Annotated in this window: 70 protein-coding genes and 1 tRNA gene (1 of these 71 cut by a window edge); 45 read left to right on the top strand and 26 right to left on the bottom strand. The window is 39.1% G+C overall.

Annotation, left to right across the window (positions count from 1 at the left end; translation table 11 throughout):
- The first annotated feature begins 555 nt into the window (after positions 1-555).
- Positions 556-2322 carry a S8 family peptidase gene (locus tag OQX63_RS05110; RefSeq protein WP_416276527.1) on the top strand — a complete coding sequence of 589 codons (1767 nt, stop codon included), beginning with the start codon at positions 556-558 and terminating at the stop codon, positions 2320-2322.
- Positions 2323-2491: 169 nt separating this feature from the next.
- Here OQX63_RS05110 and OQX63_RS05105 read toward each other — a convergent pair whose 3' ends face one another.
- The 3 genes from OQX63_RS05105 to OQX63_RS05095 are packed head-to-tail and all read right to left on the bottom strand — an operon-like array spanning position 2492 to position 5384.
- The gene (locus tag OQX63_RS05105) at positions 2492-3271 is read right to left on the bottom strand and encodes a polysaccharide deacetylase family protein (RefSeq protein ID WP_265849801.1); all 780 of its coding nucleotides are present in this window, start codon (positions 3269-3271) and stop codon (positions 2492-2494) included.
- Positions 3272-4204 carry a glycosyltransferase family 2 protein gene (locus OQX63_RS05100; RefSeq protein WP_265849800.1) on the bottom strand — a complete coding sequence of 311 codons (933 nt, stop codon included), beginning with the start codon at positions 4202-4204 and terminating at the stop codon, positions 3272-3274.
- Positions 4197-5384, bottom strand: coding sequence for a glycosyltransferase family 87 protein (locus OQX63_RS05095; protein WP_265849799.1), 1188 nt, complete (start codon positions 5382-5384; stop codon positions 4197-4199). The genes OQX63_RS05100 and OQX63_RS05095 overlap by 8 nt, the downstream gene beginning before the upstream one ends.
- 173 nt (positions 5385-5557) lie before the next feature.
- On the opposite strand from OQX63_RS05095, the gene OQX63_RS05090 reads away from it, so the two are divergent.
- Positions 5558-6526: a phosphatidylinositol-specific phospholipase C gene (locus OQX63_RS05090; protein WP_265849798.1), complete on the top strand. Its 969-nt coding sequence runs from the start codon at positions 5558-5560 to the stop codon at positions 6524-6526.
- 98 nt (positions 6527-6624) lie between these two features.
- On the opposite strand, the gene OQX63_RS05085 is transcribed toward OQX63_RS05090, so the two are convergent.
- Positions 6625-9201, bottom strand: coding sequence for an alpha-L-arabinofuranosidase C-terminal domain-containing protein (locus OQX63_RS05085; protein ID WP_265849797.1), 2577 nt, complete (start codon positions 9199-9201; stop codon positions 6625-6627).
- A gap of 587 nt (positions 9202-9788) precedes the next feature.
- Between OQX63_RS05085 and OQX63_RS05080 the strand changes: the two genes are divergently transcribed.
- The 8 genes from OQX63_RS05080 (at position 9789) to OQX63_RS05045 (ending at position 19124) form a co-directional block, all read left to right on the top strand.
- The gene (locus tag OQX63_RS05080) at positions 9789-9866 is read left to right on the top strand and encodes a potassium-transporting ATPase subunit F (RefSeq protein WP_082035969.1); all 78 of its coding nucleotides are present in this window, start codon (positions 9789-9791) and stop codon (positions 9864-9866) included.
- A gap of 41 nt (positions 9867-9907) precedes the next feature.
- Complete coding sequence (gene kdpA / locus OQX63_RS05075; RefSeq protein WP_265849796.1) at positions 9908-11626, top strand: potassium-transporting ATPase subunit KdpA; 1719 nt, start codon at positions 9908-9910, stop codon at positions 11624-11626.
- A gap of 7 nt (positions 11627-11633) precedes the next feature.
- Positions 11634-13661, top strand: coding sequence for a potassium-transporting ATPase subunit KdpB (gene kdpB / locus OQX63_RS05070; RefSeq protein WP_265849795.1), 2028 nt, complete (start codon positions 11634-11636; stop codon positions 13659-13661).
- 101 nt (positions 13662-13762) lie between these two features.
- A complete protein-coding gene (locus tag OQX63_RS05065; protein WP_265849794.1) occupies positions 13763-14323 on the top strand; it encodes a K(+)-transporting ATPase subunit C in 561 nt (186 codons plus the stop codon).
- A 308-nt stretch (positions 14324-14631) separates the two neighbouring features.
- Entirely contained in the window at positions 14632-15702 is a 1071-nt protein-coding gene (locus OQX63_RS05060; protein WP_265849793.1) for a porin, read from the top strand.
- Positions 15703-16090: 388 nt separating this feature from the next.
- On the top strand, positions 16091-17221 hold the full coding sequence (locus OQX63_RS05055; protein ID WP_265849806.1) for a sensor protein KdpD: 1131 nt from the start codon (positions 16091-16093) through the stop codon (positions 17219-17221).
- A 52-nt stretch (positions 17222-17273) separates the two neighbouring features.
- A complete protein-coding gene (locus OQX63_RS05050; protein ID WP_265849792.1) occupies positions 17274-17675 on the top strand; it encodes a hypothetical protein in 402 nt (133 codons plus the stop codon).
- Positions 17676-18161: 486 nt separating this feature from the next.
- Positions 18162-19124 (top strand): helix-turn-helix transcriptional regulator, encoded by a 963-nt coding sequence (locus tag OQX63_RS05045; protein WP_265849791.1) that lies wholly within the window; start codon positions 18162-18164, stop codon positions 19122-19124.
- Positions 19125-19140: 16 nt separating this feature from the next.
- Here OQX63_RS05045 and OQX63_RS05040 read toward each other — a convergent pair whose 3' ends face one another.
- Entirely contained in the window at positions 19141-19599 is a 459-nt protein-coding gene (locus OQX63_RS05040; protein WP_265849790.1) for a DinB family protein, read from the bottom strand.
- A gap of 95 nt (positions 19600-19694) precedes the next feature.
- Positions 19695-20231 (bottom strand): hypothetical protein, encoded by a 537-nt coding sequence (locus tag OQX63_RS05035; RefSeq protein WP_265849789.1) that lies wholly within the window; start codon positions 20229-20231, stop codon positions 19695-19697.
- A gap of 692 nt (positions 20232-20923) precedes the next feature.
- On the opposite strand from OQX63_RS05035, the gene OQX63_RS05030 reads away from it, so the two are divergent.
- The 4 genes from OQX63_RS05030 (at position 20924) to OQX63_RS05015 (ending at position 28856) form a co-directional block, all read left to right on the top strand.
- Positions 20924-25300 (top strand): CusA/CzcA family heavy metal efflux RND transporter, encoded by a 4377-nt coding sequence (locus OQX63_RS05030; RefSeq protein ID WP_265849788.1) that lies wholly within the window; start codon positions 20924-20926, stop codon positions 25298-25300.
- Between the two features lie 11 nt (positions 25301-25311).
- Positions 25312-26484: an efflux RND transporter periplasmic adaptor subunit gene (locus OQX63_RS05025; protein ID WP_265849787.1), complete on the top strand. Its 1173-nt coding sequence runs from the start codon at positions 25312-25314 to the stop codon at positions 26482-26484.
- Between the two features lie 201 nt (positions 26485-26685).
- Positions 26686-27804 (top strand): Gfo/Idh/MocA family protein, encoded by a 1119-nt coding sequence (locus OQX63_RS05020; RefSeq protein ID WP_265849786.1) that lies wholly within the window; start codon positions 26686-26688, stop codon positions 27802-27804.
- 422 nt (positions 27805-28226) lie between these two features.
- Entirely contained in the window at positions 28227-28856 is a 630-nt protein-coding gene (locus OQX63_RS05015) for an outer membrane beta-barrel protein (protein WP_265849785.1), read from the top strand.
- 237 nt (positions 28857-29093) lie between these two features.
- Here the strand turns inward: OQX63_RS05015 and OQX63_RS05010 are convergent, their stop codons facing one another.
- Positions 29094-29249 carry an SDR family oxidoreductase gene (locus OQX63_RS05010; protein ID WP_265849784.1) on the bottom strand — a complete coding sequence of 52 codons (156 nt, stop codon included), beginning with the start codon at positions 29247-29249 and terminating at the stop codon, positions 29094-29096.
- Positions 29250-29300: 51 nt separating this feature from the next.
- Positions 29301-30398 carry a LytR/AlgR family response regulator transcription factor gene (locus OQX63_RS05005; RefSeq protein ID WP_265849783.1) on the bottom strand — a complete coding sequence of 366 codons (1098 nt, stop codon included), beginning with the start codon at positions 30396-30398 and terminating at the stop codon, positions 29301-29303.
- Positions 30399-30578: 180 nt separating this feature from the next.
- On the opposite strand from OQX63_RS05005, the gene OQX63_RS05000 reads away from it, so the two are divergent.
- The 4 genes from OQX63_RS05000 to OQX63_RS04985 all read left to right on the top strand — a co-directional run bounded on the left by OQX63_RS05000 (position 30579) and on the right by OQX63_RS04985 (position 36446).
- The gene (locus OQX63_RS05000; protein ID WP_265849782.1) at positions 30579-31511 is read left to right on the top strand and encodes a cytochrome P460 family protein; all 933 of its coding nucleotides are present in this window, start codon (positions 30579-30581) and stop codon (positions 31509-31511) included.
- A gap of 1 nt (position 31512) precedes the next feature.
- Entirely contained in the window at positions 31513-31989 is a 477-nt protein-coding gene (locus OQX63_RS04995; protein ID WP_265849781.1) for a hypothetical protein, read from the top strand.
- A gap of 426 nt (positions 31990-32415) precedes the next feature.
- Positions 32416-35004, top strand: a complete 2589-nt coding sequence (locus OQX63_RS04990; protein ID WP_265849779.1) for a phosphatidylglycerol lysyltransferase domain-containing protein — start codon at positions 32416-32418, stop codon at positions 35002-35004.
- 107 nt (positions 35005-35111) lie between these two features.
- Positions 35112-36446, top strand: a complete 1335-nt coding sequence (locus tag OQX63_RS04985; protein ID WP_265849778.1) for an AcvB/VirJ family lysyl-phosphatidylglycerol hydrolase — start codon at positions 35112-35114, stop codon at positions 36444-36446.
- Between the two features lie 1047 nt (positions 36447-37493).
- Here the strand turns inward: OQX63_RS04985 and OQX63_RS04980 are convergent.
- From OQX63_RS04980 to OQX63_RS04965, 4 genes are all read right to left on the bottom strand, one after another.
- Positions 37494-38585, bottom strand: coding sequence for an alkaline phosphatase family protein (locus OQX63_RS04980; RefSeq protein ID WP_265849777.1), 1092 nt, complete (start codon positions 38583-38585; stop codon positions 37494-37496).
- 59 nt (positions 38586-38644) lie between these two features.
- Complete coding sequence (locus OQX63_RS04975; RefSeq protein ID WP_265849776.1) at positions 38645-40243, bottom strand: SusD/RagB family nutrient-binding outer membrane lipoprotein; 1599 nt, start codon at positions 40241-40243, stop codon at positions 38645-38647.
- Positions 40244-40263: 20 nt separating this feature from the next.
- Positions 40264-43545: a SusC/RagA family TonB-linked outer membrane protein gene (locus OQX63_RS04970; RefSeq protein WP_265849775.1), complete on the bottom strand. Its 3282-nt coding sequence runs from the start codon at positions 43543-43545 to the stop codon at positions 40264-40266.
- Between the two features lie 181 nt (positions 43546-43726).
- Positions 43727-44305, bottom strand: a complete 579-nt coding sequence (locus OQX63_RS04965) for an HD domain-containing protein (protein WP_265849774.1) — start codon at positions 44303-44305, stop codon at positions 43727-43729.
- Positions 44306-44455: 150 nt separating this feature from the next.
- Between OQX63_RS04965 and OQX63_RS04960 the strand changes: the two genes are divergently transcribed.
- The 11 genes from OQX63_RS04960 (at position 44456) to OQX63_RS04910 (ending at position 59137) form a co-directional block, all read left to right on the top strand.
- Positions 44456-45034 (top strand): helix-turn-helix domain-containing protein, encoded by a 579-nt coding sequence (locus OQX63_RS04960; protein ID WP_265849773.1) that lies wholly within the window; start codon positions 44456-44458, stop codon positions 45032-45034.
- 81 nt (positions 45035-45115) lie between these two features.
- Positions 45116-45799, top strand: a complete 684-nt coding sequence (locus OQX63_RS04955) for an HAD-IA family hydrolase (protein WP_265849772.1) — start codon at positions 45116-45118, stop codon at positions 45797-45799.
- A 6-nt stretch (positions 45800-45805) separates the two neighbouring features.
- Complete coding sequence (locus OQX63_RS04950) at positions 45806-47116, top strand: DUF5690 family protein (RefSeq protein WP_265849771.1); 1311 nt, start codon at positions 45806-45808, stop codon at positions 47114-47116.
- The gene (locus OQX63_RS04945) at positions 47113-48252 is read left to right on the top strand and encodes a TIGR03364 family FAD-dependent oxidoreductase (RefSeq protein WP_265849770.1); all 1140 of its coding nucleotides are present in this window, start codon (positions 47113-47115) and stop codon (positions 48250-48252) included. Before OQX63_RS04950 ends, OQX63_RS04945 begins: the two co-directional genes overlap by 4 nt.
- A gap of 350 nt (positions 48253-48602) precedes the next feature.
- A complete protein-coding gene (locus OQX63_RS23370; RefSeq protein ID WP_265849769.1) occupies positions 48603-48860 on the top strand; it encodes a DUF1016 N-terminal domain-containing protein in 258 nt (85 codons plus the stop codon).
- 1066 nt (positions 48861-49926) lie between these two features.
- Positions 49927-50592, top strand: coding sequence for a hypothetical protein (locus OQX63_RS04935; protein ID WP_265849768.1), 666 nt, complete (start codon positions 49927-49929; stop codon positions 50590-50592).
- A gap of 335 nt (positions 50593-50927) precedes the next feature.
- Positions 50928-51953 (top strand): hypothetical protein, encoded by a 1026-nt coding sequence (locus tag OQX63_RS04930; protein ID WP_265849767.1) that lies wholly within the window; start codon positions 50928-50930, stop codon positions 51951-51953.
- 202 nt (positions 51954-52155) lie between these two features.
- Positions 52156-53103: a hypothetical protein gene (locus tag OQX63_RS04925; RefSeq protein WP_025141555.1), complete on the top strand. Its 948-nt coding sequence runs from the start codon at positions 52156-52158 to the stop codon at positions 53101-53103.
- Between the two features lie 249 nt (positions 53104-53352).
- Positions 53353-57033, top strand: a complete 3681-nt coding sequence (locus OQX63_RS04920) for a hypothetical protein (RefSeq protein ID WP_265849766.1) — start codon at positions 53353-53355, stop codon at positions 57031-57033.
- Positions 57034-57502: 469 nt separating this feature from the next.
- Entirely contained in the window at positions 57503-58234 is a 732-nt protein-coding gene (locus tag OQX63_RS04915) for a Cthe_2314 family HEPN domain-containing protein (protein ID WP_265849765.1), read from the top strand.
- A gap of 186 nt (positions 58235-58420) precedes the next feature.
- Positions 58421-59137, top strand: a complete 717-nt coding sequence (locus OQX63_RS04910; protein WP_265849764.1) for a DUF4145 domain-containing protein — start codon at positions 58421-58423, stop codon at positions 59135-59137.
- 76 nt (positions 59138-59213) lie between these two features.
- Here OQX63_RS04910 and OQX63_RS04905 read toward each other — a convergent pair whose 3' ends face one another.
- A complete protein-coding gene (locus OQX63_RS04905; RefSeq protein WP_265849763.1) occupies positions 59214-60593 on the bottom strand; it encodes a hypothetical protein in 1380 nt (459 codons plus the stop codon).
- 273 nt (positions 60594-60866) lie between these two features.
- Here OQX63_RS04905 and OQX63_RS04900 point away from each other — a divergent pair, with 273 nt between their 5' ends.
- The 3 genes from OQX63_RS04900 (at position 60867) to OQX63_RS04890 (ending at position 63436) form a co-directional block, all read left to right on the top strand.
- Complete coding sequence (locus tag OQX63_RS04900) at positions 60867-61790, top strand: hypothetical protein (RefSeq protein WP_265849762.1); 924 nt, start codon at positions 60867-60869, stop codon at positions 61788-61790.
- 32 nt (positions 61791-61822) lie between these two features.
- Positions 61823-62680, top strand: coding sequence for a hypothetical protein (locus OQX63_RS04895; RefSeq protein ID WP_265849761.1), 858 nt, complete (start codon positions 61823-61825; stop codon positions 62678-62680).
- Positions 62681-62773: 93 nt separating this feature from the next.
- Positions 62774-63436: a hypothetical protein gene (locus OQX63_RS04890; RefSeq protein ID WP_265849760.1), complete on the top strand. Its 663-nt coding sequence runs from the start codon at positions 62774-62776 to the stop codon at positions 63434-63436.
- A gap of 301 nt (positions 63437-63737) precedes the next feature.
- Here OQX63_RS04890 and OQX63_RS04885 read toward each other — a convergent pair.
- Positions 63738-63811, bottom strand: a tRNA-Met gene (locus OQX63_RS04885).
- 1044 nt (positions 63812-64855) lie between these two features.
- Between OQX63_RS04885 and OQX63_RS04880 the strand changes: the two genes are divergently transcribed.
- From OQX63_RS04880 to OQX63_RS04870, 3 genes are all read left to right on the top strand, one after another.
- Positions 64856-65236: an START-like domain-containing protein gene (locus OQX63_RS04880; protein ID WP_029278206.1), complete on the top strand. Its 381-nt coding sequence runs from the start codon at positions 64856-64858 to the stop codon at positions 65234-65236.
- A 30-nt stretch (positions 65237-65266) separates the two neighbouring features.
- Complete coding sequence (locus OQX63_RS04875; RefSeq protein ID WP_265849759.1) at positions 65267-66691, top strand: LptF/LptG family permease; 1425 nt, start codon at positions 65267-65269, stop codon at positions 66689-66691.
- A gap of 139 nt (positions 66692-66830) precedes the next feature.
- Positions 66831-68042: a bifunctional 3,4-dihydroxy-2-butanone-4-phosphate synthase/GTP cyclohydrolase II gene (locus OQX63_RS04870; protein ID WP_265849758.1), complete on the top strand. Its 1212-nt coding sequence runs from the start codon at positions 66831-66833 to the stop codon at positions 68040-68042.
- A 430-nt stretch (positions 68043-68472) separates the two neighbouring features.
- Here the strand turns inward: OQX63_RS04870 and OQX63_RS04865 are convergent, their stop codons facing one another.
- Complete coding sequence (locus OQX63_RS04865; protein WP_265849757.1) at positions 68473-72903, bottom strand: translocation/assembly module TamB domain-containing protein; 4431 nt, start codon at positions 72901-72903, stop codon at positions 68473-68475.
- 74 nt (positions 72904-72977) lie between these two features.
- Between OQX63_RS04865 and tsaD the strand changes: the two genes are divergently transcribed.
- The 3 genes from tsaD to OQX63_RS04850 all read left to right on the top strand — a co-directional run bounded on the left by tsaD (position 72978) and on the right by OQX63_RS04850 (position 76843).
- Positions 72978-73979: a tRNA (adenosine(37)-N6)-threonylcarbamoyltransferase complex transferase subunit TsaD gene (tsaD, locus tag OQX63_RS04860; RefSeq protein ID WP_265849756.1), complete on the top strand. Its 1002-nt coding sequence runs from the start codon at positions 72978-72980 to the stop codon at positions 73977-73979.
- A 235-nt stretch (positions 73980-74214) separates the two neighbouring features.
- A complete protein-coding gene (locus tag OQX63_RS04855) occupies positions 74215-74412 on the top strand; it encodes a hypothetical protein (protein ID WP_265849755.1) in 198 nt (65 codons plus the stop codon).
- A 76-nt stretch (positions 74413-74488) separates the two neighbouring features.
- Entirely contained in the window at positions 74489-76843 is a 2355-nt protein-coding gene (locus OQX63_RS04850; RefSeq protein WP_265849754.1) for a TonB-dependent receptor, read from the top strand.
- A 77-nt stretch (positions 76844-76920) separates the two neighbouring features.
- Here the strand turns inward: OQX63_RS04850 and recA are convergent, their stop codons facing one another.
- The 3 genes from recA to OQX63_RS04835 all read right to left on the bottom strand — a co-directional run bounded on the left by recA (position 76921) and on the right by OQX63_RS04835 (position 79857).
- Entirely contained in the window at positions 76921-77934 is a 1014-nt protein-coding gene (recA, locus tag OQX63_RS04845; protein WP_090503708.1) for a recombinase RecA, read from the bottom strand.
- A 134-nt stretch (positions 77935-78068) separates the two neighbouring features.
- Entirely contained in the window at positions 78069-78734 is a 666-nt protein-coding gene (gene nth, locus OQX63_RS04840; RefSeq protein ID WP_265849753.1) for an endonuclease III, read from the bottom strand.
- Between the two features lie 133 nt (positions 78735-78867).
- A complete protein-coding gene (locus OQX63_RS04835; protein WP_265849752.1) occupies positions 78868-79857 on the bottom strand; it encodes a hypothetical protein in 990 nt (329 codons plus the stop codon).
- 205 nt (positions 79858-80062) lie between these two features.
- Here OQX63_RS04835 and OQX63_RS04830 point away from each other — a divergent pair, with 205 nt between their 5' ends.
- Entirely contained in the window at positions 80063-81160 is a 1098-nt protein-coding gene (locus OQX63_RS04830) for a fatty acid desaturase family protein (RefSeq protein WP_265849751.1), read from the top strand.
- The gene (locus tag OQX63_RS04825; RefSeq protein ID WP_265849750.1) at positions 81150-82214 is read left to right on the top strand and encodes a fatty acid desaturase family protein; all 1065 of its coding nucleotides are present in this window, start codon (positions 81150-81152) and stop codon (positions 82212-82214) included. Before OQX63_RS04830 ends, OQX63_RS04825 begins: the two co-directional genes overlap by 11 nt.
- Positions 82215-82910: 696 nt before the next feature.
- On the opposite strand, the gene OQX63_RS04820 is transcribed toward OQX63_RS04825, so the two are convergent.
- The 3 genes from OQX63_RS04820 to OQX63_RS04810 all read right to left on the bottom strand — a co-directional run bounded on the left by OQX63_RS04820 (position 82911) and on the right by OQX63_RS04810 (position 85378).
- Positions 82911-84095, bottom strand: a complete 1185-nt coding sequence (locus tag OQX63_RS04820) for an MFS transporter (RefSeq protein WP_265849749.1) — start codon at positions 84093-84095, stop codon at positions 82911-82913.
- Positions 84096-84509: 414 nt separating this feature from the next.
- Complete coding sequence (locus OQX63_RS04815) at positions 84510-84704, bottom strand: hypothetical protein (RefSeq protein ID WP_090503604.1); 195 nt, start codon at positions 84702-84704, stop codon at positions 84510-84512.
- A gap of 89 nt (positions 84705-84793) precedes the next feature.
- Positions 84794-85378, bottom strand: a complete 585-nt coding sequence (locus OQX63_RS04810) for an RNA polymerase sigma factor (RefSeq protein ID WP_090503606.1) — start codon at positions 85376-85378, stop codon at positions 84794-84796.
- A gap of 259 nt (positions 85379-85637) precedes the next feature.
- On the opposite strand from OQX63_RS04810, the gene uvrA reads away from it, so the two are divergent.
- Positions 85638-88451 (top strand): excinuclease ABC subunit UvrA, encoded by a 2814-nt coding sequence (gene uvrA, locus OQX63_RS04805; protein ID WP_265849748.1) that lies wholly within the window; start codon positions 85638-85640, stop codon positions 88449-88451.
- Positions 88452-88459: 8 nt separating this feature from the next.
- On the top strand, positions 88460-89113 hold the full coding sequence (locus tag OQX63_RS04800; RefSeq protein ID WP_265849747.1) for a LysE family transporter: 654 nt from the start codon (positions 88460-88462) through the stop codon (positions 89111-89113).
- A 610-nt stretch (positions 89114-89723) separates the two neighbouring features.
- On the opposite strand, the gene OQX63_RS04795 is transcribed toward OQX63_RS04800, so the two are convergent.
- Together OQX63_RS04795 and OQX63_RS04790 are read right to left on the bottom strand one after the other, a co-directional pair.
- Positions 89724-91046, bottom strand: a complete 1323-nt coding sequence (locus tag OQX63_RS04795) for a M23 family metallopeptidase (protein WP_265849746.1) — start codon at positions 91044-91046, stop codon at positions 89724-89726.
- A 4-nt stretch (positions 91047-91050) separates the two neighbouring features.
- Positions 91051-91491 carry a hypothetical protein gene (locus tag OQX63_RS04790; RefSeq protein WP_265849745.1) on the bottom strand — a complete coding sequence of 147 codons (441 nt, stop codon included), beginning with the start codon at positions 91489-91491 and terminating at the stop codon, positions 91051-91053.
- Between the two features lie 196 nt (positions 91492-91687).
- Between OQX63_RS04790 and OQX63_RS04785 the strand changes: the two genes are divergently transcribed.
- From OQX63_RS04785 to OQX63_RS04775, 3 genes are read left to right on the top strand one after another with little or no spacing between them, the layout of a single operon-like run.
- On the top strand, positions 91688-92533 hold the full coding sequence (locus tag OQX63_RS04785; RefSeq protein WP_265849744.1) for a metallophosphoesterase family protein: 846 nt from the start codon (positions 91688-91690) through the stop codon (positions 92531-92533).
- Positions 92534-92549: 16 nt separating this feature from the next.
- On the top strand, positions 92550-93389 hold the full coding sequence (locus OQX63_RS04780; protein WP_265849743.1) for a hypothetical protein: 840 nt from the start codon (positions 92550-92552) through the stop codon (positions 93387-93389).
- Between the two features lie 23 nt (positions 93390-93412).
- On the top strand, positions 93413-95854 hold the full coding sequence (locus tag OQX63_RS04775; RefSeq protein ID WP_265849742.1) for a bifunctional YncE family protein/alkaline phosphatase family protein: 2442 nt from the start codon (positions 93413-93415) through the stop codon (positions 95852-95854).
- A 113-nt stretch (positions 95855-95967) separates the two neighbouring features.
- On the opposite strand, the gene msrA is transcribed toward OQX63_RS04775, so the two are convergent.
- From msrA to OQX63_RS04760, 3 genes are all read right to left on the bottom strand, one after another.
- Positions 95968-96456: a peptide-methionine (S)-S-oxide reductase MsrA gene (msrA, locus tag OQX63_RS04770; protein ID WP_265849741.1), complete on the bottom strand. Its 489-nt coding sequence runs from the start codon at positions 96454-96456 to the stop codon at positions 95968-95970.
- A 1354-nt stretch (positions 96457-97810) separates the two neighbouring features.
- Complete coding sequence (locus tag OQX63_RS04765; protein WP_265849740.1) at positions 97811-98686, bottom strand: hypothetical protein; 876 nt, start codon at positions 98684-98686, stop codon at positions 97811-97813.
- A 4-nt stretch (positions 98687-98690) separates the two neighbouring features.
- Positions 98691-99164, bottom strand: partial view of a YdcF family protein gene (locus tag OQX63_RS04760; RefSeq protein WP_265849739.1) — the 3' end only. It continues 774 nt past the right edge of the window; the window shows 474 of its 1248 coding nt (coding positions 775-1248); its start codon lies beyond the right edge, outside the window — the gene reads right to left on this strand; the stop codon is at positions 98691-98693.

The following is a 99164-nucleotide window of genomic DNA, read 5'->3' as shown; positions in this document are numbered from 1 at the left end:
AGAAGCCCTTCAGCAGAAATGTTGAAGGGTTTTCTTCGTTTATAGACTTTTCGATACGTATTATTTCCGATCGTTAAGGCGTAAGAAATAAAGGATTGGGCAAAGGTTCTTTTTCTTAATGTTCTTAATCCCTTAATGTTAAATGGAACCATAAAATTTTCTCACCATTAAGGTGTTAAGCAAACTTAAGGTGGATGTTCCCGCAGATCACGCTGATCTCCGTGGAGACCATTCCATCATCCATTTTACTTCTTCCATGTTCCGACCTAACTAAAATAGCCCTGATGGAAGTGAGCACGGAGCCAATTCTTCATTGGCGGAGTAAAACATACAGCAGGACGGAACGCAACCTAAATGAACAGGAAACTGCGCTCAAAAAAAATCAACAAATTATATTTTTGAAATCTTTAAGCGCACAGCAGGAAAGAACCCAAACTATACATACAAGAAACTATAGTTCAAAACAGATTGATTTGGCTTGTTAAAAGATGTGAAAACTTTCATCCTGAAAGTAATAAAACCGTATTATTGTAGTATTACGTACATATTATGATGATGAATGTGAATCTTAAGAAATTAACTTTTCTTGCTTTTATTTTGTGTTTAAATTTTAGCGTTTTTGCGCAAAGTAAGAATGTACAATTACCTGCAAATTGGTTTAATCTCGATTTACAGGAGAATGGATATTTCGGTATTAGCACGGAGAAAGCTTATCGTGAAATTCTAAAGGATAAACAACCTAAACAAAAAATTATTTTGGCGGTAATTGATGGTGGTGTAGATATCAATCATCCTGATTTGCAAAGTGTTTTATGGACGAATAAAAAAGAGATTCCTGGAAACGGAATAGACGACGACGGCAATGGGTATATTGATGATATTCATGGCTGGAATTTTATCGGTTCTAAAAAGGGCAATCTGGAATTCGATAATTTAGAACTGGTTCGTTTGCTAAGAATTTATACTCCAAAATATCAATCAACAACGAATCTAACTCCTTTAGATAGTACGCAAAAAGAAGAATTTAAACTTTATAAGAAAATGGTTGGCGATTTCGGTAAAAAATACGAAGATGCCAGTAATACTTTTTCTGTTTTGATTGCCATTAACAAAGTTTTAGATTCTGTGGCTAAGATCAATAAAAAAGAAATCCCGACGATGGATGATGTTGATCGGTATAAGGCTGATGATGAAACTGAAGAACAGGTAAAAACGATCATCAGAAAAGGAGCTAAAGAAGATGGTAGTTTTGAGAAGTTTTATAAAAACATAAAGGAAGGATATAAGCAATACGATGCGATGCTGAAGTACAACCTAAATCCTAAATATGACATGCGCGCTGAGCTGGTTGGCGATGATTATAGCAATCCGTACCAAAAAGATTATGGAAACAACGATGTTAAAGGTCCCGATGCTTTTCATGGTACACACGTATCGGGAATTATTGGCGCTGATCGTACTAATTCGACCGGTATTTTGGGGGTAGCCAATCACGTCAGTATTATGGCTATTAGGGTCGTACCCACCGGCGATGAACGTGACAAAGATGTGGCTAACGGCATCAGGTATGCAGTTGATAATGGCGCCAGGGTAATTAACATGAGTTTTGGTAAAAGTTACAAGTGGGATAAAAAAGTCGTAGATTCTGCGGTTAAATATGCAGAAAGAAAAGGTGTATTATTAGTGCATGCTGCAGGGAACGATAACCAGAATAACGATATTGAAGAAAATTTTCCCAATAAGTTTTTTGACAGTAAAGAGGCAGAAACTTATAAGGAAGCCAATAAAAAACCCAGCAAGCCCGATTTTACACCACCTAAGCCAATGGCACAAAAAAACGGAATGGGTATGAGGCCACCTTATAACCGATCTCCATTTGTAAAGCCTGTACCAGTAGATTCAGCAAAGTTTAATCTACCCCATGCCAATAATTGGATTGAAGTAGGTGCAAGTGCTTATAAAGATGATGATAATCTGAAAGCCGATTTCTCTAATTATGGCAAGTACAGCGTTGATGTTTTTGCTCCAGGGTTTTTGATCAAATCGACGGTGCCAGATAACAAATATGAAGAGGCTGATGGAACAAGTATGGCATCGCCGGTTGTAGCTGGTTTGGCCGGTCTGATTTTAAGCTATTATCCGGAATTGACACCCGCTCAAGTGAGAGAAATCATTATGAAATCTGTTTCGAAAGTAGCACATAAGATCAAATACAAGAATGATAGAGGGGAGAATACCCGTGTGCTTTTTAGCGAAATATGTGTGAGCGGAGGGATTGTAAATGCTTATAATGCACTTAAATTGGCAGAGTCGTATAAATAAAAAAGAGGTTTTTAGTTTTTTTGAAGCGCAAAGGCATTACAACTATTTAGGTTTGTTCCCGTGCTCCGCTATATCCCTTCGCTATGCTTCGGTGATGCCGCATCGCCCGGGGCTAAACACTCCGGAAAATGCCCTGAATGTCAAACGAAAAAATAAATCTATTAAAAACCTAAGATTTCAGGGTTTTAATAAACTCCTGAAAGGTCCCAAACGGATAATTTTTCACCTTCATCCACGAGATAAGCGCTTCCATGCGTTCAATCATTTTTATTCCTGTGTTTTTACTTACATAACCAGGGAAACCAAAACGCTCAAAATCTTTTAAATCGGTAAACTCCCAGGGGTGGAAATAGATATTCAGGTATTTATCTTTTCTATAAGTCCAGCTGGCTATAGTTTTGTAAATGCCTAAAGGCAGATTGTGGAAAGAGAGCCAAAATAGCGGAAAACGAATTAATGGGCTAACGGAAGCAGGAATTTGCAAAACGTTATCTTTAATAAAATGCGTTCGTGAAATATTAAAATTATTATATCGCCCTGGCAAATAAGTTGGATTAATGGAAGTATTGTAGGTATATCCGGCTTTTTCGATCTCCTTTTCATCAACAGGCATCATTCTCGCCATGCGGTAACCTGTAATTTCTTTACCCGAAAGTTCTTCTAGTTTTAGTTTTGATTGAAGTAAATGCTCTGGTTTAAAATCAGAATGATAGTAGCCATGTGAAGCGAGTTCGTGTCCTGTTTCGGTAATCCGTTTAATCAGATCGGGGATATTTTCGGCGAAAGTAACGGTACAGAAAAAAGTGGCCTTTACACTGTATTTATCCAGGATATCTAAAATGGCCATGGTACCTGCTTTCGAAATGGCAATCTGATCTTCAAAAGAAATATCTTTTCCATATTCGAAAGGCATATCAAACTCTTCGATATCAAAACTTAACAGTACCATTTATTTTTGTTGAATATTGGATGAACGGATGATATAATTCGGACGGTTTTTAGTTTGCATAAACATTTTTCCTACGTAAATACCTATTATGCCCAAGATAATAAGCTGTAATCCTCCAAAGAAGACAATAGTCATAATTACAGATGCCCAGCCAGAAACTTCTACATGATTTACAAATGCGTAAATAATATATGGGATATATAGTACAGAGGCAAAGGAGAGAATAAAACCTAAATAGACTGCCGAATATAATGGTTTTATACTAAATGAAGTAACGCCATGTAGTGCCAGCCTCATCATCTTTTTCAAAGTATATTTGCTATTTCCCGAAAAGCGTGCTGCTGGATGATAACGAATGGCAAACTGTTTAAAACCAAGCCACTTCACCAAACCACGTAGAAAAGGTTCGTTTTCGTGAAAATTCCTGAAAACATTGACAACTTTTTGATCAAGTAAGCGAAAATCAGCTGCGCCAGGTTCCAAATCAATATCAGAAAGCCAATTTAATACTTTATAAAACAGACTTGAAGAGCTTCTTTTACCTTTAGATAAATTTTTATCTTCTTCGCGAATGGTGTAAACTACTTCATAACCCGCTTCCCATTTTGCAATCATGTCGGGAATCAATTCTGGAGGATGTTGCATATCGCAGTCCATAGAAATTACGCAATCGCCAAAAGCATGGTCCATGCCAGCTTTAACAGCCAATTGGTGACCGAAATTCTTAGAAAATTCGAGAAAAAATATATTATTTGCTGTTGAGGCGTAGTCCTTAATTTTTTCGAGTGTATGATCGGCACTACCATCATCCACCAGGATAATTTCGTAGTTATAATTGATGGACGAAAAAACTTTTTTAATACTTTCGGCAATTACAAAAATATTATCGGCTTCGTTGTAGGCTGGAATTACTATAGAAACTAATTTATTCATTATCGGCAATCAGATAAGACTCAAAATCTTCTTTCATCATTTGATAGATTATGGTTAGCCAAATGATAACGCAAGGTAGGGCTTTAAGCGAATATAGACGAATAAATTCTTTAACCGGCCTAGGGAAAATATCCGTTGGCGATAAGCTGGTTAATATAAACGCAAAAATAAACAAGGCTATTATCCACCATTTTTTTGGGTTTTGCTGCACCATAAACCAAATGGCAACGCCCGCAAAAGCGATAATATAGGTTGGCGATTCGGAACCGCTGCTAAATATAACAGTAAAAATAAGTGTCGATGCCAATAACATTAACCTGAAGCCAACATGTTTATATTGTTTAATCCGTAGATAGGGCAAAGCAAATAATATCAGACCAACTAATAAAAATGGGAGATTGGGAATGTTTACGTTTCCTGTTGCTCTTCTAACGATTCCCATTAAAGAAATATCCTGAAATGAGGTTAATGATGCATTTAGGCCATTTTTATGGGCCAGGGAATGGTACCAGTCGCTATATGATTGAATTACAAATGCCGGAGATGAAATTACCATCGGTAAAATAAAGAGTACTGCAAAAGCAATTAAGCCGCCTATGATAAATTTTAACTTATTTTTAGTGAAGAAGAAAAATGCCAATCCAACAATGCCATAAAGTTTGATCAATGTGCCTAATGCAATAAAAAAAGCAGATTGTACTTCTTTCTTTTTAATAAGATAAGAGAAACTGAGCAAAATTAGTCCAGTTAGGGCAATGTTGAACTGAAAGCTGAAAAGTGCAGTTAAGGCTTCATGTGCGCAGATCCATGCAATTATGGTTCGCTTGTTAAGTGATATGGGTAGGCTGTAAATTCCCCAAAGTAATATGGCTACATTGGCTATATTCCACAGTATACAGCCCAATCCATCAGGTAATAAAGCAAAAGGCGCTATGAAAATTGAAAATATAGGTCCGTAGTGGTTACTGTCTCTATATTCCGGATAATTATTGTATAAATGCTGTAAATCGACGGTATGCCAATATACATATTTAAAAATCAGATAATTGTTATAAGAATGGTGATGATATTGTTTAAAACCAGCTACCAAAGCCAGTAGGAGATAAACAGCAAATACACATTGCTTTTTGAAAAGTAATGAAGACAGTTTGCTGAGATTATTTTTTGTAAAAATGTTCATTATAATTTAATGCTGCAATATAACTATTTCGTTACGTCAATACGAAATAGATCGTGTGACTAGCCAATCAATATTAATTAATTATGAAATTATCCCTGGTATATCGATTTAGTAAATCATTTTACTAGTTTTATTAAACCTGAACCAAATAAATCATCAATCTTAAAAAAACTATGAGAAAATTACAACTACCACTTTTTGTGGCCCTGGTGCTTACCTTTAGCGCCTGTAAAAAAGAAAAACAAGACACTGAAAAATTTTCCGGACCAAAACTCAAAGAAAATGTAAATCCAAATGCGGCTTTATTAAGTTTTTCGCTTAATAACTGGATGAGCGTACTTGCCGATCAAAACAGCATAGCACTCATTTCTATCCCAGGTACGCACGATTCCGGCGCTACGATCGAACCTGTTTCAGGTACGGCTAAATGTCAGAACCTGAGCATTTCCGATCAGTTAAATGCAGGCGTACGTTACCTTGATATCCGCTGCAGGCACATCGACAACGCTTTTGCCATTCATCATGGAGCCATTTATCAAAATCTTAATTTTAATGATGTGCTGAATGCCTGTATCAATTTCCTGAACACCCACCCAACAGAAGCCATTATTATGAGCGTAAAAGAAGAACATACCCCATCGAACAATAGCCGTTCTTTCGAACAAACATTCGACAGTTATGTACAGCAAAATCCCGGTAAGTGGGATTTGGGAAACAACATTCCCACTTTGGGCAGTATCCGTGGGAAAATCAGGTTGTTGAGAAGATTTTCAGGATCGTCACCAAAAGGGATCGATGCAACTGCATGGGCAGATAATACCACTTTTGATATCAATAATGCTGCTGCAAATTTAAAGGTTCAGGATTTTTACAATGTTAGTGATGTAAATACCAAGTGGACGAGAATAGAAACCTTGTTAAATGAAGCCAAAAATGATACTTCAAATAAACTTTACCTGAACTATGCAAGTGGTTATAAAGCTGGTGTATTCAGTATTCCAAGTATTACTACGGTGTCGAATTCGGTAAACCCAAAAATTACAACCTTTTTTACCAATAACACCCATGGTAAATTTGGTATTATTCCACTTGATTTTATTGATTCCGGCAGAAGCCAATTAATTGTCAATACAAATTTCTAATCTTAACGCAGCGATTTATTGGTTCAGTATGAGTTAAAAAGGATGCGCAGTCTGATCAGATTGTGCATCCTTAATTGCAATAGTATTTTATATTGTAACTACTTCGATTTAAATCTTAAAACGGTGAATGAATAAGCGGGGAGTTCGAGTTGTCTGGTTGCCTCAGTACTGATATTTGTAATAATTGGAACAGCTTTTTTATCATCCGGGTTCCCAGTAAGTATCGTTTTAATGGCATTTTTTCCGAGCTGTTGCTGATTGAAATCAAGCGAGGTTTTTACGGTTACCGGAAGTAGGTTAACCAGTTTAACTATCAAATCTCCTGTTTTAGCATCTTTAACCATCGAACAAGCCACCCGCTTATTTACGTTTTCCTGGTTTGAAGAAAGAACCACGGTTGATGGAATATACTCGTTACCTGCATTTTGTCCGTATAATTGTTGTACAAAATAGCCTATTGTAGGTTTTACCTCCGCATTGTTAAAATAAATAAGATCAGGATTCCATTGTGTATGCCCTTCTTTAGCGATAAGTGGGGCATAAGACGCCATGCATACCACATCACCATTACGCTCCAGTGAAAGTAGATATAATGCTTCAGCCAGCGAGGTTTCCATGTTGGTTCTATTACCGCCTGGTAAGCTCGCCGCATATTCACCCAGGTAAACTTTAGATTTAGACCGATCGTAACTGTCGTAAAAATTTTGATTATTGATAAACCAACCAGGCGATTGATAATAATGTTCGTCAATAATGGGAACATTAAGGTTCGATGCAATTTGCCAGCCAGCTTCATAATCAGTCCCTTCAAAAAATGGACCTGCAGTACCGATCACGGTAATTTCGGGATGCAATTTTTTCAATGCTTTATAAATCATCGTAAACCGTTCAGCAAATACTTCTGTAATCTGGTCTTCATTGCCAATACCTACGTACTTCAGGTTAAATGGTTTTGGATGACCTGCTTCGGCACGTTTCTTACCCCATTGGGTTTTTATATCGCCATTGGCGTATTCTATTAAATCTACTATATCCTGTACATATTGATCCATTTCGCTCATTGGGATGCCCCCCTGTTGGCCACCACCACCTGTAGCCGAATTCTGGCAAGGTACACCGGCAGCTATTACCGGAACGGGTGCAGCACCAATATCTTCACAGAACTGGAAATACTCATAATAACCGAGTCCCATAGTCTGATGATAGCCCCAAAGGTTTCGGTCTGGTTTACGTTCAGCTAAAGGGCCGATTGAGTTTTTCCATTTGTAAATGTTGGCAATGCCATCACCATGTGCAAGGCAACCGCCGGGAAAACGCACAAAACGGGGGCGTATATATCCAATGGTTTGAGCCAGATCTGCCCTTAAACCATTTTTACGGCCTTTAAAAGTATTCTTTGGGAACAACGAAACCATGTCAATTGCAATACGCCCTGGATTAGCCATCACAATTTCGAGCTTTGCATCGGTCACATCTGCTGAAGATACCAAAGTTAAGGCTGCTGTTTTCCAGTTGTTTGAAGCGATGGTTAAATTTGATTTAGCTAAAATTCCATGTTTATCACTTACCAGCCTTACTTCGAGATTCATCTTTTTTATATTCAATAACTTTGCTGATAATGAAAAATCATAAGTTTCGCCTTTTTTCAATGCTATTCCATCAAAACCACCATTAAGAATGGATGCTCCGGCAAGGGGGATATCCAAAACTGCATAGTGCTGATTATTGGGATGAATTGGCGAAACCGAATCTATTTTCATGGTTGCACGATCGCCCTTCAATGTCCAGGCATAACTGCTGTTCCAGCTTTTATCATTATATTCTTTATCACGCGGATGATATTCAAAATCGCGGTTCTGAATGAGCTCTGCATATAAACCGCCATCGGCTGCATAGTTTAAATCTTCGAAAAATACACCTGTGAGCATATTACTGATCGCTTTTGCTTTATCGGGTTGGAAAGTTATTTTTGCCTCCACATTTTTAAGCCCGGCAAAACGCTGTGCATCATCTTTAGTGCTTTCTCTATCCTGTTTGTTTTTATAATCTTTTAATTCATATGCTTTTTTTAAGCCCAAAATAACTTTCCATGGTAAACGGTATACCTGGCCATTACCTATATTGGGTAGATTAACCGATGTACCTCCATTAATATAAGCTGAAGCTGCGACTTCTTTTGCTGGGCTGTAATGGCTTAAATCATTAGTTTTGGTTTGGAAATATTTTTCGTTTGCATCCGCATAGGTTACAATATATTCATCAAGGTTACCATCATATTTAATAACTGGACGTAAAACATTTTTACCTTGCTTCACATAAGGATAGTTTTGCGGACTCCAGCTTACAAGATCTTTTGAACTTGAGGTGGCAAATTGTAATGTGTGGTCGTTCAGGCTCCAGATACATACCCAAAGTCCGTTTTTGCCCTGGATAAGGAAAGGCGTTATCATTTTTTTTTCGCTTCCCCATCGTCCATAGTCGCTTTTTAAAAAGGTATAATCATTTCCTATCGGCGTCCAGCTCTGTTTATCTAAACTCCAGGCAAACCGAAGTCCGTTTGCATTGTAAGCAAATAAATATGCAGAATCGGGCTCATTGGCTATTTTTTTATTTGTAGCAAATACATTAGTCGCCAGTAAGATGAGTACGGCAAAAAGCCAGGATTTTCTTTCCATTTTCTGTTAAAAGTTAATTGTTAAATTCAATTAAAGCATCAGCAACAAAACTATTCCGGCTTTATAAGAAGTGATGATTTTGGTTAGAATTTTTTTCTAATTTAAATAATAATCGTCATTATAACGATTATTATTCATTTACTTATTCAGAAATAATTCGGCGAGAAGCTTTTGGACATAAACCAGAGAAACCCAATGAGTATATCCAATTTAAAGGTGCTTTGCAAATGAATGGGGGCCTTAGGTGAGCGACCGAAGAACAAAAAAGCTTAGTATTTAGTAATTATGAATAAATAGCTTTTATGCCTGCATGGCCAATCAGCTTAGCATAATTACGGCCACCAATATGAAAAAAACCTTTCCAAAATGGAAGGGTTTTTTTATGCCTGATTATACTTGAGGCATGGGTTATTTATTTAATATGCTGTTTTTCAGTTGTTTAATGGGTTTATCTCTTTTGTGGTATAAGAGTTGGTTACTGGCCTGTAAAATCATTACAATCATGACAATATTACTTTTTTTAATCCTGGTGCTGCTCTGCTGGGCTACTTACAAATCGATAAACTGGTTCGAAAAAATCTAACACTATGATCGCATTATTTATTATCGCCATCGCCGTATTTATCTATATGATTTACGTGCTGATTAAACCCGAAAAATTTTAATCCTTACCTCCTTCTATTGGAGTATTTAACAAATTAAAGAAATGAATACTGAATTAACCGGCATTATTGCCACATTTCTGCTCACTTTGGTTATCGCCATCCCTTTGGGTAAATACCTGGCCAAGGTTTTTGCAGGAGAAAAAGTCTGGACGGATTTTTTAAAACCATTGGAAACTGGTATTTACAAGCTTTCCGGAATCAATATCAAAGAACAGATGAACTGGAAACAGCAGTTGAAAACACTGCTTACCATTAACATACTATGGTTGTTTTATGGCTTTTTTGTACTTATTTTTCAGGATAAGCTTCCATTAAATCCGGATGGGAATCCTGGAATGACACCAGATCTTGCTTTTAACACCATTATCAGCTTTGTTGCCAACTGTAATCTCCAGCACTATTCTGGTGAGAGTGGCGTCAGTTACCTCACTCAACAATACGTGCTGATGTTTCTTCAGTTTGTAAGTGCGGCAACAGGTATAGCAGCTGCAGTTGTTCTTTTTAAAGCATTTAGAGATAAAACAACAACCGAACTTGGCAATTTCTGGGAATTTTTTGTGAAATCAATTACCCGTTTATTATTGCCTTTATCATTTGTAATGGCCTTAATCTTAACTTTTAGCGGTACACCTGCAAGTTATGATGGTAAAGATAAATTCATTTCTCTACAAGGCGATACTGTTAATGTTTCGAGAGGACCGGCTGCTCAAATGATTGCGATCAAACATTTAGGTACAAATGGCGGAGGCTATTTTGGAGCCAATTCGGCACATCCTTTTGAAAACCCAAGTTACTTTACCGATATGGTTGAGTTGATTGCTCAGGTCATTATTCCGATTGCCATGGTAATTGCTTTTGGTTATTTTATCCGCAGGAAAAAATTGGCCTGGACCATTTTTGGGGTCATGACCATTGGTTTGTTTATGCTGCTCATCCCTATGCTTAGCTCAGAACTGGGCGGAAATCCAGCTTTGGCAAAAATGGGTATTTCACAAACTACAGGAGCAATGGAAGGAAAAGAAGTCCGCTTCGGTCCTGCTGCCTCTGCTTATTGGTCAACGGTAACTACGATTATTTCTACGGGTTCTGTAAACGGTATGCACGATAGTACCATGCCGATGTCGGGTACCTGGCAGTTACTTGGAATGATGATCAACTCATTTTATGGCGGTTGTGGTGTAGGTTTATTGAATTATTTCATCTACCTGATCGTTGCTGTATTTATTTCGGGGCTCATGGTAGGCAGAACACCAGAATTTCTTGGCCATAAGGTAGAAGCAAGAGAAATCAAAATTGCGGCAATTATCACTTTGTTGAGTCCGTTTTTGATCCTTGCTGGTACAGCCATTGCAAGTTATATTTTTACCAATCATGGCAATGCTGCCTGGGCTGTTCAACCTAAAAGCTGGCTCAATAATCCTGGTTTCCACGGATTCTCTGAGATGCTGTATGAAATGACTTCATCAAATGCGAACAATGGTTCGGGATTTGAAGGATTGGGGGATAATAATATATTCTGGAATCTATCTACTGGTATTGTAATCTTCTTAGGCCGTTTCTTACCGATTATTGGCCCAGTTGCTATCGCTGGATTACTAGGAGCTAAAAAATTCATCCCTGAATCGGCTGGTACGCTTAAAACAGATACCAAAACATTTGCACTGATGACTTTTGCTGTAATCATCGTTTTAAATGCACTTTCTTATTTTCCTGCCCTGGCTTTAGGCCCGTTGGCAGAATATTTTACCATGCTTAAATAAACATATAATGAAACCCAATAATAAATTGTTCGAACCTGCCTTAGTGCAGACCGCACTAAAACAATCCTTCATTAAGCTTGATCCAAGGGTAATGGTACGGAACCCGGTAATGTTTACCGTAGAAATCGGAACGTTGGTAATGGCTTACGTTACCGTATACTCTTTCAGCCATAGCGGACAAGGATCGCCTTTGTACAATTTCTTCATCTTTTTAGTTCTGTTGCTTACTGTTCTGTTTGCAAACTTTGCTGAAGCCATTGCAGAGGCAAGAGGTAAAGCACAGGCCGACAGTCTTCGTAAAACAAGAGAAGAAACGCCAGCTAAAGTGCTTTTGGCCAACGGAACGATCGAAATCCGTTCATCCAACCAGTTACAAAAAGGAGATGTGTTTATTTGTGAGACCGGCGATACCATTCCAACAGATGGAGAGATTATTGAAGGTATTGCTACTATTGACGAATCGGCCATTACTGGTGAGTCTGCCCCGGTAATCCGCGAATCAGGAGGTGATAAGTCTTCGGTAACCGGCGGAACAAAAGTTTTATCTGATGAGATTAAAGTTCAGGTAAGTACAGCTCCGGGAGAAAGTTTTTTAGATAAAATGATTGCTTTGGTGGAAGGTGCATCACGTCAGAAAACACCAAACGAGATAGCATTAACCATTCTGTTGGCCAGTTTTACCCTGGTATTCATTATTGTATGCGTAACCTTGAAACCTTTTGCTGATTATGCCAATACACCAATAACCATTGCAGCGTTGATCTCCCTGTTTGTATGTTTAATCCCAACCACTATCGGCGGACTTTTATCTGCTATTGGAATTGCAGGGATGGACAGGGCCTTAAGGGCGAACGTGATTACAAAATCGGGTAAAGCCGTAGAAACTGCTGGAGATATTGATGTACTGCTTTTAGATAAAACCGGAACCATCACCATTGGTAACCGTAAAGCAACCAATTTTTATCCTACAGCAGGCGTAAACATTAAAGCTTTTACCGATGCCTGCGTATTAAGCTCGTTGGCCGATGAAACCCCGGAAGGAAAATCGATTATCGAACTGGCCGCTGAGCAGGGTGTTAAATCTGCCGGAACACCAGAAGGATCTGTATTTATCAAGTTTACTGCCGAAACCCGTTCGAGCGGATTGGATACCGTAGATGGTAAAAGGATCAGAAAAGGTGCTTTTGATTCGATCAGGAATATGGTGCAAAAAGCTGGAAATCACTTCCCTTCTGATATTGAAGACCATGTAAAAGCCATCGCCACCAATGGTGGAACACCTTTAGTGGTAGCTGAGAATGAAAAAGCCCTTGGCGTAATCGAATTACAGGATATTATTAAACCAGGTATCAGCGAACGTTTTGAGCGCTTAAGGAAAATGGGCGTAAAAACAGTTATGGTTACCGGAGATAACCCATTGACAGCTAAATATATCGCAGAGAAAGCGGGTGTTGATGATTTTATTGCTGAGGCTAAACCTGAGGATAAAATGAATTACATTAAAGATGAACAAACCCTTGGTAAGCTGGTAGCGATGATGGGTGATGGTACCAATGATGCGCCTGCTTTGGCACAGGCCGATGTGGGTGTAGCCATGAACAGTGGAACACAGGCTGCAAAAGAAGCAGGGAACATGGTTGATTTAGATAATGACCCTACCAAACTGATTGAGATCGTAGAAATCGGTAAACAATTGTTGATTACCCGCGGTACATTAACCACTTTTTCCATTGCGAATGATGTGGCCAAGTATTTCGCAATCGTTCCGGCTTTGTTTATCGCATCAATTCCTGCCTTGCAGAGCCTGAATATTATGGGCTTGCATTCACCAGAATCAGCAATCATGTCAGCCGTGATTTTTAACGCCATCATTATTCCAATCCTGATTCCGTTGGCCCTAAAAGGTGTGGCTTACAAGCCAATTGGTGCAACTGCTTTATTACGCAGAAACCTCTTTATATACGGTATTGGTGGTGTAGTGGCTCCGTTTATAGGGATTAAAATAATTGATTTATTGGTTGGCCTATTTGTATAAATGTCATTCTGAGCGCAGCGAAGAATCTTAATGCAGGCGCTTGAAGATTCCCAATCAAGTTGGGAATGACGAATCGAATAAGAATTTAAAAAAATAAAAAGATGAAAAAGTACATCATTCAATCCATCCGCTTAACACTAGTATTATTGGTATTGTTATGCGTGATATATCCGGTTACCGTTGCCTTTATAGGTAAAATGTCTAAAGGAAACGGGGGAGGAGAAAAAATCACCAAAAATGGTAAAACAGTAGGTTATGCATTATTGGGTCAGTCGTTTACCAAACCTCAATATTTCTGGGGAAGACCATCAGCTGTGGCCTACAATGCAGCGGGTTCCGCAGGTTCAAACAAAGGGCCATCTAATCCCGATTACTTAAAAGAGGTGCAATCGCGTATTGATACTTTATTGAAATACAATCCGGGCATTAAAAAATCAGATATCCCTGCCGATATGGTTACTGCATCAGGAAGCGGACTTGATCCAAATATTTCAGCGCAAGGTGCTGCTATTCAGGTTGACAGGGTTGCAGCAGCCCGTAAAATCGATGTTAAAAAAGTGAAAGAACTGGTGGCCATGAATACACTTAAACCATTTATGGGTTTATTTGGCCCTTCATCAGTAAATGTGCTGAAATTAAATCTCGCACTTGATGCACTTTAGTTAGCAGAAATCGTCATTGCGAGAAGGCTTTTTCAGCCGACGAAGCAATCTTTATTGCAACGGTCGCTAGCATGAAAGATTGCTTCGTCGTTCCTCCTCGCAATGACGACATTTCATGGGTGTCTGTTATACTGAACTTATCGAATAACGAAAAGTTGTTATTTCAACAATTAACACGTCGTCGACAGGTTTAGACTCACAACAATTATTTAAACAATTTCCCAAAACAATAACAACGGTAATGCTTCAAGGTCTGGGTGCAAATAGCCTAGGCCTTAGGCTTTGCCCAATAAAAACAATCAGATAAAATGAAAAAAATACTATTACTTGCCGCTTCGCTTACTACAGGATTTATTGCAAAAGCACAGGAAGAACCTAAGATTAAAGTAACAGGTTATCTTGAAGCCTATTACGGATACGATTTTAACAAACCTGCAGACCATAACCGTCCTGGTTTTATTTATTCGCATAACCGCACAAACGAAGTAAACCTGAACCTTGGCTTTATTAAGGCAGCGTATGATAGCGGAATGATCAGGGCTAATTTAGCGGTAATGGCAGGAACTTATGCCAATGCCAACCTGGCTGCCGAGCCTGGCGTACTAAAAAATATCTTAGAGGCCAATGCCGGGGTAAAATTATCCAAAACAGAAAACCTTTGGATTGATGCGGGAATCTTTTCTTCGCATATCGGTTTTGAAAGTGCGGTTTCGAAAGATTGTTGGGTACTTACCAGGAATATTGCTTCAGAAAATACACCTTACTATGAATCTGGTGCGAAAATTACTTATGGTACCAAAGATGGAAAATTTACGGCCACCGCATTGTATCTCAACGGATGGCAACGCATTACCCGCCAGAATGGAAATAATAAACCTGCCGGCGGACTTCAGCTTACCTGGAAACCGACAGATAAAATTACGGTAAACTACAGTAATTATCTTGGAACAGAAGGTGCCGATTCGGTTAGGGTTAATCGTTTTTACCACAACATTTATGGAATTTTTCAGCTAACCGATAAATTTGGCGTAACCCTTGGATTTGATTACGGCACGCAACAAAAACAGAAAGGCAGCAGTGATAAAAACGAAGTCATTTCTCCGGTAGCTATTGCACAATATAAGTTTGCCCCAAAATGGGCTGTTGCCGGAAGGTTTGAATATTATGACGATAAAAACGGAATTTTTATTGCCACCGGCACGCCACAAGGTTTTAAAACCAAAGGTTATTCTTTAAATCTTGATTATTCGCCAATAGCGAATGCTGTTGTGAGGTTAGAAGGAAAAGCCTATGATAGCAAAGACAAAATTTTTGCAAGGGAAGGTGCTGCGGTTAACGGCAATGCAAGTTTAACGGCGAGTATTGCGGTATCGTTTTAGCATACCAAAACGTTCGTCATTCCCAACTTGATTGGGAATCTTAATGCAAATGCGTAGTTCATTAAGATTCCCGCGTGCGCGGGAATGACGACATTTTTAAAATGAAATTAACTTTTGTAAAAATTTCGTACTGAACAATGCATCCCTATATAGAAATCATATTCAGCCTTTTTTTAGCGTTTTCAGGAATAGTAATGATGCGAAAATTGAATTCGATAAAAAGGAACAAAACAGGTGCAAAGAGAAGTTATGCAACAGAAAAATACTTTAAGTTGCTTTATCATAAGATCTCTTTTAGGTTTATAATCTTATTATTTACGTTGGTTATGATTGTTGCAATTACGATATTGATAGAAAAAGGAGTAATGAATGTTTCCTGGTAAAAATGATGGAAGAAGAACAAAAAGAAGAATCGGTCAGGCACTTTTTAGATCTGGTTAAAAAATCCAGACGCGGAAAGCTCAAAATCTACATTGGCATGAGTGCTGGTGTGGGTAAAACTTACCGTATGCTTCAGGAATCGCATGCATTGTTACGAAATGGCGTAGATATTTGCATTGGTTATGTTGAAACCCACAAAAGGGCAGAAACTGAAGCACTTGTTGCAGGCCTTCCTTTTATCCCACGACGGAAAATCTTTTATCGGGGCAAAGAAATAGAGGAAATGGACCTGAACGGGATCTTGAACCGCCATCCTGAAATCGTGATTGTGGATGAACTTGCCCATACCAATGCCGAAGGCAGTAAAAATACCAAACGCTGGCAAGACGTTTTCGATCTGCTTGAGGCAGGGATCAGTGTAATCTCTGCAGTAAATATCCAGCACCTGGAAAGTATTAATGAAGAAATTGAGCAGATTACAGGTATAGCTGTTACCGAACGGATCCCGGATAAGATATTGGAGATCGCCGATGAAATTGTAAACATCGACCTTACGGCCGACGAACTGGTTACCCGCCTTAAAGAAGGCAAAATTTACGATCAATCAAAAATTGAAAGGGCATTGGGTAATTTTTTTCAATCGGATAAAATTCTTCAGCTGCGCGAATTGGCCTTAAAGGAAGTGGTGCACCAGGTAGAACGGAAAATCCAGACCGAAATTCCCAAATCAATTAAACTTAGGCCTGAACGCTTTTTGGCCTGTATTTCTTCTAATGCCGAAACTGCAGGAGTAGTCATCCGGAAAACAGCAAGACTGGCTTCGTATTACCGATCGCCATGGATGGTGCTGTATGTGCAAAGTGATAGTGAAAGTATGGAACGGATTAAACTGGATAAACAACGCCATTTGATTAACCACTTTAAACTCGCTACAGAACTGGGTGCCGAAGTGATTAAAATAAAAAGTAACGCCATTACTAAAACCATTATCGATATCGCTACTGAAAAAGAAGTTACCACGATATGCATTGGTAAACCCCACCTTAATATTTTTCAGGTAATTTTACGTACAGCGGTTTTTAATGGCTTGCTCAAGAATCTGGCGATGAAAGATATTGATCTCGTTATCCTATCTTAAAAATAAAATTGCTGATCACACTATTCTCAATTAATCAAAACCATATTCCTTTATGTCGGTTAAAATAATAGGACCTAAGGATAGTGATATGGAAAAAAAAGATACTAAAACACGGTTGATTAATGAGATTACCACTACAGGATTACAAAGTGCTGCTAAAAAACTGGGTACTTCGGCAAGCAAAAAGCAGATTAGAAAAGGTGTTTCCAAAAACATCAGTTTAATAGATGAGCTATTGCGTCTAGTTTTAATCAAAAATAAGGATTCATCCAAAAGGTTACAGCGCAATATAGAGTTTGCTGGCCTCGGCGTAATGGCTGCGCATACTTTTTATCGGGGTTTTAAAAAGAAAAAACCTTTATTGATTTGTGAAGGCATTTTCTTAACTGCAGCACTCAGCGGTGTATTATTGGCTACGCAACATAAAGCTGTAAAAAAGAAGATTAATCGGTAATGTCGTCAGTTACAAGTTGATTAACATCAGCGTCTTAAAATTTTAAATGTATCTGTATGTGTAAATGATTTGTGATGTTGCTTTAATTGCTATATTTGGTTACCAATTTTAAGCTGATGTTATTATTTGCAGTTCCATGCTATTTTATTGCCTTTTTTGGTTGGATCATTTATACTGTCTTCATTAAGAAAAACTTGAAACAAAATATGCCAATGTTGTATTTTGGATGTGTTTTTAGCTTGATCTGGACAGTGATTATAGCGATTTCCTATATTTAAACTCACCAATTATCATCAAGCGGATGCGATGGTTTTATGGTATTTAAGTGCGCTGTTATTTAATTTTAAACCTATCAAAGATCTATCAACGCTGACATAAGGCTGTCACAAAGTATGCTAAATTTGTGGTAAGCTTAATTAATTTTATTTCCCGCTAAGGGCAAATAGATTAATGAGCTGTTAAATTAAATACCTGCATTTTTAACGAATGGACATTACCAAAAGATTTGACCGGATACTACAGATTTTTTTTCTATTGCAGTCTAAATCTGTAGTCACTACTGAAGAATTACAAAAGCGTTTCGAAATTAGTTTAAGGACAATTTACAGGGATCTGAAAGCTTTGGAGATGGCAGGCATTCCGATCATAAATGAATCAGGATCTGGTTATTCGATTATGGAAGGTTTTAGGCTACAGCCATCCCGGTTTACCCAGGAAGAAATTCTGAGCTTAATGGTTGCCGAAAAAGTAATGCAGAAACATGAAACCGAATTTATTAAAAAACATTTTGAGGCAGCACTGATTAAGATAAAAAGCTCATTCCAGGTACATCAAAAAAGAGATTTCCTACACTTAGAAGATACTATACACCTCAAAAACAACTTAACATCCAATGATTACCTGCCTAACATTATCGATGTTTTACTCAATAGTGCTTTAAAGAAAAAAATAACCCATATCGATTACCTCAAAAGTGGTGATATTAACCCGGTTGGCAGATCTGTAGAACCCATAGGCGTATTCTACGAACACAATCTCTGGTATCTTTTAGCTTATTGCCATTTAAGAAAAGATTACCGCAATTTTAGATTAGATAGGATTAAAAAAGTTTTGGTGCTCCAAGAGAACTTTACCATTACACATCCGCCAATTAATGAATTCCGCGATAAAGACCTATGCGAAAATATAATTAAAATCGAAATCAAGGTGGACCGGAAGTATGCACATTTTTTATATTGGGACCGGCAGATTTTCGGATTTAAGGAAGAAAAAATTGCAGGTGATTTTGTGCTGATGCATTTCGACTGTTCTCTCCCTCTTGTTTCTTTTGTACGCTGGTTTTTAAAATATGTTGATGTAGCAGAAATTATAGAACCAGCCCATTTAAATAATGAGCTGGTAGAGATCATGGAATCTGGTTTGAAGAGGATAAATATTAAAAGAGCTTAAATAGCTCTTTTAATATTTAATAACGGTCCCAGAAAAATGGAGGCTCAATACCTAAGGCCCTTAAATACACAAAGCCCTGACCACGGTGATGTATTTCGTTATCAATGAAGTACAAGAGGTGACTAATTATCGTAAATTCGTACTGCCCGAATAATTTAATTGTTTCATGAAGCTGATCCTCATTTAGTTGATTAAAGTATTCCACGATTTGTGCAGTATCCTCATCCCATTTCTTTAGGATCTCTTCTTTGGTATTTAATGGAAGATCATGACTAAAAGGAGTTGTTTCTCTCGTAATCATTTCTTTTAAACCAGGAGCATCAATTGATAATAACTCTTTAATTAATGCTGAAAAAGGTCTCATTCCACCGACTGAAAATTCGAATAATTCTTTTTCAGGGAATTTTTCAATGGTTTTTCGGGTTAGTTTTCTGTGGCCTAACCAGTGTTGTAGTAATTCGCTTTTGGTAATCATAACTGCTGATATTTTGTTTAATAGAACAAAACTAAAACCAGCCTGTGACAACAGTTTGTCAGTTGATAAATTGAGGATTAATTTTTTTGAAGCTACTACTTTAATCCCCTCTCTTTTAAGAGATTTTCTAATTCGCGATTATCATATTTAGAATTATTGACCAATTTATAGATGAAAAATAACGGGATGAGTGTTAAGAAGCCTAAAGTATTTTTGGCCACACTAAAAAATATAATACCAGCCAGAAATCCTATTAACAATGCATTCATGATGGCTGCTGATTTCTTCTTCTTTGATTCTTGCAACAGTTCTTCGTTTGTTAATTCAGATAGTTTTCTTTGTTCCATTTTTAGTTGATTAGCGCATTTTTTTGGTTGATCATTTGTTCCTCTAAATATAAATAATTGATGCCAGTAGTATAATAGGATTGGTTTCAAAACTATGAAGTCCCAAAGCTTAACATATTGCTCCCCAATAAAACCTTCAAATCCCAAATAATTTGACACGAAATTTTTATAATCTTTAGGAAGTTTGAAGTTTATTATATTTTCAACCTCTTCAAATGTGGTTTTTAGTCTACTAGTACGCTTAATGACATTATTTTTTGTTAGTATTTCTTCAAATCTTCCCATACTGCACAAATCAGTCTGTAACATGAATTAAAATTTTCCAATAACTACAGGGGTTAAAAACAAATTCGATGTTTTAAAATGTTTTCGACAGCATACGAGAGATGAAGCATGATCGTTAATTTAATTCCACAAGATATTAATTTTCATCTGAAATGGTTATCAATTAATAAATTAGCAGATAGGTTTTTCACAATCAAGAAAGGATAGCGATTTAATAAAAACCAGCTTTATAAATTAAAAACTTAAATCATTACATTTGCCTCTGGTGAAAAACTTTGTATTCCTTTTTTCTCTTTACCTGATCCTTCTGGGCCTAATGCCCTGCCAGGATAAGTTAGATATGGTTTCAAAGTCTCAAACCGAAAGCATTCTGCAGCGCAATCATCCAAAAGCTGAACATGGACATGGAGAAGCCTGTCCACCAATCTGTAGCTGTGCTTGCTGCTCGGTTGGTCAGCACTTCCCTTCAGAAAAGTTAACAAATCTTACTATTCCGGTATTCCGGAAACCATACCCGGTTTTCCAATGCTCGGCATTGAAAAAACAACCAATCGATATTTGGCAGCCGCCTCAACTCGTTTAATCAATTTATCTTATTGCTGTCCAAGAAATGGACAGTTTCTTACCTGCAGATTTTGCGTCATGAAACGCAATGATGACCTGCTATTTATTGATTTTTGATTTAAACAACCATGCTGAACAGAATAATACAGTTCTCCATCAGGCAGAAACTGCTGGTGGGAATTATGATGCTGGCGCTCATCGCCTGGGGTATATACTCCCTTAGGCAACTTCCTATAGATGCCCTTCCAGATATTACCAACAACCAGGTACAGATTATTACCTCCTCTCCGAGCAATGGTGCAGAAGATATTGAGCGTTTTGTAACCTACCCGGTGGAGCAAACCATGGCTACTATTCCCGGAATAGAAGAAGTCCGTTCCTTTAGCAGGTTTGGTCTTTCAGTTGTAACGGTGGTATTTAAGGAAAATGTAGAAATTTATTGGGCCCGCCAACAGGTCAGCGAAAGGCTTACCGAGGTAGAGCGCGCTATCCCAAAAGGCATTGGTACACCAGAAATTGCACCATTAACCACCGGACTTGGAGAAATTTACCAATACGTTATCCACCCTAAAAAAGGATATGAAAAAAAATATGATGCCACCGGGCTCCGCACCATTCAAGACTGGATTGTTCGCCGCCAGCTTTTGGGTGTAGAAGGCATAGCAGATGTGAGCAGTTTTGGAGGCTACCTCAAGCAGTATGAGATTGCCATCAATCCCGATAAGCTCAGAAGCATGGATATCTCCATCAGCGATATTTTTAAGGCGCTTGAAAAAAATAACCAGAACACAGGCGGATCGTACATTGATAAGAAACCTAATGCCTATTTCATCAGGAGCGAGGGACTGATTAATAGTATGGAGGATATTGAGAACATTGTTGTACGGACCAATGAAAATAGTACGCCTGTGCTGATCCGAAATGTGGCTGAAGTGAGGATTGGGGCAGCCACCAGATACGGTGCCATGACCAGAAACGACGAGGGTGAGGTAGTAGGTGCGGTAGTGATGATGCTGAAGGGTGCCAACTCATCAAAGGTTATCGAAAACGTAAAAACCCGGATGGATCAGATTGCAAAGAATCTTCCAGAGGGGGTTGTCATTGAGCCATTCCTCGACCGTACCAAATTAGTAAACAGTGCTATTGGTACAGTAACCAAAAACCTCGCGGAAGGTGCACTGATCGTGATTTTTGTATTGGTAATGCTTTTGGGAAATTTCCGCGCCGGATTGATTGTGGCTTCGGTTATTCCGCTCGCCATGCTTTTTGCCATCTGCCTGATGAACCTTTTTGGCGTCAGCGGAAACCTGATGAGCCTTGGTGCCATAGACTTTGGACTAATCGTAGATGGGGCAGTGATCATAGTGGAGGCATCTCTCCACCATCTGGGTATCCGAAAAAACAAAAACAGGTTAAGCCAGCAGGAAATGGATGCAGAGATTTTCGAATCTGCATCCAAAATTCGTAATAGCGCTGCTTTTGGCGAAATTATTATCCTTATTGTTTACCTCCCGATTCTGGCTCTGGTTGGTATAGAAGGTAAAATGTTCAGGCCAATGGCTCAGACGGTGGCTTTTGCTATCCTGGGTGCTTTTATTTTGTCGTTAACTTATGTACCGATGATGAGTGCGCTGTTTCTAAACAAAACCATTAGCACGAAAAAAAATATTTCAGACAGGATCATGTCCTTTTTTCAACGTGTATATACGCCGATGCTCAATTTTGCACTGCGGGCAAGAATGGCCGTTATAGGTACTGCAGTAGGGTTATTTGTGCTTGGGCTGATCATTTTCAATTACCTGGGCGCCGAATTTATTCCCACATTGGAAGAGGGCGACTTTGCAGTAGAGACGAGGGTGCTTACCGGAAGTAGCTTATCCCAAACCATAGAAGCGGCTACACGGGCTGCAAAGGTATTAAAAGCAAATTTTCCGGAGGTAAAAGAGGTCATCGGAAAGATTGGCTCCAGCGAAATTCCTACCGACCCGATGCCGGTAGAAGCCTGCGACCTGATTATCATCCTAAAGGATAAGGGCGACTGGACAAAAGCTTCAACCAGAGACGAGCTTGCAGAAAAAATGCAGGCCAAGCTGGAGCAGTATATTCCTGGGGTTACTTTCGGCTTCCAACAGCCCATCCAAATGCGTTTTAATGAACTTATGACCGGAGCAAGGCAAGATGTGGTGATCAAGATTTATGGAGAAGATTTTTCGAAGCTAAGTACTTACGCAGGACAGATTGGTACTATAGCCAGAAAAATAAAAGGTGCCCAGGATGTTTATGTGGAACAGGCCTCAGGACTTCCACAGGTGATCATCAAATTTCATAGGGAAAAGATTGCGCAGTTCGGATTAAATATTGAGGATGTGAATACCGCGATCCGTTCTGGATTTGCCGGAGAAGTCGCTGGTCTTGTATTCGAAGGCGAAAAAAGGTTCGATATGGTGGTTCGCCTCAAAAAAGAAAACCGGCAGTCGCTTGAAGATGTAAAGAACCTGTTTGTTACTGCACCCAACGGCAACCAGATTCCGCTGGAACAACTGGCCGATATTCAATATAGGGAAGGACCTAACCAGATTCAACGCGATGATGCAAAGCGGCGTATTACGGTTGGTTTTAATGTGCGGGGGAGAGATGTGGAAAGTATCGTAAAGGAAATTCAGCAAAAAATTGATGCGGAAGTTAAGTTTTCACCAGGATATTATCCAACCTTTGGCGGCACTTTTGAGAACCTGCAGGCTGCTAATAAACGATTGAGTATTGCTGTGCCATTGGCCTTATTGCTTATCTTACTGTTGCTTTATCTTACTTTTTCATCCATCAAGCATGCACTTTTAATTTTTACCGCAATCCCCTTATCCGCTATTGGGGGTGTATTCGCGCTGTGGGCGCGTGGTATGCCATTTAGTATCTCTGCCAGCATCGGCTTTATTGCACTATTTGGTGTGGCGGTGCTTAATGGTATTGTTCTCATCAGTGAGTTTAACAGGTTAAAAAAAGAAGGAATGAAAGATATGCAAGAAATTATCAGAACAGGAACCTCGGTTAGGCTGCGGCCGGTTATTATGACGGCCCTTGTAGCCTCTCTGGGATTTCTTCCAATGGCCATCTCAGGCGGAAGCGGTGCGGAAGTGCAGCGACCGCTGGCTACAGTTGTTATCGGTGGACTCATCTCCGCAACATTGCTCACCCTTTTGGTGCTTCCGGTGCTTTATATCTGGATAGAAAAAATAGGGCGCAAAAAAGTAAAAATCTTACCGGTCGCAGGCATTATAGTTGTGTTTATCGCTTTGTTTGGATTGCAACCTGCTCAGGCGCAAACGGCGCTAACCCTAAAACAGGCGGTATCTTCGGCACTCGAAAACAACCGGACAATTAACGGGGCTAACCTTGGTGTAGAACTGCAGCAGACACTTAGAAGAGGCGCTTTCGAAATGCCTAAAACGGAGGTAACCATGCTTTACGGACAATACAATAGTCTGTTTAAAAACGACAACAACTTTACCGTTTCGCAAAGCATTCCTTTTCCAACGCTTTTTGCAGCAAATGCGGCATTGGGTACTGAACGTGTCAAGGCTGGCCAGCTTCAGGTCGCTTCCAGTAAAAACGAACTTATCTTTCAGGTCAAAGCGGTTTATACCAATCTTCAGTACCTTTATTCGAAAGAGAAACTACTGTTTGAGCAAGACAGTATTTATAGGGGTTTTGTAAAATCGGCCTCGCTCAAGTATAAAACTGGAGAGGGTAACCTGCTTGAAAAGGTGGCTGCAGAGACACAGCTTAAAGATGTACAGAGCCTGCTCGACCAAAACGGATCTGATATCGAAATTTATAAAGCGCAGCTGGCTACACTACTTGGTAGTAGTGGCTTACCCATAATTGCAGACAAATTTTTAACAGAAACACCTGAAATCTCAATCGGAGATACTGCGCTTCTACATGAAAATCCAGCCATTGCCTATTTCAGGCAACAGATTGTGATTGCCGAAAAACAGCGGAAGGTAGAATTGGCCAAAGCCTTACCCGATTTTACCCTCGGCTATTTCAACCAATCGCTAACCGGTTTTCAAAACATTAATGGAAACGAAGTTTTTTTTGGTCGCGATAAACGTTTTCAGGGTTTTCAGATAGGACTTTCTGTTCCATTGTTTTACAGGGGCTATGCAGTAAAGGCAAAGGCAGCATCGATTAATAAGGATATGGCTTCTAACGATCTGGAACTCCAGCAGCGAAAACTAACAGGCCAATATCAGCAAGCCCTGGGCGAATACCTGAAAAACAGGAAACGGTACGACTATTTTGTCACTTCGGCCTTAGCCAATGCAGCCTTAATATTAAAAAACAGCCGTATTGCTTACCAGAACGGAGAAATAGGCTACACGGAATACCTGTTGAACTTGAAACAAGCAAACGGCATTTATGAGGGGCGCTTAATGGCACTCCTCCAATTAAGCCAAAGCATTAATCAGCTAGAATTTTTAACCGGTAACAACAAATCATTTTAAGCATAAATATCATGAGATCTCTATATAAATATTTTATTCTGGCAGCCTTTCCGTTTTATTTGGCAGGGTGTGGCCGCCCCAGTGCAGAAAAGGAGCCTGAAAAAGAACCCGTTCATGAAAAGAACGATATCGTAACGCTCACCCCAGAGCAGCAGAAGCTATCGGAAATTACCCTGGGCGAAATTGAGCGGAAAGAATTAAGTGGAACGACCAAAGTAAACGGCATGCTTGATCTTCCGCCACAAAGCCTGGTATCTATTTCTACACCGCTGGAAGGGATTTTAAAAAGTACCGATATGCTGCAGGGAAAACGTGTAGCCAAAGGGGCGCTCGTAGCGGTTATGCAAAATCCGGAATTTATTCAGATGCAACAAGATTATCTGGATTATAGAAGTCAACTGCAGTTCCTGAAGGAGGAGTTAAACCGCCAGGAAGAATTGGCAAAAGAAAACGTAAATTCTAAAAAAGCATTGCAGAAAGCAAGAAGCGAATACCAGAGCGTAAGTGCAAGATTGTTGGGCCAACGTTCTAAACTTTCTATCATGAATGTTAATTTTTCAGCATTGGAGAAAGGACAGATCCAAAAGACTTTTAACCTATATACACCAATTGCAGGTTATGTTATTCAGGTGAATACCAATATAGGTGCTTTTGCCAGTACAACCGATGTATTATTTAAAATCGCCGATACCGAGCACTTACATGCAGAGCTTACTGTGTTTGAAAAAGATGTACCCAAGCTTAAATTGGGGCAGAAAGTTCGCTTTGTACTGGCCAACGAGGAAAAAGAACGTATGGCTACGGTTTATCTGATCGGCAGAGAAATTAGTAAAGAGCGTACCGTACAAATCCACTGCCACCTGGATAAAGAAGATACACAGCTGCTACCTGGCATGTACCTTAAAGCCTATGTAGAAAGCGGGATGAACAAAGTGGAAGCACTACCTGATGCAGCAATTGTTGAATTTGAAGGCAAAAAATTTGTATTTATAGAACAACCTGCCGAAAAGGGCAATAAAAATTACCGGTACAGGATGATGGAAGTAAAAACAGGTGTTGCCGAAAATGGTTACACCCAGGTTTCTTTTGCCGAGCAGATTAATGGTGCGAAAGTAGTGGTAAAGGGCGCTTACGACTTATTAAGCAAGGTGAAAAATGCAGAAGAGGAGGGAGAAGGGCATTAAATGTTTGATGGGCGTTGGTTCTATTTTCATTAATTATAAATTTTTAATTCATACCAGGCCTCAAATCATATTCTGAAAACTAAATGTAATCGATCTGTGTTACCTATCATAAAGTAAATCAATTCATTAAGGAGTGAAAATGTTTGATTGTATGTATGGATTGATGCTTTTTCCGGATAAGGTATATAACTAATGGGCAATATGAATACTAGAAGAGATTTTCTACAAAAAATGGGCGCATCAGCATTGATGTTGCAATTAAGTTCCATATCAGCATTTGCTGATGCGCCTGAAGAAATCAAGCAGCCATATGAGGGTAGGGTACTCCGGGTAGCCATTATGGGATTAGGTGGATATGGCACCCGTGTAGCAGAGGCAATGAAAGCTTGTACCAAAGCGAAACTGGTTGGTGTAATTAGTGGTACACCTTCAAAGGTTAAGGATTGGCAAACCAAGTACAACATCCCGGAAACGAATTGTTATCACTATGAGAACTTCGACCAGGTGAAAAATAATCCAGATATTGATGCCATCTATGTAACTACACCAAATGCCCTGCACCATAGTCAGGTTATACGTATCGCAAAAGCCGGAAAGCATGCCATTTGCGAAAAACCGATGGCATTAAATGCAAAAGAAGGTCAAGAGATGGTTGATGCCTGTAAAAAAGCAAATGTAAAATTACTGGTTGGTTATAGAATGCATTTTGAACCCCGGACACTGGAGGTGATCAGAATGCGAAATGCGGGCGACTTCGGCAAAATCATGTTTTTCCAGGGACAATGTGGTTTTAAAATAGGAGACCCTACGCAGTGGCGATTAAACAAAACACTTGCGGGCGGTGGATCGATGATGGATATTGGAATTTATGCAATTAACGGCGCAAGATATATGGTAGGCGAAGAGCCAATTTGGGTAACCGCTCAGGAAACCAAAACCGATCCTGTCAAGTTTAAAGAAGGTGTTGATGAAACCATACAATTTCAATTGGGGTTCCCCAGCGGTGCGGTAGCATCTTGTTTATCGAGCTACAACATCAATCACCTGGATAGATTTTTTATGAGTGGTGATAAGGGATTTGCAGAAATGCAACCTTCTACTGGTTATGGCCCGATCAAGGGTAGAACACATCAGGGCGAACTCACGCAACCCATAACTACGCATCAAACTGTACAAATGGATGAAATGGCAACTATTATTTTTGAAGATAAAAAGCCGGTAGTTCCTGTAAACGGTGAGGAAGGTTTGAAAGATCTTAAAATTATTGATGCCATCTACGAGGCTGTAAAAACAGGAAAACAAGTCAAACTATTTGCTTAAAAAGGGAGAATTAGGCACCTTTCGCCTAATAAAATGACAGCGATATAGTTCATTTAGTCTTAGCGTCTCGCTAAGACTAAAGTCAAATTGATTATAGATAGACATTAACATGAAAGCCCATCTTACAATGAACTTTTAATCAGTAACGATTAATTTTATTGTCAATTAAAGAAAATTAGCTAGTTGATCTGAAACTGCGAATCTTCCTTAACAGTCTGAAATTGTCTGCAGCCCTGTAAAAAAAAAACATCTGAAATAGACGGCATTGAGTCGTAATTTAATTTCAAATGCTTCAAAAATACCTAAAAACCGGTATAAATTGCTGCCTGAAAGGATTCTATCTTTGCCTTACCTTTTAGGAGGCTTTATAAGGCTGTCCAAAAGAAGAATTTCATTCTTTAATCAAGTTTAATCTTATCTACATGAAAAAACAATTATTTGTGATGGCTGTCATTTTAGCTATGTGTGTTGTTGCAAAGGCGCAGTCGCCGTCAAAACGCAAAGTATTGCCCAAAACTAAAGTTGAACGGGAAAGCAAGGTTTCTGCAAAAAATACGACTTCAATTAGGGCCTACGGAAAAGGTGATCAGTTGCTGAATATTGGTATCGGTATTGGCAGTCCGTTTTTTGGTTCAGGTTACGCTGCATCGCTGCCGGTAAATCCCAGTATTTCTTTCGAAAAAGGTATTACCGACGAAATTAGCGTGGGTGGACAATTGGCTTATGCCAGTTCGAAATATGATTTAAATACAGCAGGTGCCAACTATAGCTTCAAACAGAATGCGTTTTACATTGGTGCCCGAGGTTCCTACCATTTTAACGAATTGCTTAAGCTCGCCCCCAAATTTGATGTGTATGGAGGGGCTAGTCTGGGCTACGTCATTGCCAGTGTAAGTAACAGCGAGGGTTTTAATGGTGCTACAGGCAGTGGCGTTGGCTTTGGTTTGTTTGCGGGCGGTAAGTATTACCTTTCTAACCATACAGCTCTTTTTACAGAACTCGGCTATCAGAGCCTGGCATTGCTTAACGTGGGGGTAGCTTTTAAACTTTAACTATAAAATTACTCAAAAAGAGGCCGTATCATATGTGTAAATTGTCATCCTTGAGCTTGTCGAAGGATCTCTGTTAAAGGCGTTTCGATACTTCGTCATGCTCAGCACAGGCTAAGCTCAACTTGACAAATTTGAGATGAACTACTCCTTAATGATACAGCCTCTTTTGGCTATGAAAAAATGCCAAACGAATATTCTTCAGGTATTTCTTTGCAGAGCGATATTAGAAATATTACATTACTTAGCTAGGTAGGTCATAACACCATCAACAAGAATTTCGGTACCAAGAAAGAACGAAGATTCTTCAGAAGCAAGGAATACCGCTACTTTACCAATGTCTGACGGTTGCCCGATCCTGCCTATCGGCATTACGTTTGCAAATTGTGTTTTCATTTGTACATGGATTTAAATCATGTCGCATTGAAGGTTAAAAGAGATAGCAATTTATCGGTCCAGCCACTTTTTAAAGTCCGATACCCTGTTTTTACTGATCAATATCGTTTCTTCCGGTTCTGGCGAAACCACAATCTTCAATTGATTTTTGCCGTAAATGTAAATGGTTTCGATACAGTTCAGGCTGATGATGAACTGCCTGTTTGCACGATAAAAGCGTTCACCATCGAGCTGTTTCATCAATTCATCTAAACTTAATGAAGTTGAATATTTTTTATTGTTGTGCGTTACGATATTAACGGAAACCCCATCTAAAAAGAAAAATGCTATCTCACTGGTCTCAAGATGGATTAATTCATCCTTTAAATAGGTAATAATTCGCTTTCTAAAGATTTCCTTCTCCGGATTTAAAGGAACGCTGGCATTTTCCTGTTGCAATTTCCCCAATTGTTCATTTAGGCCGCCCAAAGTATTCACTTTCTCATTCAAGGTATTAATTTCCAGCGAAACCGCTTTTTCATAACGGCTATAAATCTGCCTGATCAGCAATAAACAACTGCCGATAATGATAATCGCTGTAGTTAAAAAACAAATAATGAACTGGTTGTAGAGGCCAGACAGTTCGTTTTGTAATACTTCGATATTGGCATGTGCGGCTACGATCCAATCGCTGCCCTTAACCGAGTAAATATTAACAATTTCCGAACTCCTCTTTTTCGCTTCCGAAAAACTCCTTGTACCACCCAAACTTTTCTGCTGAGCAATGGCTTCATTAAAAGGTATTATGGCATTGCCAGATTGGAGCATAGAATTGCTATCTGTTATTTTCTGACCGATTAAGGCCGGATTGGGGTGACAGAGTTCGATGCCATTTTTATTGTACATGCAGATAAACTCGCCTTGCGTATCGGTATTTTCTATGCTTTGCTGTAGGTTATGGATTACCTTTTCCTGGGGTAATCCACTTTGTAACTGTTGTTCAAGCAAGCGGCCAATTTCCCTGCTTTCCCTGGCGCCAGATTCCATTTTGCTGGCCCATAACTTTTCAGCTGCACCGTGGTAAAGGTAACGGAAAGAAAAGTAACTGATCAGTAATACCGTTATGCTTATGGCAGCAAAAAGCAGAATGTGTAATCGCCCTCTTAACATGTGACTGGTTAAAAATCTTCTGGAAAAATTTAATTGGAGTTTAGCGGTCAAGGTCTTAAAAAGATCGGACTATTCAAAGTAATTTATTCGCCTTTAAGGGTAAATTTATCCCTTTCGCGGCATTGTAATAGCCTGAAGCGTCTCTGGTCACTAGTTTTGGGTAGATCAAAAAAATAATCTATGAAACTCAAAATTATTCTCTGTATCCTTGGCCTGGTCGTGCTGGCACAATTGATCAGACCGAAGGAGTTAAGTTCTGCAAAAGCAGTACCGGTTAACATGCTGGCAGGTGTAACGAAGGAAGTAGCCAAGTTATTGGAAACCTCTTGTTTCGATTGCCATTCTGCTCAAACCAACTGGCAATGGTTCGACAAACTTACCCCTGCTAATTTTTTGGTAGCCTCGCATATCCGTGATGGCAGAAAGGCGTTGGATTTTTCACAATGGGATTTCCTTGCTGCTCCACAACGTAATGCCCTCTTGTATTCCGCCTTAAATGCCATTCTTTCTAAAGAGATGCCCTTAAGCAGTTATACCGCATTACACCCGGCAGCAAAGCTGAATGAGAAAGATATCGACCTGCTTAAAAATTACCTGTTAAATAACGCCGTAGGTAAACCTTCACCAGTAGAAACCACAGCAAACGGGAAAGCGCAAGCTTTTGTTAAGGAAGTGAAAAAATCGCCAAATGGGGTAGGCTATATTGCCAATTACCGCAGCTGGAAAGCGATAAGTACTACAGAACGTTTTGATAATGGCACCATCCGCATCATTTTTGGAAACCCAGTAGCCGTTAATGCAATACATGAAGGAAAAACAAATCCCTGGCCAGACGGAACCATATTTGCCAAAACTGCATGGAAGCAACAACAGGCCAAAGATGGGAGCGTTTATGCCGGCCAATTTGTTCAGGTGGAGTTTATGATCAAAAATGTTAAACGTTATGCCGATACCAAGGGTTGGGGCTGGGCACGCTGGAAAGGAGAAAACCTACTGCCTTATGGTAAAACGGTGAAGTTTGATTCCGAATGCATCAGCTGTCACAGGCCCGAGCGTAATAACGATTATGTATTTACCACACCACTTGATATTAAAGATTTTAATAAAAAATAAGATGAAACTACGATTCACAGCAGGGATATTTTCTTTTTTTATATTCATCATGTTGGGCTGTAGACCAAGTACACCTAACAGGATCAATAAAGAAGCTTCAGTCAGCAGTATTTCTAAACTCCCTGAAAATCCTTTGGAAATGACGCCAATGGCGGTGAGCCTGCAGCCAGAAATAAAAACAATGGCTGCACTTTATGGTAACGGCATGGCCGCAAAACGTTTAAAAGATGGAGCAGATTATGCAGCTGGTTCTGTACTTTACCTGGTTACCTGGAAAGGGAAGGCTGATCCGGATTGGTTTGGCGCCCGCATTCCAGAGCAGGTAGCAGCCATAGAGCGGGTTTCGATTGATCAGAACGGACAAAAAAGCTACACTTTTTTTAAAGGCCCTGCGTGGTATTCCGGTTTAAACTTTAAAAATGATGAAAGGCAAAATATAATGCTTTCTATGCCGCTTGCTGGTTCGCCGGGCAGCTAATACCGGGAATTTCTTTTAAATATGTGCAAAAATTAATTAGCCACGGAAACACAGAAATCACAGAGGAAATTAAATTTTTCCGTGTTTTTCGCCCTCCGTGGCAAAAATGAGGCTTAGGCATACGCAGGAAGAAAAAGAATTATCAGAGAAAAGGCAAAAGCAATTTCCCTGGCGGCTAATAGGTGTTAAACAAATCAAATTAATTAAATCATAATTTTAAAATTGGCCTAAGTATTGATTACGATAATTTACTTAAAATCCTCTAGGTATTATGGTTTCACCAATGAGTGTCCGGTTAAAATTTTCACAGAATGATCTAATTTGCCCCTCTTTTTTACTATAAAATTTGGTGTGTCATTTATATGATTTATATGTTTTTACTATTGAATTGATTTGTTATTTTAGCCATAGCCAGATAATCTACCTATGATCAAGCTGAACCATCAACACTTTAAGTCAAGGAAATACTATGCCAAGGAAATTCTTGGTTTTATCTTTATCCTTTTTGCCATTTTCTTTTTCCGGCACCAGAAGCATGAGCTTCACCAGCTTGGTGGAATAATCCGCTCATCAAACACGCTTTTGGTTATAATTGGCATTATCTTAACCATAGTTTATTGCCTTAGCCACGCCATCATGTATCGTTATAGCTTTAAAACCATAGATGCCAACATTAGCATGGGCAAGGGGTTAAAGCTTTTTCTTAAAAGGAATTTTGTTAGTGTGTTTCTGCCTGGTGGAGGCGTTACTTCGTTAGCTTTTTTCTCAGGAGAGATAGAAAAAAGCGGCGTAAGCCGCACACGGATCAGTTTAGCTTCTTATATATATGGTCTTGTGGGTATTTTCACAGTATTTATTGTAACCATCCCCGTAATGATTTATCTGCTGTTCACCAAACAACAGCTCGATGGCGATTTGTTGGCTTTTGCTGCACTTAGCCTAACCATTATTCTTCTCGTAGGTTTAAGTATTTCGCTGATCAAAAAAGGATGGGCATATCAAAAGCTTATCCGCTTTAGGCCAGATACAGAACTTATTTTAGCAGAAATCGCCGCAAGTAATTTTTCTTCCGCTGCGCTGATCAAAACCATATTAATCTCCTTATTTATTGAGTTCGCCGGCATTGCCCACCTTGTTGTTGCCATGAAGGCACTGGGCATTTCAGGGCATCTGGATGCAGCTATTGTGGGTTACGTAATTGCTACGTTATTTCTGGTGATCTCTCCATTTTTAAAAGGGCTTGGTGCGGTAGAGCTAAGTCTTGTACTTGTGCTCAAGCGATATGGCCTGGATACCACCCAGGCTGCAGCAGTTACCTTTCTTTACCGCTTGTTTGAATTTTGGTTACCATTGGTTTTTGGTGCGCTAAGTTTTATTTTAAATAAAAGAAATATTGTGCTGCGCATCTGGCCGGCGTTGATGCTTTTTGCTTTGGGTATAGTTGATATTATCTCTGTACTTACTCCGGCCCTTAAAGGACGTCTGGATATACTCGCAAATTTTTTGCCTGTTGAGGCTTTAAGGTTATCAAACGGATTGGTGTTGTTGATTGGTGTGCTACAGCTCATTACCGCAGCCTTTTTGTTAAAAGGAATGAGAAGCGCCTGGAATATCGCTGTTTTGCTCTGCATACTGGCCATCGGTGGAAATATGATAAAAGGCCTTGATTATGAAGAGGCAGTTTTGGCGCTTACCGTATTAGTAGTATTACTGCTTACCCGGAAACAATATTATGTAAAAGCAAACCGTAACCTGCAGAATTTTAGTTTGGGCGTTGCACTCACAATCTTTGCCGCGGTTACTGTTTATGGTATAGTTGGATTTTACTTTCTCGATAAAAGGCATTTCGGTATTGATTTTTCTTTAGAAAATGCTATCCGCAGCACTTTTGATAATTTCATATTCCTCAATTCTGGTGGGCTTGTTGCCAAAACCCATTTCGCCTCGCTGTTTTTAAATTCGATACGCTTACTTGGTGCCGGAGCTATCCTGCTAATCGTTTATGGTTCCATTAAACCCTATCTTTTTGAAGATGGGGTTGAGGAAGAGGAATTGGAAGAAGCGAAGCAACTGCTGGAAAAATACGGACGTTCTGCTGTTGATTATTTTAAAACCTATAGCGATAAGCTTTTCTTTTTTCCGGAAAATCGTGATGGTTTTATAGCCTACCGTGCTTCGGGAGATTTCGCCATCGCTTTAGAAGGACCAGTATGCGCAAATCAAGAAGAGATCAAACTGGGCATACTCCGTGAGTTTGAGCAGTTTTGTCTGCAGAATGGACTTAAAGCCGCTTATTACCGTGTAGACGGTAAAGAAATTGGCCTGTATGAAAAACTGGGAAGGAAAAATATTATCATTGGCCAGGAAGCCATAGTAGACCTTGATAGTTTTAGTTTGGAAGGTGGCGCAAGAAAATCGTTGAGAAATGCGCTAAGCAGTATTCAGAAAAAGGGTTTTGTAATTAAAACCTATCTTCCCCCTGTAAAGTCAGGCATGCTGCAAAAAGTTAGACAGGTGAGCGATGACTGGCTGATAAGCCTTGAGCGGGAGGAAATGGTTTTTTCTCAGGGAAGGTTTGATGAAAATGAACTCAAAAATCAGCCGCTTTTATCTTTAGAAAATGAGGATGAAAAGGTTGTCGCATTTTTGAATATTATTCCCGATTATGCATCTGGTGAGCTTACTTATGATTTAATCCGTAAGACCACAGATGCGCCTGGTGGCAATATGGATGCGCTCATTGTCGAACTCATCGCTTATGGTAAAGCCAATGGATACAAGTTTTTGAATATGGGTATGGCACCACTTTCTGGTATTGAGAAAGGTAGAGATTTTCCTGAACAGGCTGTAAAGTTTGCCTATGAAAAGCTTCGCATGTTCAGCCACTACCATGGTCTTCGCGATTTTAAACAGAAGTTTTCACCTGCCTGGGAAGACAGGTTTTTAGTTTATGATACCCATTTTGATCTCTTAAGGCTTCCTTCTGCATTAAATGCTGTAATGAAAGCCGATTAATCTTTTTCATGATGAAAAAAAATAATTTATTACGAAAGTGTATTCATCTGCAAATCCCTTTGTGTACAGCCGTAGTATTGCTGCTGATTTTAATTTCCTCCAAAATTATGGCAGCGCCTGCCGACTCGCTATCTTATGCAGGATTTGGAAAACTCAGGCTTTATAAAGCAGAGAAAACGGTAGAAAATGTGATCATCTGCATTTCTGGTGATGGCGGATGGAATGCAGGTATTGAAGGCATCGCTTTGCACCTAAAAGACGAACATACGCTTTTAATCGGGGTAGATATCAGGCCGGTTTTCCGTGCGATGAATAAAAGTGCAACTTCCTGTTTATATCCTGCTGCAGATTTTGAGCGGATGAGCCAGTTTATTCAGAAAAAGCTGGGTTATAAAACCTATAATGTTCCTATACTTTTAGGTTATTCTTCAGGGGCTACACTGGTATATGGTTTATTGGCGCAGGCGCCACAGAATACTTTCAGGGCCGGAATTGTTTTGGGGTTTTGTCCTGATATCAATATTAAAAAACCTTTATGTAAGGGTTCTGGTAATTTCACGGTTCTGAAACGTAAGGATGGCAAGGGTTATGATATTGGCGCTGCGGGCAATCTTTCTGCACCGCTCATTTCTCTTCAGGGCGAGAATGATAAAATTTGCAATTACGCATCAACGACCGCTTTCTTAAAAAATGTGGGCAATGCTAAGGTTATACCGCTTCCGGGCGTAGGGCATGGTTATGGAAATGAGAAAAACTGGGTTCCCCAGCTCATGTCTGCCTATAAGGAAATTGTTCAGAACCAGGAAAAGGGAATCCCGGTTGGGGCAATGCGAAAATTAGATCTTCCCCTTCACCTTACAGAAGCCAAAACAACCGGTGGCGATTATATGGTCGTATTTATCTCCGGAGATGGCGGCTGGACCGGTTATGATCAACAAATTGTAGACGCTTTTGCTGAGCGGGGAGCCCCGGTTGTAGGACTTGACGCATTAAAATATTTCTGGGAAAAGAAAAACCCATCACAGCTTGCTGAAGATATGACCAAAATAACAGAAACTTATGCCGGGCAGTGGAAAAAGCAAAAAGTTATTTTAGTAGGTTATTCTTTTGGAGCGGATGTAATGAGTTTTGCTTACAATAGATTGCCTGAGAACCTGCGGCATAATGTATTGGCTGTAGGCCTGCTATCGCCATCAAAAGATACCGACTTTGAAATCCATGTTTCGGATTTGTTAAGTTTTGGCAACAATGAAAGTGGATTTTCTGTGCCTGCAGAAATCAACCGTGTACAAGGTACTAAAGTTGTATGCTTTTTTGGAAAAGAAGAGACCGACCTTCCTGTAAAAGAGATTTCAACTCAGAAAGCGAAGATTATTTACCTTCAAGGCGGGCACCATTATGTAAACGGCTTTGGCATCATAGCAACTGAGCTTATACCTTGATTTTTGTAGCTGATTTTTTTTATGCTTAGTATTTTGACTGCCAAAACGTTCCCCACTGGTGAGATTGCCCGTAATTTCATTTAGCTGATCGATGTGTATATATAATACAAGCGAATCTACTATGGCTTCCGTATTATGGTTGCAGGCGGATCGGTAAGGAACAGCATATTCTTTTCTTCACCAGTTCCACTATTTACCCTGTATATTCTGAACACCAGTTGATTACAAAACCATGGTGTTTACGTACGTTTTTATATTCGTTATAAAATTCGCCTTTTTGCGGCAATGACAATTCAAATGCTTCCTGCTATATGCCGCCCATGCTAAAATCGTTTTTAATAATGCTATCGGTGTTCCGTTTTCTACCAAGCTATAAAATATAGGTTATAATGCGATAACGTAACATACATGATCGTGGATGGCTATTTTATCTCTGATCTGATGTACTCCATAAGCATTCAAGAACGGCATGGGCGCCTCTTCTATGCTATAAGGGAAAACCGTAATTATGCAAATAAGTTCTGGTTTAGATTTGTAGGCACTTAAATTAATATAAAAACTTTATGGAAAAAATTGAAGCAATTAAACCTGGACCTAAGCCTAATAAGCCAGATGGTACTCCAGACAAAAGGCACAGGGTAACACCTGAAACGAAGCCTAAGCATCCAGATCTAAAGCCACATAAACATAGGCCTGGAGAATCAAAGTGATAATTTAACGGATGGAGTGGTTATATTGTATAAAATAGCCATTCTATCCGTGTTTAAATCACCATCTAGTCTTAGTGTCTTGCTAAGGCTAAAAATAAAATAATGAATGATATATCTGAAACAAAAACAGCCCACCTTCCGATGAGCTTTTAATCAGTAGCCCTTGCGGATAAATTCACGAACGAATTTGTAGAAGATTTGCGCCGTTTAGCTAGAATAGACAAACTTAAAGATTAATTCATATTTGTTTCTTAGTCTGGCCTTATACCAAAAAATAGTAAAAGCACGGTGTTGTTAGCGTGCTTTTACTCGTAAGAAATTTTCTAATTCACTGTGTTTATTTAAATACCGTTTGAATCGCCTCTCCAACCTCGTGACCTGCATTTGATTTAAAATCTAAACCCAAAAGTGCAGCCATGGTCTGCGCAAGTTGTTTATGATAAGTTGTGGTGGTGGTTTTAATTTCACCGCTTGCAGGGCTATCGGGACCTAAAACTGCAAACCAGGTGTTTTCTGCTCCTTTAACATCTGCGCCGTGGTCGCGCCATTTGTCCAGTGGCTGTTCGCCTCGACCATGATCGCAAGTAATCAGCAGGGTAGTGCTATCTTTATAAAATGGATCTGCCTGAATCATCTTCCATAACGACTCTATGTATCCATCTTCCTGTTTAGCTCTTTCCAGATAGAATTTGTAGTTTCCTGCATGGGCCATATCATCGGTTTCATCAAAAGCGATGTAAAGTACCCTCGGCTTGTACTGCTTTAAGTATTCCTTACTGAATTCATAGGTAATGAAGTCCAGTCTTGTCGAATCGCCAAGATAATGTGGAACATCGTGCTGAAGTTCATTTAGATATTTTAGTCGTTGGTTCGCATCCTTATTTTTTAGATTGGTATAACCCGCATAAACTGGTACGCCAGAACGATGTGTATTCAGGATTTGTGGGAAACGTTCCCATGAGGAAAAGGCAACAACCTTACCCTCAAACCCTTTTTGCTTGGTAATAAATTCAAGCACGTTCTGATTGGGGTTGGTAATAGGATCATTGGTATTCATTCTTGGATCAGGAAAACCTGTGAAAATCTCGTTATAGCCTGGATAAGAAAAGCGATAGGGATTGGCGAGCATATCCTTATTGCCCAGATCCTGATTGCCGTAAATTTGCCCTTGAACGGCCAAGGTGTTCCAAAGAAAAGGAAAAAGCAATTTTCTTCGTTGCACAGCTGAATTTGCCCAGTATTTTTTACGGACATCCTCTTTATCCTCGGTATATTTTGAATGGATTAGACTTGAATCTGCTCCACGGAATACTTCCTGCCAGCGCATCCCATCCAAGGTAACAATAATCAGATTTTTGGTTTTTGTTTTTTGTGCAAAGCTGCAAAATATGCTTAAACATAAAGCCAACATTAAGATCAATTTTTTCATATTGTGATATTAAATGCATACAAAGCCATATTGGCTTTGTATGCATAGTAAGAAAAGAATTATTTCAAGATCCACATGGTTCCGTTGATATCATCATTGCCACTAAACTGCGTGGTTAAGGCGGCCTGGTAGTTCTTTGCATTTGAAGTACGTTCGGCTGAAGAATACTTGAAGCGTAAAGCAATCCGGTTACCATTTCCCGTTCCTGGCCCTGTAGTAAAGGCTGGAATGCCGGTACGACGGTAAGTAAAGTAAGATTCTAATCCCGAGTGCCTGAAAAGTGCCAGATATTTCTGTTGAAGGATTTGGGTAATTCCAGTTGCACCTGCTGTATACTTTACCGCAGTCTGGTTATAATAGGTATTAAAATCTACTGGCACGATAAAAGTATCATAGTTGCTGGCAACCGTTACATCTGTTGAACCCGGGCGGTAGAAATACGCTGTATAGTTACCGCTCTCCGGAATGCCGTATGAGGCCATAGAGGCCTTAATTCCTGCAATGTAATAGCTCTCTGCATTTCCAGTTGTCCAACCTCTGTTAATCCCTTCGGCAATATTGAACATAAGCTCGGCATAGCCAATCTGTATGCTGGGCTCGCCCGTGTAGGTAGAGTAAAAACGTTTACGGTTGATAAATGAATATTTTTGCAGACCAGCATTATTATACATTACCCCTAAATCAAGACCCGCATCAGCACCAACAAAAGAGTTGAAATCAGTTGCACTTTGCTTTAAATTGTCCACACGGTCGCGTGCAGGCTCTGCAGTTGCATAAACCCTAGGGTCTTTCAACTGGGTAAGCAGGCTAATATAGGTTGCAGAAGAGTTTTTTCTCGACCCACTCTGTCCGAAGTTGTTTGGATTTTGTGGGTAATAATTGTTTGGGGCTACAAATGTATATTGCAGGTTGTCCGAATTGGCACTCATTAACGGATATTTAGCTGGATTTGTAATGATGCTGGCAAATTGGTTGATGATATTCAAATCGGTATCACTTGTTTTTTTACTCAGGTGAATCAGTAAACGGATTCGTAGCGCATTTACGGTTTTTTGCCATTTAAGCAAGTCATTATTGAAATAGATGTCGTTACTTAATGTAGCTCCGGCACCGGTTCCAAAATTTGCCGGATTTTTTATCAATTGATCCAGATCGCTGTTTGCACTTTCTAACCAGACTAATGATTGTTGCATCACTGTTTTTTGCGAATCGTAAACTGGCTCAAGACCATCCAATCCCTTTAGGGCCTGGCTCATCGGGATATCGCCCATTTCTAAACTCATCTTGCTGAAAAAGTAAGCTCTGAAAAATTTACCAAGCGCTTCATATGGATTAATTGCAGCTCCACCAGTTGCTGTGGCACGCTCTTCCATTGCAATTACATTCTTTAAAGTCGTGTAATAATCATCACCACTGCCCAAATCATAACGGTTATTACCATAATAATCGTAGTTATTCAGGTAGTATTGGCTATAAGTTTCCTTAGCGCCATCTGGCTGATCGGATAGGTTATTTAACACCCCGTTAAATAACAGGGCAGCAGAAACTGCATTTGGTTTGTTCTCGTTTTGGCTAAGCTCTTCAAAGCTTTTCTTGCAACTACTAAAGGTGATTGCTATAGAGAATGCCAGTAGATATATTGGGAATATTTTTTTCATGATTGTCTTTCTTATTGAGGTTAGAAGGAAACATTTAAGTTAAAGCCAAAGCTCCGTATGGTAGGGGATTGTAAACCTGTCGATGCTGTTGCATAATTGTATTGATCAAGGTCAACATCTTTAAAGCGCTTGTCCTTGTAGAAGTATAACAGGTTACGGCCGTAAAGCGATACTGATGCCTTTTTGATAAAGGTTTTTTCTAGCAGTTCTTTAGAAAATTCGTAACCCAAAGTAACTTCGCGAAGTTTGGTGAAGGTTTTACTCATCAAATTGGCTTCATCTGCATTATAGTATTTACTTACATAATCCTGAACAAAGGCAACTTGGGTATTTGGGGCATATTGTAAAGCACCGTAGTTTAAAACAGCTCCGGTATTCGAATCGTAGTTGATAGCTGTGCCATTGGAAATAACAACCCCTTCGCCAATATAAGAACCATTATAGCCGGTTTTACCAAAGTTTAACCAGTCCTGGTAGCGTGCTGCACCTAATGCCCCTTCGGCAGTTTCTGCATTTGAACCACCACGCATGGTTTTATTGTGCATATAGTCAATAATTACCCCGCCCACTGAACCATCAAGTTGTATGCCCAGGCTTAGGTTTTTATATTGGAATTTGTTATAAATGCTCCAGCTGTAGCTTGCAATCTCATTGCCTAAAAATTGTGCTGTTGGATTGATAAGCGGTTTACCTGCTGCATCATTAATGATCCTACCATCTGGTGTTCTTACGAATGCAGTGCCATAAAGTTTATCGGTACGGTCACCAGCTTTAAAGAAAGTTGCATAAGTGTCCTGGCCTTGAGGAAGCTCCTTGTAAATCTCTTTATAAGTGGAGATATTCATTAGAATGTTCCAGCTAAAGCCTTGTGGGTTTTTGAATATATCACCACTTAATGATCCTTCATAACCTGTTTTTTTGGTTTTCAAGGCATTTAGGTATTCAATAGTATAGCCTGTAGCCGTTGAAATCGCATTAGGCAGAATTCTTGGACCATCAATGTATTGGAATGCGGTTCCACTTAAGCTTAACCTATTCTTGATGAACTTGATGTCGAAACCCTCTTCATAGTTTACACGGGTTGAGGTCTTGATGCCATTCTGATACAGGTAATCGGATGCATAACCTGCTGTTTGGCTATTGTATGGCTTACTGGTTGCGTAAGAAGTATTCAATGAATAATCTGGGCCATTGTATGGCGAAGTGTAAGTTGTACCATAGCCCACAGGATTATTGAATAAAGATGTGCCTGTACTTCCACCAAAAGCAGTAATCGAGCTAAATGGGGCAGGGCCTATAGTTGTTGAAGTAGCATCCGAACGAATATTTGAATAAGATGCTCTACCTTTTAGATAACTGATAAATTCCGGCATTTTAACATAGTCTGAAACCACGGTAGCTACAGATAAACTTGGGTAGTAATAGGTAGTTGGTACCTGGAATGCAGATGATTTATCTAAACGGCCAGTACTTGAAATAGTGGCATATTTACCCAAGCTTAAATCTAATGAATAATAAGCACTCAATACACGCATACCTGAACTAAAACTGGTGGATTGAATCGGGTTTTTGGAGTTGCTAAAGGCATATACCTCTGGCACATTAAGGTAATCGGTTGAAGTCCAGCTAGAATTGTAAGACATGTTGCGCATGTTTCCACCAATTAATCCAGAAATATTCAGGAATTTTTTAATGGTATAATCATAGTTAACCATAAGCTCAGTGTTATTGTCGAACAAATCACGGCGGTCTTCACGATAATCACCTTCGTTGCCTTCTCTTCCATATGGGTGTGCGGAAAATGGCATTTTTTCTGTACGCAAGATGTTGTAGGTATCAATCTGCGAACGTAAAGTTGCATTCAGGTTGGAGTTTATCTTATAGTTTGCCAATAAGTAACCAGTTGTATTGGTTTTACGGTGACCGCGGGTCCATTCTTTTACCATAAACCATGGGTTGTGATAACGGGTATATTCGGCAAACTGCTGTTGAATACCTACTTTACCTGGTTGCCAAATGGCTTTAATGTCAGGAGCATTAACATCCCAGTCTGCTCCAGTCCAGATGGCTAGGTTATATATCAAACTGTTTGGTCCATATTGAACATCAGGAAAATTATCTGTGGTTTGACGGTTGAAGTTCACGTTACCTTCAAATTTCCATCTTGGTGATGGGTTGAATGAGGCGTACATATTAGCGTTGGCAATGTCCAGGTATTGTTCTGGAATATAGCTATCCTGGTGCTGCTGGGAAGCAGAAAAGCGTATTGTATGGTTTTCGCCGTTTGAAGTTAATGACAAGTTATTATTGGTTTGTACACCTGTTCTTAAGAAATTATTCAGGTTGTTTGCGCCTCTGGCAGTATAAGGTGTAGGTTGGCGCACACTATTAACAATTGGGCTGTCGTACTGGGCAATAAGTTGTCCGTTAAAATATGGACCCCAAATGTCATAATCGGCATCAACACCACCTGGTGCACCGCCTTTACCATCTACAAACTGGTAAAAGGTGTTTTCTCCAGCACCGTATGCGTGCTGCACTCTTGGGAAAGCTAGAAATCCTTTATTAACTACCGTACTGCTGTTTACATCGATGGTTAAACCCTGCTTGCTCTTATTCCCTTTTTTGGTCGTAATTAAAATCGCACCATATGACGCTCTATTGCCATAAAGTGCAGCAGCAGCTGGTCCTTTTAATACGGTGTAAGTTTCAATATCGTCTGGACTGATGTTATAAGTATCGGTATTAATGGGAAATCCATCTACCACATAAAGCGAAATTGTATTTCCCCTAATGGCTACATTTGGAGCACCAAGAAGTTCTGCAGATGGACCAACAGATAATCCGGCAACTTTTCCGATTAAACCAGTAATTGGGTTGGGATCACGGGCAAGCGTTAGGTCTTCGCCCTGAACGGTAGAAACAGCATAACCTACTTTACGGTTATCCTTTTTTACGCCTAAAGCGGTTACTACCACCTCATTTAATAATTTGTTATCACTTTTTAAGGTGATGTTAAGTGCGCTGTTGTTGCCCTCAACGCTCACCTCTTGAGGACTGAAACCTAAGAACCTGAACGTTAATACCTGTCCAGGCTTGGCCGATAATAAGAAGCGGCCATAATTGTCTGTGGTTGTGCCCACTTTTGAACCTTTTATCATGACGCTTACTCCCGGAAGCGGCTGATTGGTCTCATCATTAACTGTCCCTGAAACCTTGGACTGTGCCAATAGAATCATCGGGGAAAGGCAGCACAAAGTTAAAAGCGCAAGCCTTTTAAAAAAGGTGTATAAATGTTGCATTTGCTGGATGGTTTTTAGTTTAATTCTTACCAGCAATACTAAACTTTGTTTATTATATGTAAACTAAGTTTAGGTTAATTAAATTTTAAAGATTCATTGATTTAGCATTAACTGATTCTCTATTTAGTAACTAAATCGATACAATTAAGTTAAGATGACTTAACATTTTGCCAACAATAAACTATTTTTGTTCATTGAGATGCTTAATTGCCAACACCTTCAAATGTAGTAAGTTATCTACGGGGATGCTGACTGCTTTGGCCTCATCATCCCAGTGGCGAAGGCGGATGATGGTATCTGCATCTGGATCCTTTTCAAAGACTAATGCCTCTTCCTTGTTCATGGGGCCACCTTGAAAATCCAAGGTTACTCTACTGGCAGGAGATAATTTTTCATAATATTCTGGATACTTAAAGGTGAGGTAGCGTTTAGCGATAACATGACCGTTAACCAATTTGGCTAAACGGGCAGAAAAACCACGCTCAAGCAGGTAATCTGCACCAATTTGTTCATGGTCTAAGTTGCCCATGCCGTTCATGCTTTCTACCGCCTCACCGTATGCGCATAGGTGGCCAATGTCATGAAAAAAGGCGGCTAAAACAACCTCGTCATCATAGCCCTCAGCCATAGCAAGGCTTGCGGCCTGAGACATGTGTTCTAACTGGGATACAGGTTCGCCGATATAGTCCTGGTTGCCATACTTTTCGTAAAGGTTAAAGATTTGATTAACGAGCGCCTGTGTGCTTAATGATTTTTTCATAACCTGGATAAAAACGCAAATAAAACAGATTAGTGTTAGCTAAAAATTAAGTTTATAACATATCATCACGCGAAACCTAAAATAAATTAAATGCTTGTCAGGCTAGGATTAATTCTATAATTTTCGCAAATAAACCAATATCAAATAGAGATGGAAGATGATGTACTGATCCAGATCAGTAACCGGATTAAGGAACGCAGACGCGAAAAGAATATTACCGTTCAGGAATTGGCTATTAGAGCTAAGGTAAGTAAGGGGCTGATTTCCCAGATTGAGAATAGCCGAACTGTGCCTTCTTTGATTGTATTGATTGATATTATTAAAGCATTGGAAGTGGATTTAAATGTATTCTTTAAAGATATACAACATGGCGGTCAGGAATTTCCTGTATTAATCCGCCGCAAGGAAGATTATCAGTATTTTGAAAAAGAGGATACTGATGGCTTCTACTACCAGCGCATATTTACACAGTCCATCAAAAAATCTACTTTAGATATTGTTCTGCTGGAATTGGAGCCAAACGCGCAGCGCCCACAGATTCAAACCGAAGCCTATGAATACAAATACATCATCAGTGGAGAGATTACTTATGAATTTGGCGAGCAGTCTTATTCCTTGAAACAAGGGGATTCCATGCTTTTCGATGGCCGTATGCCACATACGCCTAAAAATTCCGGAGATACCAAAGCAAGTATGTTGGTCGTCTATTTTTTTGAGGAAAACAGTTAAATTTAAATATACCTTAACATTAACATAGTTTTGTATTAATAAACTAAGTTTAATTTTGCTAAACAAATAAACGTTATAGCAATGTCGATTAAACTTATCGTATTCGATATGGCCGGTACTACGGTCAAAGACGAAAATAGTGTTACGCAGACTTTTAAGGATGCTTTAGGAGAATTTGGCTATCAGATTCCTGAGTCTGTAATTAACCCGTTAATGGGCTATAAGAAAATTGTAGCCATTACCAAAATGCTTCATGAATATGAGGCAGATAAATCGAAGATAACATCAGTACTTATCTCGCAGATTCATGATTCTTTTGTAGAAAAGATGATAAGTTTCTATGAGCATGCATCAAGTTTGGAAGCGTTGCCCCATGCAGAATCTACAATGAAAACGCTAAAGGCTGCTGGTATCAAAATCGGAATCAATACTGGTTTTTCTAGAAATATAGCTGAAGTAATCATCTCCCGTTTACAATGGCGGGAGAAATCGGTATTTGATTATTTAATCTGCTCTGATGAGGTAGCCGAAGGACGTCCGAACGCAGGCATGATTAATAGACTAAGGCAAATGGCCGGTCTTGGGGAAAATGATGAGGTTGCTAAAGTTGGCGATACGGAGGTTGACGTGAGAGAGGGGCAAAATGCTCGTTGTAAATATGTTGTAGCCGTAACAACAGGTGCATTTACGCGTGAGGAACTCGAGCCGTATGAACCGACCCACATCATAGATGATTTGTCTGAGCTTTTAAGCATTATTCTGTAGCATTGTATGGAACTTATTGGGGGTTTAAAGAACAGGATAGCGAAATGGCCCTATGCTATCTGCTCAATTCTAGCTGCCATATCTGCATTTGGTGCCTATTCCTGTATGTATGCTTTTCGTAAGGCCTTTGCCGCCGGAACCTATCCCAGTCAGCAGTATCTGCATATTGACTATAAGGTCTGGTTGGTTATTTTTCAGGTTCTGGGCTATACGATGAGTAAATTTTATGGTATCCGTTTTATTGCCGAATTAAAGGGTAAAAGACGTGGATTGACCATATTAATGCTTGTTGGGATTTCCTGGATGGCTTTGCTTGGTTTTGCACTTGTGCCAGCGCCGTATAACATGCCTTTCCTCTTTATCAACGGCTTTCCGTTGGGCTTGATTTGGGGTTTGGTTTTCGGTTATTTAGAGGGGCGCAGATCGACAGAGTTTATGGCTGCGGTGCTGTCCATCAGCCTGATCTTTGGTTCGGGTTTTGTTAAGACAGTTGGTCAGACACTCCTTCATGTATATCATGTAGGCGAATACCAGATGCCTTTTTTGACGGGTGCCCTGTTCGTTTTGCCGCTGATGCTATTTGTATTTGTGCTTGAACTAATGCCGCCACCCAACCAGAAAGATAAACAAATGCGTACTGAGCGGGTACCCATGACTGCTCAGGAGCGAAATACATTCATTAAAAGGTTTCTACCAGGCATCGTTTTGACTTTGATTATCTATGTAATGCTCACCGTGATGCGTGATGTACGTGATAATTTTGAGGTGGAAATCTGGAATAGTTTGGGCGTAATGGATAAAAATATATACGCAAAAATCGATAGCCGGATATCGGTTTTTGTGCTACTGGCTATGGGACTACTTTTCTTAATTAAGGGTAACCTGAGAGCCTTTAGTATAATTCATGTACTTATCATCAGTGGCTGCTTACTCATTGGGGGTGCTACATGGCTTTTCAGTAACGGAAGCATTGGGCCGGTTACCTGGATGACATTGGCCGGATTAGGCCTTTACCTTGGTTATGTACCTTACAATGCCATTTTCTTTGAACGGATGATTGCTACTTTTCACTATAAAAGCAATGTAGGCTTTGTGATGTACCTTGCCGATTCCCTGGGCTATTTGGCCAGTATCAGCGTCTTGCTTGTTAAGGAATTTGGGAAACCCGATATTTCCTGGGGCAGTTTTTTTCATCAGGGCGTGATTCTGGTTGCCATTATTGGTAGCCTATGCGGAACGTTATCTCTAATTTATTTTTATCAATCTGCACGCAAAGGAAAACGCGTGAAAACTAAATATAAACTTTCCACGATATGAACAGATCTGCAATTGTGATCGGGGCTGGTATAGTCGGACTTGCAACAGCAAGGGCGCTGTCGCTTAGGGGTTTTAAGGTAAGCGTTTTTGAACGAAATGAAAGGGCGGTTGGCGCCTCAATTCGCAACTTTGGTATGGTATGGCCTATTGGTCAGCCAAATGGACAGCTCTTTGAGCGGGCGATGTTGTCGAGAAGTATATGGGAACAAATCTGCACCGAAGCGGGTATCTGGTACGATGAAGTTGGCTCACTACACATTGCTGGTAGTGATGATGAGCTTGAGGTGATGGATGGTTACGTTGCCCTGAATAGCCATTACCGAGACTGTACGTTGCTTACCCCGGAAGAAACCCTGACGAAATCTCCTGGTGTTAATCCAAAAAACCTCAAGGGTGCCTTATGGAGCCCGAGCGAAATGATTGTAGAGGCCAGGGTCGCTATAGGAAAGATTGCTGAATACCTTACAGGTAAATTCGGTGTAACTTTTCATTGGAATACCGCGATTAGCAGTGTGGAGGGTGGTAAAGTTAGCTCAGGTAAACAAACATGGGAGGCGGATGAAGTGTTTATTTGCAGTGGAGCAGAATTTGAGACCCTTTATCCGGAACTTTTCCGCGCTCAAGCGATTACCAAATGCAAGCTTCAGATGATGCGAATAGAAAGTCAGGCTAATAACTGGCGTATCGGTCCTGCCTTATGTGGGAGTTTAAGCATGATCCATTATCCAGGTTTTCATTCTGTACCTGCTTTGGAAAATCTTCGTAATCGTTATGAAACCGAGTATCCTGAATACCTCAAATGGGGCATTCATGTGATGGCGGCTCAGAACCATACCGGAGAGATTACCATTGGCGATTCTCATGAGTATGGATTGGTTCATGATCCATTCGATAAAGATTTTATCAATCACTTGATATTAAAATATTTAAAGACTTTTAGCTCTTTTAACGAAAATAAGGTTGTTCAAACCTGGCATGGAATCTATCCAAAAATGACCAATGGACAGACGGAGCTAATTATTCCAGCTGAAGATTGCGTAACAATCATTAACGGACTGGGTGGGAATGGAATGACTTTATCTTTTGGCTTATGCGAACAGGTAATTGGTTCTATGTTTGATCAGGCTTACAAATAGACCGATTTTTTAGACCATTTTGGCTCTACCCGTGTATAACTAAAATAGCTTTAACCGATTTATGTATAACCTGATTTACTGTACTAGAGGGAAACAGCCTGTAAATAGTGTTATGGTGATACCAACTAAATTGCCTGTTTTTCGTAACTTTACTAATTAAAGGTAAATTTATTTATAGCCTAAATGCTTGTAAACTAATTTATAATATCAGACCTAAAAGCAATCATAACCCAATCCAATGATAGGGCGGTGCAAACTGTCAATCACCAAAGGACGCTAATGTACTGGCATATCGGCAAACGGATTTTTGAAGAAGAATAGCAGAGTAAAGACCGAGCAGATTATGGGAGGTGATCAAATACCTTTCAGAAAAATTGCAACCTGAATTTGGAAGTGGCTTTTCTGCTCGTCAGATGAATCTCTATCGCCAATTTTATCGTACTTTTCCGATTGTGCATGCACTGCATGCACAATTGAGTTGGACACAGTATAAATTACTCCTTAATGTTGACAATGAGGAAAAAAGAGATTTTATGTTGCTGAAACAAAAAAGAACAACTGGACGTCGCGGCAACTGGAAAGGCAGGTTCATAGTAATCTTTTATTAAGCAATGATAAAGAAAATGTTTTAGCTGTTGCCAAAAACGAAAAACAGCGTGTTGATGCCAAAGAAATAATTATAGATCTGATGCTTCTGGAATTTCTCGGATTAAAAAGGGAGTCCTCTTATTATGAAAAGGATTTAGAAAGTGCCATTATCACACATTTGCAGGACTTCAGGCCTACTTGGAAACGAATCCTCATAATTTTTCAAGAATACATCACGACTATTTGGATAACAATAAAGGGTTTATAATTTGGAAAGGGCTATTGGAAGAGCGGCTGCTGTAATGTTTTAAGCTAAATTTATTTTAGTTTTTTTTGATATAATTTCAAAAAGTTAGTTCTAAACGAAAGATGTAGAACTTAGAATATCTAATGGTGAAATTGCCAATGGTTAAAATCTTCATCCTAATTGGCTTAAAGTGAGATAATAGAAAAGTAAATTGTTTTTTACTGATAAGAAGGTAATTGCGTTATCTGCCAGAAACAGCATTGAAGTTAACGACGAAGAGGCTGCGGTAGTATTGAGTTTTTTATACCGCAATGCCAAGATCCATAACAGAAAAATGATCTTTGAGGATGTTGAGATTTTTTAGGAAAAGTCTAATAAGTCAAATAGTTGCTTAGCATAGGCTTGATAGACTTTTTTAGACCCAAATTTGTTTTGGTGTAGGTTAGCTGGTTGGAAAATGCCGAACCGGTAATTGGAGGGGGTGCAACTAATTGATGTATAGTGATTTATGGGTATAAAAAAAGGAAACAACAAAGATATGCTGTTTCCTTATGGTAGAGTCAATCGGCGGAAAATCGAACTTTTATGAACATTGTGAGGCCATAGTAAATTTTGAAAAAGTGGTGAAAAATAAAATTGAGGGACAGTATCGAAAGAAGAAAGATTATAAAAATGATTCCGGTTCTTAGTTTATAGTCAGTCAAGAAAATTTGCGATCAAAGGTCGAACATTATTGTAGTTTTTTTGCTTATCGAAATCTAATTATTCATATCATTAAAATAGCTTATATTTCGAAATAGAAACCCTAGTATTTTATAATCGTAGACAGAGACCGCTAAATGACTGAATTCTTCATACACAAGCTTGATAAAAATAATTTTTTCTATAATAACATTGTAACTTTAGCATATACGCAGTTTGGTATCAATGAATTATTTGCTAGGGGTTTTTTTGCTGAATCATTAAGGAAATATCCAGATTATGAAGCAAGAAATGGTTATTTTCATAAATTGGGATTTCCGAATGATGTGATCGATCAACTCAATAGGACAAGGACATTTACCCCAAAAATATTTGTACCAGGTTTTACGACTAAAGATAAGGCCAAGGCATTTAAGATGGATGTTGGAGCCTCTGCAGCGCATTTCCTGCATGACACCAGAGGGCTTAGTGATACGAATATTGAGCTTACTCATATGACAATAATAATGGCTTGGGAGAAAATTGTTTACTTGGAGCTTGATGACAGTCCTGTTTTACAGTTTTTCAGACACATTAGAAATGCCGCTGCCCATAATGGCAAGTTTCACTTCGCCCCAAAGGTGCTTGATAAAGGAAGTAAATTACTAAAACCAGCTAAGTGGAAAGACTTTGAAATAAGGGGAGAAATGCAGGGTAGCGTCTTAATTGTAAGAGACAAAGATGACCAGCAAGGATTTTGGGATCAAGGTGACCTGGTTGAATTTTTATTGGACTTTGAACTCGCATATCCAGAAATTAAATAACCCGTATTAAATCCTCAATTAAGGCCAAAATCTCCCGAGAAATCATTCGAATCATTCCAAGATGAATATCTGGAAAAACTTGGTAAACGGATCAAAGCACTGAGAATTTTGAAAGGGTATACCAGTTATGATTACTTCGAAAAGGAATAAAAAAGTGCCAAATAATATTGGTGATACCTTCAAGTTGTAGAAGCACATTAAAAAAATTATTAATATTACTCTAGCGAGTATAGCCTTATTCCCTGTTCATGAAGCTGAGATGATTTCCAATCAATCATAAATTTATCCCAGCACATTAATTTGGGGAAAAATATTAACAATCAACCACAGAAGTAATGGATAATAACTCAAGCAGTTTTAAAAATATTTCTCTTCTAGAAGAAATCGAAACAGCAAATAGGCTCATCAGGCTGGGTTTTGGAGAAATCCAAAATATTGATTTTGTAAATAACTTTTATTTCCTTCCTTTCCAGTTACTTTCGCAAGGTTTTGAGCGGTTGATGAAGTCATATATCTGTTTAGGATACTACAATAAAAATGGAAAATATCCGGATTTTCAATATATCAAAGACCTAGGTCATGATTTAGAAGCTTTACTTCGACACATTTTGTTGGAATTTTTCAATGATCATCAGCGTTACTATTTGATTGAAGATAAACGCTTCCTTGAAAAAAATGAAGATTTAAAAGAACTGATATACATTTTATCAGAGTTCGGGAAATTCGGGAGATACCATAACTTTGATGTCATTACAGGAAAAGTCAAACCAAGTGTAAACCCTAAAGAACTTTGGGAGGTTTTTGAGGACAAGATTATTAATCAATTAGGAATTTCTAAATATGAGAATCGAGATCTTGAGGATGAAATATTCGGTGACATTGCCCGCGTTGTGATCATCATCTTCGAAAAGTTCGTATCCGCGCTTGCTCGACAGTTTAATTTCGGGACGTTGGGAGATCATGCAAGGGGTTTTTCAGCCAATGTCTTTGATTTTGCTATGCTTTATCCAGATAAGGTCGGTACAACCGATTACAGAAAGGATACTACTAGGTTTAAACAACAGCCCAGGCGCGTACATAAACGAACGTTAATGGATTTGCTGAATAGGCGCTTCAATCCAAATATCAAATCAAAAAAAATTAGAAAAGTGGATTTTGAAAGACAATGGCCCTTTTATGCTGAAGAAGTCATTGTAGAAAAGAGAAGGAATTATTGGCTCATTGTCAGTATCAGTGGTTATGACTATGCGTTAAATGGAGCTGCGAAAGGGAAATTCAAATTAGACGATCCATTTGAGGCAGGAGAGGCAATACGGGGAATAACGATTTCAGATTTTATCGACATTGGCTTATCACTTTGATGACGCCAATCTCTTCTCATCATGGTAATCAAGCTAATCGCTGTCTACGAAAAAATGCCATTAGATTACTGCCCAATATATTAAATACGGGTTTTGGGTCAAGTTGAAAAGTTTGTTTGACTTCAATGCCTTGTCTTGGTTTGAGATGAGTAACCATATAGAGGATTATCAATATATTTGTCTTCTAACGCGATCAAAAATAATGACCAGAGACCAATTACGAGAAGAATCCCAGCGTTTGATGTTTGCTGAAAATTTAAGTGATTCCAAAGATGTACTTGATATTTATATCAATTTATTATTTAAAATAATAAACGAACATACAGATCAGCCCGCAAGCCAAGCTAAGAGAGAAGCTAAACTCGTGCTGCAAATGGTATTTACCAAGATGCTTAACCTGCGACAACTCATAGATGGGCTCAATTATGCAGGAGAGCATAACGGCCTCCGGAATTTTATTGATCCTACTATTGTTGCCTCCGCCGGACGCAGTGTTGTTGAGTTAACTGCGACATTTCATCTCATCTACCGCTCGGAATATAGTGAAGCAGAGAAAGACATGCTTTATCAAATGTGGGTTCTTGCAGGCTTAAAATACAGGCAAAGATTTGTCGGAGAGAATTCCTCAGAGGAAAATAAGCAGAAAGCGGCAATCGAAGCATCAGAAATTGCGGATATTACCGAACGAATCAAAACATGTGAACCGTATACCGTATTATCAGAGAAAGATAGGGAGTTAATTGATAAAACAATAGATGCAAAAGAATATCGGGTCAATCTCGATAATGGTAGAGCATCAAAAATGCATTGGCAACAGATGATCCAATTTATGGGCTTTAAAGCTCAGCTTACCGGATCGCTTTATACTTACTTTTCTTTATATGCCCATCCATCAAATGTAAGTGTTTTTCAATACCGTGATCTTTTTAACACCAAGGGAAATGATCACATCAGTATGGCTATGTTTAATACCAAAAACATTACAGCGATGCTTAGTAAGTTTATTTCAGATTACATAAGATTGTTTCCCGAAGTTCAGGCAATCTTTGGTGATACGCCATTACTTCACCAAATCTTAATCAATTGGACCTTAAGATTGACAACAGATAACACCCAGCCTATTAATGAGGCAATGAATGCCTTGAATTAGCAATTATAAAGATGATGATTATTTTTCAATAGCATTCCTCAATTCAATAATGATAAAGACGATGAGACCAAAAAAAAAACCCAAATTAGAAAGCCAAGTTTCCTTGTACTCACCCTGGTAATTATCCTCGCTCAATCGGCTGCGTCGGATAACTTTTGAATTCGTTTTCATGAAAAAGTAACTTGTTTTGACTATGTTTTTATTAGTCAATATGAGCTTTAACTATATTTGCTATTCATCAATTTTGAAATGAAGAAAATTAAATTAGCGCTACTCAAATTTATTTCTGAAAAAGTAAACCGTAACATTATTCAGCTTGAGGCTCCGACCCGGGTAGCCATCATAGCTCCTGACCAGCATGCATACCATTCGTTATCCCCAATAGGAGATGCAGATCCAGATGGAGCCTATGCCACGGCATTGAGATGGGCCTTAGAAAACAGAGGATCTCAAGACATCAAAAATATTGCTATTACAGGGACCTATGGATCAGGCAAGAGTACAGTACTTAAAACATTTCAAAACCATAATCAAAATCCTGATTTATCATTTCTAAATATTTCCCTCGCAACTTTTAAAGAGGAAAGGGAAAAGGCAAAAGAGAAAGGAGAAGACCTGAATGATGGCGAGATGTTAAGGTTGATTGAGCTGAGTATACTTCAGCAAATTTTCTACAGAGAAGCCGACGAGACTATCCCAGATTCCAGATTTAAAAAAATCAAAAGCTTTGATGATACCAATATTTCCTGGTTAACTGCAGGGATATTTCTCCTGATACTAGCAACCATCCAACTCTTCAATAAGACTTTTCTTGAAGATATCATTGGACATCCCTTTTATGAGCTTACCAATACCATCATATTGATTTTATCACTTCTGATTGTGATCTCAGGTTATTTCCTTTTGATCCGGAAATCCCTGCGGTTAATTAGCAGTTTAACGATCAGCAAACTTAATATCAATAACGCAGAGATAGAGATCAGTAAGAACATCAACAAATCAATTCTCAATAATCACTTGGATGAAATCCTCTATTTTTTTGAAGTCACGGACTACACGGTGGTGGTAATCGAGGATCTGGATAGATTTGAGCAAACAGAGATTTTTACAAAACTTAGGGAACTAAATCTGCTAATTAACAATTCTAAGAATATCACGCGAGATATCGTCTTTGTGTATGCGGTGCGGGATAATATGTTCAAGGATAAAGATAGAACGAAGTTTTTCGATTTCATCATTCCGATTATTCCGGTGATCAATTCTTCTAATTCAAATGAAAAACTAAAGGATATTATCGCTAAAAATCATTATCCAATTGGCCCAGATCTGATAGAAGATGTTTCTTTTTTTATCGATGATATGCGTTTGCTATTCAACATTACCAATGAATATCATATCTATCATAACCGCTTAGAGAAATTAGATCCTGGAAAGCTGCTGGCAATGATTGTTTACAAGAACATCTATCCAAATGATTTTATTTCCCTAGGGATGAATGAGGGGGTACTTCATAGCGCCTTTGCTCAGAAAAATAATTTCATAGCCAAAGCTATAGAAACATTAGATCAGAAGATAGCAGAGCTCCAAAAAGAAGTAACGTCATTAGAAGATTTAGGTGTTCCGCGCATTGCTGAACTGAACATGATGTATGTGCTTAAGTTTATTGAAAAGATCTCCAACTTTAATAGCTTTTATATAAACGGAAGCCAGGTTACACCATCTAAAATGGCGGAAGTCGATCAGTTTAAGCATCTGATGGATAAGACCGCGTCGGCTAGTTACTATACACGTGATTATAGTACACAGTTTAGATACAATAGCCCATCAATAATTAATATTGAATTCTCCGAAATTGAGCGTTTGGTTGATCCTGTTTACAGTTATGAAGATCGTGTTGAACTACTGGGTGTCGGAGTGAAACAGAAAATAAAAGAACTAAAAGCAGAAATCGCAGAGTTAGAACGGAACAAGATAGAAGCGAGGCATACGAAGCTCAAACAGGTAATGGCCTTAAGTGAAATGCAGTTGGAAATTAAGGATCCAAAACAGTTGCAGCTTACAAGCATCCTGATGAGAAAGGGATATATAGATGAAGATTATCAGGATTATATATCTATTTTCTACGAGGGAACAATTACAAAGACGGATAAGGAATTTTTACTGAATGTGAAGGCACAGTTATTCTCTGACTTTGATTATCCGCTAGACAAAATTGATAAGCTCGTAGCAAAGATTGATCTGGTTGAATTTTCATATCCTGTTATTCTTAATTTTCAACTATTGGATTTTCTGCTTAGTGATGTGGCCTTTGAGGATCAATACAACAGGGTGCTAAAAAGGATCGCCGATGGAACCCCATATTCACTTGACTTTGTAAATAAATACCTTCAGAATTGTGCAGACGAAGCCACATTTTTTAAGCAATTGGCAAAAGTTTGGCCAAAAATGTGGCAGATACTTAGCCATAAAGCACACATTAAAATAGAAACGGTGGAATTGATGGACAAAGTGGTTAGCTACTGCGATGTCGACGATATCAGGCGCCTTGCTCATAAATCAAAATTATCAGCCGAAATTGCACAACGGGCTGATTTTTTACAAATAGACGTCGAGGAGAGCAAACATATCGAGATTATCGAGGCACTCAATATCAAATTTAGCAATCAAAATTTATACGACTCGCCGCCTAATTTATGTGGCTACATTTATGATCATGCGGCCTACATGCTAAATGAGGCCATGATCCGGGAAATTATGGCAGCTTTCGGCCATTATGATGAGAAAAAATTTAAAGAGTCAAATTACTCCGCCATTTTGCAAAGCGGCTGCAACAAGCTAATAGAATATGTCGATGCCAATATGGATGTATATTTAGAGCAGCTTTATTTTAAGTTAGATGGAAATAACTTGGAAGAGCAGGAGGGCTTTGAAAAATTAATCAACCATGAAAATGTACCTTTAGAGAAGAAAGAGGAAATCATACAACAGGTAAAAACTAAAATAAAAGATTTAGCTAAAATCACAGATCTGGACATGGCAGGATTTTTACTCGCTGAAGAAAAAGTCGAGGCTAATTGGCCGAGCCTGATCAATTATTTCTCTCGCATTGAAAATGTGTTAGATCCCCATCTGGTTAGTTTTATCAATAAACATAGTCAGGAATTATCACGCGTGAGGATTGATAATACAAACCCTATACCAGATCAAAAGACCATTCAAGCCTTTTGTTTTGCCCTTATTCGAAGCAACGAAATTTTAGATGCCGGTTATGATCTGATCATGAAATCAATTCCTTATTACTATAGCGATCTTGACATCCAGGGATTAAATAACGCGAAGGTAAAAACCCTGGTTGCCAGAAAAAAACTAGAGTTAACAGTCAAAAATTTTGAGCGTTTAAGAGAGGATCTTTCAAACCTAAAGGTTTCTTTAGTTGAAAAATCGAATAAGGAATTTATTACTGGAATTGATAAATACAATCTTGATAATCCCCTTGTTACTGGAATTATAAATTCACAGGCATTTACAGTGGAAGAGAAAAATGCCGTATTGGCTAGAGCAGTTACCGTGCAGCTGGATCCAAGTGTAGAGCTGTTAGAAGCGATAGCGCTACAGAAAATAAAACTGGACCAGCTCATCGTGGATAAAGAAAGCCTAATAGCTATATTCGATAGGAAAATAATTTCCCAAGAGAATAGTATCAGGCTTTTAATAAAAGTATTGAATACCTTTTCTTACCAGGAGACGATGAGAATATTATCAATAATGCCAGCGCCCTATCAGGGAATTACAATAAAAGGCCAGACTATTGAATGGACAGCAGATCCCTTGTTCGTGCAACTGATGATGCAAATGAGAGAACTTGAATATATTGCCGATTACAAACCAAAGAAAGATAAAATCAAGGTCATTACGCTTCCAGCAGAATAACAGCAAAATAATCTAAGCCGAATGCTAAAAAGCCTAAATACATTGAGTTGTACAAGCTGAATTTTAATGCTGTGGGAACTTTTAAGTTTTAAGCTAAAATTAATGGAGCATTCCAAGGGATATCCAGCAGGGTCTTTTTAAGAAATATTGTTATTGCTTCGACCAGAAAGAAATATGAAAAACGGAGAGGCTTTTAATTTTTTACGTAGATACAAAATAAGAAAAAAAACTGCATTCGCGTTTAAGCCGCAAATAAGGCAGGGGCAAATTGAGATCAATACCTGGTAATGAATGCCTCAGGAGATTTGCTTAAACTTATCGTCGTGATTTTGGGTCTTTATCCTTGCAAAACAAAACTTAAATATTGCAACCAGCATAACTTTAAAAAACACAAACTAGAAACATAATAAAGCTGATATATATGGCCGAAGATTCCTTTTTGCAATACCTTAGCAGACTCTCATTACCAATGATCGAAGATCAGTCATTGGTTCGAAAAGCAAGGGATGGCTTCGCTCCTAAAAGGCCATTAAAATTAAGCGAAGAGTATCTCCGCAATACCTCGCTCGCATTGTCTGAGATAGAAATGCTAATGAAGCAGCTAAAGCAAGCAACCCTATATCTGTCATCATATAGATCCATTCCGGCATTCAAAAAAAATGAAATCACCCGATATGATCATATCATTTATCACCTGGAGATGCATTTATTTAAAACAACAAGTGTGTTGGACAGGCTAATGATACTGGCTAACATAATATTGGAGCTTGGGGGCACGCAAAGGAATTGTAAAGCCTCAGTTTTTCTGTTTCCAAAAAATGGTAAGAAAGAATATCGGGATAAAATAGATAGTTACACAGGATTATATCGAGCTCTGGTCAAAGTAGCAGTATGTATAGAGCCTTACAGGGAAGATAGGAATATGATTGCCCATCATAAAAATATCGATTACAGAGAGCTCAGGCCTGTAGAAATGTATAGTTTGCTGTTACGCTTAGATAGAGGCGCGGATAAAGATTTTATCTCAAATTTTAAGGTATTGGCTAAAACAGAAACAGACCGGACTGTAGCGCGACTAAAAAAGTCATTGGAAATTTTCAATGACGATCTTAAATTACTGCTTGATGAGGTCTATAGTATCTTAAGACCGATTTTTACGCAAAGATACCATGAGGTCATGGATGATGAAAAGGCTGAGTAAACGTTTGCAAGAGTCTTGACTAAGTTCAAAATTTCGGTATAATGTAAACCTAGGACTTTCATAATGTAGCGCTAGGAAGCATACAGTCTATTAAGATGATTTCGCTCCTCTGAGGCCCAGAGAGTATAAAGCAAAAAACTTTTTACATCAAAAGATAATTGTATATTAACAAATAAAAATTTAAAAATGGTATCTCAAATTAGCCCATCTCAATTTACTTCACCGATATCCAGTAACCGCGTAAGCATACCTTCGCGAGTCGCTATTCATTGTTCTCACTGTGTTATATTTCTGAGTTTAGAGATCAGTTGGCAAAAAGAGCTGAACACCATAGGCAACTTTGGCACGGCGCTTTGCCCACATTGTTCGGGAAGCATGAAATTTTTCTATATAGCTGATGAAAATACACCGTCCGATATGAGCAAAGGATTGCTTTATGTTTATCCCAGTACGCGTGCCCGTCAACCACTTCCAGGATTAGACTCGGTTAAATCACTAACGCCACAGATTAAAAAATCTTACCAGTCTACATTGACATCATTCAATACCAATCAATGGGGAGCTGCCGCAGTAATGAGTCGAAGGCTCCTGGAGGGAGTGATTCAGATGTTACAACCAGATAAGCAAAATGGCTCATTCAATCTGAGTAAAGCACTGAATCGACTAACTGATATTGTGGATGTGAATAAACCTATCGTTACCATTGCAGATGGAATACGTAAGATGGGAAATATGGGAGCCCATTTCAGTGAGGAAATGGAACCTGATGAAGAGACCTCGATCCTGTTGATGGATCTGTTGGATTACTTAATTGAGTTTTTATTCATTCTGCCAGATCGTATAGAGGTGCTACACGACAAAATTGAAAATCTGCGAAACGGAAGAACTGCTAAAACTGAATAATTACTGATTTTATAAAGACTAGGAGTAAAATCAAGCGCAGAGCATACATGATCTGCGCTTGATTTATCCTGCCTTATTAGTGAATGCCAATTTGCTCTTTAACAATAGCTGAAAGAACAGGGACACCAATTTTAACAGCGGTATCGAAAACCCACTTTCCACCTTCTTTTACATAGTGAAGAAGAGAGTTTCCATCTTTTTGTTCAGCGGCAAGCTGAGCTTGGGTGATGCTGTTAACCGCGGCCTGTTGTTCTTCGGTTTTTGCCTCAGCAGTCAAAAAATCTGTTAACTTCCTTAGTTCATTGGCTAATGTCACATAATCAGTGTTTGCAGGCAAAGAGTTGGTTTGCTGATTAAAAATAGCATCATTGGAGCTGGCTTGATCACCAGCAGCCCCAATCTGAGAATTGTTAAATGTGTAGTTAGACATAATTATTTTTGTTTTATCGAGAATGGCTGGCCTAAAATCAGAGGCTAATATTTTTTGCCTCAATAATTCCAGTTCCCCCGGTTGAAAATTATCGAAAATTTTTGAAAATTCATCAGACAATCCGGTTAGATCGTTGGATGGCTGAAGTTTTTTTTCCTCCTTCAGAAAAGTAGAAATAGCAGTATTAAAGTAACTTTGCAGCCTGTCTGACTCCTTTGTTCCGCGTATGGTTGCGATTTTGCCGCTGTTCATGGATGCAAAAACATGTTTTAAGCAACAATGCTCAGAAAAGATTCGCTGGACACTTATCCTTAACTGCCGATGTACTTCCGGGGCAGATCCCCCTGCACGCTCATGGAGCCATAACCTAAAGTCCTGCCCCGCATGTTCATGCCAGGAAGTGAAAAGGCGATAATTTTTATCAGGACCAGAGATATTTTCTAGTGAAATCGCCTGTTCATCCAACTCTTCGCCTTCATCTAACAGGAGATAAATCTGAGGCACACAAAATTTGATATCGCCTAAGCTTTGAACTGCGGATTGTTTGGCTTTAAAGGTGCTGCTCGCCCGGTAAAATTTCCTGAGGTTACTTGAGATAGCAAATAAGGATTGGGAATGTTGAAGGCCAGCTAAGCGAATGTTCAGAGTAGTTTTGGCTAAAATGCCAAGAATTTGATTAATGTGATGATCAGAAACTTTCGCTTCGATTTTGCTTGTACGAAAAACAAATTCGTAACGGTTTAGTACCTGTTCATCGCCGGAATAGAAATTCCGGTAAACATTTCTCAGTTGAATCTCAGCACCGGAATAGATGGTTGGGGCTGATAAGCCTTTTTTAACATCACAGAGATAACCTTCATGTACCCAGCTTCTCAATCCCTTTTTTCTACGTGGCCTTATTTTTCCAGTGCCTCTAACAAATTGCGTAGGATCTGGGAGTGGCCAGGCTGGTTTATGAAGCAGTTCATCAACGTTTTGATTGAGACCTCGAATATCGGTGAGCGTAAATTGTAGAAAGATGAGCATATTGTAATTTAAAAAAATCCCAGAGTGGCAAACACAATGGGATTCGAAATAAAGACTTATACCCTGTATCGATTAATAAGCATTCTTATAGTTATCAATAAGGTCGTAACACAAAATCAGAGTGTAACCAAATTACCTTGCTGTTTCGTGAGAGGTCATTTTTTCTCCTAAAATCTTAAGGTCCGTTGCCTTAAAGAGCAAATATAACGAATTGTTAAATTAAAGCTGATTTCGAATAGCTTATATTTGACTTTTATCTAATTTGATTAGCAAATGCTCTTTCAAGATCTCATACTTCAGACTGAATCAGAGCTCGAAGAGGCCTTCAATCGCCTATTTGAGTTAGCAAACAAAAATAAAATTCACCCCGGAGACCTACTCCTGGCTATGGAAGGGGCATTTTTATCAGAAGAGGAAGACTTCGAAAATCCCGGGACCAAAGAACTTATGCAGTACTATAATATAGGTGATGACATGGCAGGGTATTGCGAGACGACTAACTACAAATTTATTGCCCATTATGGGAATTCTGCAGATGTGGCGAGTTTTGAGGATTATAAAAAAGCAGTTAATTTGGGAATAGAGGCAGACACAGAGCTAAAGGATGTGATAGCGGCTGAGGAGCTTACCATTCAGATTGAAATGCTCATTTACATTAAAATTTGGGAAGGTGAAACTTTTTTGAAAAAGTTTTATCAGTTGTTAAGATTAGTAGAGGGAAAAGGTTATGATTGGCATTGCAGCATAAATGGATTTGGAAAGGCGAAGCCTGGAAGTTTTTCACGTCGCGAGCTCTTAGAGCAGATTAAAACCGGGCTGAAGGAATATCTGCCAGCGCTCAGTAAGGGGTTTGAAGAATGCCATTTTCCTCAAATCAGAAACGCCATATCACATTCTCAATATGCCATTCTAGGAAGATCTATCAGCTTTAATAATTTTGAGCCGGATAAAGATGAATCAAGGCATGGAGTTTCCTTTGAAGAATGGACATTGATATTTCACAAGACGATGGCTATATTTCATTTGTACACAAAATTACTTAAAAGGATCAGGCAATACTGCTATGATTCTTCTGCTGAGTTCCGCTATAAAAAAGAAATTCAAGTTGTGCGCCATTTTCCCAAGGCAAGAACATTTTATGTTGTGCTTTATACAAGGCCTCATTATATGGATTGGAGCCCTTATCAGGGCGGCTAATCAAACTAACAAAAAATAAAAGCTATTTTTCTATGAATTGGAAAGAGACTGTAAAAGAAATTCCCGAGGAAATGAAACCTGTATTCTTGAGCCAATCAGACCAGGGTGATGAGGTTGAATGCGATTTAGGCTGCTTAGTTCTGAATAAGAAAGGAGAGAAGTTTTGGCATATAGGGAATGAAAAGTTTATTAAATTAAATGCCAGAAAATTCTGGCAAAGCTTAGCGTTAAAAGACAATGTCATCCCGGCTGACACTAGAGATGATGAGCTAAGAGGATGGCTTGCTTTCTATCTGCAGCGCCTGGAAACTTTCGATAAAAGATTCCTGACTCTGGGTAAAGAGGTGATGTATTCAGGAAATGGTCTTTACGATCTTGATTTTTATGTGGCAGGTATCCTTAATCGCGCCATGTCACTCAGTTTTGGATTTATTACGCTAATGGGAAGTTCAAATTACATTTCTGCGGCCCACTTGGTAAGACCTTTTTTGGATACATACCTGCGCCTTACAGCAAGCTGGTTAGTAAGTAATCCGCATGAGTTTGCCAGAAAAGTTCTTTTAGGAGAACGGATTGATTTGATGAGGGATAAGGATAATAAGCAGATGACAGATTGTTATTTGGTTCAAAAAGAAACATCACGATATCCCTGGATGAAAAAAGTATATGAGGAAACCTCGGGTTTTGTACATTTCAGTAGTAAGCACATCCATGGCGCAACGGCTTTCAATAAAATGGAAGATGGAAAAGTGAAGACTTTTATTGGGCGGACAGATAACGAGGTTTCTGAGGAAAACAAGCTTGAGGCAGTTATCGGAATGATCGAAATAGCCAATTGCATAGTTGAACAGGTTTTTGGATGGGTATTGACTAAGCGCCTGATGGGGTAATTGTAATCAAATATTAATTTAATAACTATTTCAACACGCTCATGTGTCAAAATTTTTAATAAAATGCACAATTAAATAGTCAATTTTAAAGTCATGGAACAATTGTTTACAAAGGATTTAGCTGAGAAAACTAAGTTAAATTACAAAGTGATAGAAAAATATTTGGAGCCAAAGGCAGATCATTTTCTTTCGCTTTCATCGCTCCGATTAGAAATTCTCAAAACCCTTATGCTAGAGCTGTTTCAGGCGAGCATCTTTGCTACTAATCATTTTCTGGAGCGGCTAATCAAACTGGCTCTAATTCAAAAATACACACTTGGAGTAACTTATGCTCAGCCTGAGCTATACAACAAGCTCACCGATGAGGCTATCACAAAATACGACCGCCTGATTCTGCTTGATTCCTTGAAGTTAGCATTGAAAGAAGGGCTGTTGAGTCAGCAAGAATTCGATCAGCTGGAGGATGTTAAGAATAAAATCCGAAATCCTTATTCCCATGCTGAGACCAAAAAGATTATCAAGGATGCCCCAGCGAAATTTTCGGGTTTTATGTTCAGTTTTGAGGAGGTAAAAAATTCCCTCAAATCTGGGGAAGACGTCAAACTAGGTCAGAAAACACAAATTACGACCTTATCATCCACATTTTCTCAGCTATATCAACAAGAATTCTCAAGAGAAATTGCGCTTTCTTATTTCGATTTGATCTTTAAAACGATGTTATCTATCAATCGCAAACTCGATTTGTTTTCAGCATAAGAAGTAGGCGAAACCGGTAACTCCAATTGTGTCAAATTTTGGAACGAGTAATATTTGTAAGGAGATTTAACTGTTTATCCCTTAAGCTTGGTTGCATAAACCAGAGTGTATTAACGCCGTTTCGCCAATTTTATTGGTGTATAAATTTGCTGTAAACCAGTAGATTATCGGACTGTCGTCTTTTGGTGAGATGGGGTCAATGCACCTGGTCTTTCCACTATTGCGCCAACGTAAAGTTTTGACTAATAAATTCTTATGGTCATAAAAAAAGGAAACAACTCGTGTGTGTTGTTTCCTTAAGTAGCGGGGAGCAGGATCGAACTGCCGACCTCAGGGTTATGAATCCTGCGCTCTAACCATCTGAGCTACCCCGCCGGGCTTTCATATTTACGGATAAATGTAAATATCGAAGTGGTTATTTTTAAGAGTTGCAAATATAGAATAAATATACATTCTATTAAAAAGAAATGTGAAAAATAGTTTAAGACGTTGGTAGTCAATAAAATTGATTGCTTTTTGGAAGTTTTTATCTTTATATTAATCCTTTTAAGAACGCTATTTTATACAAAATAAGGCTGCGGTGCGTACAGGTTTTGCGGAGCGGTCAATTAAAGCTATTTTCTGCGCTTGCAATTGTAGGAATAATGGTATCATCAGACAATAGGATGGTTTTGGGTATGAACTACCCTTTGGAGGGGCCAGGTTAACACCTGCTTCGCTCCAGCTGTACCACTTATTCGCTAATCCTTTACCTTTTAGGTAATAAATGAGGTAACGCCATGGTAAAGAATAGGTAAGCAAAAGGTAAACATGGGGTTAACTTGGTGTATAGAACAGGTAAACAAATGGTAAAGAATAGGTAAAGGAATTTGGTGTTTTTTGTGCTGAAGACAATTGACCAATTAATCAGTCTTTGCTTAAGCATTTGAGGCAGATCAGGCCCTGCATTTCAACCGAAAAAGTAAAGCCTTATAAGATAAAAAGTCTTCAAGACGGCTATTAGTGCAGATTTAACGACATTATTTATCCCTCAAATTGCTCAGCTTTGTACCATCTTTTTTCTTAACGCTATGCGGTTTATACAAGCTTCCGGTTTTTTATGAATTTGTGTGGCATATTTGGAATAGGAATTTGGGTCTACTAATCAATCCGCGCCTCAGGATCGTTATCAATATAGCCTGCTGGCATGAATAACGAGGTAATGGCCACTGAGTAATAAACTAATGCCCAGTGACTAATGACCAATGACCACTCAACAATGACCAATGAACTAATGACCACTGAACCAATGGCAAATGAACCAATGCACAACCTGGAACCAATAAAAATTATATTGTTGCAGATATAGAATAAATTACCTTTCTTTAGCAAAATAATATTAAAAAATTGTCCGGAAATTATCCTGGTAGTGTACTAAAAATGGCAGAAAAGAAAAAATTTACACTAGAGTACGAAGTTAGATCGTCACCAAGAATATTGTATAGCTTTATAAGTGAGCCAAACGGCTTATCACAATGGTTTGCGGACGATGTGAATTTTCGCGATCAGGTATATACTTTTACATGGGACGATGAGCAACAAAAAGCAAAACTGGTTTCCATTAAAGAAAATAAACTGGTTAAATTTAAGTGGCTGGATGATGAACCTCAATGTTATTTTGAGATGGAAATTGTACAGGACGAATTAACCAATGATGTTGCCCTCTCGATCACCGATTTTACGACCGATGAACTTTTAGCAGAGAAAAAATTAATCTGGGACAACCAGATCGATTATCTGATTAGCGTTTTGGGTGCGTAATATTATCTTCGTATTGTTTACCTTTGTAAGGTGAAAAAAATACATCTTCTGTTAATAAAAGCATTTGTGAAGCCATTCATAGCAACATTTTTTGTTATGATGTTTATTCTATTAATGTTTTTTCTGTTTAAATGGATTGATGATTTAATTGGAAAAGGTTTCGAATGGTATACCATTCTGGAACTGATGTATTATGCCTCGGCTGCCAATGTTTCCATGGCGCTTCCACTTTCGGTATTACTTTCTTCCATCATGACTTTTGGTACATTGGGCGAAAATTACGAGCTGGTGGCCATCAAATCAGCAGGTATTTCTTTGCAGAAAGCCATGCGTCCTTTGTTTGTGGTTATTTTGATGCTCACGGTAGCCTCTTTCTTTTTTGCCAACTATATGTTGCCCAAAGCCAACCTCAAATTTGGATCGCTATTGTACGATATCAGAAATAAAAAACTTTCATTTTTGATTAAACCAGGGGTTTTTAACAATGACATTCCAGGCTATGCCATCCGTGTAGATTCAAAAGAAGAAGATGGTACGCTGCACAATATCATGATTTACGATCACCGCGAAAATAATGGTATTCCGAAAGTAATTCTGGCCAGGGAAGGTAAAATGAATAAAACTGCCGATGGTAAGTTTTTGGTGCTTAACCTTAAAAATGGAGTGCAGTACGAAGAACAAGCTGCAAAAAACGGCATGTACAACCCCAGGCAGATTTTTACACGAAACCGTTTTAAAGAAACCTCACCCCGTTTCGATATGTCGTCTTTTGATGGCAGTACAACCGATCCCAATGCTTTCGGAAACAGTACCCCCATGTTAAACCTGAAAGGGATTGTAAAAAAGCGCGACTCGCTGACGAAGCAATTGGATACGATGAAAATGCGTACGGTGGCCAATCTCAACAGTAACTTTAAGCAATTTAATGTAACCAGGGGTTATACCAGTGTAAAAGCCGTACCGAAAGAGATTGACGACGTCATATTAAAAGATATTCCAAACGGATCGCGTAAAATGGCTTTGGAGAATGCCAATAGCACGGTGGCTAACATTATGCAGCATGTACCCAATTGGGGACCTCGCCAAACCGATTTAACCGGCGAAATCATTTTTGCCACCGTAGAGTATCAGCGTAAATTCACGCTGGCAGCATCCTGCATCCTGTTGTTTTTTATTGGTGCGCCATTGGGAGCCATTATCAGAAAAGGTGGGATGGGCTTGCCCGTAGTAGTGGCGATTTGTTTCTTCCTGGTGTACCATATTATCACTACAGTGGCCGAAAAATCGGCTCGTGAAGGTAATTTGAACCCGATATTCGGGATGTGGATTGCTGTAATTGTGCTGTCGCCCCTGGCTGCCTTTTTAACCTATAAAGCCACAGCAGATTCGGCTTTGTTTGATGTAGATTATTACAAACAACTCATTCTTAAGTTGTTTAAAAAGAAAGAAAAATAGGCCCTTTTTCCTTTACTTACAGATGATATTTTAATCCAAATATTGCTCAAATAAGGTTGTACATTTGTACGGGTTATTGTTTGTAGTATAAAACCATTTTAATGTGCCTTATACACCATTGCCCCATAATGCTTATAAAATGCAAACAAAGTTAAACACAATAGAAGAGGCCATCGCAGATATAAAAGCTGGTAAAGTAATTATTGTTGTAGATGATGAGAATAGAGAGAACGAAGGTGATTTTTTAACGGCAGCCGAGAATGCAACGCCAGAGATCATCAATTTTATGGCCACTTACGGCCGTGGTTTAATCTGTGCGCCCTTAACAGAAGAACGTTGTAAAGAGTTAAACCTTAACCTGATGGTGGGTAAAAACACAGCTGCTTACGAAACTAATTTTACAGTTTCGGTAGATTTGGTTGGTCATGGTTGTACTACCGGAATTTCGGCAAGCGATCGCTCAAAAACGATGTTGGCTTTGGTTAATCCCAAAACCGACCCTGAAGAGTTAGGCAGACCAGGACATATTTTTCCTTTAATAGCCAAAGATGGTGGGGTAATCCGTCGTGCAGGTCATACTGAAGCTGCTGTAGATTTAGCACGTTTGGCCGGTATGAAACCTGCAGGTTTATTGGTAGAGATTTTAAAAGAAGACGGCGAAATGGCCAGACTTCCGGATTTATTTAAAATTGCCGAGCAGCACCAGTTAAAAATTATATCAATTGAAGATTTAATTGCCTACCGTTTAAAGATAGACAGTTTAATTAAGCAAGAGGTAAGTATTGATTTGCCTACCAGTTGGGGCGATTTTAGAATGACGGCCTATACCCAGTTGGATAATAACGCTACACATTTAGCCATTTCTAAGGGCGAATGGGATCCCAACGAACCTATTTTGGCACGCGTGCACAGCTCTTGTGTAACGGGCGATATTTTTGGATCTTGCCGTTGCGATTGCGGTCCGCAGTTGCATAAGGCATTAGAAATGATCGAAAAAGAAGGTAAAGGTATTGTGGTATACATGAACCAGGAAGGTAGAGGTATTGGACTGATTAATAAATTACGTTCTTACAACTTACAGGATGCTGGTTTTGATACCGTTGAAGCCAATATTAAGCTGGGTTTTAAAGGTGATGAACGCGATTACGGTGTAGGCGCGCAGATCCTGAGATCAGAAGGGGTAACTAAAATGCGTTTAATGACCAACAACCCAACCAAAAGGGCAGGTTTAATTGGTTACGGATTAGAGGTGGTAGAAAACATTCCGATCGAAATTGCAAGTAACGTACACAACGAACGTTATCTAACAACTAAAAGAGACAAAATGGGCCATTCGATTATGAAAGGATAGCTCAGTTAGCAGTTTGCAGTTCACAATTTGAATTGCGCGAACTGTGAACTACGAATTGAAAACTTATACAAGACCAACAGTTGAGCAGGACTCGATTGTTGGTCTTTTTGTTTTAGCGCAACCTTGCTCATCGTTCCCAACAGTTCGTTGTCCTGAACTTGTTTTAGGATCTATGTTATTTGTGATTCTATTGATTATAAATAGAATTAAGATCCCCGCATGCGCGAGGATGACGATGTTGGAGTGGGACTGACAAATAAGAATTGTGTTTCAAGATTTGACTTCAAGCGACTTTAACGAGTTAATAGGTTTTTGGTCTCTAATCTAATAGTTTTAACTTAGACAATTAGCCATGACATTGACTAATTAACCAATGACCAATTAACCAATAACTAACAAACCAATGACCAATGAACTAACGCAACCAACCCTACCTCCGCTGATTTCCTTTACTTTGATTGATAATCGCTTCCTTACTAATTGATTTATTCGTTTTAACAGGAGTTTGATTTTGTTTTCTTTTCAAGTTTCGGCGGTAAGCACCAGAAATTTTCTGAACAAATTCCTTAAACGTATCAAACTGCTGGGTATACACCAAACCGAAAGAGGTTACGTTTGCGGTTGGACTGATTCCGCTGTTTAAGAATATACTCTGTTGGGTAGGCGGTTTATTTGCTGCTTTCATTGTCAAACTTCCATCTTTTTTAATCAGAAAAAGTGCCTCCACCTCTCTGCCCACATTATCTTTAGAGAAATCGATCACCGTAAAGTCGTTCACACTATTGCGGTCTACAATACCCGCATTAATAATTAAACGATCATTAAAGAATTTGAACGATGCATTGGCCTCGCTTAACGAACGTACGTTCAGATCGACAAAGTTTAAGTTTAACGAAGAAAGTACGTTGTTAAACTGATTAAACACCAATTCGGTAGCCGTACTGGTAGCCGTTGAACTCAACTGGTTCCCGATCGACTGCCCGCCATTGCCTGGTGCAAAACTTCTTCTGATAATTAAACTGAAAGCCTGCAGGTTCAGGTTATTCTGATCGCTTAAATAGGTTTGCAGCTCTTCTTTAATAGAAGGTTGTGCAGGGAAATTGATATCAAGCTTAATATCAGGTTTTAACAGTAAACCCGTTAAACCCATTTCTACCTCGGTATTTACCCTTTGGTTGGCATTGCTACTCGCATCGCGGTTAGCCGCTTTGTAAAGGTCGTTTAAACTCGCCCTCAATGCATATACCGCCTTTAAGTTAATTTGTGCAGCCGTAGGATTACCTGTCCAGCGGATGGTTCCACCTTGCCTGATTTCGAATTTTTTGTTGATTACTTCCTGAGCCGTAAAATCGAAACTTCCGGTCTCGATGATATAATCACCAGACATTTCAAAATCGCCAAAACTATTGATGTTTAAGCTCAGCTCGGCATTACCCTTGCCACTTAAATTGCCCAGGGTGGTATAAATGTTCGCCGTGGTATTTGGATCAATGGTTAATTTGAAACTTAGGGTTAAACCATCAAAGTTGGTTTTTTTCTTCACCAGAACTGTAGAATCGCGGCTTACAAAATTAATGAAATCTTTATCCGATACGGTTTCAGAACTGTTTAATGGCAGGTTAAATACAGTTCCCTTTTCCGTTTTCGCCTTAATATCAATCTTCATTTTATTGGTAGGCCCTGTAAACGTGAATACACCTGTGCCATATGCACGACCATAATAAATAGAATTATCTTTCGCGGTGGTATTTAAGGCCATTAAACTGTTGGCATTCACCTTAACATTCAATGTTGGGTAGTTGATGTCGTTTAAATCTACGCTACCATTTGCGGTGGCTTCATGACCTTCCAGGTCTCTAAGTACGAAATCTTCAAGCTTAATTACACTGTTGTTTACTTCTACCTTATCGGTAATTACATAAGTGGTTTTAAGGTAGTTTACCATCAGTTCCCCCTTGTTTAAAGATAGGGTTCCATTAATTTCCGGCTTGTCTAACTTGCCTTTTACCGTTAAATCAGCTGAGATGTTTCCTTTTAGTTTGGATACCAGTTGTTTAACAAATGGCTCAAGTACAGTAAGTTTGCTGTCGTCCATTTTTACGGCAAGGTCAATTTCTTTTTCCTTGAGATCAAGATTTCCGGTCAGTTTAAAGTTCTCCGAATTGTCTGCCACAATGCGGGTAAATACATTAAGTTTTTGGCTCTCATTGCTGTATGATGAGGTATCTGTTAAGGTCCCGATATAGATATCGTTAAAGTTTAACGAATCAACTTTTAAATCGTCGGTTACACGAAGTGTTTTTAACACGCCAAATAAATCAGTCTTGCCGTTAACGTTTCCGCCCAGTTTAACACCAAAACCTTTGGTAAAGGGGTTAAGGGTTTTTAAGCTAAAATCTTTAAATCCAACACTAATCAAATCTTTAGGATCTTCAGAAATTAATCCATCAATGGTCACCTGCTGATTTCCATTCGTTAAATCGAAATTGCTGATCTCGGTTTTACCATTGTTCAGCACAATGCGTACTTTCTCCTGGATACGCCATTCTTCATTATTGATTTTTAAGATAGAAGGCAATACGCTTAACCTTGCCGTAGTATCCTGGTTTTTGGTGAATTCTACCAATCCGTTTAAATCGAGCTGATTATCTTCATCGTTGTTAGACATTTTTACGTTGAAGGCCAAACTATCGTTCCGCAGGATGTTGGAAATGTTTACATCTTTAATGAACAGACTGTCGTTAAGCTGCACCCGGTCAGAAGTTACAATCAGTTGAAGCTGTTGTGTAGTGGTATTTTCGTCGAGGATGATATTATTTACGACAATGCCGTTGTATTTTAATTTCTTGACAAAACCATTTAGTGTGGCAGTATTATTACGCGAATCGAAATCGCCAGTTAGCGTAGCGCCTTCTTCCAGTTCTAAGCCGGGTGCCAGGATCTGTGCAAGCGGCTCAAATTTTTTAACCTGAAGGTTGAACTGAAAAATCTGCTTATTGTATTTGATGATGTCGGCTTTTAAGGATGGGATATACGTTTTGGCGATAGCCTTGTAGTAAGATGCGATAGAATTTAAGTCATATTCACCTTTAATGCTGGCGTCTAAAATATCTGAACGGATATCGAGCACGCGGTTAGCGCCTGTGCCATTGGCCATTAATTGTACAGAATCTACGCTATAAGTGCCTTTTCGGTTTTGCAGCCTGATCTCTTGAATTAATAATTTGCCCGATATGTTGTTCAGGTTGGTGCCCGAAAAATTGGTGGTAAATTTGGCATCTACCATTAACGAATCTTTTAACAATTTTAAGGCTTTTAAACGTGCCTTGGAAATGGTTGCGTTAAAATTAAATACCGGTAATTTAGGGTTCAGGTTAACACCCCCATCAAATAACAGTTTAACGTTTCGGTCATTAATGCTAAGCTTACCGTCAAAATATTTTTTATCAAAGGTGCCATCAATCTTCACGTTACGGTACCTGTATTGGTTAAAGTCGATGTACGCTATATCACCATTTATTTTTTCGGTTAACTCTTTCAGTTCCGTTCCCCGCCCTTTCACATATAACGAAGAACTGATCCGGCCCAGGCTCTTCTCATCCAGTAAGTCGCCGATATTAAAATCGTATGTTTTTACATTTCCGGTGTATGATGGAACATCTTTTTTATCGATTTTCATATTTACGTCCGAAACGACGCGGCCCAGTTTCGTTTTAAACTCGCCATAGGCAATGAAGTCGTTCTGAAAACCCGTAAAACTTCCGTTAAAATTAATGTTGCCAAATTTCTTTACAATTACCGGAACAATTTGCTTTTTGCTGTTCGTAATACCAGCAAGCACTTGCTCAAGATCGGTTTTGTTTGTGCCCGCCATCTCAATGTTCAGGTCCATAAAGGTTTCTTTCCATTTTGGCAGCCCCTTTAAAATAAAATCGCCTTTAATGTGTGTAGCCTTTCCAGTTCTTAAGGAGAGTTTTTTGGCTTTAAGGTTATTCACTAAACCTGTAATCTGACCATCAACATCCAGGTCGAGTTTCATGGTATTCAATTCAGGAGCAAAAAACGCAACATCTCTTGAGGTGATATGGCTATCTTTAAAGATGGCCTTCATCCGTACATTATCTATGTATTGGTTAAAATCTTTAAAGCTTTTAAACCGCATTTGATAGTAATTGGTTAAACGGCTCTGATTGGTTTCGAGCAATAGGTTTTTTAACTCAATGGCGTTACTGTCAACCGTGGTTTGCGCCGTTAAATTTTTGAGGTAAAATCCGCTGCGCTCTTTAAAAGTTAAGTTTTTGATGTTCGTTTTTAACAAGTGGTTCTTGGTATCCAATCCTTCAAAAATTCCACTTAGCTGTTTAACGTTTACATTATCGAAGTTTACGCTTTTGCCTTGAGTGGTATCTTTTGCATTGTAGTTGATATACCTGAACGCAAACTTATTTAAAATAAGGCGGCCCAGATTGACGTCAAAAGGCTTGCTTTTCTTTTTCTTTACCTTAGGTTTACCAGAATCGAAGTAGTTGATGATAAAATCGAGATTAGAAGACTTATCTTTGAAATCCTTTAGGAAAAACTGACCATCATTAATTTGAACGGTATTGATATCGATAATCTTTTTATCAATGGATAATCGATTAATATCGACCATAAATTGTGGCGTGCTCAATAAAGTGTCTTTTTGCAGATCCAAAACCAATAAATCTTCGAGTACAATAGACTTAAATGGTTTGATATAAAGACTCTTAATTGATATAGTGGTATTGAGCTCTTTAGACAGGTATGCGGCAGCCCGCTGCGCAAAATAGGTTTGTACGGGCTTAAATTGTAGTGAGAAAATAAGAAGCGCAAGCAGCAAAATTATTGATGCAATTACCCAAAGGAGTATTTTAAATAGTTTTTTAATAATTTTGCAGCTTAAATATTAATAATTTGTCTGTTATACTTGCTATCGAGTCTTCTTGCGATGATACATCCGTTGCTATTTGTAACAACGGCAAAATTACTGCCAATGTTATTGCAAACCAAACAATTCATCAAAATTATGGTGGTGTAATACCTGAATTAGCTTCAAGGGTACATCAGCAGAATATTGTGCCTGCCGTGCAACAAGCTTTAATTAATGCCAAAGTTACAAAACAGGACATTAATGCAGTAGCTTTTACACGTGGTCCAGGCCTTTTAGGGTCGTTATTGGTTGGTGTTTCTTTTGCAAAATCTTTTGCATTAGCTTTAAATATACCTTTAATTTCTGTTAATCATATGCATGCGCATATTCTGGCGCATTTTATTGATGATCCTAAGCCGGTTTTTCCTTTTATCTGTTTAACCGTTTCAGGCGGACATACACAAATTGTGCTTGTAAAGGATTATTTTGATATGGAAATTATTGGCGAAACTTTGGATGATGCTGCTGGTGAAGCTTTTGATAAAACGGCTAAATTACTGGCTTTGCCTTACCCTGGCGGACCACTGATTGATAAACATGCGCAAAATGGAAATCCTTTGGCATTTAAGTTTGCCGAACCACAAATTGCCGATCTGAACTTTAGTTTTAGTGGTTTTAAAACTTCGATTCTGTATTTTATCAGGAAACAAGAGAGAGAGAACCCTGATTTTATTGCGGAAAATTTAGCTGATATTTGTGCTTCTGTTCAACATAGTATTGTGCAGATTTTGTTGAATAAATTAAGGAAAGCAGCGAAGCAGTACGGAATTAAGGAAATAGCTATTGCTGGAGGTGTTTCTGCAAACTCTGGTTTGCGGAATGGTTTGCAAAAAACTGCCGATGAACTGGGATGGAAGATTTATATTCCGGCATTTCAATATTGTACAGATAATGCGGGCATGATTGCCATTGCAGGTTACCAAAAGTATCTGAAACAGGATTTTGTAGGGCAGGATGTTTCACCAATGGCACGGATGGAGTTTTAATTTTGGTTCATTATTTCATTGGTCATTGGTTCATTAGTCAATAGTTAATTGCCTGGAGTAGTTAACGGTTAGGTTGATTGTTTAAATCGGTTAATAACGCTAAACGCCCAACTCCAAGCGCAAGGCCTGTTCATTAATACAATTTACCTCCGTGTTTCGGTGCTTCCGGGGCAAAAAACTGTAAATCGCCAATTGAAAACTGGCAACGAGAATTGTTTAAATTTAATTTATATATATGACTGGAGCATCGTTAATATTTTGGATTGTTTGTGCGGTACCTTTAATCGGCCTGTTATACTGGTTGATCAGAAAGGATAAAAACAAGCTTAAAGGAAGCTGGGGTGTAATTATTCTGGGTGCCCTGCTTATTGCTGCACTTTTGGTTATTGTTTATGTAACCAAAGATTTCAGCGCCGTTTTCAGTCAGAATTAATTTAAATTTCCTAATTCTTATTTAGACCTATTCTTATTAGTGTCTATTTTCTATCTTTGCCGAAAATTAAAGATAGATGAAAAAAATTATACTGATCGTTACGATCCTGATGTGTAATCTTCTTTTGGTGCACGGCCAAAGCGTGAAGATTGAGGGACACGTCAGGGATAAAAGCAGTGAAATCCCATACACAACCATTTCTTTACCGGGCCAGAAAATCCAGGCCGATAGCAAAGGTTATTTCACAATTTATATCAAAAGTGGCATTCCATTTAATATCCGTTTAGTTGCGGTTGGCTATAAAACAGCTACCCAACAAATTGGGGCTGTACAGACCGATACTGTTATCAACTTTGTATTGGAACCAGTGCCCAATACTTTAGATGACGTGTTAATCTCGACCTCCAGAAAGCCTGAAAATATCAAAAACATCACTACTTCAGTTAGTATTGTAAATAAGAAGAAACTGGAGAAGGAAATGGCCATTACGCCCGATTTAAGCACGATATTGGCGAATCAGGTTCCTGGTTTTGCACCTACGGCACAAACCGGAAATAATGTGGGGCAGAATTTAAGGGGGCGACCAATGCTGGTGATGATAGATGGTGTTTCACAATCTTCGCCCTTAAGAAATGCTGAGGTAGATTTAAGGTCAATAGACCCATCGGTGCTGGAACGTATAGAAGTGGTAAAAGGGGCAACGGCCATTTATGGTAATGGTGCTGCCGGAGGTCTGGTGAATTACATTACCATGGTTCCGGATACAGCTACCAGGTTCGCAGGTAAAACCCAGTTTAATTTAAACGGATCGTTGGTTAAGATCAAAAATTCTGAAGGCGGTAGGATTAACCAGATGTTTTATGGGAAAATGGGTAAATTTGACTACGTGGTTAGTGGCATGTATGAGCAAACTGGTGAATATAAAGATGCAAAAGGTGATGTGGTAGGGCCCAACTATAGTTTAGGCGAGACAGATACTTATAATGCTTTTGCCAAATTTGGTTACGTGCCTACAAAAAATCAACGTATTCAGCTTACCTATAATACATACAGCAGTTTGCAGAATAGTAATTTTACTTTGGTAAATGGTAATCTTGCAACAGGCCAGAAAGCAACAGGGGTGCTGGGAAAACCACTTGGTATTCCGACCGGGGTTGATTATAATCATAATTTAAATCTATCGTATAAAATAGACAGCACCTTTCTGCATTCAAGTTTACACGCAGATCTTTATTACGAAACCCGTAAGGACGTATTCTATGTATCCTTAGGCCGTTTTGATGGAGGTGATGGCCAATCACTTGCCAAAAACGATAAAAGGGGAGCGCGTTTATTTCTGGAAACACCAATACTGAACCTTAATTTTTTGAAAATGAATCTGGCTTATGGTGCAGATTTTATGAAAGATAAAACTGCACAGCCATTGGTTGATGGTAGGGTATGGGTGCCTACAATGGATATGACCAACCTTGCACCTTTTGCGCAGGCAGATTTTAATATTTTAAACAAGCTTGTATTTAAAACGGGTTTGCGTTACGAAAATGTAAATATAGCTGTTGATGATTATCGTACGCTAAGAACTACAGGCGCAAACAATACCACCATTACGCCATCTTTTGATGTAACCGGAGGGAATTTAAAATACAGCACTTACCTTTTTAATGCAGGTTTAAGGTATAACCAATTTAATGTGTTCAGTCCTTTTGTAAGTTTCTCTCAGGGTTTTTCTGTGATGGATATTGGATTGGCTTTACGTGATGCCAAGGTAAACAGCATTGACAAGATCAATACAGATGCGGTAAAGGTTAATAATTATGAAGCTGGCTTTGAGAGTAAAATTGCCGGATTAACATTTTCTGCGTCAGGTTACATCAGTACATCCAAGCTGGGGATTGAAGTGGTTTATGATCCTGCTACAGGCCTGTTTAATACGGCCAGAAACCCTGAAAAAATTTATGGTTTTGAGTTAGCGGCAGATTACCACTTGTTTGATCAGTTGGGCTTATCTGCAAGTTATAGTTATACTGAAGGCAAGCGTGACATTGACAAAAATGGAAAGTTTAATGATGCGGGTGACTTATATCTTAATGGCCGCCGGATCTCAGCACCTAAAGTTACGGCTTCGGTTACCTACAGTCCGTTAAAGGTGCTAGATTTGACCCTGAATTACACCGGCATCAATTCGCGCAATAGATTTGAGAAAAATGCGAACGGCATATATAATGGAAATGAGGGTGCGGTAAAAGCTTATCATTTATTTAGTTTTGCGGGGATTTATCAGGTGAAGAAGAACACTAAACTTACCTTGGGTGTAGATAATATTTTTAACCAGGATTACTTTCCTGCCAGGGCCCAATGGTTTATGCAGCCAGGTTTTTATTCAAAAGGGAGAGGTACTTCTATAAACTTTGGCGTTTCGGTTAGTTATTAACCAAATGCTAAAAATAGAAAAGCGTCCGGATTTAAAATCAGGACGCTTTTTTTATCTTCAGTCTGAATTGATCAGGCTTATTTTTCTGCCAGATGCTCGCCGGTTACTTCTGCTTTAATCTTAGTTTCCAGTTCTTCTGCAAGTTCAGGATTGTCGCTTAACAATTGTTTTACAGCATCTCTACCCTGGCCCAGCTTGGTATCTCCGTAAGAGAACCATGAACCTGCTTTTTTGATGATACCAAAATCAACACCTAAGTCGATAATCTCACCGTTTTTAGAAATACCTTCACCAAACATCACGTCAAATTCTGCGATACGGAAAGGCGGAGCCACTTTATTTTTAACAATTTTTACTTTAACACGGTTACCGGAAACTTCGTCAGAATCTTTGATTTGTGAAATACGACGGATATCTAAACGTACCGATGCATAAAATTTCAAAGCATTACCACCAGTTGTGGTTTCAGGGTTACCAAACATTACACCAATTTTATCACGTAACTGGTTAATGAAAATACAGCAACATCCGGTTTTAGAAATTGTTCCGGTTAATTTACGTAAGGCCTGACTCATTAAACGGGCATGTAAACCCATTTTACTGTCGCCCATTTCGCCTTCAATTTCACTTTTAGGAACCAATGCCGCAACAGAGTCGATTACAATTACATCTATTGCGCCAGAACGGATTAAGTTATCGGCAATTTCTAATGCCTGCTCACCGTTATCTGGTTGAGAGATTAATAGGTTATCTGTATCTACACCTAGTTTTTTTGCATAAAACTGATCAAAGGCATGCTCTGCATCAATAAAAGCTGCAATACCACCTTTTTTCTGTGCTTCGGCAATAATATGTGTGGCCAAAGTTGTTTTACCAGACGATTCCGGACCATAGATTTCAATTACACGGCCTTTTGGGATACCGCCAATACCCAAAGCAATATCTAAACTGATTGATCCGGTAGAAATAAAATCTATTGGTTCAATGGCAGTATCACCAAGTTTCATGATGGTACCTTTACCGTATGATTTCTCTAGTTTATCTAAAGTAAGTTGTAGGGCTTTTAATTTATCTGGATTTGCAGTGCTCATTTCTTTTTTCATTGATTGCGTAAATATAATTGATTATCGGCTAATATGCTCAAATGTTGATATTTATAATGCTAAAATATTTAGCTAAGTTAAAAGTTTTTTAGCTAATGTCAATAGTAAAGTGAAAATATTTTTTAAGCCTTTAATTTATCTCTTTCGTTTTGGGCGGTTAAGCGTTCAAAATACCTGCACATGTAGGTAATCTCGCAAACATCACATTTGGGGTTTCTGGCTACACAAACATAACGTCCGTGCAGGATAAGCCAGTGGTGAGCAATGTGGATGTCGTGTTCTGGCAGGTTTTTAACCAGATCTTTTTCCACTGCCAATGGCGTTTTGCCATTAGTTAAACCTAAGCGGTTGGCCACACGGAAAACGTGGGTATCAACGGCCATTGCCGGTGCATTGTAAATTACCGATGCAATTACATTGGCTGTTTTGCGCCCAACACCGGGCATTTTCTGTAAGTCATCAATTTCAGAAGGTACTACATCGTTAAATTCGTTCAGCAGGATATTGGCCATGCCCACCAGGTGTTTTGCTTTGTTGTTAGGATAACTGATGCTTCTGATATAATCAAAAACAATATCAGGAGTAGCCTCCGCCAAAGCCCTGGCATTAGGAAAGCGTTGAAAAAGTGCTGGCGTTACCATATTCACCCTTTTGTCGGTACATTGTGCCGAAAGGATTACGGCCACTAAAAGCTGGTAAGGGTTATTATAATGTAACTCGGTTTCTGCATCAGGCTGCTTGGCCGAAAAATGTTCTACAAAAAGTTTGTAGCGTTCTTTTTTAAGCATGTGCAAATATAGGGGAAAGATGGAAAATGGAAGAGGGAAAAGGCGTGATGATTAATAGTTTAATCGGTTAATTGTCTAAATCGGTTAACTGAGACTGGGTGTCCCGAATCTGCAGCAAAGGCGAGTTATTCGGTTAATCCACTCTAAAACCTAAACGCCCAACCCCAGACTGATCTATTTCCCTCAGCAACTTATCACATTCAGCAAAGGCATTATACAGATACTTATTGCGGTGTTTTTCTCCCTGGCCGCTGAAAGAAACAGATTTCATAATCAGGCCCTGCATCCATTGTTTGGTTTGTTTGCAGTAGGCCTGGTCTTCGGTTCTTAAATAATTAAAAGTATTAAATCTATTGTAGCAGGTCATGCGGTCTTTAAAATCAACCAGGTAAGCAATGCTCCCCAGTACATCACAACTATACCAATTAAAGGTATGGTCGGGGTCGATGGTTTTTTTGCTGCTAATGGCATACATATTCATATCGGTTAGGCAATACCTTACCTGTTCTACAATTTTTACAGCCAGTTCAGTATCGGTAAGATGACCAGCTTCGAATGCATACCTGATCTGTTCGAGCGTGCCGATTACCGTATCTTTAGACCATATTTCGGTACTTGGTATTTCAAGATAAGTGGCATGTAACTCCTGCGAAATTTTGATAATTTCGTCGGATATATAGGACGAACTAAAAGGTATTCCGGTGTTATTGGTGCTATTTGCCCAAAAGAAAAGTTTAAAGCTGGTGAGTTCCGGGTACTTGAAAAAATGAAATAAGGGAATATCGTCTGTGGTAATGGTAATGTGTTTTTCCTTACTTTTTTTAATGGCTTTAATGTTCTCCAGGAGATTGCGCAGGTAATTTACCATATCCAGATCTTCGTTTACACTTAAATAGCTAAAAGTAACCGACAAAGATTGTTTCGGGCTGTATAGAAAAGGAACATCGAAACAGTCGGAAAGTTTGATGATCTGTTGAAAGGTAAGGTTGCTGTCGCCCCTGATTTTCTTATAGGCCTCATTGGTACTTATCCCTAACTCTTCGGCTACACTCAATGCCAGGTTCTGGTATTCAGGCAACGCAGCTTTAATTGCTTGAAAAAATAGTGCTTGCTGATTATCCATAAAGATTAATTTTTTAATTAAATATACTATTTTTTAATAATCAAATGGATTATTGTAAAAGATTAAATTGAAAAATATAATTTATAAACTTTATATGTGTTGTTTATTTTCTTTAAACAATAATTATTGATGTTATTGTAATCTTTAAGATTTATTTCGGTTTGTTATATGCCTTAGATTTGGTTAGCAATTAAAACGCACTGTTATGAACAAATTAAGATTTATAAAAGATGAAGGCTCCGAATTCTATAAAGAATTGAATGAGCAGATCGAACAGTATTTTATTAATAATGGGTTGAAGAAAACCGGGAACACAAAAATGTTTTTCAAGATTTTCTTTTACTTCGGTTTAGACATCCTGTTTTATACCTTAATGATTACCAGTCATTCGGTATTTGCATTTTATGCTTTTTACCTGCTGATGGGACTTTCTGTTTTGTTAACTGCTTTTAATGTTTCGCATGATGCGGCCCATGGTGTAGCAGTAAAGAGTAAATTCTGGAACCGGATACTGTTTTCGCTGAGTTTTAACCTACAAGGGAACAACGCCTATGTATGGGGCAAAAACCATAACGAATCACACCATTTATATACCAATATAGAAGGCAGTGATATCGATGTGTTGAATAATCCATTATTCAGGATGACTGAGTCTCAGCCTTTGTTATGGTTCCATCGGTATCAGTTTATTTACGCACCGTTTCTTTACCTGTTCTATTCCATTAACTGGTTCTTTTTCAGGGAAATATTGATGCTGTTCAATTTATCGAGCCGCACCATTAAAGTGAAGATTCCCCGAACTGAAGCTGTAAAGCTGGTGATATATAAACTCTTATATATCGGTTATATGATCATTTTGCCTGTTTATCTGTTGCCTTTCGGCTGGCAGACGGTTTTACTGGCTTTTTTGTTAAATCATTTTATCATTTCGCTATTGTTTGTGGCTGTATTAGGCGTGGCACATTTATCGGATTATGTAGCTCACCCGGTGCCTGATCAGGATCATAAATTGAATATGAGCTGGCCAAAGCTACAATTGCTTACCTCAATAGATTATCATGCTGAAAGCAGATTTTTAAACTGGACACTTGGCGGTTTTAATGCACATGCGGTACACCACCTGCTTCCTAACGTGTGCCATGTACACTACCTTGAGATTATTCCAATTTTTAAAGCGCTGGCTAAAAAACACAGGCTTACTTATATGGAAATGTCTTATGGCGAATCGCTGGCCTCTCATTTCAGGTTTTTGAAAATGATGGGTAAAAGTGAACACTTAATCCCGATGCGATATGAAGGATAAACATATTCATGTGGCGGCTGATAGTCAGTTGCTAAAAGCGATATACAAACGCGTTAGCGAAGAAGTGGTAGCTGATAAATCTGCATTTATGCGGATCATCGTACTTAAATTCGTGGTGTATTTCTTGCTCACCTTGTTGACCTATTTAGCTTTGTACCATATCGCTAACCCGATTGGTTTTGTGGGCTGTTTTGTGATCTATGGTTTTATCTCGCTGCTCTTTGCTTTTAACTTTTCACACGACTTTTCGCACAATACCATCTTTAAAAACAAGCGACTTAACCACATTTGCTTTGTAGCTATTTATACATTGGTTGGGGCGCATGCTGAGGCTTGGAAATTGCGCCATGTTAATTCTCATCATTATGCGCCAAATGTAGAAGATTACGATTCTGACCTTAAAATATCGAAATTGATCCGCGTGGTGCCGGGTAGCAAACATTATTGGTTTCATGCGTACCAACACCTGTATGCACCATTAGCTTATACAACCTATTCGCTGTTCTGGATTTTTATTAAAGATTTTGTGATTCTATTTAGTGACGATGGTTATGGCGCTAAAAAGAACATTAGGTATTACCTGTCGTTTGTGTTCCAAAAATTTATCTATATCAGTTTGTTATTTGTTTTGCCTATAATATTTGCGATCCAGCCCTGGTATGTGGTGCTAACTGGTTTTTTAATGATGCATTTAAGCCAGTCGTTATTCTTGTTGTTTACCTTTTTTATGACCCACCATGTAGAGGAAACACAATATCCGAAAGCTGATGCGCAAGGTTATATTAATGCCTCCTGGTTAATGAACCAGATCAGGAGTTCAAACGACATGCATCCTTTCAGTAAAACGGCAAACTTTATTTTAGGCGGTTTTAATAACCACATTGCCCATCATTTATTTCCGCATTATCATCACGTGTATTATCCGCAGATCAGTAAGATATTATATGAAATGTTAAACGAAAGTGGAATAAAGCCTAATTGCACCAGTTATTCTGGAGGGATAAAATCTCATTTAAAGCTGTTGAAGAGAATGGGGAGGCAGCGTTTTGAATGAGTGAAATAATTGAGTTTTAAATGAGAGAATGGTTTGGATTTTCTTATTCAGAAATCACCGCGCAGGTCTTTTAATTAACGGCACAGAGCCTTGATAATAAACCTGATGGAAACGGTCCCGATTTCCATCGGGATAAGTGTACAGCAGGGCTGACTATTTTTGCTTACATCTACTTTCATTTTCTCAAAAAAAGAGGCTGCCTCATAATATAGAATTGTCATCCTGAGGGTTAATTAATTGTTAAAATCAATATGGGTGACGTATAATTTTCTTCTCTTGTTCCAGGGCACGGTCTTGCCTCGGCTCGCCGCCGCCGAAGGGCTCTTTCTTTTTGGCATCAAAAAGAAACAAAAACTGCCGGCTGAAAATTTTTCTTTTGAAGCCAGTTGTGAGGCCAGAACAGTGCAGCCCGAAAAATTTGTTAGGCCGGATTTAAGTATAACGGGGATACACTGCTATGGCCTAGCTTGATGGAAATACAGAAGCGATCAACCTGTTGATTAATAGTTTTTTATGAAATAACGTCAATGGTAGCTTGTCGAAGGATTTTTTTTAAATGTCTTACAAGGCGTTTCGATACTTCGTCAAGCTCGGTACACGCTGAGCTCAACGTGACAAATTCAAAGTGAATTACAATTTATGATTACAGCCTCATCCCATCACAAAGCGCTGCTTCGTTCGCAATGACGAATATTTTTAGTGAAAAGATGTTACTGGTACTTTAACTTCTTCGGTTGCACCTTGATTACTCTTAATCAGCCAGAAGGCAAAAAACGCACCAACCAAAGCCATCGCAGCACCAACATAGGCTGGCGAGGTATAATCGTAGCCATACACTAACGGAAGTCCGCCAAAGAATGCGCCTAAAGCATTACCAATATTAAAACTCGCCTGACTTGCCGAAGCTGCCAACATTTCGGAGCCTTTGGCACTCTGGATCATCAGCATCTGGATAGGGGCCGCCAATGAGAAAGCGACCGCACCGGTAATAAAAGTCATAATTAAAGCCAATGGCTGACTTGCAGATACAAAGTGTACAATGGTTAGGGTAACCACCATAGTGAGCAGTAAAGCTGCAGATGCTTTGGCTGGAGAAAATTTATCGGCCAAACGTCCACCAATGTAATTCCCGAACATCATGCCCAAACCCGCCAGCATTAATATATAAGTTACAGCATTGGACGAAAAGCCTGCAACTTCTGTCATTAATGGTGCAATGTAACTGTACCAGGTAAATAACCCGCCTGTTCCGATAGAGATCATGAAAATGATGATCCATGCTTCTCTTTTTTTGAAGAAACTTAATTCTGCTTTTAAATCGCGGTTTTTTGTCGCTTCTAAAGCGGGTAACCATAATTTTAAACTTAATAAGGTTACCAAACCTACAAATACCACCACGGCAAAAGATATGCGCCAGGAGAAATTGTGTCCAATATAGGTACCCAATGGTACGCCTACAATATTGGCAATCGTTAAACCCATAAACATTAATGATACTGCCTGTGCGGCTTTCCCTTTTTCTGCAATTCTGCTGGCTACTACCGAGCCTACACCGAAAAATGCACCGTGAGGTAAACCCGAAAGCAACCTGGCGATAAATAAAGTATTAAAAGTTGGGGCAAAAGCAGAGAAAGCATTAAAAACGGTAAACATAATCATCAAAGCGATCAATATCATTTTTGGTGGATATTTACCTGCAATCATGATTAATAAAGGTGCACCGATTACTACACCTAATGCATAAGCGGAGATTAAATGCCCGGCTTGTGGAATGGTTACTGCTAGACCTTTTGAGATATCGGGCAGCAGGCCCATCATTACAAATTCAGTTATACCAATGCCTAAGCCTCCTAAAGTAAGTGGAAGTAAGTTCTTGTTCATAGTGTCCTTAGTGTTAAAATTACACTATGCAAAGGTATGGCTTTTTATGGTAGGATATTGTAAAAATTGGGCCATTTATAGGAGGATGGAAGATGTGGGATGGATGAGGGGGGCTAAGCGGTGATAGGATGGTTGATAGACAATAGTTCATTACTAGATCGCTTCATGGTTGCATTGTTGAGGGCTTATAGCCAGATGGTTCATGGTTGATGGCCAAATAGTTTATACCCCTATCGGTTAGGCCGTTCGCCAACTAACTATTAACGGATAACCCAGCCAGTTTACAGTTTGCCGGTGAATAATGAACCAATGACGAATGAACTAATGAACCATCACCCTTCTTACCTCTTCCATTTTCCATACAAAAAAAAGGTTGTTCCACCCTGTGGAACAACCTTTTTACAAGTATAAATTTTATAATGACCTGCTGTAAGCTAAAATCTTGTTGATGGTTTCATCTTGAGGATCTTTAGCCAGTCTATCCAACTTACCTTTTATTTGATCGTAAAATAAGTCGATTTCTGCATCTGATTCAATATCAGTTCTAGGCTGAAACATGTTGGGTGTAGGTAAATTTACATTGTTTTGTGATGTAGAGGTTTTTGTCATAAGCAAACTAAATGTGATAAGTTTTATAAACTTAACGATAGTTCAGATGCTTTATTTCAAACCCTCAAAAAAAATATGTAACATTTTTACTACCCTTTGTAGGTCATCTCTTTTGTTTTAAGCATTTTACGTAAATTACTCAAAGCATAACGCATACGGCCCAGGGCGGTATTAATGCTTACATCGGTTAAATCTGCTATCTCTTTGAAACTTAAATCAGCGTAATGGCGCATCAGGAGCACTTCTTTCTGCTCATCAGGCAATAAATGAATCATCGCTTTTAAATCTTTATGTGTCTGATCGCGAAGCATTTTATCTTCTGCGCTCTCATCATAAAAGTGTAGCGTATTGAATACATCCATTCCATCAGCACTAGTGATGATGGGTGTTCTTTTTTCTCTTCTGAAATAATCGATAACCAGGTTATGCGCAATACGCATTACCCAAGGTAAAAATTTACCTTCTTCGTTATACCTTCCCGATCGCAGGGTATTGATCACTTTGATAAAAGCATCCTGAAATATATCCTCAGCCAGATATTGGTCTTTAACCAATAAGTAGATCGAGGTATAAATTTTACTTTTATGTCTTCTTAAAAGTTCCTGCAATCCATTCTCGTTCCCGGCAATATATACCTTTACCAGGTCCTGATCATTATATGATTGTAAATTCATAGGTTTACCTACACTAAATCCCGTACTATTTGCTAAAAATTAATTTGTAGATGTTTAATTTCTATAGCTTATCTCCTATGTTTTTTGAAATGTGTTAGTTTGGTTTTGAGGTTGTTAATGTCCAAAGAAAGTTATTTTTTTATCAAAAACAAAAAATATAATGTTAAAAAAAAAATTAACCGTCTTAGTACCCTATTTTTGCATCTTCTAAAAACCCTAACCACATTCTGGGGTTATATATTTATATTCGTTACCATACATGAGCAAAAAAGAGGCCGAAAAAGATCCGCATAAAAATATTATCATAAAAGGTGCCCGGGTGCACAACCTAAAAAACATCGATGTTGCTATTCCAAAAAATAAACTTGTGGTGGTAACGGGCATGTCTGGTTCGGGTAAATCGTCGCTTGCATTTGATACATTATATGCAGAAGGACAACGCCGATACGTAGAAAGTTTATCATCATACGCCCGCCAGTTTATGGGCCGGATGAATAAACCCGATGTTGATTATATTAAAGGTATTGCCCCAGCAATTGCCATTGAACAAAAGGTGATTACTTCCAACCCGCGTTCTACCGTTGGTACCTCTACTGAAATTTACGATTACCTGAAACTGCTTTTCTCACGCATAGGGAAAACCATTTCGCCTGTTTCGGGCAAAGAAGTGAGAAAGGATTCGGTAAGCACGGTGGTAGATTATGTTAATGCCATGCCTGAAGATACGACGGTAACCATTTTTTGTCCCTTGTATCCGCATAACAACCGTACGATTAAGGAGGAACTGGCTATTTTATTACAGAAAGGATTTTTACGTGTACTGATCCATAATAAGATAGAAAAGATAGAGGCTATTTTAGATGATGCTGATTTTAAAGATGCGGAACTAACTGACGATAAAACCGTTCAGATCCTGATTGATCGGATTGTAACCAACCAGGAAGAAGAAACTTTAAGCAGACTGGCTGATTCGGCACAGACCGCTTTTTTTGAAGGTAAAGGTGATTGTTATGTGGAGGCACAAGGTACCACTAAACATTTTAGCGATCGTTTTGAACTGGATGGAATCAAATTTGAAGAACCTACGCCAAACTTTTTCTCTTTTAATAACCCTTATGGCGCCTGTAAACGCTGTGAAGGTTATGGAAACGTAATCGGCATTGATGAAGATCTTGTGATTCCTGATAAGAGCAAAAGTATTTATGATAATGCCATTGCCCCATGGCGTGGCGAAAAAATGAACGTTTGGTTGCAAAACTTTATTAAAGCTGCTCCGAAATTCGATTTTCCTATTCACCGTTCATATAGTGCGCTTACCGAAAAAGAGCAGCAGCTACTTTGGACAGGCAATAAATATTTTGCTGGTTTAGATGCTTTTTTCAAGGAATTGGAAGAGCAGACTTATAAAATCCAGTACCGCGTAATGTTATCGCGTTACCGCGGTAAAACTACTTGTCCTGATTGTAAAGGATCGCGTTTGCGTAAAGATGCATCATACGTTAAAATTGCCGAAAAATCAATTATCGACGTGGTGCTGATGCCGCTATCTAAAGCATTGGTTTTCTTTAACGAATTAAAGTTGAGTGTAAACGACACTAAAATTGCCAAACGTTTGCTGGCAGAGATAGATAACCGTTTCCTGTATCTAAACAATGTTGGTTTGGGTTACCTTACGTTAAACCGTTTATCGAATACTTTATCTGGAGGAGAATCGCAAAGGATTAACCTGGCAACTTCATTGGGAAGTAGTTTGGTGGGGTCTATTTACGTTTTAGACGAACCGAGCATCGGTTTGCACCCAAGAGATACGAATAAACTGATTGAAGTGCTGATTTCACTACGTAATGTTGGCAATACTGTTATAGTGGTGGAGCACGAAGAAGAAATGATGCGTGCAGCGGATCACATTATTGATATTGGTCCGGAGGCAGGTACCCATGGTGGTAACCTGGTTTTCAGTGGTAACTACGAGGAGATTTTAAAAGATAAAAATAGCTTAACAGGACGTTACCTATCCGGACAGGAAAAAATCGCCATTCCGGAGAAACGCCGTAAGTGGAAAGACCACATCCTGATTAAAGGCGCAAGGGAAAATAACTTGCAGAATATCGATGTAAAATTTCCGCTAGGTATTTTTACTGCGGTAAGTGGTGTTTCGGGATCAGGTAAAACCAGTTTGGTTAAAAAGATTTTATATCCGGCTTTACAAAAAGCCATCGGAAACTATGCCGGTGAACAAACAGGTACTTACGATGGTATTTTCGGTAACTACGACCTGGTAAGTGCCGTAGAAATGGTTGATCAGAATCCGATTGGCCGTTCAAGCCGTTCAAATCCGGTCACTTATGTTAAAGCCTGGGATGATATCCGCGCACTTTTTTCGGGCTTAGCCGCTGCAAAAGCTGCCGGACTTAAACCTGCTGCTTTCTCATTTAACGTAGAAGGTGGCCGTTGTGATGTTTGTCAGGGTGAGGGTGAGGTGAAAATCGAAATGCAGTTTATGGCCGATATTTACCTTCCTTGCGAAGCTTGTAATGGCAAACGATTTAAACAACAGGTGTTAGATATCACTTATAAGGAGAAAAATGTTTCCGAGATTTTGGATATGACCATTGATGAGGCGGTTGATTTCTTTAAAGACGAACAAAAGATCCTGAATAAATTAAATCCATTGGTTGATGTGGGCTTGGGTTATGTGCATTTGGGTCAATCATCTAATACCTTATCTGGCGGTGAGGCGCAGCGGATCAAACTGGCTTCATTCCTTATCAAAGGCAATAATGCCAATAAAACGGTATTTATTTTTGATGAGCCGACCACTGGTTTGCACTTTCATGATATTAAAAAACTCTTAAAAGCATTAAATACACTTATTGAGCAAGGCAATACCATTTTGGTTATTGAACATAATATGGATATGATTAAATGTGCCGATTGGGTGATTGATATTGGTCCAGAAGGTGGAGATGGAGGTGGTAATGTGGTATTTGAAGGAGTGCCTGAAGAATTGGTTAAAGTGGAAAATTCTTACACGGGGAAATATTTGGCCACGCATTTAAATTTAAATCCATAATTTCGGCAATGCTTTTTCTAACGTTTTTCATCGGCATCATTCTCAATGCCATGGGTTATATCCCTCCGGGCAACATTAATCTTACTGTTGCGCAGCTTGCTATTAATAAGGGCATGCGGCAGGTTTGGTATTTTATTCTATCCTTCTCCTGTGTAGAAGTGTTTTTTACTTTCGGTATGATGCGCTTTGCCAGATGGGCGATGAGTGATATCAACCCGAATGAGGCTGTGAGCGAGGTGCGGCTGAGCACTTTGGTAGATTGTTTTATGATTGTGATGTTTCTGGTGATGGGCACCATTACCTGGAGAAACCGAAAGAAAGTACCTAAAACGAGCAATAAAAAAGAGGATAAACGTAGCGGAAGTGTTTTATACGGATTAATTCTGGGCGTTTTAAACCCTGTTCAGATTCCATTCTGGTTGTTTTTTGGAAATTATGTAATTCTACACCAATGGATTCAAACTGATTACCTTTCACTGGTTATATTTAGTTTAGGCTCGGGTGTAGGCTCTTCTCTGGCACTTTATGTATATGCGCATTTTGCAACTTACATTCAGGAAAAATTTGCGCTAAGCAGCCTGATCATCAATAAATCGATTGCGATATTTCTATTTGTATTGGCAGCCTATCTGGTTGTAAAGCAGGTAATCGTTATTCTATAAATCTAATCCAAGATCTGTTTCCAACAGGTCTTTTGTTTTAGCCATTTTAACGAATTTTTTCATTACGAAACTATTGTTTTGTTCTCTGGGAACAGAGGCCAAGGAATATGCCTGTATTCTCACGTGCGATTTGGTTTGAATTTTCCATAGTTCTTTTTTTTGCCACGGAATCACGGAAAGCACAGAATTAATATGATTGGTTTATGGTGTAGAATAAGGTTGTCAGTTTGAAAGGTAAATCTTATCGAAGTATCGTCATTTCGATAGATCTCTCCACTTCGCGTTGCTCTGGAGATGAGGACCATTCTATTGGAATCTGTCAATGATAGAGGTTAGAATTTTTCAAATACATAGGAGTATTGATGACAGGTTTTGGCGGTTCGTCATTCCCAACTTGATTGGGAATCGTAATGCAAGCGCTTTAAGATTCCCGCCTGCGCGGGAAAGACGACCACTCTTTTAATCTGTCGATGATAGCTCGTCGAAGACTAATTCAAGGTCTGTGTTTCCATAAGTTCTTTGTTTTTAGCCGCTTTAATATTTTTTTTCACCACGAAACTGTTATTTTCATTTCTTTGAGTACACAAACCGGGGAATAAACAGTTGATTACTATTTTATAATCCATCCTGTTTCTGTACCAGCGCTGCTGATGAGTTGATAATCGCCAAAAGTACCCAGAAGGTTTACGGTTTGTCCTTCTTTTAAAGTTGTTTTAACCGCGGCTAAACTATCGGGTTTATCGTATACATTTTGCTGAAGTAAATTTATTTTAAGCTTTTTTAAAGGCTCAGCAATTTCTACAAGGCTGTTGCTTTGAATGAAACCAGTGCTTCCATCTGGCAGTTCTGCCTTGTAATAATTTCCTGTCGCAGCATTTGCCTGTACAATTGTTCCTTTGTTAAGTGTAGCCAAAACAGTTGCTTTACCTTGTGGTGAAGAGAACATTTTAACGGCAGATGTGGTCCTTAAGGTTTTATTTAACTTAGCGCCTGAAGCGGTAATGGCAGCTGGAGTTTTGTTTACAGGATCTATAAAAGGCAGCGGGTTTACCGCACCATTAAAAGTATAAATACCAAAGTGTAAATGGGTAGGCGTATTGCGGGCATTGCCGGTATTTCCCATAAGTCCTAAAGTATCGCCAATTTTTACTTCCTGTCCTTCCACTGCGATCTGTTTATCCAAATGGGCATAATATAATGTGTAATCTTTGTCTTTCGGGCGCATCCAGACCACTTTTCCACCCAGGTTATTTTCGTTTACACGTGTTACCGTTCCTTCCGAAATTGCCAGAACAGGCGTTCTGAAATTGCCGAAAATGTCTACACCTTCATGTTTTCTCGCATCATTATCCCTGCCATCTCCCCAATAGCTTTTTATACTGTTGGTGTTTTTTGATTTAATAGGAAAAGCAAGAGATGGGCCAGCGGTAATTTCTAATTCATATGATACATTCTGCAACAGTTCTGGTTGCAGCCTGATCAGATAGGTGCCCGTTTCATCAATATCGAAAACAATCGGATTATTTAAAGTATCTGCAGAGGCAATAAGTTTTTGGCTTTGATCTGTGCTATACCAAACGTCAATATAAATCAAGGCAGCACCCGAAGGTGTTTTGTTTAGCTTAATATTCAATTTTTGTCCTTTGGTTGCCTTAAATTTATAAGCGGTCGCCGGAACTTTATCCGCAGCAAAATAACCGTTTTCTGTATAGGGGATATTAATGTTTAATGCTTTTTGAGTACTCATAACAGCGGCATTTAACCATGCTGCACCCATTGCCGTTTTATCCAGGCCAACATTCACTAATTTTTTTTGATATTGCTCATGTGGAGTAGCGGCCTTGAACAGATTAACGGATCCTGTTTTGCAGGAAAGTATGACCGTTGCAAAAGCAATGGAAAAAAGCCACCACCAGAATCGGTAAGTTTTCATTGTGCTAAGCCTTTTTTAAGCGGTTAAAAACCGCTGCCGTTACCAGTCCACCGATTACATACCAGGCTACTGTTAATATTTTTGTTTTATCCGTTTTAGTGACAGGAGTATCATCTAATCCAATTTGATCAGGGATGTTTATTGCGCCCAAACCAGCGGTAACACCGGCGATTGCACCTTTCAAATAAATGTTTTTGCTGTCTCCAGCACCAATAGCACTATAATATAAACCGTTGCTTATGATGTCACCGGCCAGGGTGGCCAGATAAAGATTGTTTCCGACAGGAGCTTCAAGGTTTAAACGGTTCATCGATTTGGATAAGGCTTGTTTGCCTAAAAGATCAATCCTGGGTGCATCAGGATCAAGCCGCCTAACGCTTTCATGCAATATATTCAAGGCTGCAGCACCTGCAAAGCCAGCGAGTAACGATTTAAGTACTTTCATAATAGAATAATCCCTGCAAGTGGTAAATTGTTTTATCAGTCGAAACATTATGCCTTGCATAGCTGTTTCCGATCTTTTTTGTTATAAAATTGATACACATGTAAGGTTCTGTTAACCTAATGATAACATAAAATTTATGTTTAAGAAGCTTGGTCGTCCTAATATTGGACTTTGATACAAAACATTTTTTATCCTTATGTCTAACAGACGATTTTTTCTGAAAAATAGTTTGGCTGCTGCTGTTGCGGCCAGTATTTCGCCGGTTTTATCCTCATTTGCCAATGAAAAACATCCTGTTTCTGCTAAATCTGGTAAAGCACCCAGATTGCGTTTTGCCATCGCATCCGATGGTCACTATGGCCAGCCAGGTACGGAATATAAACTAAACCACGAGAATATCGTAAGGTGGCTGAACGAAGCACATGATAAAAACCCGCTGAACTTTGTCATCATCAATGGCGATCTGGTACATGATCGTCCTGATTTGTTGCCCGAAGTGAAAAAGGATTATTACGATAAACTTAAAGTGCCTTTTTACGCCATTCCAGGTAACCATGATCATGCTGATGCCAAAATCTGGCAATCTGTTTTTGGTTACGAGGACAATTTTTCTTTTGAAAAAAATGGAGTAGGTTTTGTTTTGGCCAATACTTCTGATACCAAAGGAACTTATTTGTGCCCGAATAACGATTTTTTAAAACAAGAATTAGATAAATTCAAAAACCTAAAAACTGTTTTCGTGGTATTGCATATTCCACCACATTTTTGGGTGCCCGAAAGCCCTTTTGTAGACTGTCCGGACACCATTAAACTGCTGCATAGCTATGCTAATGTAAAAGCGGTATTCCATGGGCACGACCACAGCCTCGATGCAGTTTTTTATACCGATAAACTGCCTCATTTTTTCGATGCACACATTGGTGGAAACTGGGGCACAGCCTATAAAGGTTACCGGATAGTGGAGGTTGATGAAAATGATAAGATCCAGACTTATCAGGTAAATGCCAGCGGATCGCCATTATTAAATGAAACCAAATTTTAACCAATAAACAATAGTGATGAAAAAGATATTTTTGATGCTTGTTTTTGCCGGTGTGGTTTTAAATTGTGCCGCACAGAAAATAAGCGAAACCAAGTCAGAAATTAAAACAGGAACTGATGCCGCGCAGCCCTTTCTGTTTTCGTTGAATACCTTAACTGCAGAAAATCCCCGTTGGAATATTCATTATTCAGGAAGTTATGGCGAAAGGACAAACGGACAGTTTGGTTACGATGGTTTGGGGCAACAGTTTGGGGTTAAAGGATATTTAGGCAGCAGATTTACCCTGTATGCCACAGCGGCAATCGGCTTTGCCAATTCAGGAGGCGTAACATCTGCGCAACAGGCTGAAGTAATCAGAGATTTGGTAGGTGGCAATGGCATATCGGGTTTTAGGTTAGGGGCAGGCTTAGGTTTAAGCAGAGATTGGTCGAGCATTGGTGCTGCGATCAGCAGGATTACGGCTTCATTTGATCAGTCAAATTGGAGAATGGCGGGTAATCTTCGTTTCGAAAAAGCTTTTGATAAAACCAGAGATAAGCTTGATTTTATTAGCAGTTTTGGATATCAACATCGCGTTTCTAACGTTTTATATATAGGCTTTGAAGCGCTGGGGCAAGATTTGGAAGGATTTTGGGAAAAAGACGAGGCAGAAGGTGGTGCAAAGCTAATGGTTGGGCCATCAATCAACCTGGAACCAAACCATTCAAAACTGTCTTTCTCTATTTCTGGAGGACCTGTTTTTTATGCAACCCGAAGTAATGTAATCCCATCAGAGGCTATCCGCGAAATCGGTTCGGTAGCATCCGGCAATGGCTATACCATCAGGGCCCTGGTTAATTTTAATCTTCATCGCTAGTCTGCATTCTTCAAATTAATAAAATGAAAAAGTCATACCTATTTATATTATTCGGTTTCCTGTTCATCCAAAAAGGATTTGCACAATGGCCTGGAAAAAACGAAAGTACCCAGCAAATTTTATTGCCCAATGGGTGGAAACTGAGTCCGGCGGGGCATTCCCTGCAACTAGGCGATTTGCCTTTAAACATGCAGTTAAGCCCTTCGGGTAAGTACCTTGCGATAACCAATAACGGACAGAGCACACAATCGCTGCAACTAATTGATGCCAAAACCGAAAAAATTATCAATGAAAAGGTGCTGAGTAAATCCTGGTACGGAATTGCGTTTAGTAAAGACGAAAAACACCTTTATGCTTCAGGCGGCAACGATAACTGGATTTTAGATTTTAATATCCAGAACAATAAACTGGGTAAAAGCGATACCATTAAACTTGGTCCGGTTTGGCCAAAAGGGAAAATCAGTCCTGCAGGAATTGTAGTCAATAAAAATAACAGCAAATTATATACTGTAACTAAAGAAGATAGCAGTTTATATATTGTTAATCCTGTTGAAAAGCAGGTGCTTAAAAAAATTCAGCTTCCGGCAATCGCTTACAGCTGTGTTTTAGCTGCAGATGAAAGTAAGCTTTATGTTTCACTTTGGGGCGGGAAATCAGTTGCGGTTATCGATCTGGCATCAGAAAGCCTTTCGCAGCGCATTCCTGTCGGTGATCATCCAAATGAGCTGTTGCTCAATAAAAAGGGTACCACGCTATATGTAGCCAATGCTAACGATAATACGGTTTCGGTCATCAATACGGCAAATAATAGGGTAATCGAAACCATTGCCACCACGCTTTATGCTACACAATTGACCGGTTCTACCACCAATGGCCTGGCTTTAAGTTCCAATGAGAAAACGTTGTACATTGCTAATGCAGACAACAATTGTTTAGCGGTGTTTGATGTAAGCAAACCAGGGGTAAGCCAAAGTCAGGGTTTTATTCCGGTAGGTTGGTACCCAACTAGTGTTAAGGTATTGGGTAATAAAATTTTGGTTACCAATGGCAAAGGCAATACTTCTATGGCTAACCCAAAGGGACCACAACCCATATCTAAGGTAGATAACAGTGGTTACCAAATGGGCAGTACGGCCAACAGCAGACTACAATATATTGCGGGTTTATTTAAAGGAACATTGTCTTTTATTGATGTGCCAAAGCCTGAACAGTTAAAAGTATATACCAAACAGGTGTACGCTAATACGCCATTTACGGATAAGCGGACCCTTACTGCCGATGGTGAAGCAGGAAATCCTATTCCACGTAAACAGGGCGAAAAATCGCCCATCAAACACGTTTTTTATATCATTAAAGAAAACAGGACCTACGACCAGGTACTAGGCGACATAACAAAAGGTAATGGCGATTCTACCTTAACGCTTTTTGGTAGAAAAATTACGCCTAACCAGCATGCTTTTGCTGAAAACTTTGTACTGCTGGATAATTTCTATGTAGATGCCGAGGTAAGTGCCGATGGGCATAACTGGAGTATGGCCGCTTACGCCACCGATGTGGTAGAGAAAACCTGGCCTACCAGTTACGGCGCACGTGGGGGAAGCACTACTTTTGAAGGAGGCCGCCCGGTTACCTATCCAAAAGGAGGTTTTATCTGGGATTACTGTCAGCGGGCAGGCGTAAGCTACCGCAGTTATGGTGAGTTTGGCGATTATGGCAAAGCAAATATTAAATCGCTGCAGGGCCACATGTGTGCTGCGTCGCCAGGTTTTGATATGGATATTAAAGATCAGGTGCGGGTAGATGCCTGGCAGCACGATTTCGATTCGCTATTGGTTGCAGGTATTGTGCCACAGTTTAACACTTTAAGAATTTCTAACGATCATACCAGCGGACAAAAGAAAGGGAAATACTCACCACAGGCTGCAGTTGCAGATAACGACCTCGCTGTTGGCCGTATTCTGGAGCATTTATCGCACAGCAAAATCTGGAAGGAATCTGTTGTTTTTATCCTGGAAGATGATGCACAGAATGGACCAGATCATGTTGATGCGCACCGTTCGCCAGCATATGTGGTTGGTCCTTACGTAAAAAGGAATACACCTGTTCATACGATGTATTCTACTTCTGGGTTTTTAAGAACAATGGAACTTATATTGGGTTTGCCACCAATGAGCCAGTATGATGCTGCCGCTATACCTTTATATGAATGCTTTATGCCTACACCAGATTTTACCCCTTATACCGTATTGCAGCCAATTATTGATTTAGATACCAGAAATGTTGCCGTCAACGAAAGCAGCAAACGTTCTGAACTGTTTAACTTTGCCAAAGAAGATTCGGCACCCGATTTAGATTTAAATGAAGTGATATGGAAATCGGTTAAGGGTGAACAATCGGTAATGCCCGCACCCAAACGAAGCGCTTTTGTGATATTGGAGAAAAAGAAAAAGGACGACGATGATTAGGACATCAGTTATGATCTGATTTTAAACAAAAAAGCAATTTTCGATTAAGAAAATTGCTTTTTTGTTTATGTTTTTCCTTTCGCTACACGCCAAACTCTCAGCGCTAAACTGATTTATAATTTCCAATCTGGTCTTTCGAAGTGGCAGGTATAACCGTAAGGGTTTTTCTGTAAATAATCCTGGTGTTCTTCTTCAGCATTCCAGAAATCGGTTTCCGGTACTACTTCGGTTACAATTTTGCCCGGCCATTTGCCAGAAGCATCCAACTCTGCAATTAATGCGTTGGCAGTATTTTTTTGTTCTTCACTATTGTAAAAAATGGCTGATCGGTACGACGTACCTACATCATTTCCCTGTCTGTTGCGTGTGCTCGGATCGTGGATCTGGAAAAAATATTCCAATAACTTACGGTAGCTTAAAACAGTTGGATCAAAAGTAACTTCAATGGCTTCGGCATGTGTGCCATGGTTCCGGTAAGTGGCATTGGGCACATCGCCACCAGTGTATCCAACTACTGTTGAGATCACTCCAGGGTAATGACGGATCAGTTCTTCTACTCCCCAAAAGCAGCCGCCTGCAAGAATGGCTTTTTCAGTATTCATATATCTTTCCTCTTTTTTGATTAATAAAGATACGGCGAAGATGTGTAAAAGGAAAGTAAAGAAGGGTGCCTGTTTAGTTGTATGGTTTAGTAGATGATGACAAATGATAGGATAAGCCGCTTAGTGTCATCCTGAGCGCAGTCGAAGGATCTTTTACTACATCAAATTACATGATCATATATTCCTCACATGGTTAAACAAATTCGGTTCTTCGACTTCGCTCAGACTGACAAATTTAGGCGACCGAAAGCTTATGTTTTGAAGCGCAAGGCCTGTATATAACACTAAGTTTCTTCCCGTCTTCCGCTTTTACGCTTCGCTGCCTCGTACCTCGTTGCTGCAGGGTAACGCTTCAGTCGGGGCTAAGTGGCTAAAGCAGTATTTCATTTGTAAGTTGCAGGGTGCATAAAACCTTTGTTCCTAAACCCGATTAAAGCGGAAGCGGCACTGCAATACCGCCAGGCACTACAGGTCGCTCATGTCCTAGATAAGCCATTTATTTCAGTTGTTGAGGTACCAACTGCTAGAATAAATAGATAGAATAAAGTGTCATCCTGAGCGTAGTCGAAGGATTTTTTAATACATCAAATTACATGATCATATTTCCTCACATGGTTAAACACATCCAGGGTCTTCGACTCCGCTCAGACTGACAAATTTAGGCGACCGCAAGCTTATGTTTTGGAGCGCAAGGCCTGTGTTAAACAGGGGAGCGTGTTCCCTTCTTCCGCTTTTACGATTCGCTGCCTCCTACCTCGTTGCTGCAGGGTAACGCTTCAGCCGGGGCTAAGTGGCTAAAGCAGTATTTCATTTGTAAGGTTGCAGGGTGCATAAAACCTTTGTTCCTAAACCCGATTAAAGCGGAAGCGGCACTGCATAACGCCAGGCACCACAGGTCGCTCATGTCCTAGATAAGCCATTTATTTCGGTTGTTGAGGTACCAACTGCTAGAATAAATAGATAGAATAAAGTGTCATCCTGAGCATAGTCGAAGGATAATTGGTTTAAGCGCATTTGATTAATTTTTTTTGAAGCGCATGGCTTTTGCTAAAAAGGGGAGCGTGTTCCCTTCTTCCGCTTTTACGCTTCGCTGCCTCGTACCTCGTTGCTGCAAGGTAACGCTTCAGCCGGGGCTAAGTGGCTAACGCAGTATTTCATTTGTAAGGTTGAAGGGTGCACAATCCGTAGCTTATAAACCTGATAGCAGCAGCAGCCTCCAATTTTTTCTATCGGAGCTATAGCGAATGGCGGGACTGCAAACTGCCAAGAACCACAAGCCATTCGTTTCCTAATTTGAAGAAATAATGAATATGTTCCATTTCGGTCGGTGCGACACCAACCGATAGGCTAACCGTTAACCGCCAAACGTGAAATCCATAAAGCTCACATTGTTTTTGTGCGAAGAGCTGACGGCAATCCCTTTATTGGCTGTATCGGTAAAAGCAAACCCCTCCAGTTCATCTGGTTTATCTGTATCAATTACATTTAAAACAACTTCTTGCCCTTTAATTAACGATTTTTCGAGATCGATAAAGGTGAACCTCCATTTACGTCCTTCGATCTGATTTTGGATTAAAACCAGGATTCCTTTATCTGCAATATAATGTAAGTTTTGTACCCAAGGTGAACAGGTGAATTTTTTGAAAAGCACACATTTTTCGCTGGTTTTGTTGGCTTTCGATAAGGCTTCGGGATTGTACAAGCGCACTTCGTTAGCTTTATTGCCATAATCGGCTGTGGCCACATACCATTTGCCTTTGTAATTAACATATTCTGGTCGCGTGCCCTGAATGCAGGCATCATCTTCAATAGTTTTAATCAGGTTTCCATCTAATTTTCTGTTTTTTAAAAAACCTGACCAATTGATGCAGTTAATTTCTGCTTTCCAAAGTGTGCCTGCTGCATTTTGTTTAACCGAGTTGCCCACAAATGTTGGCAAACCCTTGTGGTAGGCAATGCCGGTAGGATGTTTAATGGTATTTTTGCCTTTAACGGTAAACTTGTATTCCTTACGCTCATAAATGAGCGAATCTTTTTCAAGTTTATATTCGCGCATTACACCAACTTCTCTATCGCCATAAAGGAAATATTTTCCATTCTGCTTTGAAATTCCCTGACAGGCACCTAAGGAATCAATAGTAATTGTTTTTGTGATTTTTCCATCTGTTTTGCTGTATCGGGCTACAAAAAACATTACGATCAGCACTAAAATTGGATTTAATACTTTCATAAACTTAAGGATCTAAGGGTTCGTCAAAATCAATCTGCAAGGATGTTGTATTTATATAGAATTCGGATTCGGTATCGCTTAAACGTTTCCCGTTTTTGTAAGGATAATAACCGAGTTCTTTTTTACAGCGTTCTAGTAAGATATAGGTAATGTAAAAGCTTTGCGATTTTACAGTACAGGCTAAACCAGGTTTGTCAATAGGCATTCCATATCTAAACATCAGTCTGGCGCAGTTACGAAGATTGGTGGTGGTATGACGGGCATGCGGTTCCATAATGATGGCACTTTCGGGTATTTGAAGCACTTCCATCAGGAATTTCTTCATTTCGTAAGCTTCGCTGAATTTGGTTTTGTATGGATGTACCCGTCCGCCCGAAACCATGATGAATGGTGCCGTACCTTGCTGATATTGCAAAGCCGCTAACCTGCAACGGATCATTCCGCCAGGGCTGAGCGCAACATCTTTTTCCTCCGGACC

Source organism: Pedobacter sp. PF22-3 (assembly GCF_026239555.1).
In the GTDB taxonomy this organism is placed as follows: Bacteria; Bacteroidota; Bacteroidia; order Sphingobacteriales; family Sphingobacteriaceae; genus Pedobacter.
This window is presented reverse-complemented; position numbering and strand designations above follow the sequence as displayed.

What these genes read in the sequence shown, in the direction of transcription:
- OQX63_RS04990 (WP_265849779.1), top strand. Translation starts at nt 32,416, where the DNA reads ATGATCAAGCTGAACCATCAACACTTTAAGTCAAGGAAATACTATGCC.
- OQX63_RS04905 (WP_265849763.1), bottom strand. Translation starts at nt 60,593, where the DNA reads ATGCTCATCTTTCTACAATTTACGCTCACCGATATTCGAGGTCTCAAT.
- OQX63_RS04910 (WP_265849764.1), top strand. Translation starts at nt 58,421, where the DNA reads ATGGTATCTCAAATTAGCCCATCTCAATTTACTTCACCGATATCCAGT.
- OQX63_RS05005 (WP_265849783.1), bottom strand. Translation starts at nt 30,398, where the DNA reads ATGTTAAGAGGGCGATTACACATTCTGCTTTTTGCTGCCATAAGCATA.
- OQX63_RS04935 (WP_265849768.1), top strand. Translation starts at nt 49,927, where the DNA reads ATGACTGAATTCTTCATACACAAGCTTGATAAAAATAATTTTTTCTAT.
- OQX63_RS04995 (WP_265849781.1), top strand. Translation starts at nt 31,513, where the DNA reads ATGAAACTACGATTCACAGCAGGGATATTTTCTTTTTTTATATTCATC.
- OQX63_RS04950 (WP_265849771.1), top strand. Translation starts at nt 45,806, where the DNA reads ATGGAACTTATTGGGGGTTTAAAGAACAGGATAGCGAAATGGCCCTAT.
- OQX63_RS04945 (WP_265849770.1), top strand. Translation starts at nt 47,113, where the DNA reads ATGAACAGATCTGCAATTGTGATCGGGGCTGGTATAGTCGGACTTGCA.
- OQX63_RS05025 (WP_265849787.1), top strand. Translation starts at nt 25,312, where the DNA reads ATGAGATCTCTATATAAATATTTTATTCTGGCAGCCTTTCCGTTTTAT.
- OQX63_RS04900 (WP_265849762.1), top strand. Translation starts at nt 60,867, where the DNA reads ATGCTCTTTCAAGATCTCATACTTCAGACTGAATCAGAGCTCGAAGAG.
- OQX63_RS04780 (WP_265849743.1), top strand. Translation starts at nt 92,550, where the DNA reads ATGAAAAAGATATTTTTGATGCTTGTTTTTGCCGGTGTGGTTTTAAAT.
- OQX63_RS04795 (WP_265849746.1), bottom strand. Translation starts at nt 91,046, where the DNA reads ATGAAAACTTACCGATTCTGGTGGTGGCTTTTTTCCATTGCTTTTGCA.
- OQX63_RS05010 (WP_265849784.1), bottom strand. Translation starts at nt 29,249, where the DNA reads ATGAAAACACAATTTGCAAACGTAATGCCGATAGGCAGGATCGGGCAA.
- OQX63_RS04890 (WP_265849760.1), top strand. Translation starts at nt 62,774, where the DNA reads ATGGAACAATTGTTTACAAAGGATTTAGCTGAGAAAACTAAGTTAAAT.
- OQX63_RS05090 (WP_265849798.1), top strand. Translation starts at nt 5,558, where the DNA reads ATGAGAAAATTACAACTACCACTTTTTGTGGCCCTGGTGCTTACCTTT.
- OQX63_RS05110 (WP_416276527.1), top strand. Translation starts at nt 556, where the DNA reads ATGAATGTGAATCTTAAGAAATTAACTTTTCTTGCTTTTATTTTGTGT.
- OQX63_RS04920 (WP_265849766.1), top strand. Translation starts at nt 53,353, where the DNA reads ATGAAGAAAATTAAATTAGCGCTACTCAAATTTATTTCTGAAAAAGTA.
- OQX63_RS04975 (WP_265849776.1), bottom strand. Translation starts at nt 40,243, where the DNA reads ATGAAAAAAATATTCCCAATATATCTACTGGCATTCTCTATAGCAATC.
- OQX63_RS04820 (WP_265849749.1), bottom strand. Translation starts at nt 84,095, where the DNA reads ATGAACAAGAACTTACTTCCACTTACTTTAGGAGGCTTAGGCATTGGT.
- OQX63_RS05100 (WP_265849800.1), bottom strand. Translation starts at nt 4,204, where the DNA reads ATGAATAAATTAGTTTCTATAGTAATTCCAGCCTACAACGAAGCCGAT.
- OQX63_RS04810 (WP_090503606.1), bottom strand. Translation starts at nt 85,378, where the DNA reads ATGAATTTACAATCATATAATGATCAGGACCTGGTAAAGGTATATATT.
- OQX63_RS04785 (WP_265849744.1), top strand. Translation starts at nt 91,688, where the DNA reads ATGTCTAACAGACGATTTTTTCTGAAAAATAGTTTGGCTGCTGCTGTT.
- OQX63_RS05015 (WP_265849785.1), top strand. Translation starts at nt 28,227, where the DNA reads ATGAAAAAACAATTATTTGTGATGGCTGTCATTTTAGCTATGTGTGTT.
- OQX63_RS04930 (WP_265849767.1), top strand. Translation starts at nt 50,928, where the DNA reads ATGGATAATAACTCAAGCAGTTTTAAAAATATTTCTCTTCTAGAAGAA.
- OQX63_RS04955 (WP_265849772.1), top strand. Translation starts at nt 45,116, where the DNA reads ATGTCGATTAAACTTATCGTATTCGATATGGCCGGTACTACGGTCAAA.
- OQX63_RS05040 (WP_265849790.1), bottom strand. Translation starts at nt 19,599, where the DNA reads ATGATTACCAAAAGCGAATTACTACAACACTGGTTAGGCCACAGAAAA.
- OQX63_RS05050 (WP_265849792.1), top strand. Translation starts at nt 17,274, where the DNA reads ATGTCGGTTAAAATAATAGGACCTAAGGATAGTGATATGGAAAAAAAA.
- uvrA (WP_265849748.1), top strand. Translation starts at nt 85,638, where the DNA reads ATGAGCAAAAAAGAGGCCGAAAAAGATCCGCATAAAAATATTATCATA.
- OQX63_RS04870 (WP_265849758.1), top strand. Translation starts at nt 66,831, where the DNA reads ATGCAAACAAAGTTAAACACAATAGAAGAGGCCATCGCAGATATAAAA.
- recA (WP_090503708.1), bottom strand. Translation starts at nt 77,934, where the DNA reads ATGAGCACTGCAAATCCAGATAAATTAAAAGCCCTACAACTTACTTTA.
- OQX63_RS04925 (WP_025141555.1), top strand. Translation starts at nt 52,156, where the DNA reads ATGACCAGAGACCAATTACGAGAAGAATCCCAGCGTTTGATGTTTGCT.
- OQX63_RS04980 (WP_265849777.1), bottom strand. Translation starts at nt 38,585, where the DNA reads ATGAAAAAATTGATCTTAATGTTGGCTTTATGTTTAAGCATATTTTGC.
- OQX63_RS04790 (WP_265849745.1), bottom strand. Translation starts at nt 91,491, where the DNA reads ATGAAAGTACTTAAATCGTTACTCGCTGGCTTTGCAGGTGCTGCAGCC.
- OQX63_RS05020 (WP_265849786.1), top strand. Translation starts at nt 26,686, where the DNA reads ATGAATACTAGAAGAGATTTTCTACAAAAAATGGGCGCATCAGCATTG.
- OQX63_RS04850 (WP_265849754.1), top strand. Translation starts at nt 74,489, where the DNA reads ATGAAAAAAATTATACTGATCGTTACGATCCTGATGTGTAATCTTCTT.
- msrA (WP_265849741.1), bottom strand. Translation starts at nt 96,456, where the DNA reads ATGAATACTGAAAAAGCCATTCTTGCAGGCGGCTGCTTTTGGGGAGTA.
- OQX63_RS05000 (WP_265849782.1), top strand. Translation starts at nt 30,579, where the DNA reads ATGAAACTCAAAATTATTCTCTGTATCCTTGGCCTGGTCGTGCTGGCA.
- OQX63_RS05060 (WP_265849793.1), top strand. Translation starts at nt 14,632, where the DNA reads ATGAAAAAAATACTATTACTTGCCGCTTCGCTTACTACAGGATTTATT.
- nth (WP_265849753.1), bottom strand. Translation starts at nt 78,734, where the DNA reads ATGCTTAAAAAAGAACGCTACAAACTTTTTGTAGAACATTTTTCGGCC.
- OQX63_RS05085 (WP_265849797.1), bottom strand. Translation starts at nt 9,201, where the DNA reads ATGGAAAGAAAATCCTGGCTTTTTGCCGTACTCATCTTACTGGCGACT.
- OQX63_RS05065 (WP_265849794.1), top strand. Translation starts at nt 13,763, where the DNA reads ATGAAAAAGTACATCATTCAATCCATCCGCTTAACACTAGTATTATTG.
- OQX63_RS05030 (WP_265849788.1), top strand. Translation starts at nt 20,924, where the DNA reads ATGCTGAACAGAATAATACAGTTCTCCATCAGGCAGAAACTGCTGGTG.
- OQX63_RS04855 (WP_265849755.1), top strand. Translation starts at nt 74,215, where the DNA reads ATGACTGGAGCATCGTTAATATTTTGGATTGTTTGTGCGGTACCTTTA.
- OQX63_RS04830 (WP_265849751.1), top strand. Translation starts at nt 80,063, where the DNA reads ATGAACAAATTAAGATTTATAAAAGATGAAGGCTCCGAATTCTATAAA.
- OQX63_RS04800 (WP_265849747.1), top strand. Translation starts at nt 88,460, where the DNA reads ATGCTTTTTCTAACGTTTTTCATCGGCATCATTCTCAATGCCATGGGT.
- OQX63_RS04970 (WP_265849775.1), bottom strand. Translation starts at nt 43,545, where the DNA reads ATGCAACATTTATACACCTTTTTTAAAAGGCTTGCGCTTTTAACTTTG.
- OQX63_RS04775 (WP_265849742.1), top strand. Translation starts at nt 93,413, where the DNA reads ATGAAAAAGTCATACCTATTTATATTATTCGGTTTCCTGTTCATCCAA.
- OQX63_RS05035 (WP_265849789.1), bottom strand. Translation starts at nt 20,231, where the DNA reads ATGGGAAGATTTGAAGAAATACTAACAAAAAATAATGTCATTAAGCGT.
- OQX63_RS04960 (WP_265849773.1), top strand. Translation starts at nt 44,456, where the DNA reads ATGGAAGATGATGTACTGATCCAGATCAGTAACCGGATTAAGGAACGC.
- OQX63_RS04895 (WP_265849761.1), top strand. Translation starts at nt 61,823, where the DNA reads ATGAATTGGAAAGAGACTGTAAAAGAAATTCCCGAGGAAATGAAACCT.
- OQX63_RS04825 (WP_265849750.1), top strand. Translation starts at nt 81,150, where the DNA reads ATGAAGGATAAACATATTCATGTGGCGGCTGATAGTCAGTTGCTAAAA.
- kdpB (WP_265849795.1), top strand. Translation starts at nt 11,634, where the DNA reads ATGAAACCCAATAATAAATTGTTCGAACCTGCCTTAGTGCAGACCGCA.
- OQX63_RS04965 (WP_265849774.1), bottom strand. Translation starts at nt 44,305, where the DNA reads ATGAAAAAATCATTAAGCACACAGGCGCTCGTTAATCAAATCTTTAAC.
- OQX63_RS04880 (WP_029278206.1), top strand. Translation starts at nt 64,856, where the DNA reads ATGGCAGAAAAGAAAAAATTTACACTAGAGTACGAAGTTAGATCGTCA.
- OQX63_RS04915 (WP_265849765.1), top strand. Translation starts at nt 57,503, where the DNA reads ATGATCGAAGATCAGTCATTGGTTCGAAAAGCAAGGGATGGCTTCGCT.
- OQX63_RS04985 (WP_265849778.1), top strand. Translation starts at nt 35,112, where the DNA reads ATGGCAGCGCCTGCCGACTCGCTATCTTATGCAGGATTTGGAAAACTC.
- kdpA (WP_265849796.1), top strand. Translation starts at nt 9,908, where the DNA reads ATGAATACTGAATTAACCGGCATTATTGCCACATTTCTGCTCACTTTG.
- OQX63_RS05095 (WP_265849799.1), bottom strand. Translation starts at nt 5,384, where the DNA reads ATGAACATTTTTACAAAAAATAATCTCAGCAAACTGTCTTCATTACTT.
- OQX63_RS05080 (WP_082035969.1), top strand. Translation starts at nt 9,789, where the DNA reads ATGATCGCATTATTTATTATCGCCATCGCCGTATTTATCTATATGATT.
- OQX63_RS04815 (WP_090503604.1), bottom strand. Translation starts at nt 84,704, where the DNA reads ATGACAAAAACCTCTACATCACAAAACAATGTAAATTTACCTACACCC.
- OQX63_RS04835 (WP_265849752.1), bottom strand. Translation starts at nt 79,857, where the DNA reads ATGGATAATCAGCAAGCACTATTTTTTCAAGCAATTAAAGCTGCGTTG.
- OQX63_RS05055 (WP_265849806.1), top strand. Translation starts at nt 16,091, where the DNA reads ATGGAAGAAGAACAAAAAGAAGAATCGGTCAGGCACTTTTTAGATCTG.
- OQX63_RS05045 (WP_265849791.1), top strand. Translation starts at nt 18,162, where the DNA reads ATGGACATTACCAAAAGATTTGACCGGATACTACAGATTTTTTTTCTA.
- OQX63_RS05105 (WP_265849801.1), bottom strand. Translation starts at nt 3,271, where the DNA reads ATGGTACTGTTAAGTTTTGATATCGAAGAGTTTGATATGCCTTTCGAA.
- OQX63_RS04765 (WP_265849740.1), bottom strand. Translation starts at nt 98,686, where the DNA reads ATGAAAGTATTAAATCCAATTTTAGTGCTGATCGTAATGTTTTTTGTA.